This is a genomic window from Actinoplanes sp. NPDC048988, assembly GCF_043197815.1.
In the GTDB taxonomy this organism is placed as follows: Bacteria; Actinomycetota; Actinomycetes; order Mycobacteriales; family Micromonosporaceae; genus Actinoplanes.
Genome location: NZ_JBICTW010000003.1, coordinates 112,105 through 220,778 on the forward strand (window position 1 = coordinate 112,105; position 108,674 = coordinate 220,778).

Annotated in this window: 118 protein-coding genes, 2 pseudogenes and 2 riboswitches (2 of these 122 only partly in view); of the genes and pseudogenes, 43 read left to right on the forward strand and 77 right to left on the reverse strand. The window is 72.1% G+C overall.

The features are described from left to right. Both ACGFJ7_RS11280 and ACGFJ7_RS11285 read right to left on the reverse strand, forming a co-directional pair. Positions 1-510, reverse strand: partial view of a helix-turn-helix domain-containing protein gene (locus ACGFJ7_RS11280; protein WP_360249435.1) — the 5' portion only. The gene continues 78 nt to the left of window position 1, outside the view; the window shows 510 of its 588 coding nt (coding positions 1-510); its start codon is at positions 508-510; its stop codon lies beyond the left edge, outside the window. 103 nt (positions 511-613) lie between these two features. Beyond that, a complete protein-coding gene (locus tag ACGFJ7_RS11285; RefSeq protein WP_392642097.1) occupies positions 614-1,654 on the reverse strand; it encodes a DUF4037 domain-containing protein in 1,041 nt (346 codons plus the stop codon). Positions 1,655-1,752: 98 nt separating this feature from the next. Here ACGFJ7_RS11285 and ACGFJ7_RS11290 point away from each other — a divergent pair, with 98 nt between their 5' ends. Beyond that, on the forward strand, positions 1,753-2,775 hold the full coding sequence (locus ACGFJ7_RS11290) for a phosphotransferase (RefSeq protein WP_360249429.1): 1,023 nt from the start codon (positions 1,753-1,755) through the stop codon (positions 2,773-2,775). A gap of 3 nt (positions 2,776-2,778) precedes the next feature. Here ACGFJ7_RS11290 and ACGFJ7_RS11295 read toward each other — a convergent pair whose 3' ends face one another. Both ACGFJ7_RS11295 and ACGFJ7_RS11300 read right to left on the reverse strand, forming a co-directional pair. Then, positions 2,779-3,546: a CbtA family protein gene (locus ACGFJ7_RS11295; protein ID WP_392642099.1), complete on the reverse strand. Its 768-nt coding sequence runs from the start codon at positions 3,544-3,546 to the stop codon at positions 2,779-2,781. After that, positions 3,537-3,740 (reverse strand): CbtB domain-containing protein, encoded by a 204-nt coding sequence (locus tag ACGFJ7_RS11300; protein ID WP_360249423.1) that lies wholly within the window; start codon positions 3,738-3,740, stop codon positions 3,537-3,539. Before ACGFJ7_RS11300 ends, ACGFJ7_RS11295 begins: the two co-directional genes overlap by 10 nt. Before the next feature lie 58 nt (positions 3,741-3,798). Continuing rightward, a riboswitch (cobalamin riboswitch) is annotated at positions 3,799-3,873 on the reverse strand. Positions 3,874-3,983: 110 nt separating this feature from the next. Here ACGFJ7_RS11300 and mycP point away from each other — a divergent pair. The 3 genes and pseudogenes from mycP to ACGFJ7_RS11315 all read left to right on the forward strand — a co-directional run bounded on the left by mycP (position 3,984) and on the right by ACGFJ7_RS11315 (position 6,387). Further along, the gene (mycP, locus tag ACGFJ7_RS11305) at positions 3,984-5,171 is read left to right on the forward strand and encodes a type VII secretion-associated serine protease mycosin (protein ID WP_392642101.1); all 1,188 of its coding nucleotides are present in this window, start codon (positions 3,984-3,986) and stop codon (positions 5,169-5,171) included. 73 nt (positions 5,172-5,244) lie between these two features. Beyond that, positions 5,245-6,066 (forward strand): annotated as a pseudogene (locus tag ACGFJ7_RS11310) (dihydrodipicolinate synthase family protein); the annotation flags it as partial. Positions 6,067-6,087: 21 nt separating this feature from the next. Next, positions 6,088-6,387, forward strand: a complete 300-nt coding sequence (locus ACGFJ7_RS11315) for an ASCH domain-containing protein (RefSeq protein WP_392642415.1) — start codon at positions 6,088-6,090, stop codon at positions 6,385-6,387. A 9-nt stretch (positions 6,388-6,396) separates the two neighbouring features. On the opposite strand, the gene ACGFJ7_RS11320 is transcribed toward ACGFJ7_RS11315, so the two are convergent. The 4 genes from ACGFJ7_RS11320 to ACGFJ7_RS11335 all read right to left on the reverse strand — a co-directional run bounded on the left by ACGFJ7_RS11320 (position 6,397) and on the right by ACGFJ7_RS11335 (position 9,362). After that, the gene (locus tag ACGFJ7_RS11320; RefSeq protein WP_392642103.1) at positions 6,397-7,446 is read right to left on the reverse strand and encodes a MerR family transcriptional regulator; all 1,050 of its coding nucleotides are present in this window, start codon (positions 7,444-7,446) and stop codon (positions 6,397-6,399) included. A gap of 82 nt (positions 7,447-7,528) precedes the next feature. Beyond that, positions 7,529-7,999 carry an NUDIX hydrolase gene (locus ACGFJ7_RS11325; protein ID WP_360249414.1) on the reverse strand — a complete coding sequence of 157 codons (471 nt, stop codon included), beginning with the start codon at positions 7,997-7,999 and terminating at the stop codon, positions 7,529-7,531. A gap of 2 nt (positions 8,000-8,001) precedes the next feature. Then, positions 8,002-8,781 carry an inositol monophosphatase family protein gene (locus ACGFJ7_RS11330; protein ID WP_392642105.1) on the reverse strand — a complete coding sequence of 260 codons (780 nt, stop codon included), beginning with the start codon at positions 8,779-8,781 and terminating at the stop codon, positions 8,002-8,004. Continuing rightward, positions 8,778-9,362 (reverse strand): uridine kinase, encoded by a 585-nt coding sequence (locus ACGFJ7_RS11335; protein WP_360249407.1) that lies wholly within the window; start codon positions 9,360-9,362, stop codon positions 8,778-8,780. Before ACGFJ7_RS11335 ends, ACGFJ7_RS11330 begins: the two co-directional genes overlap by 4 nt. A 127-nt stretch (positions 9,363-9,489) precedes the next feature. Between ACGFJ7_RS11335 and ACGFJ7_RS11340 the strand changes: the two genes are divergently transcribed. Next, on the forward strand, positions 9,490-10,101 hold the full coding sequence (locus ACGFJ7_RS11340; protein ID WP_392642107.1) for a hypothetical protein: 612 nt from the start codon (positions 9,490-9,492) through the stop codon (positions 10,099-10,101). Positions 10,102-10,414: 313 nt separating this feature from the next. On the opposite strand, the gene ACGFJ7_RS11345 is transcribed toward ACGFJ7_RS11340, so the two are convergent. From ACGFJ7_RS11345 to ACGFJ7_RS11355, 3 genes are all read right to left on the reverse strand, one after another. After that, a complete protein-coding gene (locus ACGFJ7_RS11345; protein WP_392642109.1) occupies positions 10,415-11,290 on the reverse strand; it encodes a hypothetical protein in 876 nt (291 codons plus the stop codon). Further along, complete coding sequence (locus ACGFJ7_RS11350; protein ID WP_392642111.1) at positions 11,287-11,793, reverse strand: GNAT family N-acetyltransferase; 507 nt, start codon at positions 11,791-11,793, stop codon at positions 11,287-11,289. The genes ACGFJ7_RS11345 and ACGFJ7_RS11350 overlap by 4 nt, the downstream gene beginning before the upstream one ends. Positions 11,794-12,029: 236 nt before the next feature. Further along, on the reverse strand, positions 12,030-13,031 hold the full coding sequence (locus ACGFJ7_RS11355) for a tyrosine-type recombinase/integrase (protein ID WP_392642113.1): 1,002 nt from the start codon (positions 13,029-13,031) through the stop codon (positions 12,030-12,032). A 505-nt stretch (positions 13,032-13,536) separates the two neighbouring features. On the opposite strand from ACGFJ7_RS11355, the gene ACGFJ7_RS11360 reads away from it, so the two are divergent. Continuing rightward, the gene (locus ACGFJ7_RS11360; protein WP_392642115.1) at positions 13,537-14,079 is read left to right on the forward strand and encodes a C39 family peptidase; all 543 of its coding nucleotides are present in this window, start codon (positions 13,537-13,539) and stop codon (positions 14,077-14,079) included. Between the two features lie 345 nt (positions 14,080-14,424). Here the strand turns inward: ACGFJ7_RS11360 and ACGFJ7_RS11365 are convergent, their stop codons facing one another. Genes ACGFJ7_RS11365 through ACGFJ7_RS11385 form a run of 5 tightly spaced genes read right to left on the reverse strand, consistent with a single transcriptional unit; the run spans position 14,425 to position 17,328 of the window. Then, positions 14,425-14,778, reverse strand: a complete 354-nt coding sequence (locus ACGFJ7_RS11365) for a DUF6204 family protein (protein WP_392642117.1) — start codon at positions 14,776-14,778, stop codon at positions 14,425-14,427. 28 nt (positions 14,779-14,806) lie between these two features. Then, positions 14,807-15,340, reverse strand: a complete 534-nt coding sequence (locus ACGFJ7_RS11370; protein WP_360249386.1) for an alpha/beta hydrolase — start codon at positions 15,338-15,340, stop codon at positions 14,807-14,809. 8 nt (positions 15,341-15,348) lie between these two features. Further along, a complete protein-coding gene (locus tag ACGFJ7_RS11375) occupies positions 15,349-15,897 on the reverse strand; it encodes a hypothetical protein (RefSeq protein WP_392642119.1) in 549 nt (182 codons plus the stop codon). Positions 15,898-15,935: 38 nt separating this feature from the next. Then, complete coding sequence (locus tag ACGFJ7_RS11380) at positions 15,936-16,733, reverse strand: class I SAM-dependent methyltransferase (RefSeq protein ID WP_392642121.1); 798 nt, start codon at positions 16,731-16,733, stop codon at positions 15,936-15,938. A gap of 43 nt (positions 16,734-16,776) precedes the next feature. Beyond that, entirely contained in the window at positions 16,777-17,328 is a 552-nt protein-coding gene (locus tag ACGFJ7_RS11385; RefSeq protein WP_392642122.1) for a 2'-5' RNA ligase family protein, read from the reverse strand. A 59-nt stretch (positions 17,329-17,387) separates the two neighbouring features. Between ACGFJ7_RS11385 and ACGFJ7_RS11390 the strand changes: the two genes are divergently transcribed. The 8 genes from ACGFJ7_RS11390 (at position 17,388) to ACGFJ7_RS11425 (ending at position 24,036) form a co-directional block, all read left to right on the forward strand. Next, positions 17,388-18,311, forward strand: coding sequence for an ABC transporter ATP-binding protein (locus ACGFJ7_RS11390; RefSeq protein WP_360249374.1), 924 nt, complete (start codon positions 17,388-17,390; stop codon positions 18,309-18,311). After that, the gene (locus ACGFJ7_RS11395; protein ID WP_360249371.1) at positions 18,308-19,081 is read left to right on the forward strand and encodes an ABC transporter permease; all 774 of its coding nucleotides are present in this window, start codon (positions 18,308-18,310) and stop codon (positions 19,079-19,081) included. The genes ACGFJ7_RS11390 and ACGFJ7_RS11395 overlap by 4 nt, the downstream gene beginning before the upstream one ends. A 20-nt stretch (positions 19,082-19,101) precedes the next feature. Further along, the gene (locus ACGFJ7_RS11400; protein WP_360249368.1) at positions 19,102-20,187 is read left to right on the forward strand and encodes a sensor histidine kinase; all 1,086 of its coding nucleotides are present in this window, start codon (positions 19,102-19,104) and stop codon (positions 20,185-20,187) included. Then, the gene (locus ACGFJ7_RS11405; RefSeq protein WP_360249365.1) at positions 20,184-20,795 is read left to right on the forward strand and encodes a response regulator transcription factor; all 612 of its coding nucleotides are present in this window, start codon (positions 20,184-20,186) and stop codon (positions 20,793-20,795) included. Before ACGFJ7_RS11400 ends, ACGFJ7_RS11405 begins: the two co-directional genes overlap by 4 nt. Before the next feature lie 103 nt (positions 20,796-20,898). Further along, entirely contained in the window at positions 20,899-21,756 is an 858-nt protein-coding gene (locus ACGFJ7_RS11410; RefSeq protein WP_392642124.1) for a sigma-70 family RNA polymerase sigma factor, read from the forward strand. A 23-nt stretch (positions 21,757-21,779) separates the two neighbouring features. Continuing rightward, entirely contained in the window at positions 21,780-22,178 is a 399-nt protein-coding gene (locus ACGFJ7_RS11415) for a RidA family protein (RefSeq protein WP_360249359.1), read from the forward strand. Further along, complete coding sequence (locus ACGFJ7_RS11420) at positions 22,175-23,089, forward strand: phosphotransferase family protein (protein ID WP_392642125.1); 915 nt, start codon at positions 22,175-22,177, stop codon at positions 23,087-23,089. The genes ACGFJ7_RS11415 and ACGFJ7_RS11420 overlap by 4 nt, the downstream gene beginning before the upstream one ends. After that, on the forward strand, positions 23,083-24,036 hold the full coding sequence (locus ACGFJ7_RS11425; protein WP_360249353.1) for a pyridoxal-phosphate dependent enzyme: 954 nt from the start codon (positions 23,083-23,085) through the stop codon (positions 24,034-24,036). Before ACGFJ7_RS11420 ends, ACGFJ7_RS11425 begins: the two co-directional genes overlap by 7 nt. On the opposite strand, the gene ACGFJ7_RS11430 is transcribed toward ACGFJ7_RS11425, so the two are convergent. Both ACGFJ7_RS11430 and ACGFJ7_RS11435 read right to left on the reverse strand, forming a co-directional pair. After that, positions 24,022-24,978 carry an NAD-dependent epimerase/dehydratase family protein gene (locus tag ACGFJ7_RS11430; protein ID WP_392642126.1) on the reverse strand — a complete coding sequence of 319 codons (957 nt, stop codon included), beginning with the start codon at positions 24,976-24,978 and terminating at the stop codon, positions 24,022-24,024. The two genes, ACGFJ7_RS11425 and ACGFJ7_RS11430, sit on opposite strands and share 15 nt — an antisense overlap. 48 nt (positions 24,979-25,026) lie before the next feature. Beyond that, positions 25,027-25,491, reverse strand: coding sequence for a heme-degrading domain-containing protein (locus tag ACGFJ7_RS11435; RefSeq protein ID WP_360249347.1), 465 nt, complete (start codon positions 25,489-25,491; stop codon positions 25,027-25,029). A gap of 130 nt (positions 25,492-25,621) precedes the next feature. Between ACGFJ7_RS11435 and ACGFJ7_RS11440 the strand changes: the two genes are divergently transcribed. Then, positions 25,622-26,398, forward strand: coding sequence for an endonuclease/exonuclease/phosphatase family protein (locus ACGFJ7_RS11440; protein ID WP_360249344.1), 777 nt, complete (start codon positions 25,622-25,624; stop codon positions 26,396-26,398). On the opposite strand, the gene ACGFJ7_RS11445 is transcribed toward ACGFJ7_RS11440, so the two are convergent. After that, positions 26,366-26,878 carry a GNAT family N-acetyltransferase gene (locus tag ACGFJ7_RS11445; RefSeq protein ID WP_360249341.1) on the reverse strand — a complete coding sequence of 171 codons (513 nt, stop codon included), beginning with the start codon at positions 26,876-26,878 and terminating at the stop codon, positions 26,366-26,368. The two genes, ACGFJ7_RS11440 and ACGFJ7_RS11445, sit on opposite strands and share 33 nt — an antisense overlap. A 71-nt stretch (positions 26,879-26,949) precedes the next feature. Between ACGFJ7_RS11445 and ACGFJ7_RS11450 the strand changes: the two genes are divergently transcribed. Then, complete coding sequence (locus ACGFJ7_RS11450; protein WP_360249338.1) at positions 26,950-27,378, forward strand: MarR family transcriptional regulator; 429 nt, start codon at positions 26,950-26,952, stop codon at positions 27,376-27,378. A 12-nt stretch (positions 27,379-27,390) separates the two neighbouring features. Beyond that, a complete protein-coding gene (locus tag ACGFJ7_RS11455; protein ID WP_392642127.1) occupies positions 27,391-27,813 on the forward strand; it encodes an organic hydroperoxide resistance protein in 423 nt (140 codons plus the stop codon). 7 nt (positions 27,814-27,820) lie between these two features. On the opposite strand, the gene ACGFJ7_RS11460 is transcribed toward ACGFJ7_RS11455, so the two are convergent. Next, complete coding sequence (locus ACGFJ7_RS11460; protein WP_360249332.1) at positions 27,821-28,777, reverse strand: tyrosine-type recombinase/integrase; 957 nt, start codon at positions 28,775-28,777, stop codon at positions 27,821-27,823. A 633-nt stretch (positions 28,778-29,410) separates the two neighbouring features. On the opposite strand from ACGFJ7_RS11460, the gene ACGFJ7_RS11465 reads away from it, so the two are divergent. Further along, positions 29,411-30,196 (forward strand): hypothetical protein, encoded by a 786-nt coding sequence (locus ACGFJ7_RS11465; RefSeq protein ID WP_360249326.1) that lies wholly within the window; start codon positions 29,411-29,413, stop codon positions 30,194-30,196. Between the two features lie 25 nt (positions 30,197-30,221). Here ACGFJ7_RS11465 and ACGFJ7_RS11470 read toward each other — a convergent pair whose 3' ends face one another. The 3 genes from ACGFJ7_RS11470 to ACGFJ7_RS11480 are packed head-to-tail and all read right to left on the reverse strand — an operon-like array spanning position 30,222 to position 31,464. Next, on the reverse strand, positions 30,222-30,686 hold the full coding sequence (locus tag ACGFJ7_RS11470; RefSeq protein WP_392642128.1) for a hypothetical protein: 465 nt from the start codon (positions 30,684-30,686) through the stop codon (positions 30,222-30,224). Continuing rightward, positions 30,686-31,276, reverse strand: a complete 591-nt coding sequence (locus ACGFJ7_RS11475; protein ID WP_392642129.1) for a class I SAM-dependent methyltransferase — start codon at positions 31,274-31,276, stop codon at positions 30,686-30,688. The genes ACGFJ7_RS11470 and ACGFJ7_RS11475 overlap by 1 nt, the downstream gene beginning before the upstream one ends. After that, positions 31,273-31,464, reverse strand: a complete 192-nt coding sequence (locus tag ACGFJ7_RS11480) for a hypothetical protein (protein WP_392642130.1) — start codon at positions 31,462-31,464, stop codon at positions 31,273-31,275. Before ACGFJ7_RS11480 ends, ACGFJ7_RS11475 begins: the two co-directional genes overlap by 4 nt. A 61-nt stretch (positions 31,465-31,525) precedes the next feature. Here ACGFJ7_RS11480 and ACGFJ7_RS11485 point away from each other — a divergent pair, with 61 nt between their 5' ends. Together ACGFJ7_RS11485 and ACGFJ7_RS11490 are read left to right on the forward strand one after the other, a co-directional pair. Further along, positions 31,526-32,233, forward strand: coding sequence for a VOC family protein (locus ACGFJ7_RS11485; protein WP_392642131.1), 708 nt, complete (start codon positions 31,526-31,528; stop codon positions 32,231-32,233). Between the two features lie 40 nt (positions 32,234-32,273). Continuing rightward, complete coding sequence (locus ACGFJ7_RS11490) at positions 32,274-32,972, forward strand: hypothetical protein (RefSeq protein WP_392642132.1); 699 nt, start codon at positions 32,274-32,276, stop codon at positions 32,970-32,972. 349 nt (positions 32,973-33,321) lie between these two features. On the opposite strand, the gene ACGFJ7_RS11495 is transcribed toward ACGFJ7_RS11490, so the two are convergent. Beyond that, positions 33,322-34,314: a 1-acyl-sn-glycerol-3-phosphate acyltransferase gene (locus tag ACGFJ7_RS11495; RefSeq protein WP_392642133.1), complete on the reverse strand. Its 993-nt coding sequence runs from the start codon at positions 34,312-34,314 to the stop codon at positions 33,322-33,324. 592 nt (positions 34,315-34,906) lie between these two features. Between ACGFJ7_RS11495 and ACGFJ7_RS11500 the strand changes: the two genes are divergently transcribed. Beyond that, entirely contained in the window at positions 34,907-35,569 is a 663-nt protein-coding gene (locus ACGFJ7_RS11500; RefSeq protein ID WP_360249308.1) for a nucleotidyltransferase domain-containing protein, read from the forward strand. Here ACGFJ7_RS11500 and ACGFJ7_RS11505 read toward each other — a convergent pair. Together ACGFJ7_RS11505 and ACGFJ7_RS11510 are read right to left on the reverse strand one after the other, a co-directional pair. Continuing rightward, a complete protein-coding gene (locus ACGFJ7_RS11505) occupies positions 35,555-36,412 on the reverse strand; it encodes a phosphotransferase enzyme family protein (protein WP_392642134.1) in 858 nt (285 codons plus the stop codon). The two genes, ACGFJ7_RS11500 and ACGFJ7_RS11505, sit on opposite strands and share 15 nt — an antisense overlap. Positions 36,413-36,483: 71 nt before the next feature. Continuing rightward, on the reverse strand, positions 36,484-37,104 hold the full coding sequence (locus ACGFJ7_RS11510) for a shikimate kinase (RefSeq protein WP_392642135.1): 621 nt from the start codon (positions 37,102-37,104) through the stop codon (positions 36,484-36,486). Positions 37,105-37,166: 62 nt separating this feature from the next. On the opposite strand from ACGFJ7_RS11510, the gene ACGFJ7_RS11515 reads away from it, so the two are divergent. Continuing rightward, entirely contained in the window at positions 37,167-37,535 is a 369-nt protein-coding gene (locus tag ACGFJ7_RS11515) for a VOC family protein (RefSeq protein ID WP_392642136.1), read from the forward strand. Here ACGFJ7_RS11515 and ACGFJ7_RS11520 read toward each other — a convergent pair. The 4 genes from ACGFJ7_RS11520 to ACGFJ7_RS11535 are packed head-to-tail and all read right to left on the reverse strand — an operon-like array spanning position 37,510 to position 42,561. Further along, positions 37,510-38,034 (reverse strand): histidine phosphatase family protein, encoded by a 525-nt coding sequence (locus tag ACGFJ7_RS11520; RefSeq protein WP_360249296.1) that lies wholly within the window; start codon positions 38,032-38,034, stop codon positions 37,510-37,512. The genes ACGFJ7_RS11515 and ACGFJ7_RS11520 overlap by 26 nt on opposite strands. After that, positions 38,031-38,723, reverse strand: a complete 693-nt coding sequence (locus tag ACGFJ7_RS11525; RefSeq protein WP_360249293.1) for an HAD family hydrolase — start codon at positions 38,721-38,723, stop codon at positions 38,031-38,033. The genes ACGFJ7_RS11520 and ACGFJ7_RS11525 overlap by 4 nt, the downstream gene beginning before the upstream one ends. Beyond that, positions 38,723-39,274: a LuxR family transcriptional regulator gene (locus ACGFJ7_RS11530; protein ID WP_360249290.1), complete on the reverse strand. Its 552-nt coding sequence runs from the start codon at positions 39,272-39,274 to the stop codon at positions 38,723-38,725. Before ACGFJ7_RS11530 ends, ACGFJ7_RS11525 begins: the two co-directional genes overlap by 1 nt. After that, the gene (locus tag ACGFJ7_RS11535; protein ID WP_392642416.1) at positions 39,271-42,561 is read right to left on the reverse strand and encodes a LuxR C-terminal-related transcriptional regulator; all 3,291 of its coding nucleotides are present in this window, start codon (positions 42,559-42,561) and stop codon (positions 39,271-39,273) included. The genes ACGFJ7_RS11530 and ACGFJ7_RS11535 overlap by 4 nt, the downstream gene beginning before the upstream one ends. A gap of 211 nt (positions 42,562-42,772) precedes the next feature. Between ACGFJ7_RS11535 and ACGFJ7_RS11540 the strand changes: the two genes are divergently transcribed. From ACGFJ7_RS11540 to ACGFJ7_RS11560, 5 genes are all read left to right on the forward strand, one after another. Further along, the gene (locus tag ACGFJ7_RS11540) at positions 42,773-44,251 is read left to right on the forward strand and encodes a dynamin family protein (RefSeq protein ID WP_360249280.1); all 1,479 of its coding nucleotides are present in this window, start codon (positions 42,773-42,775) and stop codon (positions 44,249-44,251) included. Then, on the forward strand, positions 44,248-46,056 hold the full coding sequence (locus tag ACGFJ7_RS11545) for a dynamin family protein (RefSeq protein ID WP_392642137.1): 1,809 nt from the start codon (positions 44,248-44,250) through the stop codon (positions 46,054-46,056). Before ACGFJ7_RS11540 ends, ACGFJ7_RS11545 begins: the two co-directional genes overlap by 4 nt. Further along, complete coding sequence (locus tag ACGFJ7_RS11550) at positions 46,053-46,532, forward strand: hypothetical protein (RefSeq protein ID WP_360249274.1); 480 nt, start codon at positions 46,053-46,055, stop codon at positions 46,530-46,532. Before ACGFJ7_RS11545 ends, ACGFJ7_RS11550 begins: the two co-directional genes overlap by 4 nt. A 148-nt stretch (positions 46,533-46,680) precedes the next feature. After that, complete coding sequence (locus ACGFJ7_RS11555) at positions 46,681-48,069, forward strand: MFS transporter (RefSeq protein WP_360249271.1); 1,389 nt, start codon at positions 46,681-46,683, stop codon at positions 48,067-48,069. Further along, on the forward strand, positions 48,069-48,425 hold the full coding sequence (locus tag ACGFJ7_RS11560; RefSeq protein WP_360249268.1) for a GntR family transcriptional regulator: 357 nt from the start codon (positions 48,069-48,071) through the stop codon (positions 48,423-48,425). The genes ACGFJ7_RS11555 and ACGFJ7_RS11560 overlap by 1 nt, the downstream gene beginning before the upstream one ends. A gap of 4 nt (positions 48,426-48,429) precedes the next feature. Here the strand turns inward: ACGFJ7_RS11560 and ACGFJ7_RS11565 are convergent, their stop codons facing one another. The 6 genes from ACGFJ7_RS11565 to ribA are packed head-to-tail and all read right to left on the reverse strand — an operon-like array spanning position 48,430 to position 52,343. Continuing rightward, on the reverse strand, positions 48,430-48,906 hold the full coding sequence (locus ACGFJ7_RS11565) for an NUDIX domain-containing protein (protein ID WP_360249265.1): 477 nt from the start codon (positions 48,904-48,906) through the stop codon (positions 48,430-48,432). A gap of 44 nt (positions 48,907-48,950) precedes the next feature. Then, entirely contained in the window at positions 48,951-49,442 is a 492-nt protein-coding gene (locus ACGFJ7_RS11570) for a DUF4265 domain-containing protein (RefSeq protein WP_392642138.1), read from the reverse strand. Between the two features lie 2 nt (positions 49,443-49,444). Further along, the gene (locus ACGFJ7_RS11575) at positions 49,445-50,398 is read right to left on the reverse strand and encodes a hypothetical protein (protein WP_392642139.1); all 954 of its coding nucleotides are present in this window, start codon (positions 50,396-50,398) and stop codon (positions 49,445-49,447) included. A 9-nt stretch (positions 50,399-50,407) separates the two neighbouring features. Then, a complete protein-coding gene (locus ACGFJ7_RS11580) occupies positions 50,408-50,863 on the reverse strand; it encodes a MarR family transcriptional regulator (protein ID WP_360249256.1) in 456 nt (151 codons plus the stop codon). Then, entirely contained in the window at positions 50,860-51,720 is an 861-nt protein-coding gene (locus ACGFJ7_RS11585) for a dioxygenase (protein ID WP_392642140.1), read from the reverse strand. Before ACGFJ7_RS11585 ends, ACGFJ7_RS11580 begins: the two co-directional genes overlap by 4 nt. An 8-nt stretch (positions 51,721-51,728) precedes the next feature. After that, positions 51,729-52,343, reverse strand: a complete 615-nt coding sequence (gene ribA, locus ACGFJ7_RS11590) for a GTP cyclohydrolase II (RefSeq protein WP_360249249.1) — start codon at positions 52,341-52,343, stop codon at positions 51,729-51,731. An 87-nt stretch (positions 52,344-52,430) separates the two neighbouring features. Here ribA and ACGFJ7_RS11595 point away from each other — a divergent pair, with 87 nt between their 5' ends. Next, the gene (locus ACGFJ7_RS11595) at positions 52,431-53,411 is read left to right on the forward strand and encodes an aldo/keto reductase (RefSeq protein ID WP_360249246.1); all 981 of its coding nucleotides are present in this window, start codon (positions 52,431-52,433) and stop codon (positions 53,409-53,411) included. 142 nt (positions 53,412-53,553) lie between these two features. On the opposite strand, the gene ACGFJ7_RS11600 is transcribed toward ACGFJ7_RS11595, so the two are convergent. The 4 genes from ACGFJ7_RS11600 to ACGFJ7_RS11615 form a co-directional block, all read right to left on the reverse strand. Next, entirely contained in the window at positions 53,554-53,958 is a 405-nt protein-coding gene (locus ACGFJ7_RS11600; protein ID WP_360249243.1) for an NUDIX domain-containing protein, read from the reverse strand. Then, positions 53,959-54,900, reverse strand: a complete 942-nt coding sequence (locus ACGFJ7_RS11605) for a DUF3626 domain-containing protein (RefSeq protein ID WP_392642141.1) — start codon at positions 54,898-54,900, stop codon at positions 53,959-53,961. After that, positions 54,897-55,733: an undecaprenyl-diphosphate phosphatase gene (locus ACGFJ7_RS11610; RefSeq protein ID WP_360249237.1), complete on the reverse strand. Its 837-nt coding sequence runs from the start codon at positions 55,731-55,733 to the stop codon at positions 54,897-54,899. Before ACGFJ7_RS11610 ends, ACGFJ7_RS11605 begins: the two co-directional genes overlap by 4 nt. 77 nt (positions 55,734-55,810) lie before the next feature. Continuing rightward, entirely contained in the window at positions 55,811-57,397 is a 1,587-nt protein-coding gene (locus ACGFJ7_RS11615; RefSeq protein ID WP_392642142.1) for an ABC-F family ATP-binding cassette domain-containing protein, read from the reverse strand. A 310-nt stretch (positions 57,398-57,707) separates the two neighbouring features. Between ACGFJ7_RS11615 and ACGFJ7_RS11620 the strand changes: the two genes are divergently transcribed. The 4 genes from ACGFJ7_RS11620 to ACGFJ7_RS11635 are packed head-to-tail and all read left to right on the forward strand — an operon-like array spanning position 57,708 to position 62,970. Beyond that, entirely contained in the window at positions 57,708-59,648 is a 1,941-nt protein-coding gene (locus tag ACGFJ7_RS11620) for an IucA/IucC family protein (protein ID WP_392642143.1), read from the forward strand. Next, a complete protein-coding gene (locus tag ACGFJ7_RS11625; protein ID WP_392642144.1) occupies positions 59,645-61,129 on the forward strand; it encodes an IucA/IucC family protein in 1,485 nt (494 codons plus the stop codon). Before ACGFJ7_RS11620 ends, ACGFJ7_RS11625 begins: the two co-directional genes overlap by 4 nt. After that, entirely contained in the window at positions 61,116-62,213 is a 1,098-nt protein-coding gene (locus ACGFJ7_RS11630) for an alanine racemase (protein ID WP_360249225.1), read from the forward strand. Before ACGFJ7_RS11625 ends, ACGFJ7_RS11630 begins: the two co-directional genes overlap by 14 nt. Before the next feature lie 43 nt (positions 62,214-62,256). Beyond that, positions 62,257-62,970 carry a winged helix-turn-helix domain-containing protein gene (locus ACGFJ7_RS11635; RefSeq protein ID WP_360249222.1) on the forward strand — a complete coding sequence of 238 codons (714 nt, stop codon included), beginning with the start codon at positions 62,257-62,259 and terminating at the stop codon, positions 62,968-62,970. An 11-nt stretch (positions 62,971-62,981) separates the two neighbouring features. Here the strand turns inward: ACGFJ7_RS11635 and ACGFJ7_RS11640 are convergent. The 3 genes and pseudogenes from ACGFJ7_RS11640 to ACGFJ7_RS11650 all read right to left on the reverse strand — a co-directional run. Beyond that, positions 62,982-63,698 (reverse strand): annotated as a pseudogene (locus ACGFJ7_RS11640) (AAA family ATPase); the annotation flags it as partial. A gap of 9 nt (positions 63,699-63,707) precedes the next feature. Then, positions 63,708-64,217, reverse strand: a complete 510-nt coding sequence (locus tag ACGFJ7_RS11645) for a hypothetical protein (protein ID WP_392642145.1) — start codon at positions 64,215-64,217, stop codon at positions 63,708-63,710. Positions 64,218-64,304: 87 nt separating this feature from the next. Further along, positions 64,305-64,805 (reverse strand): peptide deformylase, encoded by a 501-nt coding sequence (locus ACGFJ7_RS11650; protein ID WP_360249216.1) that lies wholly within the window; start codon positions 64,803-64,805, stop codon positions 64,305-64,307. 118 nt (positions 64,806-64,923) lie between these two features. Between ACGFJ7_RS11650 and ACGFJ7_RS11655 the strand changes: the two genes are divergently transcribed. Further along, complete coding sequence (locus ACGFJ7_RS11655) at positions 64,924-65,502, forward strand: dihydrofolate reductase family protein (protein ID WP_360249213.1); 579 nt, start codon at positions 64,924-64,926, stop codon at positions 65,500-65,502. A 255-nt stretch (positions 65,503-65,757) separates the two neighbouring features. Here the strand turns inward: ACGFJ7_RS11655 and ACGFJ7_RS11660 are convergent, their stop codons facing one another. Beyond that, positions 65,758-65,922: a hypothetical protein gene (locus tag ACGFJ7_RS11660; RefSeq protein WP_360249210.1), complete on the reverse strand. Its 165-nt coding sequence runs from the start codon at positions 65,920-65,922 to the stop codon at positions 65,758-65,760. Between the two features lie 54 nt (positions 65,923-65,976). Beyond that, positions 65,977-67,176: a chorismate-binding protein gene (locus ACGFJ7_RS11665; protein WP_392642146.1), complete on the reverse strand. Its 1,200-nt coding sequence runs from the start codon at positions 67,174-67,176 to the stop codon at positions 65,977-65,979. Positions 67,177-67,300: 124 nt separating this feature from the next. Between ACGFJ7_RS11665 and ACGFJ7_RS11670 the strand changes: the two genes are divergently transcribed. Next, positions 67,301-67,501 carry a DUF5999 family protein gene (locus ACGFJ7_RS11670; protein ID WP_097321528.1) on the forward strand — a complete coding sequence of 67 codons (201 nt, stop codon included), beginning with the start codon at positions 67,301-67,303 and terminating at the stop codon, positions 67,499-67,501. Positions 67,502-67,561: 60 nt separating this feature from the next. Here the strand turns inward: ACGFJ7_RS11670 and gcvP are convergent, their stop codons facing one another. Continuing rightward, the gene (gcvP, locus tag ACGFJ7_RS11675; protein WP_392642147.1) at positions 67,562-70,366 is read right to left on the reverse strand and encodes an aminomethyl-transferring glycine dehydrogenase; all 2,805 of its coding nucleotides are present in this window, start codon (positions 70,364-70,366) and stop codon (positions 67,562-67,564) included. A 71-nt stretch (positions 70,367-70,437) separates the two neighbouring features. Next, positions 70,438-70,533: riboswitch (glycine riboswitch) on the reverse strand. 52 nt (positions 70,534-70,585) lie between these two features. On the opposite strand from gcvP, the gene mgrA reads away from it, so the two are divergent. The 4 genes from mgrA to ACGFJ7_RS11695 all read left to right on the forward strand — a co-directional run bounded on the left by mgrA (position 70,586) and on the right by ACGFJ7_RS11695 (position 73,483). After that, positions 70,586-71,581, forward strand: a complete 996-nt coding sequence (gene mgrA, locus ACGFJ7_RS11680) for an L-glyceraldehyde 3-phosphate reductase (protein WP_360249201.1) — start codon at positions 70,586-70,588, stop codon at positions 71,579-71,581. Continuing rightward, positions 71,581-72,237 (forward strand): DNA polymerase beta superfamily protein, encoded by a 657-nt coding sequence (locus ACGFJ7_RS11685; protein ID WP_360249198.1) that lies wholly within the window; start codon positions 71,581-71,583, stop codon positions 72,235-72,237. Before mgrA ends, ACGFJ7_RS11685 begins: the two co-directional genes overlap by 1 nt. Then, the gene (locus tag ACGFJ7_RS11690) at positions 72,234-72,986 is read left to right on the forward strand and encodes a DNA polymerase beta superfamily protein (RefSeq protein WP_392642148.1); all 753 of its coding nucleotides are present in this window, start codon (positions 72,234-72,236) and stop codon (positions 72,984-72,986) included. Before ACGFJ7_RS11685 ends, ACGFJ7_RS11690 begins: the two co-directional genes overlap by 4 nt. A gap of 119 nt (positions 72,987-73,105) precedes the next feature. Continuing rightward, positions 73,106-73,483, forward strand: coding sequence for a hypothetical protein (locus ACGFJ7_RS11695; protein WP_360249192.1), 378 nt, complete (start codon positions 73,106-73,108; stop codon positions 73,481-73,483). 724 nt (positions 73,484-74,207) lie between these two features. Here the strand turns inward: ACGFJ7_RS11695 and ACGFJ7_RS11700 are convergent. Next, on the reverse strand, positions 74,208-74,444 hold the full coding sequence (locus ACGFJ7_RS11700) for a hypothetical protein (RefSeq protein WP_360249189.1): 237 nt from the start codon (positions 74,442-74,444) through the stop codon (positions 74,208-74,210). Between the two features lie 102 nt (positions 74,445-74,546). Here ACGFJ7_RS11700 and ACGFJ7_RS11705 point away from each other — a divergent pair, with 102 nt between their 5' ends. Continuing rightward, positions 74,547-75,149, forward strand: coding sequence for a TetR/AcrR family transcriptional regulator (locus tag ACGFJ7_RS11705; protein WP_392642149.1), 603 nt, complete (start codon positions 74,547-74,549; stop codon positions 75,147-75,149). Between the two features lie 84 nt (positions 75,150-75,233). Further along, entirely contained in the window at positions 75,234-75,440 is a 207-nt protein-coding gene (locus ACGFJ7_RS11710; RefSeq protein ID WP_360249183.1) for a 4-oxalocrotonate tautomerase family protein, read from the forward strand. Here the strand turns inward: ACGFJ7_RS11710 and ACGFJ7_RS11715 are convergent. The 10 genes from ACGFJ7_RS11715 to ACGFJ7_RS11760 form a co-directional block, all read right to left on the reverse strand. Then, the gene (locus ACGFJ7_RS11715; RefSeq protein WP_392642150.1) at positions 75,437-76,108 is read right to left on the reverse strand and encodes a response regulator; all 672 of its coding nucleotides are present in this window, start codon (positions 76,106-76,108) and stop codon (positions 75,437-75,439) included. The two genes, ACGFJ7_RS11710 and ACGFJ7_RS11715, sit on opposite strands and share 4 nt — an antisense overlap. Continuing rightward, positions 76,105-77,439, reverse strand: coding sequence for an ATP-binding protein (locus tag ACGFJ7_RS11720; protein ID WP_360249177.1), 1,335 nt, complete (start codon positions 77,437-77,439; stop codon positions 76,105-76,107). The genes ACGFJ7_RS11715 and ACGFJ7_RS11720 overlap by 4 nt, the downstream gene beginning before the upstream one ends. Then, positions 77,439-79,925, reverse strand: a complete 2,487-nt coding sequence (locus tag ACGFJ7_RS11725) for a DEAD/DEAH box helicase (RefSeq protein WP_392642151.1) — start codon at positions 79,923-79,925, stop codon at positions 77,439-77,441. Before ACGFJ7_RS11725 ends, ACGFJ7_RS11720 begins: the two co-directional genes overlap by 1 nt. A gap of 161 nt (positions 79,926-80,086) precedes the next feature. After that, on the reverse strand, positions 80,087-80,476 hold the full coding sequence (gene gcvH, locus ACGFJ7_RS11730; protein WP_392642152.1) for a glycine cleavage system protein GcvH: 390 nt from the start codon (positions 80,474-80,476) through the stop codon (positions 80,087-80,089). Positions 80,477-80,512: 36 nt separating this feature from the next. Continuing rightward, the gene (locus tag ACGFJ7_RS11735; protein WP_360249168.1) at positions 80,513-81,127 is read right to left on the reverse strand and encodes a redoxin domain-containing protein; all 615 of its coding nucleotides are present in this window, start codon (positions 81,125-81,127) and stop codon (positions 80,513-80,515) included. A 23-nt stretch (positions 81,128-81,150) separates the two neighbouring features. Further along, complete coding sequence (locus ACGFJ7_RS11740; protein ID WP_392642153.1) at positions 81,151-81,606, reverse strand: VOC family protein; 456 nt, start codon at positions 81,604-81,606, stop codon at positions 81,151-81,153. A gap of 24 nt (positions 81,607-81,630) precedes the next feature. Further along, the gene (locus ACGFJ7_RS11745; protein ID WP_392642154.1) at positions 81,631-82,671 is read right to left on the reverse strand and encodes an alpha/beta fold hydrolase; all 1,041 of its coding nucleotides are present in this window, start codon (positions 82,669-82,671) and stop codon (positions 81,631-81,633) included. 19 nt (positions 82,672-82,690) lie between these two features. Further along, positions 82,691-83,317 carry a VOC family protein gene (locus ACGFJ7_RS11750; RefSeq protein WP_392642155.1) on the reverse strand — a complete coding sequence of 209 codons (627 nt, stop codon included), beginning with the start codon at positions 83,315-83,317 and terminating at the stop codon, positions 82,691-82,693. A 139-nt stretch (positions 83,318-83,456) separates the two neighbouring features. Further along, positions 83,457-86,159, reverse strand: a complete 2,703-nt coding sequence (locus ACGFJ7_RS11755) for an ATP-binding protein (protein ID WP_392642156.1) — start codon at positions 86,157-86,159, stop codon at positions 83,457-83,459. Continuing rightward, positions 86,159-88,945 carry a BREX system ATP-binding domain-containing protein gene (locus ACGFJ7_RS11760; RefSeq protein ID WP_392642157.1) on the reverse strand — a complete coding sequence of 929 codons (2,787 nt, stop codon included), beginning with the start codon at positions 88,943-88,945 and terminating at the stop codon, positions 86,159-86,161. The genes ACGFJ7_RS11755 and ACGFJ7_RS11760 overlap by 1 nt, the downstream gene beginning before the upstream one ends. Positions 88,946-89,196: 251 nt before the next feature. Here ACGFJ7_RS11760 and ACGFJ7_RS11765 point away from each other — a divergent pair, with 251 nt between their 5' ends. Further along, a complete protein-coding gene (locus tag ACGFJ7_RS11765; protein ID WP_392642158.1) occupies positions 89,197-89,826 on the forward strand; it encodes a TetR family transcriptional regulator in 630 nt (209 codons plus the stop codon). Between the two features lie 7 nt (positions 89,827-89,833). Here the strand turns inward: ACGFJ7_RS11765 and ACGFJ7_RS11770 are convergent, their stop codons facing one another. Beyond that, positions 89,834-90,478: a nucleotidyl transferase AbiEii/AbiGii toxin family protein gene (locus ACGFJ7_RS11770; protein WP_360249147.1), complete on the reverse strand. Its 645-nt coding sequence runs from the start codon at positions 90,476-90,478 to the stop codon at positions 89,834-89,836. A 9-nt stretch (positions 90,479-90,487) separates the two neighbouring features. Continuing rightward, a complete protein-coding gene (locus tag ACGFJ7_RS11775) occupies positions 90,488-91,210 on the reverse strand; it encodes a cutinase family protein (protein WP_392642159.1) in 723 nt (240 codons plus the stop codon). A 242-nt stretch (positions 91,211-91,452) separates the two neighbouring features. Between ACGFJ7_RS11775 and ACGFJ7_RS11780 the strand changes: the two genes are divergently transcribed. Continuing rightward, positions 91,453-91,857, forward strand: coding sequence for a YkvA family protein (locus tag ACGFJ7_RS11780; RefSeq protein ID WP_392642160.1), 405 nt, complete (start codon positions 91,453-91,455; stop codon positions 91,855-91,857). Here ACGFJ7_RS11780 and ACGFJ7_RS11785 read toward each other — a convergent pair. Continuing rightward, on the reverse strand, positions 91,832-92,416 hold the full coding sequence (locus tag ACGFJ7_RS11785) for a cadmium resistance transporter (protein ID WP_392642161.1): 585 nt from the start codon (positions 92,414-92,416) through the stop codon (positions 91,832-91,834). The genes ACGFJ7_RS11780 and ACGFJ7_RS11785 overlap by 26 nt on opposite strands. Before the next feature lie 11 nt (positions 92,417-92,427). Next, on the reverse strand, positions 92,428-93,207 hold the full coding sequence (locus tag ACGFJ7_RS11790; RefSeq protein ID WP_392642162.1) for an SDR family oxidoreductase: 780 nt from the start codon (positions 93,205-93,207) through the stop codon (positions 92,428-92,430). Positions 93,208-93,305: 98 nt separating this feature from the next. Between ACGFJ7_RS11790 and ACGFJ7_RS11795 the strand changes: the two genes are divergently transcribed. Next, complete coding sequence (locus ACGFJ7_RS11795) at positions 93,306-93,887, forward strand: TetR/AcrR family transcriptional regulator (protein WP_360249132.1); 582 nt, start codon at positions 93,306-93,308, stop codon at positions 93,885-93,887. Here ACGFJ7_RS11795 and ACGFJ7_RS11800 read toward each other — a convergent pair. The 16 genes from ACGFJ7_RS11800 to ACGFJ7_RS11875 form a co-directional block, all read right to left on the reverse strand. Next, positions 93,852-94,439 carry a DinB family protein gene (locus tag ACGFJ7_RS11800; RefSeq protein WP_392642163.1) on the reverse strand — a complete coding sequence of 196 codons (588 nt, stop codon included), beginning with the start codon at positions 94,437-94,439 and terminating at the stop codon, positions 93,852-93,854. The genes ACGFJ7_RS11795 and ACGFJ7_RS11800 overlap by 36 nt on opposite strands. Continuing rightward, the gene (locus tag ACGFJ7_RS11805; protein ID WP_392642164.1) at positions 94,436-95,629 is read right to left on the reverse strand and encodes an aKG-HExxH-type peptide beta-hydroxylase; all 1,194 of its coding nucleotides are present in this window, start codon (positions 95,627-95,629) and stop codon (positions 94,436-94,438) included. Before ACGFJ7_RS11805 ends, ACGFJ7_RS11800 begins: the two co-directional genes overlap by 4 nt. A 206-nt stretch (positions 95,630-95,835) precedes the next feature. Beyond that, positions 95,836-96,045: a hypothetical protein gene (locus tag ACGFJ7_RS11810; protein WP_360249123.1), complete on the reverse strand. Its 210-nt coding sequence runs from the start codon at positions 96,043-96,045 to the stop codon at positions 95,836-95,838. 25 nt (positions 96,046-96,070) lie between these two features. Then, positions 96,071-96,760, reverse strand: coding sequence for a hypothetical protein (locus ACGFJ7_RS11815; RefSeq protein WP_392642165.1), 690 nt, complete (start codon positions 96,758-96,760; stop codon positions 96,071-96,073). A 33-nt stretch (positions 96,761-96,793) separates the two neighbouring features. Further along, entirely contained in the window at positions 96,794-97,372 is a 579-nt protein-coding gene (locus ACGFJ7_RS11820) for a class I SAM-dependent methyltransferase (protein ID WP_360249117.1), read from the reverse strand. A 59-nt stretch (positions 97,373-97,431) separates the two neighbouring features. Continuing rightward, positions 97,432-97,986: a MerR family transcriptional regulator gene (locus tag ACGFJ7_RS11825; protein ID WP_360249114.1), complete on the reverse strand. Its 555-nt coding sequence runs from the start codon at positions 97,984-97,986 to the stop codon at positions 97,432-97,434. Positions 97,987-98,133: 147 nt separating this feature from the next. Then, a complete protein-coding gene (locus ACGFJ7_RS11830; RefSeq protein WP_097321283.1) occupies positions 98,134-98,598 on the reverse strand; it encodes a bifunctional nuclease family protein in 465 nt (154 codons plus the stop codon). Positions 98,599-98,725: 127 nt separating this feature from the next. Then, entirely contained in the window at positions 98,726-99,394 is a 669-nt protein-coding gene (locus ACGFJ7_RS11835; protein ID WP_360249110.1) for a MerR family transcriptional regulator, read from the reverse strand. 68 nt (positions 99,395-99,462) lie between these two features. Then, positions 99,463-99,915 (reverse strand): FHA domain-containing protein, encoded by a 453-nt coding sequence (locus tag ACGFJ7_RS11840; protein WP_360249107.1) that lies wholly within the window; start codon positions 99,913-99,915, stop codon positions 99,463-99,465. Between the two features lie 209 nt (positions 99,916-100,124). Further along, positions 100,125-100,505 (reverse strand): glycine cleavage system protein GcvH, encoded by a 381-nt coding sequence (gcvH, locus tag ACGFJ7_RS11845; protein WP_360249104.1) that lies wholly within the window; start codon positions 100,503-100,505, stop codon positions 100,125-100,127. Between the two features lie 42 nt (positions 100,506-100,547). Continuing rightward, entirely contained in the window at positions 100,548-101,408 is an 861-nt protein-coding gene (locus tag ACGFJ7_RS11850; RefSeq protein WP_360249101.1) for a DUF881 domain-containing protein, read from the reverse strand. A 5-nt stretch (positions 101,409-101,413) separates the two neighbouring features. Further along, on the reverse strand, positions 101,414-101,746 hold the full coding sequence (locus tag ACGFJ7_RS11855) for a small basic family protein (protein WP_360249098.1): 333 nt from the start codon (positions 101,744-101,746) through the stop codon (positions 101,414-101,416). After that, on the reverse strand, positions 101,743-103,584 hold the full coding sequence (locus tag ACGFJ7_RS11860) for a DUF881 domain-containing protein (RefSeq protein ID WP_392642166.1): 1,842 nt from the start codon (positions 103,582-103,584) through the stop codon (positions 101,743-101,745). The genes ACGFJ7_RS11855 and ACGFJ7_RS11860 overlap by 4 nt, the downstream gene beginning before the upstream one ends. A gap of 74 nt (positions 103,585-103,658) precedes the next feature. Then, positions 103,659-104,273 (reverse strand): CDP-alcohol phosphatidyltransferase family protein, encoded by a 615-nt coding sequence (locus tag ACGFJ7_RS11865; protein ID WP_360249092.1) that lies wholly within the window; start codon positions 104,271-104,273, stop codon positions 103,659-103,661. Positions 104,274-105,310: 1,037 nt separating this feature from the next. Beyond that, positions 105,311-107,263, reverse strand: coding sequence for a VWA domain-containing protein (locus ACGFJ7_RS11870; RefSeq protein WP_360249089.1), 1,953 nt, complete (start codon positions 107,261-107,263; stop codon positions 105,311-105,313). Between the two features lie 2 nt (positions 107,264-107,265). Then, a protein-coding gene (locus ACGFJ7_RS11875) for a sigma 54-interacting transcriptional regulator (RefSeq protein WP_392642167.1) crosses the window boundary here: on the reverse strand, positions 107,266-108,674 show its 3' portion. It continues 16 nt past the right edge of the window; the window shows 1,409 of its 1,425 coding nt (coding positions 17-1,425); its start codon lies beyond the right edge, outside the window — the gene reads right to left on this strand; it ends in the stop codon at positions 107,266-107,268.

Below are 108,674 nucleotides of genomic sequence, written 5' to 3' on the forward strand. Positions count from 1 at the left end.
GTAGCGGGCGAGCAGGCCGGTGACGGTGGCGGTGAGTTCTTCGGCGAAGGCGGCGCGGTCGGCGGGGGTGGCGAAGCGGATTTCGCCGTCGAGGGCGTAGGTGGCGAGGCGTTGTCTGCTGGTGGCGGCGCCGGTGATGAGGGCGCCGACGTCGCGGACGAGGCGGGCGGCGAGGGCGAGTAGCCAGCGGGCGGAGAGGCGGTCGGGGGCGCGGGTGGGGTCGGGGGCGACGGCGGGCAGGGCGTTGGGGGAGATGACGTAGGAGGCGGCGGTGGCTTGCATCAGGCGTTCGGTGACGTTGCCTTTGCGGCGTTCTTCGACGAGGTGGACGAGGCCGTGTTGTTCGAGGGTCCGCAGGTGGTAGTTGATTTTTTGCCGGGGCAGGCCGATTTTGCCGGCGAGGGTGGTGGCGGAGCCGGGTTGGGCGAGTTCGGCGAGGAGGCGGCTGCGGATGGGGTCGAGGGAGATCTCGGCGGTGGCGGGGTCCTCGATGACGGCGATGTCGTGCATGTGGTCGACCTTGGCACCGAAAAGAATTCTTGTCCAGGTGGGCGGGGGTGTATGCCGACGGAGGCGGGCTGGTCGGCGGGGAATCGGCGTGGTGGGTGTCTGGTCATGGCAGGGTGGCGGCGGTGAGGGCGCGGGTGAGGCGGGGGTCGGTCAGGACGTCGGTGCTGTCGATGATCTGGTCGGCGCAGCCGGTGGTGGGCAGGGCGCGCAGGGTGGGGTCGGTGATGGCGTCGCGGAGGGCGTCGGTGAAGCGGGCGGCGCCGATGACGGCGTAGCCGCGGTCGAAGAAGGGGCGGCGGGCCGGTGGTTGTTCGGCGCTGAGGCCGAGGTCGTTCTGGCGGAGGGCGGCGATTTCGAGGGCGGCGCAGAGCGCGTTCTCCCGGTCGTGTTCGTCGGTGGTGTAGAGGGCGGCGCGCAGGGCGGCGGCGGTGAGGTCGGCGGGCAGGGTGTGGGTGAGCCATTTGGCGTACGGGGGCCAGGTGCGTTCCTGGAGCAGGTGCAGGCGGGCCACTTCGCGGCAGAGGCGGGCGGTGAGCATGCGGGTGCCGAGGTCGTCGCCGTTTTCGGCGGCGCGGGCGGGGAACGCTTCTTCCTGGCTGATGCGGGCCCATTGGCAGGCGAGGATGTAGCGCCAGATGTCGGGTGGGTACCAGGCCAGGCCTTCGCGGGCGGCGGTGAGGACGTTGCCGGGGTCGTGGAAGATGTCGCCGCGGGTGAATTCGGCGAGGCGTTGCCAGGGGGTGGCGAGCCAGTCGAGCAGGCCGATGCCGTCGGCGGGGTCGAAGCCGAGGAGGTCGCGGCACCAGGTGGGGAAGGGCTGGATGCGGACGTAGTGGTCGACGTCGCCGTCGGTGTGGGCCATGCTGCGGACGCGGGCGCCGGGTGGTTCGAAGTGGGTGGGCCAGCCGCGGACGTGTTTGGGCAGGCGGCGGGCGAGAAGTTGGTGCAGGTCGCCGGGGTTGTCGACGAACAGTTCGAGGCGGGGTCCCCAGTCGTGGTCGGTGGAGCGTTCGGTGTCGTAGCCGAGGACGTCGGAGCCGGGGCCGAGCCGGGCGGCCGCGTGGGGCAGGTCGCCGAGCAGGGGGCGTACGGCTTCGAAGTAGAAGTGGCGGGCGAGGGTGAGGCCGGGCAGGAATTCAGGCATGCCTCGCAAGGTAGCGGCGGTCGCTGGCATGATCCGGGGTTGTCCACAGGAACGTGGTTGTCCACAGCGGTCACCTTGGGCCTACTAGTGTTGTGGTAGTGCCGATTCCCGAGGATCTGATGCGACCGGGGTGGACTGTCGAGGAGCTGGTGCACAGCACCGCGAACGAGGTCACCGGCGGGGTGTGGCGGTTGCGCCGGGAGGGTTCGTCGGTGGTGGTGAAGGTGGCCGCGCCGCGGCGGGCGGGCGCGGCGGCTCATCTGGCGGCCAGTGACGATCCTGGTCACTTCAACTATTGGCGGCGTGAGGTCGAGGCGTACGCGTCGGGGCTGGCGGGTCGGGCTTTCCCGGGTTTGCGGGGGCCGGAGTTGGTGGAGGTGGTGTCGCGGTCGGACGGGTCGGTGGCGCTGTGGCTCGAGGATGTCCGGGGCCGGCCGGGCACGAGCGGCGGCCCGGGTGATCTGGGGGAGGTGGCGTTTCGGCTCGGCGCCGCGCAGAAGCAGTGGCTGGGTGGGCGGCCGCAGGACGGTTGGCTGGCCCGGGATTGGTTGCGGGATTACACGCTGGCGCAGCCGGTGGGTGGTGAGCTCGACTGGGGGCATCCGGCGATCGTGGCGGGCTGGCCGAAGCCGGTGCGCGACGGGTTGCGGCGGTTGTGGCAGCGGCGGCACGAGATCCTGGCGGTGACCGACGGGTTGCCCCGGACGTTGTGTCACCACGATGTGTGGCCGATGAACCTGGTTTTCGCGGCGCCGGGGCCGGTGTTGCTGGACTGGGCGTTCGTGGGGCCGGGGGCGGTCGGGGAGGACGCGGCGAATCTGGCCTTGGACGCGTTTTTCGACGGGCTGGTCGACATCGCGATGCTGGACGAGGTGCTGGCCGTTGTGGCGCGGCAGTATTGCCGTGGCCTCGACGGTGCGGTCGACGAGGCCACGGTGCGGCGGGCTGTCATGGCGTGTGGGGCGGCGAAGTATTTCTGGCTGGCGCCGCGGATGGTGTCGGCCGCCGCGGCGGGCTGGGCCCGGAGGCCGGGGTACGACAGCCGCGGGATCGAGGCGATGGTGGCCGGCCGGGGTCCGGTGCTGGCGGTGGTCGCCCGGTGGGCGGACGAGGTGCTGTGAGGGCTAGCCGGAGGTGACTTTCTCGTGGTCCGGCTGGGTGGCCGGGGTGCGGCGGGCGTTGAGCAGGGCGGCGAAGGCGAGGCCGAGGGCCGTCCAGAGCAGGACCTGGGTGCCCAGTGAGGCGAGGCGGAAGTCCCACAGCAGGTCGGCTGGGAAGGTGTCCGGCACTTCGTCGACGGTGGGCAGCAGGGTGTAGCCGACGGTGACCACGATGAGGAACGCGGTGGCGGCGGCGAGGGCCTGGCGCCACTCGGCGCGCTGGGTGCGGGCCGCGACCACGGACGCCCAGACGGCGACCAGGCCCAGCACGAGGATGGCCAGGTAGCTGATGGTGCGCTGGTCGATGGTGGCGGGGTTGCCGACCGCCGGTGGGTTGGGCGGGTATTTGACGTACGGGATCAGCACGATGCCGAGCAGGGCGGCGCCGGCCAGGCTGAGCGCGGCGCGGGTGTCGCTCGGGGTGCGCAGGCGGCGGCGCAGCAGGGTGTACGCGGTGGCGAGCAGCCCGCCCATGGCCGCGCCGTACAGGCCGGTGGCCAGGAACAGGCCGCCTTTCTGCCCGTCGCGGCTGACCAGTTCCTCGTCGTGGTGGTCGCTGCCGGGGGTGGCGTGGGCGTTCGCCTCTTCGATGGCGATGGCCGCGTCGACCTTCGGTTCGCCCACCACGTACGCGAAGCAGCCGGCCAGCAGGCCGGCGACGAGGCCGGCGAGCAGGCCTCGCAGCAGGAGAGCGCCGTAGCCGGGCGCGGGTTTCGCGGCGGTCAGTGGCACGGGACGCCGAGCAGGTGGCGGCCGTCGTGCATGAGCTCGTGCAGGTACATGCCGCTGCGGGAGACCGCGCCCTGGTCGAAGGCGACCAGGTAGGCGACGAGCAGCATGAGGGCGACGACGGCGAGAGCGGTCCAGAGCAGCCGCGCGGAGACGGCGGGGGTGCTCAGCGGACGGATCGGCTGTGCCTTGGGCATGGTGGGGGAACCTCCTGCCGGGATGACGCGTCCCGTTCGAACGGACTGCGACGCGTGAGCGTCCTGACTCACGGTTCCCGTCGCCGGGTTCCGTTCACAGTGGCGCGACCGCACCGGAGTTGCACCGGTTTCCCTCACGACGCCGCAGATGGTTTCCACAACCTAGCTGTGAGCGACCTGAACGCACAACCTTGTCGCACCGTCCCGATACCATCCAGCCGAGTCGTTGAAGGAGGGTGCGCGATGCGGTGGCGGGAGGTTCTGTCCGCGGTGGCGGTGGCCGCCGCGACGCTGAGCGTGCCGGCGCCGGCGGGGGCGGCTGTGGTGTGCCAGCGGACCGCGGCTCCCGGGAAGGTCGCCGCGGGTGTGCCGGTCGAGGATCAGGTGTACGCGCCGAAGCGGCTGGCCGGTTTCGCGACCGGTAAGGGTGTGCGGGTGGCGGTGATCGATTCCGGTGTGGACGGCGATCATCCCCAGTTGCGCGGGCGCGTGACGCCGGGCGCTGATTTCCTGCACGGCGACGACAGCGGCCGGCAGGACTGCCAGGGCCACGGCACGTTGGTGGCGAGCATCATCGCGGCGGCGCCGGCCCGTAACACGGGTTTTCAGGGGCTCGCGCCGGAGGCGGCGATCCTGCCGTTCCGGATCACCGAGCAGGAGGTCATCGACGGCGAGGCGGTCGGTGACAAGGGTTCCCCGGCGCAGTTCGCCCAGGCGATCGATCTGGCCGTCGAGCAGGGCGCCGACGTGATCAACATCTCGCTGGTGATGACTTCGGACAACGCGGCCGTACGGGCGGCGGTCGCGCGCGCCGTCCGGGCCGGTGTAGTGGTGGTGGCCGCCGCCGGCAACAACGCCCGGCAGGGCAATCCCGACCCGTTCCCGGCGAAGTATCCGGGGGTCATCGGTGTGGGCGCGGTCGGGGCGGACGGTACCGTGGCCGACTATTCGCAGCACGGCGAGTATGTCGACCTGGTCGCGATCGGCAACGGGGTGACCGGCGCCGACGCCGGCGGCACCGGGCACACCTCGCAGTCCGGTACCAGTTTCGCGGCGCCGTTCGTGTCGGCCACGGCTGCCCTGATCAAGCAGCGTTTCCCGCGGTTGAGCCCGGCCGGGGTTCGGCAGCGGCTGATCGCCACCGCCGATCCCGCCCCGGGCGGCAGCGTGAGCGCCGAGTACGGGTTCGGGCTGCTCAACCCGTACCGGGCGCTGACCGAGACGCTGGGCCCGAGGCAGCAGGCGCAGCCGGCCCCGGAGTCGATGACCATGCAGGATCCGGCCGTGGCGGCGCTGGCCGCCCGCCGCGCCGCCTCCCGTGACCGGGCCCTGGTGTTCGCCGGGATCGGCGCCGGCATCGTCGTGCTGCTGGCTCTGACCGCGATCGTCGTCCGGCAGGGCCGCCGGCGCGGGTGGCATCCCGCCGGATAGTTCAGCGCCGCTACATCGTCGCGGGAGGACAATTTAATAGACCTTAGCGGTACGGGTTTGGCACGGTGGCCGGATGCTGACCGGTCTGTACGTCCCGTTGATCACCCCGTTCGACGCCGCCGGCGAGGTCGCCGTCGACGCCCTGAGCAGGCTCGCCCACGATGTGCTGGACGGCGGCGCGGCCGGGCTGGTCGCCTTGGGCACCACCGGCGAACCGTCCACGCTGACCGGGGCCGAACGCGGCACCGTTCTGCGTACGCTCGCCGCCACCGGCGCGCCGCTCATCGTCGGCGCGAACGACGCGACAGCCCTGGCCGGCCTGGGCGCCACCGCGACGGCGGCCCTGACGCTGGTGCCGCCGTTCGTGCGGGCCGGCGAGGACGGGGTGATCGCCCACCTGGGCGCCCTGGCGAAGACCAGCCCGGTGCCCCTGGTCGTCTACCACGTGCCGTACCGGACGGCTCAGCCCTTGTCCGCCGGAGCGCTGCGCCGCATCGCGGCTCTACCGAACGTGGCCGGGCTGAAACTCGCGGCCGGCGGCATCGACGCCGACACCATGGACCTGCTGGCGGACCCACCCCCGGATTTCGCCGTCCTCGGCGGTGACGACCTCTACATCTCGCCGCTGCTGGCTCTGGGCGCGCACGGGGGCATCCTCGCCTCGGCCCAGGTCGACACCGCGGCCTACGCCGGCCTGATCACGGCCTGGCGTGCCGGTGACGCCGGCCGCGCCCGGCCGCTCGGCCACCGGCTGGCGCGGCTGTCGGCGGCCCTGTTCGCCGAGCCGAACCCGGCCGTCATCAAGGCGGTGCTGCACGCGCGGGGCCGGATCCCCACCCCGGACGTGCGGTTGCCGTTGCTGCCGGCCTCGGCCGCCGCGGTCAGCGCGGCTCTGGCCGCCAGGCCGGTCCAGCGGCTGGAGTTCCGCGCCGCCCATCTCACGGCCGTCCGCGAAGGGCGCAAGAGGGTGACGATGCGTTTCAACGACCCTGTGGAGGCCGGCCCGGCACTGCTCGTCTTCGGCGGCGAAGCCACCCTGCCAGGCCGTATCACGTCCACGGTCACCAAGCCGGTCAGCGCCGTCACCGACGCCGAGGCCCGCGAGGACGGCTTCGCCGGCGCCGCCGACGTCCTGCCCGGGCTGCGCGACTACTACCCCCAGCTGCGCCCCGGCGACGAGATCGTCATAGTCCGCTTCGAACTGACCTCTTCCTGATCCGGTGGCCTACACGTCGGCGACCGCGACGGCGATGTTGTCCGGGGCGCCCGCGCTGTGGGCCAGGGCGATCAGATCGGCCACCGCCTGCTCGGGGCCGGCGGCGCCGGCCAGGGTGCGGTGCAGGGCCTCGGCCGCCACCACCGCGGACAGGCCGTCGGAGCAAAGCAGGTAGCGGTCGCCGGGTACGGCCGTACGCAATCCCAGGTCTGCCTCTCCTTCCGGGCCCCAGCCCAGGGCCCGGGCCAGCAGCGCCCGCTCGGGATGGCCGACGGCCTCGGCCGGGGTGAGTTTCCCCTGGTCGACCTGCGTGCGCACCCACGTGTGGTCCTGGGTCAGCTGGGTCAGCTCACCGTTGCGCAGCAGGTAGGCGCGGCTGTCGCCGACATGCACCAACGCCATCCGCGTGCCCTGCCGCAGCAGCGCGGTCAGCGTGGTCACCGGCTGACCCTGCGCGCCGGTGGCGAGGGCGCGGATGGCCCGGTCGGCCTCCGTGACGGCGCCGGCCAACAGGGTCAGCAGGTCGGGGCCGGACGCGGTGGCCGGGTCGAGGGCGCGGACGGCTTGCAGAGCGGCGGCCGCGGCCTGGGCGCCGCCCGGACCGCGGGTTCCGTCGGCCACCGCGAGCAGGTGCGGGCCGGCGTACGCCGCGTCCTCGTTGGTGTCGCGGCCCCGGCCGGGATCCGTCGCGGCGGCGAAACGGAAGTCGCTGTCAGGCATGGTGGTGGTCCCTCTGGTCAGGTCAGCCACGAGGAGGGAGGTCAGCCGGGCCCGCGCCGCCGTGTCGGCGGTGACCCGGCGCCAGAACGCGGTGACCGCCTCGGCGGCGGCCGCCGGCTCGAGTGCGCACACGCCGGCGATCTCGGCCAGCGGCATGCCGATGCGGCGCAGCTCGGCGATCAGGTGGGCCCGGCGCAGCTGGCTCGGCTCGTAGAACCGGTACCCGGTCTCCGCGTCCACGGCGGCCGGGCGCAGCAGGCCCATCTCGTCGTAGAGGCGCAGCGCTTTCGGGGTGAGCCGAGCCTGCCGCGCGAACGCGCCGATCGTCACCAGAGCCACCGGCTTTTCCTCCTCGCACCGGCCACGGCGGCCGGTGCCACCCAGGCTCGGCCTTACCCGAAGGTGAAGGTCAAGACCTTCGTCACTGATGCAGCCGGCCACCGACGGCGACGGGCGGCACGTGCCCGGTCGCCGGTCGCTCGCGGACCAGGGCCAGACCGGTGTCGACGATCACGGAACGGTCCAGGGAGGGCACCTCGGACAGGGGGATCCAGCGGGCCTGGTCGGTCGAGCCGCCGGTCTCGTCGCGCAGGACGCCGCCGGTCAGCGTGACCTCGTACAAGACGCAGACCGCGTGCAGCAACCGGCCCGGCGGGTCGCTGTAGTCCATGACGATCACGCGGGAGTCGACACCGAGCAGGGCGCTGACCTCGGCGGTGTAGCCCGTCTCCTCCTCGACCTCGCGGACCACGGCGTCGTACGGGTCCTCGCGCTCGTCGACCCCGCCGCCGGGCAGGGTCCAGTGCGCGCGGGCGCCGTCGGGGGAGACCCAGTGGGCCAGCAGGATGCTGTCGGGGCGCAGGCAAAGGGCGTACGCGGCAAGTCGTTGCATGGTCACCATCCGATCAGGGTGAGCAGGTCGCCGTGGGTCCGCGCGTCGGCGGCGACCAGCAGGCCGCCGGCGCCGGTGTGCACCGGGTTGCCGTCGAGGCCGGTGACGACGCAGCCGGCCGCGCGGCACAGGGCGATGCCGGCGGCGAAATGGACGCTGTCGCGCAGGTGGCCGTCGGTCACGTAGGCGGCGCGGCGGCCGGCGGCGACCCACGCCACGGCCAGGGTGGTGGAGACGACGCGGGGCCGGAAAAGGGCGGCGAATCCGCGGTGGGCGAGCAGATCGGCCGCCCGGAAACGGGGGTCGTTGGGAAACGGCGGATCGAGATTGACGTCGACCAGCCGCGAGGAAGCGGACGGGGTCAAGGGCTCGTCGGTGCCGTCACGGCGTACCCAAGCGGAATTGCCGTCGGTCCAGAAAACCTCACCGGTGTACGGGTCGGCCTGCGCGGCGGCCGTCACCTCGTCACCGCAACGCAAGGCGACATTGACGGAAACCAGCAGATTGCGTACGGCGTAATTGAGCGTTCCGCAGAGCGGGTCGACCAGCCAGGTGCGCGGCGCCGGGGTGCCGGTGTGGCCGCTTTCCTCGCCGAGCACGGCGTCCTTGGGGCGGTGCTCGCGCAGCAGTTCGACGATGACCCGTTCCGCTTCCAGATCAGCGACGGTGGCGAAATCACCGCCGCCTTTGTCCACGCGCTCGTGCCCGCCGATGTCGGTGTCGCGCACGACGTGGGCCCCCGCTTGCGCGGCGGCGATGGCCAGCTCCCCGTCAGTGATCATCGAGGCAGGATAGCCGGATTCCGCCAATCAGAGTTGTCGATGACCACGCCGGCGCGCGCCCGCGGATCGCAGGCGGCGAAATACCGTCGCTGACCGCCGACATAGCGGGCCTGACTCGGATGGTCCGGATCGGGGTGCGAGCCGTCACGCGCCGCCATTCGCGGCACGGTGACATCGAACGGCGCGTGCAGGAAAACGGAGAACTCCCACCGGCCGGCGAGTTCGTCGCGGTGCAGGAAAAGCCCGTCGACAATCAGCACCGAACCGGGCGGCGCCACTTCAAAGGCAGGGGCCAGGGCTTGGTCGGTACGCACGTCGTGGGCGGCCCGCCGGAATCGGCGTGACCCGCCCGGCGCGAACGGTTCGAGCACGTCGCGCACGAGCGCCGGATAGTCGTAGCTGTCGAGGAAGAAACCCTCCGGCGAATCACGGCCGCGGCGGTACCGCACGTCGCGGCAATGGTGGAAATCGTCGGCCGAGACGTGCACGACCGGGCGTCCCCGGCCGCTCAACTCGCCGGCCAGATGGCGGGCGAACGTCGATTTGCCCACCCCGTCGACGCCGTCGACAGCGACCCGCACGCTGTCGGGGCCGGCCGGTACAAGATCAGCGATTCGGGTGATCAGAGCTGGTCTCACGGCCGAAGCCTAACCGAAGCTGATCTTGCAGAATGACCCGGTGAAGGATGCCGCGGGTAAGGTCGCTCTGTTGTTCATACCGCTGATTCTGATCAGCGCGTGGTTGGGCGGCAGCCTCACGATCCCGCTGACGCCGACCGGCGTGACCGGAGCGGTGCTGCTCATCGTGACCCTGATGGCGGCGCAGGTGCTGCCCCGGGTGGCGTGGGCGTTCGGCACGGCCGCGGCGCTGGCCGTGGTGACCGCCGTGGCGTTCACCCAGCTGCCCGGCACCCGGTTCGGATCGGTACCGGCGCTGGTCCTGCTCGCGGTGGCGGCCGGGCTGAGCTGGCTGCTCACGCGCCCACCCCGCCGGCAGAGCCCGGAGGAGGCCTGGCTGACCCGGCTCGACGGGCTGCTGGTGGGCCGCTACGACGTGCCCCGCAGCCGGTCCGCCGAACTGGTCGCGCGGGCCCGCGCCGAGGGCGCCCCGAGCGGCCCGACACCGGTGGCCCGCTACGCCCGGGAGGCCGCCGCCGTGGAACCGGCCCGCCGCCGCAGCGGCCGCTACCTGCTCTCGGTGATGATCGGGACCGCGGTGGTGGGCGCGGCCGTGAACGCGCAGTGGGTGCTGGCCGGAGCCGGCGCGGTCGTGCTGGCCTGGTCGCTCTGGGACGTGAGGACGACCCTGCGCCGGTCGTGACGGCGCTGCCGTTAGATCTGCGGCGGCACCACCGTCGCCGGCGAGTTCGGAGCCGTTGACGGAGCCGGACGCGTCCGAGGCGAGGAAGACGGCCTGCCGTTCACTACGGATGCGCACATCCCTGTTCGCTGTGCTCGGCGTCCCTGCACTGCCGGCTCCGTCAGGCGGCGGTACGGGCACGATTCTGCTCGAGCGTGACCGCACCACATTGCCCAGCGATTCCTCACCGGGGAACGCGCGCCGTTGCCGAGTGCCGGTCGGCTGCGGCGTCCCGCGAAAGGCCGGCTACAACACCGCTTGTGCGGAACAGGCGTCAGAGCAGCCGGGTCAGCAAGGGGCGTAACGCGTCCGCGCGGGCGCGGCGCCAAGCGGCGATGGGCCGGACCGCGTCGGGGACCGTGGCGGCGCGCCAGCGCCACATGCCGGCCAGGCCGACCGCGAACCGGGACGCGTCCGGCGGCAACGAGCGGAGCAGCTGGTGTGCCCGGTCGGTGGCCACCTCCGGGCCGCGCTCGTGGCCGGTGGCTACCACGTCGGCCGCCAGCTGCGCTTGGTCGATCCAGGGGGCGCCGGACGCCGCGTACGCCCAATCGAGCAGCACCGCCTTCCCGGCTCGCGCCGTGTTGTCCAGGCGGATGTCGCGGTGCACCAGCGCGCTGCCGGCCGTCCAGCGTTCCCACCCGGCCACCATGGCGGCCGCCCGGCCCGCATGCGCCTGCTCGACCCCGAGCTCCAGCAGGCGCTCCCAGCCGTCGAAACCGGCCAGGCGCTCGGCCACCGGCACCAGCGCCGGCGGAGCCTGATGCGCGCTCGCGGCCCGGCAGGCCCGCACCACGGCCGCGATCGACGTGTCGGACCACAGCCCGCCGGTGGTGCCGGGCGCCCAGGTCGTCACCAGCGCGGCCCAGTGCCCCCATGCGACGGTGGCCAGTCGCCGCGGCGCCGGCACGGACGGCGGCAGCACGTCCAGGATGGCGGCCTCCCGCAGGACCATCGCGTGGTTGTGCGACCGCACCTGAGCCGACTCGGCCTTGACGAAGACCCGCCGGCCGTCGGCGAGCCGCAACCCGACGGCCGGGCCCGGCGACATGCCACCGCGCAGATCCCGATGATCGGACACCGCCGCCCCCAGCGCCTCGGCCACGGCCGCCCGCAAAGGCTCCGGCGTGTCGGCCCACGCGGTCCTCACGCCGGCAGGTCGATCACGGAGAACAGCAGGGCGCCCCGCTCGTCGTGTTCGGTCCGCTCGACGCGCAGAGCCAGCGCTTCCACGATCCGCCGCGACGCGGCGTTACCCGGCCGGACGCTCGACCAGACCCGGCCGAACCCGGCCGCCCGGCACTCGTGCAGCACGGCCCGCGCCGCCTCCGAGGCGAAACCCCGCCCCCGGAACGACCGTCCGATCAGATAGCCGATCTCCGGTTCGGCCGGCCCGGTCCGCCCCGTCAACATTCCGCAGTTGCCGACCAGCAGACCGGATTCGGCGTCCCGGACGGCGTACCAGCACAAGCCATGCTCCTCGAAGGCGCGGCCCCGGTTGCGGATCCACTGTTCGGTGCGCGCCAACTCGGTGAACGGGCCGCCGCCGATCGTGTGCGTCAACGGATCGGAGAACAACCCGTGCAACTCCGGGGCGTCCTCCGCAACGAAGTGGCGCAGGCGCAGCCGCGGCGTACTCAACGAGGTTCGCATCAGCCCTCCCGCCGGTAAGACAACCACGCCACCGGCCCGGACAGCTACCGGTGGCTCACCGAGTTGGTCCCGCTGTGAGGCAGCTGCAGATGAGGCGTCGGTGACTATTCGGGTGCTTCGCCCGTCCGCCGGCGTTCTGGGGCCTGGACGCGGAGACACGGGCGTGCGGTCGGTGAAAGCCGTCGCGGCGAAATCTCAGGAGGATCGTTCTGACAGAACCGGCCGGGTGTGCGGGATCAGGTGCGTTCGGTGTCGCTGAAGCGGCCGGCGAGCAGGTAGGCGCCGTGGTTGTCGAGCTGGTCGCGGCGGCGGTCGTAGCGGCGGGTGGTTCGCGGGTCGGCGTGGCCGGCGAAGTCCTGGGCGCGGCGCAGGTCGCCGTTGGTGGCGTCGAGGATTTCGGTGATCGCGGTGTGGCGCAGCGAGTGTGGGCTCAGCGCGCCGGCCGCGGCGAGGCCGGCGCGGCCGGCCAGGCGGCGGATCAGGCGGTGCACGTACAGCTCGTAGATGCGCAGTCCGGACTGGGTCAGAAACAGCGGGCCCTCGGCCGGGGTGCCGCGTTCGGCGAGCATTTCGTCGATCGCGTGCGACAGCACCGGCGGCAAGGGGATCCGGCGGCGGCGGCCGCCCTTGACGGTCAGGTCGAGTACCCGGTGGCCCCTGTCGTAGCCGAGGTCTTCGACGCGGGCGCTGATCGCGGAGCCGACTCGCAGGCCGGCGACCAGAAGCAGCAGGAGCAGGGCGTGGCTGGTCCGGGAGTCGGCGCGGGCCTCGGCGAGCAGCCGGTCGGCTTCGGGGCGTTCGAGGCCGACGGTGCTGCTGTCGTCCGGGTCGATGCGGGGGCGGGCGGCGGCCTGGGCCGGGTTGTACCGGATCAGAGGTTCCGGGTCGGCGGCGGTGTTGACCACCAGGTAGTCGTACCAGGAGGCGACCGCGGACAGCCGGCGGGCGATCGTGGACTCGGCGGCGGGTTTGCCGCGGGCGCCGGTCGCGCGCTGCTCGACGATCCACGCGTCGAGATCGGCGGCCCGGGCGGTCAGCGGGTCCCGGCCGGTGGACGCGCACCAGTCGACCCACTGCCACAGGTCCCGCCGGTAGGCGGTGCGGGTGTGCACGGATCGTTGCCGGCTCAGCCACATCGTGGTCAGTTCGGAAATCCGGGCCGGCGCGGCCGTCGCGATCGCGGGCAGCGCGGCCGGGTCGCTCACGACGAGTTCGCCGTCCAGAGGTTCGTCCGTCACACCAAGATCCTACATGAAGGATAACGGTCATTATTTTACGCCCCCGATGGGGCCACTCTGGATTATTGGATTGCCGATATTAGTAATCCAATAATCCAGAGCAGGTCGGGCGATGACGGCTTGGCCGAACCCAGGGGTGTTGGTGAGGGCGGGCATCACCCGGCGCCTCTGCGGCGGCCGATGGGCTGGTGGCAGAACGGCGAACTATCGCCAACCTCGGCCCAGCAACGCCCGCACTCGACCTGGAGCACAGCCTCATCGTGGTCCGGCTGCGCGCGGCAGCCAGGCAAACGATGGTGGTAGCGATCGCGGGTGGGCCGCCTTGCCGCCTACCGGCGCTGTCGCCCGGACGCCGGTGTCGGAGGCTCGCAACGTTTGGTGCTGGTGAGGTTTCTTCCCGGCATTCCAAGTGCCGCTCTGGCCGAGCGGCTCATCTGTCCCGCCGCTGATCTCACCGACGGATGACGCTGGGCCGGGGACAGATGGATGTCCACGATGGACACCGGTGAAGATCCCGCTGATCTGGCAGACGCAGCTGGAGGACTACTGGTGCGGGCCGGCGTCCCTGCGCATCGCGTCCTCCGCTTGGTTCGACGAGGACGAGATGCCCGGGCAGAGAGAGCTCGCGAACCATATCGGCACCGACTCGAACGGCTCCACCCGCCACCAGATGCTGTACGGCACGGAATACATCTTCGGGCGGTACGTCTACGAGCTTGAGGACGTCAAGAGCCGGGGCGGACTGCGCAGTTCCGTCGATCTGCGGGAGGAGTTCTGGCAGCGGATCAAGAAGGGCATCAGCGAATGGACGCCGCCGATCGTGAACGTGGTGGTGCCGGCGAACAGCCCGTACAAGCCGGACGAGTGGACCAACGACCACGACATCGATCACTGGTTCGTCATCTACGGCTACGAGCCCACGAAACGCATCGTCTACATCATCGACCCGGCTTCGACCTGGCCGGGGTACGACCCGGATCCCACGTACGGCATCCGCTTCGACTACCTGTGCCAGCTTGTGATGAAGGCGTACCTGTATACCCTCTGATCTCGCCAACACCGCCGGATCGTTCAGGACCATCGCGACTTCTGCCTCGGGGTGGGCCGGCGTTCTTGCGCGGCCGGGGGCGGGTCGTCCGCGGCGTTCCGGAGACCAGCACCTGGCCGTTCGCGGCGCGCATTGCCGCCGCGAAAGCCCGGTACAGCTGTCCCGTGTCCGAGGTCAGCCCGATGCGGGAACTGTAGGACTGCGCCGGATCGAACCCGGCGATCTCGAAGAACTGCAGATTCAGATCTTCACGTCGCAGCCCCACGGCCGGGTGGGTTGCGCTGCTTGTACGTGGTGTGGAAACCGGGCACCGTGGAGAAGGCGACGGAGGACCGAACGGCCGGGTCAGTCCTTGCGGGCGGCTTCGCGCTTGCCTCGTTTGCCCAGGGGGATCTCGGCGACGTCGACGGCCTGGGAGGTGAGCTTCTTGACGGGGTAGCCGCGCTCGGCCATCCAGGCGGTGGCCTTGGCTTCGGCTCGGGCGGCCGCCTGCGGGACGTCGGCCTCGTCGGTGGCCTGCTCGGCGAAGCGGAACGTGAAGAACGGCCGGGCCGGCAGGTCGTACGTCAGGTGGCCCTCGGGGGTGTACTGGGTGTGCAGGAAGTCGTGGGCGCCCTGGGCCGCCACCAGCTCGGCGAGCTGGGTGTCGGTCAGATTGTCGAAACTGCCACGCACGGTGACCCTGATGGTGCGGCTCATGACGGTGAAGTATCCCGGCGCGGGAGATCTAGGGCCACTGGATTTCGTCCAGGAACTCCTCCACGGCCACCACGATGCGGGCGAGCACGGCGATCGAGTCGGTCAGCGGCCCGGGTACGAACATGCCGTGATCGGCGGTGGGTACCTCGACCACGTACGGGCTGAGCCGGCGGGCCGTGGCGCTGTGCCAGTGTTTGTCGGCGGTGCCGCCGACCAGCAGGCAGGGGGCGGTGGCGTGGTGCAGGGCTTCGACGATCCAGGGGCAGTGCAGCAGCGGGGTGAGCCAGACGGCGGGCAGGCCGCGGTCGGCCGCGACGCGGGCGGCGTTGCTGCCCAGGGACTTGCCGATCAGCAGGGCCGGGCCGGCGAGGCTGTCGAGGACGGGGCTGACCTGGTCGCGTACCCAGGTCTCGATCTCTTGATCGTCGAAGGGGGGCGGGGTGGTGGTCCACTCGTGGGCGTGGGCGGTGGCGCCGCGTTTCTCGGGGACGGTGCCGGCGTAGGCGAGCAGGCCGGCGACGGGGCCGTAGCGTGCTCCGGGGATGACCACTGCGTCTGCCATGATTCACGCTAACCGGGGCCGAAGCGGAACGCGATGCCTCTCGGGTCGTCGATTTCGATCAAGCCGGTGGTGTCGGTGTGCCCGGCGAGGCGCCTGAGGGCGTCGGCGGGGTCGGCGACGCCGCGCAGTTGCACGGTGATGCCGGTGAACCGCAGGGCCGCGGTGCAGGTGATCTCGTCGGGTCCGAGGCCGTCCAGGTCGCCGGCGAGGGTCACCGCGGCGGTGACGGACGGGCCGTCCTGGGTGGTGATCGTCACGTCGGCGCGGTCGTAGCGGTGGTGGCCGTGGTGGTGGATGACGGCTTCGGCCGGGTCGGCGAACGCCTTGCTGGTCACGTCGAGCCCGTCGAGGTGGCGCCAGCCGGTGGTGGTGTCGGGCAGCCATTCGATCTCGAGCAGCACCGGGTCGCCGCCGACCGGCGCGAACGGGATCCGCAGCGTCCAGGTCAGGGCCGGTTCCAGGCCGACGACCGGGTTGTCGAACAGCAGCCCGGAGCATTCGCCGCCATCGACGGCGATCAGTTCGCGGGTCAGCCGCCCGCCCGTTTCGTCACCCACGGCGGGAGTCTGCCACAACGCGGGTGTGCCCCGATCGGTCAGGGGCGGGTGGCGATGGTGAGCTGGTGGTTGCTGACGCCGAGCAGGGTCGGCTCCTCCTCGACGGTGCGCAGCATCTCGAGCATCAGCGCGGTTTCGGCCGGGTCGGCGAGGATTTCCGTGAGGCGCGAGCCGAGCAGGCCCAAGGGTCCTTCGACGCCGACGCGGCGGCGCACGCTCAGGCCGGCGGCGACGGCCTCGGCCGGGGGTTCGGTCGGGTGGTGCAGGTAGGAGCTGGTGAACCAGCCGTTGCCGAGCTCGCCGACGGCTTCCTGCCGGCCGTCGTCGAGGACCCGGTCGACGCGGGGCCGGAAGCGCGGGTCGAGGGCGTAGTTCTTGACGAAGCCGTCGAACAGTGACGCGTAGCGGCTGATGGTGGCGGCGATGACGACGCCGCCGGGGCGTACGACGCGGGCGGCTTCGCGCCAGGCGGTGAGGCGTTCGTCGTAGTCGAGCAGGTGGTACAGCGGGCCGAGGAGCAGGACGGCGTCCACGCTGGAGTCGTCGGCGGGCAGGTCGCGGGCGTCGCCGACGGTGGCGGTGACGCCGGGGCGGGCGGCGGCGTCGCGCACGTGGGCGGGCACCGGGTCGATGACGTGGACGTGGTAGCCGGCGGCGGCCAGGGGTTCGGCGTAGACGCCGGTGGCGCCGCCGACGTCGAGCACGGACGCCGGCGGGGCGGGCAGTTCGCGGTTGAGCACGTCGAAGGTGCGCAGGAACTCGAGCCGGCCGGTGCCGGCGGCCAGGCGGTTGGTCTCGCCGCCGAGTTCGTAGTAGTCGAGGATTTCGGGTCGCATGCCGTCGATCCTTCTGTGGCCGGTGGCCGGCGGCAACGCAATATCAGCCGAGCGGGAACTCGGCGCGGGTCGCCCACGAGCCGCCCGGTTCGGGTCGCCCGGTGATCAGCCGCAGGGACGAGATCCTGGCGTGGATCGGCAGGTGCGCGGTGATGTCGGCGGCGGCCGCTTCGAGGTCGGCCCGGGGGTGGTCGTGGCCGATCGTCAGGTGGGGCACGATCTCGGTGAACTGTCCGCCGTACGGCTGGCAGCCGGGGAAGTGGGCCGCGACGGCGGCGGTGAGGGTGATGATCGGCGTGGCCGGCGCCGGGGCGAGCCACAGGACGCTGTCACCGAACCAGTCGACGCGCTGCAGGGCGCAGAAGAAGGCCGGCACCGACGCGGCGGTGCCGGTCAGCACGGCCAGGACGTGCTCGTCGATGTCGGCGGGCGGCAGGAACGGGTACAGCACGGTGATGTGGGCGGGCACGCCCCAGCCGGCGGCGGCGTCGAGGCGTTCGCGGTGCGCGGCGACGACGGGTTCGGCCTCGCCGACCGCGAGGATGAGGGCGCTGTGAGTCGGGTGCACCACGCCATTGTGGATGACGGATGTCATGGGCGGGTCGTGACGGGCGGCCCAGCCGCGCGCGCCGGGTGGGTCCGAGCATTGTTCGCATGACCCTTACGGCTTCACCTGATCTGACGACCGCGGCTGCGGTCGAGCTCGACGGTGTCATCAAGCGCTTCGGTGCGGTCACCGCCGTCGACGGCATCAGCCTGACCATCCGGCCGGGCGAGGTGGTCGCGCTGCTGGGCCCGAACGGGGCCGGTAAGACCACGACAGTTGACATGCTGCTCGGTTTGCAGCGGCCCACCGGCGGCACGGTCCGGGTGTACGGGCGGGCGCCGCACGAGGCGGTCGAGCTCGGCCTGGTCTCGGCCGTCATGCAGACCGGGGCGCTGCTCAAGGACTACACCGTCGAGGAGACGGTGCGCTTGACGGCGGTGTTGTTCGGCCGTTCCCGCGCCGACGCGGAGGCGGCGCTGGAGCGGGCCGGGCTGACCGAGGTCGGTAAGCGGCTGGTCGGTAAGTGTTCGGGCGGGCAGCAGCAGCGGCTGCGGTTCGCGATGGCTCTGCTGCCGGATCCGGAGTTGCTGATCCTGGACGAGCCGACGACCGGTATGGACGTGGGCGGGCGGCACGAGTTCTGGTCGGCGATCCGGGAGGACACCAGCCGCGGCCGGACGGTCATCTTCGCCACGCACTATCTGGAGGAGGCCGACGCGTACGCGGACCGGGTGGTGTTCGTGCGCCGGGGCCGGGTGGTCGCCGACGGCACGGCTTCGGAGGTCAAGGCCCTGGCTTCCGGCCGTACGGTGCGGGCGACGCTGCCGGGGGCGGTCGAGGGTGACCTGCTGGCGATCGCCGGCGTGGACAAGGCCGAGGTCCGCGGCGAGACGATCTTCCTGCACGGCCGGGACAGCGACGAGATCGCCCGGTACCTGCTCACCCGTACCGCGGCCCGGGACCTGGAGATCACCAGCCGCAACCTCGAAGACGCTTTCCTGGCCCTGACCGCTGATGAGGTGTCGAAATGACCGTGATGACGCGCACGCTGCCCCGGTTCGGCGGTTTCTCCCTCGGGATGATCAAGCTGGAGTTGCGGCGGGTGCTCCGCAACAAACGCACGGTGATCTTCACGCTGGTCTTCCCGGCGGTGTTCTTCCTGCTCTTCGGCACCAGCGCCGATTACAAGACCGAACGGGTCGGTGGGGGCAACCTCACCGGCTACGTCCTGGTCAGCATGGCCGTGTACGGGGCGATGCTGGCCACCACCAGCGGCGGCGCGATGGTTTCGATCGAGCGGGCCGCCGGGTGGAGCCGGCAGCTGCGGCTGACCCCGTTGCGCCCGTACGCCTACATCGCCACCAAGATCGTCATCGCGATGATCATCGGGGCGGTGTCGGTGGTCGTGGCCTTCGCGGTCGGCGCCGTCTCGGGGGCGAAGCTGCCGGCTTCCGCGTGGATCCTGTGCGGGCTGCTGGCCTGGGCGTGCGCGCTCGTGTTCGCCGCGTTCGGCCTGTTCATGGGCTACCTGCTGCCCAGTGAGAACGTCATGCAGATCCTCGGCCCGGTGCTGGCGGTGCTCTCGTTCGCCGGTGGGCTGTTCGTGCCGGTCGACGAGCTCGGCAGCACGTTCGCCACGATCGCGAAGTTCACCCCGGTGTACGGGGTCGGTGAGCTGGCCCGCTATCCGCTGACCCACGACGGGAACCTGTGGCTGGCCACGCTGAACGTGCTCGTCTGGACGGGGTTGTTCGCGGCCGGGGCGATGTGGCGGTTCCGCCGCGACACGGCCCGGGTCTGAGCAGCGGTAGGTTCACAGCCATGACAGCCGCACGTTTCGGTCCGCTGTTCGCCGCTGTCTGGCTGTTCTACCTCAGTGAGAACGTCAAGGCGCTGCTCACGACCGAGGATCTTTGGTGGCGGTACGCGGGCCTGGTCGCCGTGGTGGCGTTCGCGCTCTGCTACGCGGTGCTGGCGAACCGGGCCCGGCTCTCGCGCCAGCAGCCGCCACCGCCGCGGTTCGTGCCGCGGATGTGGCTCGGCATCGCGCTGATGATGGCCCTGTTCGCCCTGCAGATCCCCGGCGCCGGCAACCACGCCCTGCCCTGCCTGGTCTACATGGCGGCGCTGGCCATGATCTGTCTGCCGATCCGGCAGGCGCTGCCGTTCGCGGTGGCCCTGTTCGTGCTGGCCGAGGCGCTGCCGCTGCTGGTGCCGGGCTGGAACGACAACGGCTACGGCCTGGCCGTGCTGCTCGGCTCGGCCGCCACGTACGGGCTGCGGCTGGCCGTGGAGCGTCAGCGCAGCCTGCTGGCCGCCCAGCGGGAGCTGGCCGAGCTGGCGGTGCAGAACGAGCGGGCCCGTATCGCGGCCGACCTGCACGACATCCTCGGGCATTCGCTGACCGTGGTCGCGGTCAAGGCCGAGCTGGCCCAGCGGCTGCTCGACGTCGACGTCGAGCGGGCCCGCACCGAGCTGCGCGACCTGGAGGCCCTGTCGCGTGACGCGCTGGCCGACGTGCGGGCCACGGCCATGGGGATGCGCGGCATCTCGTTGCCCGGGGAAATCGCCGCCGCCCGGGAGGCCCTGACCGCGGCGAACGTGGAGGCGGAGCTGCCCGGGGTGGCCGACGAGGTGCCCAGCCGCAACCGGGAGCTGTTCGCCTGGACGATCCGGGAGGCGGTCACCAACATCGTGCGGCACAGCCACGCCACCCACGCCCAGGTGCGCGTCGGTCCCGGCAGCGTCGAGATCCTCGACGACGGCCCCTGTCCCGACCGTCCGCCGGGCGCCGGGCAGGGGCTGGCCGGGCTGCGCCGTCGTGCCGAGGCGGCCGGTGCGACGTTCACCGCCGGACGTCGTGAAGATCATCCCGGCTTCCGGGTACGCGTGGAGGTACCGACATGATCAAGTTGTTGCTCGCCGACGATCAGGCTCTGGTCCGCGGGGCGATGGCGGCCCTGCTCGACATGGAGAACGACCTGAAGGTGGTGGCCGAGGTCGGCCGGGGCGACGAGGTCGTGGCGGCCGCGCTCGCCCACGAGCCGGACGTGGCGCTGCTGGACGTGGAGATGCCGGGCCTGGACGGCATCGCCGCCTGCCGGGCCCTGCGCGTGGCCCGCCCCGGCTGCCGGGTGCTGATGGTGACCACGTTCGGCCGGGCCGGCTACCTGCGCCAGGCCATGGCGGCCGGCGCCGGCGGGTTCATCGTCAAGGACACCCCGGCCCGGCAGCTGGCCGACGCGGTCCGCCGCGTGCACGACGGGCTGCGGGTGGTCGACCCGGCCCTGGCCGCCCAGTCGCTCGCGCAGGGCGACTCGCCGCTGACCGACCGCGAGACCGGGGTGCTGCGCGCCGCCCGCGACGGCGGCACCGTCGCCGACATCGCCCGTGAGCTGCACCTTTCCGAGGGAACGGTGCGGAACCACCTGTCCTCGGCGATCGGTAAGACCGGCGCCCGTACGCGGGCCGAGGCGGTGCGGCTGGCCGTGGAGAACGGCTGGCTGCTCACTTGAGAAGAAATTCCGAGTGCAACCGAGCGGCAACCGTAAGTAGTCTCCGGCTGCACCCGTAGGCCGAAAAAGTTCTCCCCGTCAGCAACGACAGGGGGGAACCACCATGAACAGCTCGACCATCACGACCATCACGACCGTCACCCGCGCCCAGGAGACCCTGATCCGCGAGAACATGGCCCTGGTCGGCCACATGGTCCGCGAGATGCTGTTCAAGGTTCCGGCCCACGTGCACCGCGACGACCTCGCCTCGGCCGGCTACGCCGCCCTGGTCACCGCGGTCAAGGCGTACGACCCGCGGCGGGGGATCCCGTTCGGCCGCTTCGCCGCCGCCCGCGTCCGCGGCGCCCTGCTCGACGAGCTGCGCGGCATGGACTGGGCCAGCCGCTCGGTGCGGGCCCGGGCCCGCCGCGCCGAGCAGGCCCGCCAGGAGCTGACCGCCCAGCTGGGCCGCACCCCCAGCGACACCGAGCTGGCCGAGCTGCTCGGCGTCGCCGTGGCCGAGCTGGCCACCATCGACGACGACGTGCAGCGCGCCGCCGTCCTGTCGCTGCAGGGCTTCGCCGCCGGCACGGCCGAGGACATGGTCACCGAGACCGCCCTGAACCCCGAGGAGATGCTGCTGCACCGCGAGCGCATCGGCTACCTGCACGACGCGGTCGCCGTGCTGCCCGAGCGGCTGCGCTTCGTCGTGGAGGCCTCCTTCCTGCGCGAGCGCCCGCTCTCGGAGGTCGCCGCCGAGCTGGGCGTCACCGAGTCGCGGGTCTCGCAGCTGCGTACCGAGGCCCTGGCCCTGCTCAAGGACGGCCTGAGCACCCACATGGAGCAGAAGGACAACGGCGCCGCCCGTAACGGCGCCGTGGCCCGCCGCCGCGCCGTCTACGCGGCCCAGATCGGCGCCCGCTCCACCATGACCACCCGCCTGCGCGCCACCACCGCCCAGGGGCTGCTCGCCGCGGCCTGACCGCATGCGGCGATGATGGGCCGATGCTGGAGAGGATCAATCCGTCCACCGTCCACGAGCCGGCCGGCTACAGCCACGTGACCATCTCCGAGGCGGGCCGGCTGGCCCACCTGGCCGGGCAGTGCCCGCTCGACGTGTCCGGCGCCGTCGCCGGCGCGCCCGGCGACTACACGGCCCAGACCGCCCAGGTGATCACCAACTGCCTGCGGGTCCTCGAAGCGGCCGGCGCGGCACCGGCCGACGTGGTCCGCTCGGTCGTCTACGTCGTCAGCCCCGACAGCGCCGTGCTGGCCGCCGTGTGGCAACAGCTCACCGCGTCACCGCTGGGCGACGCGTTCACCACCGCCAGCACCCTGCTCGGGGTGGCGTCGCTGGGCTATCAGGGGCAGCTCGTCGAGGTCGACCTGACCGCCGCCCTGTGACCTGGCTCAGCGCACCGACCGAGCCGGCCCTGCGGGCCGCTCTGCGCCGGGTGGCGCCGGAACTCGCCGACGGCCCCATAGTGCTGCGCGGGGTCGAGCCGGACGCCGGCCCGCAGTGGCGTGCGGCGACCGCTGTCGTCGACGGCCGGTACGTGGTGAAGTTCGCCTGGGCCGAGCCACCCGCCCGGCGCCTCCGGCACGAGATCCGGGTGATCGCGGCGCTGCGCGCGGCCGCGCCCGAGGTGCCGCTGCCCGCCGTGGCGGCGACGTCCCAGGACCCCGTCCTGCTGATCACGCACCGGGCCGACGCGGTCCCGTTCTTCCAGTTCCGGTCACCGGCCGCGGCGGCCGAGCTCGCCGCCGCGCTGGCCGCCCTGCACCATCCGCGGGTCCTCGCCGCGTTGCGCCCACTGCCACCCTCCACCCCGCCCACCACCACGGACACCCTGCGCGCCGGTCTCGACTCCTGGATCCGGGCCGACCAGCGCGACCTCGTGCGGGCGTGGTGCGACCGGGCCGACCGGATCCTGGCCACCCCGGGCCGCCAGGTCGTCGTGCACGGCGACCTGCACGGCGACAACCACCTGTGGGATCCGGTGTCGTCGCGGCTGCGCCTGGTCGTCGACTGGGAGACCGCCGGCCTCGGCGAACCCGAGTTCGACCTGCGCTGCCTGCCCGGCGACGCCGGCGTGGACCTGTTCACCGCGACCGTCGCCGCCTACCAGCGGATCGCCGGCACCGCCCTCGACGTCGACCGGATCCTGGCCTGGCACGTGCGCACCGTGCTGGGCGACGCCCGGTGGCGAGCCGAGGCCCAGGTGACGCTGCCCGGCGGCCGTACCCCCGAGCAGTGGGTCGACGACCTGCACGCCCGGCTCACCGCGCCGTCACTAGGATCGGCGCCATGGTGACATTGCAGGACGTCAGGGAAGCCGCCAAGCGCATCGACGGGGTCGCCCACCGCACCCCGGTCATCCACTCGCGGACGCTGGACGCGCGGGTCGGGGCGACGGTGTACCTGAAGGCGGAGAACCTCCAGCGGATCGGGGCGTTCAAATTCCGCGGCGCCTACAACGCCATCGCCCGGCTCTCACCCGAGCAGCTGGCCCGGGGGATCGCCGCCTACTCGTCGGGCAACCACGCGCAGGCCGTCGCCCTGTCCGCCCGCCAGCTCGGCTCCACCGCCGTGATCATCATGCCGGCCGACACCCCGGCCTCCAAACTCGACGCCGTCCGCGAATACGGCGCCGAGATCATCACCTACGACCGGTACACCGAGGACCGGGTCGCCATCGGCAACCAGCTCGCCGCCGACCGCGGGCTCGCCCTGATCCCGCCCTACGAGCACCCCGACGTCATCGCCGGGCAGGGCACCGCCGCGCTCGAGCTGCTGGAGGAGGTCGGCGAGCTCGACGCGATCGTCGTGCCGGTCGGCGGGGGCGGGCTCATCGCCGGCAGCGCCGTCGCCGCCAAGGGCCTGCACCCCGGCATCGAGGTCATCGGCGTCGAACCGGCCGAGGGCGACGACACCAAACGCTCCCTGGAAGCGGGGGAGCGGGTCACCATCGCCGTGCCGCGCACCATCGCCGACGGGCAGGCCGCCCCCACCCCGGGCGAACTCACCTTCTCGATCAACAAAGACCTCGTCGACCGGATCGTGCTGGTCACCGACGACGAGCTGCGCGACGCCCTGCGCTTCGCGGTCGACCGCCTCAAGCAGGTCATGGAACCCAGCGGGGCCAGCGGCCTGGCCGCCCTGCTCGCCGGGCGCCTCGACCCGCCGCCGGCCCGCATCGGCGTCATCGTCTCCGGCGGCAACGTCGGCGCCGCCCGCCTGGCCGCCCTACTCGCCGAGTAACTCCCGTTCCACCGCCGGATCGAGACCCACGCGGGGGCGGTCGTCGCGCTGCGGCGCCGGCTGCCCCAGCGAGCGCAGCCACGACCAGGTGTCAACAACGGTTTCCCGTACGGGCCGGCAGCGCATCCCGGCCCGTACCGCCGGGCCGACCTCGGCGGTGTTCATGAACTCTTGCTCCGGGCCCGGCGGGAACCAGATCGGCAGCTGCGTCCACGGCTCGACCCCCTTGGCCACGATCACCTCGGGGCCGGTCCACCGCAGCTCCGCGTGCCCGCCGGTGACCTCGTTCGCCGTCTCCAGCAGCTCACCCATGGTGGTGTGCCCGGGCTCGCTGACCAGGTTGTACGGCCCGTCCAGCCGCGCGGCGGCGGCGTCGAGCACGAACGCGGCCAGATCCCGCACGTCGATGTACTGCAACGGCAGCTCCCGCGGCCCCGGCGCCAGCGTCGGCCCGCCCCGCGCGATCCGGTTCAGCCACCACGGCAGCCGCCCGACATCCTCGTACGGACCCAGAATCAGCCCGGCCCGGGCCAGCAGCACCGGCCCGCCGAACGCGGCCGCACCCCGCTCACCGCGCAGCTTGTCACCGGCGTACCCCGGCTCGGTCTCCTCGACCAGCGCCGCCGCCTCGCTCAGCGGCCCCGGCGTCAGCCACCGGTAGACCGACCGGCTCGAGATGTACGTGTAATGCCCGGCCCGCCCGCGCAGCAGCTCGGCCGTGCGCCGCACCGCCTGCCCGTCGGCCGACCACGTGTCGACCACCGCGTCCCACTCGCCGGTCTCCAGGGCCTTCAGACCATCCGAGGCCAGCCGGTCACCGACCAGTGAGGCACCACCGCGGCGGCCCCGGTTGAACAACGTCACCTCGTCGCCACGGCGGGCGGCCTGCTCAGCGACCGCTCGCCCCGCGAACCCCGTACCACCGAGAACCAAGACCCTCATGCCCCGCGACTCTGCTCACCCGGGCCCCGCGAGGGAAGGTTTCATCGCTCAGAGCGAAAGGAACTCCCGCACGACCTCCACCACCAGGGCGTGATCGTCGGCCTGCGGCAGACCGGAAACGGTCACCACACCCACCACACCCACATCGGTGATCCGAATCGGGAACGCCCCGCCGTGCGCCGCGTACAGGGCCGGCTCGACACCCATACCCGCGTCCAGCTGCTGACCCTTCGCGGCCAGCCGCCGGCCCACCAGGTACGACGACGCGCCGTAGCGCTCCACCACCCGCACCTTCCGGTCGATCCACGTGTCGTTGTCGGCCACACTGCCCGGCAACGCCGCGTGGAACAGCTGCTGCGTACCCCGGCGGATGTCCACCACCACCGGCAGCCCCCGCCGCTTCGCCGTAGCCACCAGCAGACTGCCCAGGCGCCACGCATCGTCGTTGTCGAACCGCGCGAACACCAGCTCGCGCTCCTGCTGCTCCAGCCCGGCGATCAGATCGTCACTCATGGCCAGCATTATCGGTCGCGCCGCCGCCGCAGCCAGATCCCCAGCGACCCCACTGCGATAAAGATCATCATCGAGCAGCAGAGCATCTTGATGAACACGGCGGCCTCCTCGTTGGCTAGGGTTCGTAATCGTGCGCCTGGCCACCTTCAACCTTCTGCACGGCCGATCACTGTCCGACGGGACGGTACACGCCGACCGCGTCGCCACCGCGGTCGCGCAACTCGACGCCGACGTCCTCGGCCTGCAAGAGGTCGACAAGGCCCAGCCCCGCAGCGGCCTGCTCGACCTCACCGCCGTCGCCGCCGAGGCCATGGGCGCCACCGTGCACCGCTTCGCGGCCGCCGTCGTCGGCACACCGGGGGAGCAGTGGCAACCCTGGCGCAGCGACGACGACAACACCCACCCGCTGTACGGCATCGCCCTGGTCAGCCGCTACCCGGTGACCCGCTGGCAGATCACCGCGCTGCCGGCCGCACCCATCCGGTCCCCGCTCTACGACCCCGAGAACGGCCTGCGGCTGCTCAAGGACGAACCCCGGGTGCTGCTCGCCGCCGTGCTGTCCACCCCGCGAGGACCGTTGACCGTCGCGACGACCCACCTCTCATTCGTCCCAGGGTGGAATCTGCGCCAATTACGACATGCCGTCCGTGCGCTCCGCGGGCTGCCCGGACCCCGCGTCCTGCTGGGCGACCTGAACATGCCGGCGCGGCCCGTCCGGGCCGTCACCGGCTGGCGCCCGCTGGCCCGGGCCGCGACGTTCCCCTCGTTCTCCCCGCGCGCCCAGCTCGACCACATCCTCGCCGACCCGCGCGACCTTCCCACCCTGGGCCGCGTCGTCCAGGTCGCCACGCCGCGCGCCGCGATCTCCGACCATCTACCCCTGCTCGTGCACCTCGACCGGCCGTAGGTAGACGTCCTCCAGACCGTCCTCCGGATCCCACTGCTCACCGATCTTCTTGAACCCGAACCCGGCGATCGTCGCCTTCGACCCCACATTGTCGGGCCGGATGCTCGCCCGCACCGCCGTCACCCCCGGCTCGGCCGCCGCCCGCTCCAGCAGCGCCCGCAGCATCGCCTTGGCATAACCCCGGCGGCGGTACGCGGGATCGACCGAGTACGCCACCTCGATGACCCCGTTCTCGTCCGGCGGCCCGTGGAAACCACCGTGCCCGACCACCACGCCGTCGGCCACCGCGGCCCGCGCGATCCAGCGCGCGGCCTCGGGATTCTTCGCGATGTCCGCCAAGCGCACCCGCCACAGCCAGGACTCCTGCACGAGGTACTGACTCAGCGGCTGCCCGGCGACGGCACTGGCGGTTTCCAGGTCCCCGTCGACCAGAGCGGTCAGCACGGCGGGGGAGAGCTCTACAAAACGGATATCCGGCACGCGCCGATGATCACACAGCGTGGCCATCCTTTCTAGTTGCGCACAACTCAATTGCGCACTACCGTTTCCGCATGGTCGAACCCACCGGACTCGAGCAAATGGTGTGCTTCCAGCTCTACGCCGCCAGCCGCGCCATGACCGCCATCTACCGGCCCACGCTCGACACCCTCGGCCTGACCTACCCCCAATACCTCGCCCTGCGCGTCCTCTGGCACCGCGGACCCACCACCGTCCGCGAACTCGGCACCATCCTCGACCTCGACAGCGGAACCCTCTCCCCACTGCTCAAAAGACTCGAGAATCAAGGACACGTCCGCCGTACGCGCGGCATCCACGACGAACGCACCGTCGTCATCCACCTCACCGACCAAGGAAACGCCCTGCGCACCGCCACCGCCGACCTACCCGCCCAAGTGGCCTGCGCCGTCGACCTCACCGAAGACGAATTCGCCCAACTGCACCACCTGCTCGGCAAAGTCCGAGCATCCGCACCCCTCTGAAAGGAACACCACATGCCGGCGATCTACACCGCCTCCGCCACCGCCACCGGCGACGGCCGCAACGGACACGTCCGCTCCAGCGACGGCGTCCTCGACTTCGACCTCGCCGTCCCCAAGGAGATGGGCGGCCCCGGCGGCGCCCTCACCAACCCCGAACAACTCTTCGCCGCCGGCTACGCCGCCTGCTTCCACAGCGCCATCAAACTCGTCGCCCGCTCCCAGAAAATCACCCTCACCGACACCGCCATCACCATCGACGTCGGCGTCGCCCCCCAGACCGACGGCCCCGGCTTCGTCCTGACGGTCGGCATCGAAGCCGAAATCCCCGGCCTCGACGAAGACCAGGCCCGCGCCCTGCTCGAAGCCGCCCACCAGGTCTGCCCGTACTCCAACGCCACCCGCGGCAACGTCGAGGTCACCCTCACCGTCGCCTGATCACCCTTCAAGCAAGACCCCGCAGCGCGCGGTTGGTGCGATTCGCCCGCACCGCCGCGCGCTGCTGCGCCGCCGTCACCTCGATGTAGTTCTGCGACGTCGCCAAAGACGCATGCCCCAACAACCGCATGATCTCCGACGCGTTCGCCCCATCCTCAGCCAGCCGCGTCGCGAACGTATGCCGCAAAGCATGCAACTGAGCACCCCGCGGCACCCGATCATTGATCCCCGCCCGCCGATAGCAGGACTGCACCAGATACTGCAGCCCACCCCGCTGCAACGGCGCCCCACGCCGATCCACCAGCATCGGCTCATCCGCGTCGGCCCGCCCGAACCGCACACGCCGGCTCGCCACATACCGATCCACCACCGCGTCCAACTCCGGCTCGATCGGCACACTGCGCGGCCGCCCACCCTTACCGGCCACCTCCACCCAGCGCTCACCGGGCCGCCCCATCACCGACCCGATCCGCAACGCCAGCAACTCGGAAAGCCGCAAACCAGCACACAAGGCCAGAGCCAGCACGGCCAGATCCCGCTCCGGCCACGGATCACGCTGCCGCTCATCGGCCCGGCTCACCGCATCAAGCAGCTGCTCCGGAGTGTCGGAACCCCGCAACGGCTTAGGGGAGTGGGCCGCCGGCCGCGGCTTGTCCACCGCCGACATCGGATTCCCGGCCACCACCTGCTCCGTCACCAGAAACGTGAAGAACGCGTTCCACGACGACCAGGCGCGGGCCACCGAGGCCGGGGCCCGCTCACCGGCGAACTTCGCAAAAGCCCCCCGCAGCGCCCTGGGGGAGAGGTCACGCAGAGTTACCCCTTCCTCGCCGATCAGCCCGACGATCAGACCCAGGTCCCGCTCGTACGCCTTCAACGTGTGCACCGACGGCTTCCGCGTAGCCCGGGCCGCCAAAAAGTCGTCGATGAGCTCTCTGACTGGCAAATCACCACTTTGCTGCATATGAGATATTATCCACCAATTGTACGGACGTCGCGAGGCGCGAGCGTTGCCAAGTTCGTCGACATGGCTGGCAACACCACCGCAGGACACCCAAACCGGCCTGCCCGGCGAATACTCAGCGCATGTCAGTGCACTCCGACGACGACTCGTCGCTAGACACCGAGCCCAGAATCTGTTCGGGGAAGGGCGGATGCGGCGCCGCCAAGCAGCGCGGGGAGTTCGGCCGACGCGCGAGCGGACTGGATTCCGTGTGTAAGGAATGTCGGCGGCGAGAGAACTCCGCGTGGCGCCGCGCGAACCCGGATGCGGTGCGGCGCATGAACTTGTGGAGGTTGTATCGCGCATCCGCGCGGACGAGTACGACAGGATGCGCGCCGAGCAGGACTTCAGATGTGCGGCCTGCGGAACCCACGAGACCGAAATTGACACACCAATGCTTGGACGGCCCCGTGCAGATGGCCACAGAACGCCTGCGGTGCCACTGCAGGTGCAACAGGATCATCGGTATCGCCAGGGAAGACTCCGGGACGTTGCTGGGCTGCATCCACCTACCTTCAAAAAGCCGTTACTTAACATAATGTGAACTATCGACCTGGCATGTCTTCGATGGATCAGCGCCGTCATGATGGTTCTATGGGCGAGCAGGCTGTCACCGCGGCGATCTATGAGACCTTCGGCTTCCCCGAGCTGATCGCGCCGGTGACTGCGGCGCTGACGCAGCAGTCACCGGGCCCCCGCCGGACGCTGGCGCGGTCGGACGAGCTGTGGATGTGGATGTGCCCGCCTCGCCGGCGCGGTGGCGATCTGGCCATCGCCGGGTCCGGTTCGCGTCTGGGTGCCGTCGTCGAGGTCAAACTCGCCCATGGTCCGGCTCAGTGGTCACTCGCGTCGTTCGCGCGGCCTGAGGCGGTGCGTGACGATCCGGCCGCTCGGCGGTACGCGGACCGTCTTGCCCGGGCCGTCGCCGACCCGTTGCAGATGCCGTACGGGACGCGGCCGCATGACCTGTCCGACTGTGGCTGCACGTGGGCGGACGGCTATCACGGCAAGGCGTACGGCGGCGGTTGGGCCTGTGGGATCCCGCAGCTGGACTATTACTGCTATTTCAACAACTGGCTGCCCTCGTGGATCCGCGACAGCCCGGCGGACGACGTGGCCTGGGTGTTCCTGTCGGCGGTGCCGGTCGTGCTTTCGGAGAAGTACCCCGGTTTGGACTCGGTCGACCGGTGGCGGGTGGTCACGTTCGCTGCCTTTCTCAACGAGCTCGTCGACGGGCTGCCCGTTGGGCGTTTGTCGCCGGACGGCGCGGCCGCGGTCGACCGCCTCTGCCAGGTGATGTGGGAGCAGATGCCTTGGCCGGAGGTGGACCGGCTGCTCCCGCAGGCCCGGCGAAGAGCCACGGCCGGGGGCGGGAAGTAGCGGTGCTACTCCCCTGCCGTGCTGGTCATGGGAGTTGGGACTGCAGCGTGTGGGTGGCTTGGAGGAGGGCTGTCCGGTGTTTGGCCGCTTTGAGCCATGCGGGGAGCTGTTCGAGCATGCTCATGTCGCAGCAGCTTCGGAGGTGGGCCCGTTCGCGCAGGTGGGCGGTCAGGTATTGCTGGAGCAGGGTGAGGTGTGCGGCGTTGTAGGCCCACAGGGTGTGGCCGCGGAAGTCGGTGCGCAGCCAGAGTGGGCGGTTGAAGTACGGGTCGTTCGGGCCGCTCAGGTGTGGCAGGAGGTGGCCGGCGCCGTGGCGTGGTGCCGTCCAGGTGGCGGTGTGTGCGCAGTTGGTGCAGGTCAGTCGTCGGTGTAGTCGGGTGTTGTGGGGGCGCACGGTGGCGGGGCCGTCGCAGGCCGGGCAGTGGACGAGGATGTCGTCGCCGACGTGGCTGAGGCGGGCGCCGGTGTCACGGAATCGGGTTGGGGGCATCAAGCGGCTTTCGTCGTACGCAGCAGGAGTGCGGGCAGGAGCAGCTGCCGGCCGGCGTCGTCGGCGGTGATCTGGGTGTGTTCGATGGTGGTGGCTGTCCAGGTGGGTTCGGGGAAGGCGGTGTTCAGGTCGTGTTCGGTGAGTCCCCAGTCCTGGCTGCCTTCGCGGGAGATGGCCAGGACGATGAGGGCGGCGCCGGGTGCGGCGAGTTCGGGTAGCCGTGCGATGTAGGCGTCGGCGTGGCCGCGGCGGTGCAGGTTGTGCAGCAGGCCGCAGTCGATGAGCGTGTTGTAGGTGGTGGGCAGGGTCAGGGCGGTGGCGTCCTGGACTTCGAAGTGGAGGGGTAGTCCCCCGGCTTTGGCGCGGGCGGTGTCGATGGCGACGGTGGAGACGTCGACGGCGGTGACGTCGTAGCCGCGGCGGGCGAGGGTGATGGCGAGGTCGCCGGTGCCGCAGCCGAGGTCGAGGATCTTGGGGCCGGGCAGATCTGATTGGAGTACGGCGGTGAGCGCGGGCTGGATGCGGCCGATCTCCCAGGGTGGGTGGCCGGGGGCGTTGTAGAGGGCGTCGAATTCGTCGGCGTCGGTCATGGTTGCTCCCTGGTGGTGAGCCGGACGGTGTCGGGCCATCCGGGGTGCTCCCCCGGTCGGCGGTGCGGTTCGGTGAGGCCGTGTGCGATGTAGTCGGTGCCGGCGAAGGCGTACGTCGCAGGCCAGGTCTTCGCGCCGATCTCGGCGATGGCGGGGATGTCGTCGGGGGTGGCCGGGCGGATGCGCATGGGCCGTATTGTTCCGGGTTCGGTGCCGGGTGTGGGGGTGGCTGTGGTGCGGGTGCGGTGGGTGACGGGGTTTCTGGATTCGCCGTCGCGGGTGGCGGAGCCGTTCTGGGAGGCGGTGACGGGGTCGCGGTTGTCGGCGCGGCGGGGTGCGGCGGGTGAGTTCGCGACGTTGGTGCCGCCGGCGGGTGACGCGTATCTGCGGGTGCAGGTGCTGGCGGGTTCTCCCCCGCGTACACACCTGGATTTGCATGTCGACGACGTGGCGGAGGCTGTGGTCGAGGCGGTCGGGCGGGGCGCGGTCGTGGTGTTCGACGAGGGGGATCTGGTGGTGGTGCGCTCCCCCGCCGGGGTGGTGTTCTGCCTGGTGTCGTGGCGGGGTGAGGCGCGGCGGCCGGGTGGGCGTGGCGGTGGGGTGGATCAGTTGTGTGTGGATGTGCCGTCGGGGTTGTTCGAGCCGGAGATCGAGTTTTGGCGGGGGCTGACGGGCTGGGAGCGGCGGCCGTCGGATCGGCCGGAGTTCGAGCATTTGGAGCGCGGGCCCGGGATGCCGTTGAAGTTGCTGGTGCAGCGGGTCGGTTCGGCGGTGGCCGGGATGCATGTGGATTTGGCCTGTACGGACGTGGACGCCGAGGTGGCGCGGCATGTCGGGTGGGGTGCGTCGGTGGTGCGGCGGGTGCCGGGTGAGTGGACGACGTTGCGTGATCCGGTGGGCCGTGAGTATTGCGTGACGGGCCGCGCCCCGCTGCCGGAAAGTGTCGGAGGGGCCTGATAGAACTGTTCAAACAAACGTTCGAAGAGGTGGGGTCGAGATGGTGGCGACGGCGCAGGCGGGGTTGAGCGGCGAGGAGCTGCAGGCGTTTCGGGATCAGCTGGCGGCCGGGCGTAAGCCGCGGGTGCAGTTCACCGAGGCGGCCGGGCAGATCGCCGGTCAGATCGGCCAGGTGGTGGGCCTGGGCGATCCGGCGGAGTCCGACGAGTTCGTGGTGGTGCGTTTCGGTAAGGACGAGTTGCCCTTCTCCCCCGCCGACCTTCGGGTGGCGCCGCGCGGCGCCGCGGCGAAGAAGGCGGCGCCGGCCCCCGAGCCGGAGCCGGCGAAGCCGGCCGGTCCGCCGTTCGTGCTGGACCAGCCGGTGAAGGCGCCGCCCGCTCCGCGCAGGGCCGAGGAGCCGCCTTCGGCGGCCGCGGTTCCGGCTCCCGCGCCGAAGAAGGCGGCGGCGCGCCCGGCGAAGGCGAAACCGGCTCCGGGCCTGACGGTGACGTTGGCGTACGCCGAGGGTGAGTGGACGGTGGCGGCCAACCAGGGCGCGAAGGCTCTGGCCAAGCCGTACGTGATCCGCCCGGCCGAGGCGCTGCGCATGGTGTCGCTGGTGGACGTGCCCGGGGTGCAGGAGGCCGTGGAGCAGATCCTGGCCGCGGAGCGGGCCGAGGCGGAGGCCCAGGCGCAGCGCCTGCGAGCCGAGCTGGCCGAGGTCGAGGCCCGTCTGGCCGAGTTAGGCGAGGCCGGCTGACCTCCCGGCTGACCTCCCGGCGCCAGGGCGAGCGGCGCCAGGGCGAGCGGCGCCAGGGCGAGCGGCGCCGAGCTGGCGCTGACCTCTCGGCGCCCCTTTTCGGCGTCGAGCTGGCTCGCATAGGGCTGGCCTCTCAGGGCCACCTTTCCCAGCGCCGAGCTTGCTCTCTGCGAGCGGTCGTGTCGGCTGCCCGTTACCTCGGGGCAGCCAGGGCCGGCCGGTCCCGAGTTTCGGTTGTCGACGCGAGCCTTCCCGGGACGGCTTGTCTGGCGCCCGTTTGTGCGGAGCCAGCGGTTCGGGACGGCTGTTCGACGCTGGCTTTCCGCGCCGGCTTGTTTGGGCGTTGCCTTCACGGCTGGGCCTTCTCCGTGTCGGCGTTGTCGGTGTTGGCCCGCTCGGGATGGGCTTGCCCGGTGTCGGCTTGCCCGGTGTCGGCTGGGCCGATGTCGGCTGGGCCGGGATGGACTGGGCCGAGATGGGCTGCTGGGCCGGGATGGGTCTCCTCCGAGTGGGCTTGGCCGGGATGGGCTGGGCCGGCGTTGGCCTGCTCGGGTGGGGCCTTGTCGGGGTGGGCGGGGCGGCGGGGGCGGATGCGGGACGGGTCCGGGGGGCGGGTGGTGTCGACGTGGTGTGGGGTCTGCATTTCGGTGGGGCGTAGGGCGGCGAGGGTGTCGTGGATGCCGTCCATGATGAGCCGGGTGGCCTGCATGGCTTGGGCGCCGGGGGTGCCGGTGACGCCGGACAGGTCGATCGGGGTGTCGCCGAAGCGGACGTGGACGACGGGGCGGCGGCGGATGGCGTGCAGCAGGGAGCGCAGGAGGTGTTCGGGGGTGGTGTAGGGCAGGACGGCGTGTGCGCCCCACTGGGCGACGGGCAGGACGGGGGCGCCGGCTGCGGCGGCCATGCGGGCGACGCCGGTTTTGCCGCGTTCGGGCCACATCCAGGGGTCGAGGCCGATGCGGCCCTCCGGGTAGAGCAGCACCATGGCGCCGTCGCGCAGGGCCTGGGTGGCGGCGGGCAGGGCGTCGGCGACGCGGGTGGTGTTGCGGTCGACGCGGATGTGCCCGGCGGCGCGCATGGCGGGGCCGGCGATCGGCGCGTCGAACAGGCCGCCGGTGGCCATGATGCGTGGGGCGATGCCGGCTTTGTGGCAGGCGGCGGTCATGACGATCGGGTCGAACGGGCTGACGTGGTTGGCGGCCAGGATCAGCGGCCGGCCGCGCAGGTCGGCGGGCACGGTGCCGCTGACCCGCAGCCGGCACAGGGGCAGGACGACCAGGCGGGCGAGCAGAAGCATGAACCGCCACATGAGCGGCGTCCGCGGAGGGGGTGTGCTGTCCATCAGGCCGGTAATACTCGCATGGCTCCCTGCGCGGCGGGGGTGGGCTGTTGATCACATCGAATGGGCCGGGAGCACCGCGTCGCCGCCTCGGGACCTTCCGCGCGGCGAGTAGCGGAATCCCGACCCCTGCCGGGGGCGGCCGGTGGACGGGTTACGGGTCGCCACGGTGGGATTCCTCGGCCGCGGTCAGGCCCTGGAACAGGATAAGGTCAGGCGGGTGAGGCGGGCGCGGTTCAGGTGACGGCGGTCCGCGAGGCGGTCACCTCGAAGGGCACGAGGTGTGGCCGCCGGGCAACTCGCCGTCAGGGGCGCTTCGCCGGGCGGGCCGTGAGCTGTTCGGAGCCGGCCTGATCGTCGGTGCGCGGCGCGTCGGTGTGGGCCACGTCCACCGGGGGCCGGGATCACCGGATCGTCTCCCGCCCCGCCCGGGCGAATCTCCCACTGGGCTTGGGGGCGTTCAATTCCGATTCACTCCGCTCCCGCGATCGGGGGACGTGGCGGGTGGGCTGGCCTGGGAGGACAGCCTTTTCGGTGATCAGGTGGCGGGATTGCCGGGGAGCCGTGAGGCTGCTGGGGCGGTGATACTGCGGCCATGAGTCAGGTGCTTGCCGGGTTGATGGATGAGGTGCGTGACGATCCTGGGGTGGCGGGGCTGGTGTTGGCCGGCTCCCACGCGCGGGGTGTGGCGACGGCGGGTTCGGATGTGGACGCGTATGTGATCACGGGGTCGCCGGGGCGGTGGCGGCCGGTGTCGAGGGTGCCGCGGCTGGATCTGGCGGTGTTGTCGGTTGAGGAGTTGGCCGACGTGTCGGATCGGTGGCGGCGGTACTCGTACCGTGGGGCGCGGGTTTTGCTGGACCGGCTCGACGGGCGGATCGCTGAGCTCGTACGGCGGCAAGGGTCTTTGTCGTCGGAGGAGGCCGAGGTGATGGCCCGGGAGCAGCTCGACGGGTATGTGAGCGCGGTGTCGCGGGCGGTGCGCAGCCGGCGGGACGGGCGGGCCGAGGTGGCGCGGCTGGAGGAGATGGAGGCGGCCGGCTGGTGTCTGGGTGCGTTGTTCGCGTTGTTCGGGCGGGTGCGGCCGTACCACCGGTATCTGCGGTGGGAGCTGGACCATCATCCGTTGCCGGATCCGTGGACGGCGGATTTTGTGATCTCGCGGGTGGTGGAGCGGCCGTCGATGCTTGCCGGGGCGTTGGAGGTGGAGGCGCGCTCGCGGGGGTTCGGTGACGTGTTCGATTCAGCTCAGGCCTGATTCGGCGACGTCGAGCCAGTGGTCGACGGTGGCGTCGTCGTGGTGGCGGATGGACCAGTCGACCAGGCGCAGGCTCATGTGGGCCCAGTAGGCGCGCCGGCGGCGTTCGGAGATGGCTTCCAGGCGCTCGTCGAGCAGGCGTACGGCGCAAGGGTCTTGACCGGTCAGCATGAAACGCAGGGTGACCAGGTCGAAGTGGCGGTCGCCGCGGGTGGCGCCGTCCCAGTCGATGACGCCGGTGAGGTGGCCGCCGACGACCAGGACGTTGCCGGGGTGGAAGTCGAGGTGCACGAGGTCGTCGCCGAGCATGGCCGGGTGGGTCTCGCCGATGGCGTGGACGCGGTCGAGCAGGCGGGCGGTGCGGTCGCTGTGCTGGCGCAAAGGTTCGTGCAGGCAGAAGCCGGGGCCGTCGGCGGTGAGGTGCAGGTCGGCGGGTCTCGGGTTCGGTTCGGTGGCGAGCAGCCCGGCGAGCCGGTCGTTGACGGCGATCATCTGCCCGACCAGGGCGGCGTCGACGACCTGGGGTGGGTGGCCGGGCAGGCGTTGCTGGACGATGACGCGGGCGCCGTCGACGTGCGCGGCGAGCTCTTGGCGGGCGGTGGGTACGCCGGCGGCGCGGGCCTTGTCGACCAGGGGGCCGGTGCGGGATCGGCCCTCGGTCAGGACGGAGCGGCGCCCGTCGGGCCAGCGCACGTAGGCGGCGCCGACTTCCCCGCCGGGGGCGGCGCCTTCGAGTTCGAGGCGTACGCCGGTGATGTCGGCGATGCGCTCGAGGACGTGGGTGGCGTCGATGCGTGAGGTGCGCGGCCACTCCTGCGTGGCCACACGGTCGGCACGTCGCACACCAGCCCCCATGACGGTAAACGCTCTCCCGACCCATGACCGTAGCGCCGCGGTCAAGCCGTTTTTGTCGCCTACCGGACTCTGTGGATCTTCAAACAGTGGCTGACCTGGTCGGTCAGTTCCTCTTCGGTCAGGCCGGGTTCCACGGTGATCGCGGGCAGGTCCTCGCGGGTGAGTTCGTCGCGCAGCCGTTCGGTGAACAGGCGGTCGCGTTCGAGCAGGTTGGCCAGGGCCCGTTCGGGGTCGCTGGTGCGCCCGGCGATCTGCCAGGTCGAGCCGCGGCTGTCGAAGGCGGCGCGGCGGAACGCCGGGGTCGGCAGGAGCCACACCGCTGGCGTCGAGGAGGGCAGGTGCGGCCGTACGAGGTGGGGCAGCAACCGGAAGCCCTCGGCGATGATCCCGGGTTCGGTGGGCAGGCGGCGCAGATCCTCGATGATCAGGTCGAAGGCTTCGCCGCGGTACCAGTGGAAGGTGTCCAGCATGACCTGGGGGCTGCGGTCGACCCAGCGTTCGTCCATGCTCATCGCCAGGAACGCGCTCAGCTGCGGTTCGGTGCTGCGGGTGGCGTGCTCGCGCATCACCGCGTCGGTGTCGTAGAGGCGCAGGCCGTGCCGGGCGGCGAGGGTACGGGCGATGGTGCTCTTGCCGGCGCCGCTGGCGCCGCCGATCCAGTACACGTGCGGCAGGGACATCCGGAAATTGTCGTACCCCCGGGGCAGGATGCGGGCATCACCTCAACGACGAGGAGGCAACCGTGTTCGACGAGCTGTTCCCCATTCTGACGACGCCCGATCTGGCCCGCAGCCTGCGCTTCTACCGTGATCTGCTGGGCGGCGAGGTGACCTACCGGTTCCCGGCCGACGGCGACCCGGCCTACGTCAGCGTCAAAATCGGGGGTTCACACCTGGGCATCGGCCGGCAGGACGAGCCGGGCACCCTGGCCAACGAGCGGGTCACCTTGTGGGTGTACGCGCGTGAGTGCGACGCCGGTCTGGCCCGGCTCCGCGACGGCGGGGTCGAGGTGGTGCAGGAGCCGGCCGATCAGCCGTGGGGTGAGCGCATGGCCATGGTCGCCGACCCGGACGGCAACCGGGTGATCATCGCTTCCCGAGCGCCCGGGTGACCTGTGCCCGCGGTGCCGCGACGAGGTCGGGGAAGCGCAGGGCGGCCCAGAACTCGGCGGGCTCGCCGGTGATCAGCGCGTGGGTGCTGAGCCAGCAGGTCAGGGCCATGCCGTGGGTGGCCACGACCAGGGTGCGGTTCCCGGCTCGGGTCAGGTGGCGTTCGACGGCGGCGCTGAAGCGGGCGGTCACCGCGGCCGGCGGCTCCCAGCCGTCGGGGACGTGGGTGCCGGCGACGTAGGCGCGGGCGAGGGCCCGGTGGTCCGGCTGCCATGCGGGTGGCCGGCGGACCTCACCGAAGCCGGGGTCCTGGTGCACGGGGGCGCCGGGGACGGCGTACCGCAGGGTCTCGGCGGCTTTGGGTTCGTCGCTGGCGACGAGGTAGGCCCGCTCCGGCAGGCGCAGGGCGCGGGCGGCGGTGCGGCCCTGGGCGCTCAGCGGCCACGCGGTCGGCGGCGTGGCGGGGTCCAGGGTGGGCATGGCGTGCCGGACGAAGATCATGAGGGGGTGAGCACGGCCGGCAGGGCGGTGAGGTCGTCGACCGACCACGGCGGCCGCCAGGTGTCGGGGTCGTCGCGCAGGGCGGCGGCGTGCGGGTGGGCGGCGTTGGTGACCAGGACCGGGCGCATGCCGGCGAGGTGGGCGCCTCGGTGTTCGCGGCTGCCGCCGTCGCCGACGAACCAGCACGATGCGGCGGGTACGCCCAGGCGGGCGGCCGCGGTGGCGTACAGGCGCGGGTCGGGTTTGCGGTGACCCTCCTGCCAGGAGAACACGGTGGCGTCCACGCGGGCGGCGAACGGGGTGGTGGGCCAGGCTTCGACGAGTTCGCTGGCGCAGTCGCTGAGCACGGCCAGGCGCCAACCGGCGCGGCGCAGGCCGTCGAGCAGGTCCAGGGCGCCCGGGCGGGGGCGGCGGGCCGACGCGGCGCCGGCGTGCTGAACCCGTACGGCCGACCGCAGTTGATCGTCGGTGGGGTCGGCGCCGCAGCGGCGGGCCATCGCGAGCAGGGTCGCGCGGGTGTCGCCGTGCACGCCGGTGGCGCGTTCGGCGAACGAGGTGGACATCGCCGCCCAGAACGCGGCGGCGGGCACACCCAGCGCGGCGGCGGTGGCGGCGAACGACGCCCGGCGGCCGGACTCGGCGGCGGGATCGGTCAGGGTGCCGAAGAAGTCGAAGACGATCGCCCGCATCAGCGTGGCGGTGGGGCGCTGCCGCGCTGGCGCAGGTAGGCCAGGACGGCCTCGCGGGTGGTGCGCACCCCGAACAGGGCGCGGGCCTCGGCGATCCGGCGGTTCGCGGTGCGCAGCGACAGGAACTCGGCCGCGGCCGCCGCGGCGATGGTGTCACCGGCGGCCAGCCGGTCGAGCAGGGCCCGCTGCTCGGGAACCAGCTCGGTCACGGAACCACCACCGCCGGCGGGCACCGGGTCGGCGACGCCGTGCTGCACGGGACCCAGCCGGGACAGGTCGTCGACCAGGGCGCGGCCCAGCGGCGACTCGGCGTCGCAGACGGCCACAATGCCGGCGCCGCGGGCGGCGGCCAGCAACGCCAGCTGCAGGGTGTCGGCGTCACCGATACGGCCGTGCAGGACCAGGCGGGTGCTGGTCACATCCCAGCCCGGGTCGGTAAGGGCGAAGCCGTCGCGCGCCACCCAGCCGTCACGGGTGAGCCGGCGCAGCACGGTGTCGGCGTCGCCGGGGGTGGCGACGACGTGGCGAGGGGCGTCGGTCTGTCTGGTCACCGGCCATCCTTGTCAGACGTGTCGGGACGGGCAAAAGCGAGGGCGGCGGCTTCCGTACGGGTTCGGGCGCCGAGCTTGCGCATACCGGCGCGGATATGGGTGTCGACAGTCTCGGCGGAAATACCCAGCTGCCCGGCGATCCGGCGGGTCGGCTCCCCCGCCGCGACCAGCCGCAGAACATCGGTCTCCCGGCGGGTCAGCTGATCACCGGAACGCTTGCCCCGCGTGTCGCGGTGCACCCGGTGCCGGCGCAGCCCCCGGCGGGCCCGCCCGGCCAGCACGGTCAACCCGGCCGCGTCGGCCAGCCGCTCCGCGTTCAGCAGAGCCTCGACCGCCCGCGCCGGGTCGGTGTCGGTCAGTCCCGCCGCCAGCAGACACCGGATCCGCTCCCGCAACGCGATGGGCCGCCACCCATCGGCCGCGGCCGTGAACCCGGTCCCGGTCGCCCAGGCGGTCAGCGTACGCCGAGCGGCCGACGGCAGCCCGCCCGCGATCACCGGCGTCGCCTCCGACCCCAGATCGTGCGCGGCCCACTGAGCCGTGATCGCCCGCAGCCCGGCCAGCAGCCCACCGTCGTCGTCCCCGCCGGAGGCGACGGCCCGGTCCGGTTGCCCGTCGAGCCACGCGGTCTCCTGGGCCACCCACGACACAGCCGGATGCGCGGGCCCGCCGTCGAGGTGGGCCCGGGCGGCGGCGAGCAGCCCGGTGTCGGCCTCGATCAGCGCGGTGGCCGCGGTCGCGTAGCCCCGAGCCTCATCGGGCAGCGCCCGGTCGGTGAGGTTGGCGGCCCGGCGCAACACCCCGTCCGTGCCGTCCCACAGCTCAGCGACGACGTCCCCGGGATGAGTCGACGCAGGCGCGGTGGCCGCGCCGTAGATGCCACCCGGCCGCATGTGACCCAAACCCCGCGGATGGTCGGTCGGCGCCGGGGAACCGCTGGTGGTGGCCGACTCGCCGCGGTGGCGACCGGCAGCCTGGGCACCGCCCGGGTCAGCGGTAGCGGTAACTCGTTCATGAGGCGGCACGACGTCTGCGGCGCGGCTGCCGTCTTGACCGCCGACACCGCGGGCCGGGGGCGTCGGCGCGAAGGCCGGCCCGGCCGTGGCCGAGAAGGCGGGAGTTGTGGTGGCAGGGCCCGGCGCGGCCGCGGGCGAGTAGGGGCGAATTGTCGTGGCGGGGGCCGAAGCCGGGTCGGCGGGAATTGGCTCCGGGGGGACCGCGTGCGCAGGGGCGGAGCCCGCCTTGGCCGGGTCGGCGGGAGGGTTGGTCGGCCCAGGAGATTCGGCGAGCCCGGAACCGGGGGCCGTCGTGGGATCGGCGGGAGTGTTGGTGGGGGCCACGTCTGTGGTGGAGCCGTGCAGGGCCAGGGCCCAGTCGGCGGCCGCGGCGAAGCGGGTCTGCCAGCCGTACGCGAGGTCGGCGGCGCTGTCACGGGCCGCGCGCAGGGCCACCGACGCCGATTCGGTCAGGCGGCCGTCGGCGGCCAGTTCCTCGACGAGCAGCCACGCCGACCAGCGGGTGATCAGCGGGTCTCCCCCGGCGGTGGCGGCCGCGGCCAGCGCCGTGTCCCAGCCGGGGGTACGGAAGTGGGCCTGTACCGCGGCGAGGGCGGCCGCCACCCCGGCGGACGGCCGCGGATGCCGGGCGGCGATCTTGTCGGCGAGGTCGCGGGCCGCGGCCGGGTCGGTGGCCAGTTCGGCCAGCAGCAGCACCCGGTCGCGCCCGGCCATCACGAGAGGCGACGCGGCGTCGGGCACGGCCCGCACAGCGGCCCGGGCGGCTTCCGGGTTCCCGGCTTGCAGGAGGGCTTCGCCTCGCAGCACGTCGGCTTCCAGCCGCAGTGAGCGCAGCGCGTCGACGTCCACGGATCGGGCGGCCCCCGACGCCGCGCGGGACCGGGAATCCAGCCCCGGGGATGAATCCGGCTCGCCGGCCGGCTGCGGCGGGTTCGGTCCCGGCCGGCCGGCGGGTGAGTCGGTGAAGTCCAGGTCGGTGCCGGAACGCTCGGCCGGTGGGTGGGGGAAGCCGAGTTCGGCGCTGAACGGGTCCGTGCCGACGCTGTCGAACTGGCCGGCGGCGTCGGAGGCTCGGTGGCCAGTGGCGTAGGCGAGCTGGTCGTCGAAGGTCAGGACGCGGGCGGCGGCGGCGGGGCGGCCCACGGACAGCAGGGCGTCGGCGGCGGCCAGGCGGACGCGGGGGTCGATGGGGGTGTCGAGTTCGCAGGCGAACAGCAGCAGGGCGGCCCGGTCGCCGCCGGTGGTGTGGTCGGCGGCCAGCAGGGCCTGGCGGTGGGCGCCTCGCGGGTCGCCGGCGGCGGCCAGGTGGCGGGCGGCCTCGGCCGGTGGGGTCAGTTCGGCCAGGCGGGTGTGCAGGTCGGTGCGGGCGGCGGCGTCGAGCAGGCCGGCGGCGGTTTCGGCCACGTAGGTCGAGACCGGTAGCAGGGTGCCGTCCGGGGCGGCGGTGATCAGGCCGGCGGCCTGCAGGTCGGTGGCGCCGGGGCCGAGCAGGGCGGCGGGGGCGGGGCGGCCGAGCAGGCCCAGCGCGGCCAGGGCCGTGCGGGCGGGTCGGGGCAGGTCGGCCAGGGCGGTCGCGATCGCATACGCCACCTGGTCGATGTCGCCGCCACCGGACGCCGGCCGGGAGCCGGCGCCGCCGGCCGGGCGGAAGCTGTCGGGGTCGGAAGTGCCGGCCGGCCAGGACCCGGCCGCGCCGGAAGGAGAGGTAGCGCCGCCGGCGGCGGAGCGGGCGCCGGCGGCCGCGTTGCGGGCCAGGGCGGTCACGGCCAGGGGGTTGCCGCCGGCCCGGTCGACGACGGCGGTCAGGGTGGCCTGGTCGAGGTGGGGGGCGGTGCGCCGGGCCAGGTCGGCGGCCTCGGCCGGGGTCAGGGGCGGCACCGGGATCCAGGCGGTGGCCGCGGCGCGCAGCGCGGCCTCGGTGGCCGGGGGCAGCCGGTGCGGGGTGCGCACGGCGGTCAGGACCCGGCAGTGGGCCGCCAGCAGCGGCAGCGCGGCCAGGGTGGCCGGGTCGGTGTAGTGCAGGTCGTCGATGACCAGCAGGCCGCCGCGGACGCGGGAGCGGACCGCCTCGGCGAGCAGGTGGACGTCGTACGCGGGAAGCTTGGCCTTGACCGCCCTGGACAGGGCCAGCGCGGGCACCGTCTGCAGCATGGCCAGCCCGCCGCCGGCGTGGACCGGGCCGCTGACCGTCGCGCTGAGCCGGCGCAGCAGGGTGGTGCGGCCGCAGCCGGGCGGGCCGGTCAGCACGACGAGACCGGGGCGTTGCAGCATGGCGGCGGCCGGGTGCAGCGCTTCCGCCACCTGATCCCCTCCCCTTGGTCGGCGTGTGCCTGGCACGAACACGGGATCCCGTGTCCTCCCGCCTTCCGTAGGCTGGTGCCCGCGGCGGGAGCCCGCCCCCGCACGAGATGGAGAGGACGGCCGTGGTCTGCACATTCTCACCGACAGTGTGCCCGGCTGACGAGTCGCGGTGAGCGGCCCGTTGAGCGTCAGCCTAGCGACGCTGTGTGATCAACTGGGTGGTCGTGTCGGCCCGGAGGCCGGTTACCAGCTCAGACAGATCCACGATCGTCTCGGTGAGCCGTTGCGGGTGGCCATCGCCGGCCGTCTGAAAGCCGGAAAGTCGACACTCGTCAACGCGCTGATCGGGCGCCGGGTCGCTCCGACGGCGGTCGGCGAGTGCACCCGGGTGGTGACCCGGTTCCGGTACGGGACGGCCGACCGGGTCGACGTGGTGTGCCGCGACGGGCAGCGGCGCAGCCTGCCGCTGGACGACGACGGCATGATCCCGCAGCGGCTCGGGGTGCCGCTGGCCCGGGTCGCGTACGTCGATGTGACCTTGACCAGTGAGAAGCTGCGTGACCTGACCGTGGTGGACACGCCGGGGCTGGCCTCGACCGACACCGTGGTCAGTGACCGGGCCGCCGAGGCGGTCGGCACGGCCCCGTTCGACGCGGACATCGACGCCGACTCCGCGTCCGAGGTGGCCGCCGCCGAGGCCGTGGTCTACGTGTTCACCCAGGCCGTGCGGGCCGACGACGTGCGGGCGCTGGAGGCGTTCCGGGACGCGTCGGCGCGGCTCGCGTCGAGCCCGATCAACGCGCTGGGCGTGTTCGGCAAGGCCGACACGCTGGTCGGCGGGGCCGGTGACCCGTGGCCGGTGGCCGAGCCGCTCGCCGAGAGCCAGGCGCGGCTGCTGGCCCGTACCGTCTCCGATGTGGTTCCGGTGGTCGGGTTGCTGGCCGAGACCGGTGAGGCGGGCCGGCTCACCGGCGCCGACCGTGACGCCTTGCGGCGTCTGAGCACGCTGCCGGCGGGCGAGTCGCGCTTGCTGCTGGCTTCGGCCGATCTTTTCCGTACGCGGCCGGCGCCGGTTCCGGCCGATCAGCGGGAGCGGCTGCTGAGCCTGCTGGATCTGTACGGGATCGGGTTCGCCCTGGCCCAGCTGGCCGCCGAACCCGGCTTGCCGACCGGTGAGCTGGTGCGGCGGCTGGTCACCGTGTCGGGGTTCCCGCGGCTGCGGCACACCGTGGAGCAGACGTTCCGGTGGCGGTCCGACGCGATCAAGGCCGGGTGGGCGCTGGGCCGGCTCGAGCGGCTGGCCGGGCACAGCCGTGACCCCCGCGACCGGGAGACGCTGCGCGACGCCGTCGAGGGGCTGCTGCGCGATCCGGCGTACCACCGGCTGCGGCTGCTCGACGCCGCCCAGCGTGTCGCCACCGGCGCGGTGGCGCTGCCCGTCGAATGGGAGCAGGAGTTGACCCGGCTGGCCACCTCGGAGGACCCCCGCTGGATTCTGCGGCTGCCCGAGGCGGGCCCGGACGAGCTGGCCGCGGCGGCGGTCGCCGCCGCCAACCGGTGGCGGGTGTACGCGGTCGCCGGCGCCGGCCCGGCCCAGTCCCGCGTCGCCCAGGTCGCGCACCGCGGTTTCCACCTGCTGGCCCAGCGGGTGCGCTCGTGAGCCGGCCCGGCGGTGATCTCGCGAGCGTTCTCGACGCGTGTGTGCGCGACACCCTCGCGTACGTCAAAAGCCAGGATCCCGACGCCGGCGCCGAACTGGCGCAGCTGCTGCGGGTGCGGGTGACCCGGCCGCAGGTGGTGATCGTCGGTGAGACCAAACGCGGCAAGAGTTCCCTGATCAACGCGCTGCTCGGCGTGCACGGCCTGTCGCCGGTGGACGCGGCGGTGGCGACCGCCACGTATCTGCAGTTCGTGCCCGGCGAGTACGCGGTGCGGGCCTGGCCGCCCGGCGCGGCCGAGCCGGTCGCCGTCGACGACCTGGCCGAGTGGGCCACCGGGCAGCGGCGGGCCCGGCGGATCGAGGTGGCGCATCCGGCGCCGCTGCTGCGCTACGTCAGCCTGCTCGACACGCCCGGGGTCGGTGGTCTCGACCCGGCGCACGCCACTGTCGCGCTGGCCGCTGTGGAGCGGGCCACCGCGCTGATGTTCGTGGCCGACGCGTCGGCGCCGCTGTCGCAGCCGGAGCTGGATTTCCTGGTGGCGGCCAGCGAGCGGGTCGACGCGGTCGTCTTCGCCCTCACCAAGATCGACGCTTTTCCGGGGTGGCGGCGCATCGCCGAGGACAACCAGGAGCTGCTGCGCGCGCACGCGCCGCGTTTCGCCGGGGCGCCCTGGTTCCCGGTGTCGTCGCTGCTGGCCGAGCTGGCCGTGCAGTCCGGCCCGGCCGAGCAGGCCGCGCTGGTGGAGGCGTCGCGGATCGCCGAGCTGCAGCACGCCCTGGTCGAGCTGGCCGGGCGCGGGCATCAGCTGCAACTGGCCAACGTGCTGCGCGCCTCCCGGGCCGACCTGCTGCGGCTGCGGGAGGCCGCCGACGACCGGGTGCGGGCCGCCGACGCCGACCCGGTGCGCCTGGCGCAGGTCCGCGCGGAACGGGCGGCGCTGGCCGCCCGGAAACGTACCGAGTCGCGGCAGTGGACGCTGCTGCTGTCCACCGAGACGCAGCGGGCGCGGGTGGAGACCGTCGGGCATCTGCGCACCCGGATCGCGGCGGTGCAGCAGGAGTTCTCCACCCGCATCGACTCCGGCCGCGGGGAGGTGCTGGCCCAGCTGCCGCAGGCGCTCGACGCGGAACTTCAGGCCGTCGCGGTGCAACTGTCGCAGCGGCTGGAGGAGACGTTCGCGCAGGTCGGTGACCGGGTGCTGGCGTCGGTGTTCGACGAGGCCGAACGCGGCGCCATGCTGGGGCAGCTCAACGCGTCGCTGCGGCACGCGATGGACGCGGCCCCGCCGCGCGACGGCTCGGCCGACAATCTGCTCATCGCGTTGTCGGCCGGCGGGATCGCGTTCATGGCCGGCCGCGGCGCCATCCTCGGCGTGTCGGTGTTCGCCGCCGGGGGGCTGCTCGTGCCGGTCGCCGGGATCGGGCTGGGCCTGGCCGCCGGTGGTTACGTGCTGTACCGGCGGCGGGTGCAGCAGGACCGGCAGCAGGCGCGGATCTGGCTGCGTGACGTGCTCGGCGAGGCCCGGGCCGCGCTCGCCGACGAGATCGCCAACCGGTTCACCGACCTGCAGTACGCGCTGTCGGTGGCCGTCGACGACGCCGTGGAGAAGAGGCTGCGCGACCTGGACGCGCACATCGCCGAGATCGACGCGGCGGCCGCCGAGGACGCGGCCGGGCGCGCCAAGCGGCGCGCCGCCGCCCAGCAGGAGCTCGACACCGTCCGGGCGCGACTGCGCGCCGCCGACGCCGTACTCGCACGGGCCCGGGCCTTGACGCCCGTCCCACACGACGAGGAGAACCGATGACGGATCACCACGACTTCGGCGACCACGAAGACGACCTCCCGGTCTTCGACGACCATCAGCTGCCGGAGCACGCCGAGCCGCTGCCGTACGACGATCACCTCTTCTCGTACGACGAGCACGACCCGTACGAGCCGCCGGTCTTCGACGGCCACCTCGAGCACGTGGACACCGTCGACGAGCCGGTGCACGAGGTGGCCGAGCTGCCCGCCGAGGACCCGGTCGACGTGTTCCCGCCCCAGGTGGACGTGGGTGAACTGCCGGAGCCGGTGGACGGCTTCCCGTGGATCGACACCGGCAGCCTCGGCGTGGTGCCGGCCGGCGCGCCGGACACACCCGTCGACCCCGTACAGCCGCAAGAACTCGCCGACTACGCCGGTGAGCAGCTGCCGCCCGGGGTGGACCCGTGGGCGGCCCTGGCCGACTCGGAGGACCCGGCCACCTCCACCCTGGCCCGCTGGTGGGCGCCGGACAACTGAGGGGCCGCCATCGACGACGGCCCTTGGCCCGGTGCCCAGGGCGGCGGCGCGCCCGGGCCGTTGGCCGCGCGGAGACGGTCCGCTAGTCTCCTGCGCGTGCGGGCTGGAAACGCCCGGTACTTACCGGTACGCAAGGGAGCCAACCCGCATGGATGTCGCTGAGTCTTCGCAGGTGGATCGCGGTGGCAACGGAGCCGGCCGGCGGGAGCGCCGCGGCTGGTACATGTACGACTGGGCCAACTCGGCGTTTCAGACCACCGTCATCACCGTGTTCCTGGGACCGTTTTTGACGACGGTGACCAAGACCGCCGCCGGCTGCGAGGTCGGCGCGACCAACTGCCTGGGCTGGGTGCACCCGTTCGGCGTCAAGGTCGCGGCCGGGTCCTTCTACCCGTACGTGGTGTCCCTGTCGGTCCTGCTGACCGTGTTCGTGCTGCCGGTGACGGGCGCCGTCGCCGACCGGGCGCCCCGCAAGAAACCGCTGCTGGCCGCGGCCGCGTTCACCGGGTCCGGGGCGACCATCGCCATGGCGTTCGTGACCGGCGACCGCTACCTGCTCGGCGGGTTCCTGTTCCTGATCGCCAACATCTCGTTCGGCGCGGCGATCGTCGTCTACAACTCGTTCCTGCCGCAACTGGCCGGCCCCGACGACCGTGACAAGCTGTCCAGCCGCGGCTGGGCCATCGGCTACCTGGGCGGCGGGCTGCTGCTCGCGTTCAACCTGGTCGCCGTCACCGTCCTGTCGGTCGACGGCGACGACCAGCGGACCCTGGACATCGCCCGCTGGTGCATCGTGTCGGCCGGCCTGTGGTGGGCGCTGTTCACCGTCGTACCGCTGCTGTGGCTCAAAGAGCACCCCGGCCGGGCCGCCCTCGCCGGCAACGGCAACGTGCTCACCGACGGGTTCCGGCAACTGGGCCGTACGATCCGCGGGATCCGCGCGTACCCACTGACCCTGTTCTTCCTGCTCTCCTACCTGATCTACAACGACGGCATCCAGACCGTGATCACCCTGGCCAGCCAGTACGGCACCGAGGAACTCGACCTCGAACAGTCCACCCTGATCATCACGATCCTGATCGTGCAGTTCCTGGCCTTCGGCGGCGCGCTGCTGCTCGGCGCCCTCGCCGCCCGCATCGGCGCGAAACGCACCGTGCTGTTCAGCCTGGCCCTGTGGCTCGCCGTGATCATCGCCGCGTACTGGCTGCCGGCCGGCCAGCCACTGCCGTTCATGCTGCTGGGCGCCGGTATCGGCCTGGTCCTCGGCGGCAGCCAGGCCCTGTCCCGCAGCCTGTTCTCCCAGCTGATCCCGGCCGGTAAGGAAGGCGAGTACTACGGCTTCTACGAGATCAGCGACAAGGGCACCAGCTGGCTCGGCCCGCTCGCGTTCGGCCTGATCTTCCAGCTGACCAACAGCTACCGCGTCGGCATCGTCTCCCTGGTCGTGTTCTTCCTCGTCGGGGGAATCCTGCTCGCCCTGGTCCCGATGCGCCGGGCCATCGCCGAAGCCGGCAACACACCCCCGAAACTGATCTGATGGACATCACCGTCGACCCCGGCTCCCCCGTCCCGCCGTACGAGCAGGTCCGGCTGCGCATCGCCGAACTCGCCGCCGCCGGCACCCTGACCGCCGGTGAGAAACTGCCGCCGGTACGCGCCCTGGCCACCGAGCTCGGCCTGGCCGCGAACACGGTGGCCCGCGCCTACCGCGAGCTGGAGACGGCCGGTCTCGTCGAAACCCGCGGCCGGGCCGGCACCGTGATCACGTCCCGCGCCGCCGGCACGTCGGTTCAGGCGCAAAAAGCCGCTTCGCTGTACGCCGAGAAGACCCGCGCCCTGGGCGTCGACCCGCAGACCGCGCTGAGCCTGGTACGGGCGGCCCTGGGCCTGTGACCCGTCAGGCGCCGGGCGGGGCGAACCAGGGCGGCCCGTCCGGCGCCGTGGTGGTCTCGATCCGCAGCGTCGTCAGATCACTGACCGGCGGCAACTGACCCACCTCGAACCAGCCGACCTCAAGCGACTCGTCCCCGTCGGGCCGGGCCCGCCCGCCGGCGGCCCGGCACCGGAACCACACGCTCAGATACGAGCAGTGGTCCCCGTTCGGATACACGGTCTCGTGCACGGCCACACCGGCCAGCCGCTCGACCACGGCCCGCACACCCGTCTCCTCGTAGATCTCCCGCAGCACCGCCTCAGCCGGCTGCTCCCCCGGCTCGACCATCCCGGCCGGCAGCGCCCACTGCCCGTTGTCGGAGCGCCGCAACAGCAGAACCCGCCCCTGCTCGTCCCGCACGACACCGCTGGCACCGGGAAGCAACAGCAGCTCATGCCCCACGTGCGCCCGCAGCTTGCTCACATACTCCGAAACCGCCATAGCGCGCACGGTATCCGGTGAGCCACTCCCGCCCACGTTCTGGTTCAGACGGCGTCGGCCCAGGCGTCGCCGATGTTGCTCTCTTCGTAGTCCCACCAGCCAAGTTCGGCGCCGTCGCGGAGCAGCCGCTTGACGGCGGACAGGTCGGCGGTCGGTGGGACATCGAGCGCGACGATGTTGTACTGCTCGATGCCTTCGCCGGTTACGCCGACGGCGGCGAACTCGTCGAGCACTCTTTGGCGATCGCCCTGTAGTGGGCCGGCGCGGAATGGGACCACCCGCACGGTGCACCGTTGGGACCACTCGACAACCTCGACGGCGGTCAGCGTGCCGTTGTCGTCGCGGACGACCCTGACGTGGTCACCGCACGAAACTCCGCGGGCGAAGAACGGAACGTTGTCGAGCTCGACAACGTCGTCGGATACCGGCCGCGCCCACATGGATTCGGTGCCGACGGGTGGCCAGCCATCTTCCACCCGTATGTGAAAGAACACTTTGACCAGGCCGGCGCGGTCGTCAGCATCGCTCCGCTTCATGATCAACATTGTGGCATCTGTGGGAGGTCGTGTTCCTGGAGCAGGCGGGTGATCGCCGGATGGCCGGCGAGTTCGCTGCTCAGGATCGCCTGGGTGGCGGCCTGCCGCTGTGGTGACGGCCCGTCCGGGAACGTGAGGCCGAGCAGCAGGCGTACGGCGTGATAGAAGCGGTTGCCGTCGTCGCAGCCGGCGGCCAGCCGGTCGGTCAGCATGGCGGCCAGGCCGGGCACGGAGGCGGCCGGTAGGTCGCCGAGGGCGAGCGCGGCGCCCAGGACCGGGCTTTCGTGGTGCAAGGTCCATCCGTAGACGTTGCCGGGGCCGTGGAACAGGCAGTCGCACAGTTGCTCGAGCATGTCCGGGTCCGGGGTCTCGACGAGGCGGACCAGGCCCATCAGGACCGTCCAGCGGTTGATCCGGTGCGGCTGGTCGCGCCAGCGGGCCACCGCGGCGGCCAGGCCGGTGTCGTGCGGGCCGCCGATGGTTCCCGCGGTCAGGCAGAGGAACGAGGCGACCACCCGGTCCGTTTCGGCGGCGAGCCGGGCAGTGAGGGCCGGGGTGACCTGCGGCGCCGCTTCGGGGAAGAAGCTGAGCAGGTGGGCGCTCAATCCGCGGGCGTTGCGGTCGGGGTCGTCGAGCAGGCGCAGGTAGGTGGGCACTCCGGCCCGTACGGCCTGGTGTGCCTGCCGGTGTATCGGTTCGGATTTTTCTTCGGGCAGGATCTCGGTCAGCAGTTCGTGTCCGAGGGTGCGGTCAGGCGCGGTGTCGTCGGCGAGCAGGTCGATCAGGTGCGGCACGGCGGCGACGGCGGCCGGGTAGAGGGAGTCCTGGTGCAGGGCCCGGGCTCGGAACTGCTCCATGGCGGCGGTGCGGCGCTGCTCGTCCGGGGCGCGCAGGGACGCCGGGAGGTCGGGCAGGAAGGTGGCCGGCCCGTAGGCGTCGTGCGGGTGGGAAGGCACGCGGGCACCTTACTGGTGCAGGGCGGGCAGCAGTTTGGCGGTGACGGCGCGCAGCTGGGCGATGTCGTCGGCGGTGAGATGGTCGAAGATGAGGCGGCGGACCTCGGCGACGTGGCCGGGGGCGGCGGCTTCGAGGGTGGCCAGGCCGGCGTCGGTGAGGTGGGCCATCTGGCCGCGTTTGTCGGTGGGGCAGGCGCGGCGTTGCAGCCAGCCGCGCTGTTCGAGGCTGGTGACCGCGTGCGACAGCCGGCTCAGGGTGGTGCCGACGGCTTTGGCCAGGTCGGTCATGCGCATGCACCGGTCCGGTGCGGCGCTGAGGGTGGCCAGGATCTGGTAGTAGGCGTGCGGGATGCCGGTGTCCTCGCGTAGCTGCCGGTCGAGCGCGGCCGGCATGAGCATGAGGATCTGGGCGATGTCGAGCCAGGCGCCCATCTCGTCGTCGTCGAGCCAGCGCGGGGTGCTCATGTGGTTTGGAAGGAGCGCTTGGCGAAGCCCATCGAGTAGCCGTCGATCGCCGTGCGGATGGGCCCGGTGGGGTCGGTGGCGGCGCCGAGGGTGACGAACAGCGGGGTGAAGTGTTCGACGGTGGGGTGCGCGTACGGCATGCCGGGGGCGCGGTCGCGGAAGGCGGCCAGTTCGTCGACGTCGCCGCGGGCGAGGGCGTCGGCCGCCCAGTGGTCGAAGTCGGACGACCAGCCGGGTACGTGCCCGGCCAGCATGGCCCGGGTCATGAACTGCAGGCCGTGTGTCATGAAGCCGGACCCGACGACCAGCACGCCCTGCTCGCGCAGCGGGCGCAGGCGCTCGCCGAGGGACATCAGGGTGCCGGCGTCGTGGGTGGGGATGCTCAGTTGCAGGACCGGGACGTCCGCTTCCGGGTACATGATTTTCAGGGGCACCCAGGCGCCGTGGTCGAGGCCGCGCCCGCCGTGCTCGTGCACGGTCCGCGGCATCAGGGCGGTCACCTGCCGCGCCAGGTCGCCGGCGTCCGGGGTGTCGTAGCGCATGCGGTAGTAGACGGGGCTGAAACCGCCGAAGTCGTACACCAGATCGGTGTTGGCCCGGGAACTGGAGATGGCCAGCGGCGCGGACTCCCAGTGGGCGCTGACGATCAGGACCGCGGTGGGGCGGGGCAGGTCGCGGGCCCAGTCGTGCAGCTGCCGCATCCAGGCTTCGTCCTCGAAGGTGGGCGGGGCTCCGTGGCTCAGGTACAGCGACGGCAGCGGGCCGTCGGCCGGGGTCCACGGCCGGTGCGCGCCGAGGGTGGCGACCCGGTCGAGGTGACGGCGGAACGGGTGGGCGGCGGGTATCAGGGTGTCCACGGCGGTCCTCACGCGGTGCGCTGGCTCGGCAGGTTCAGGGTGTGCGCGGTGTGGTCGCGTTTGGTGGCCAGGTAGCGGGCGTTGGCGTCGGACAGGTGCACGCCGGTGGGGATCTGCTCGGCGATGGTGATGCCGAGCCGGCCGAGCTGGGTGGCCTTGTCGGGGTTGTTGCTCAGCAGCCGGATCGTGTCGGCGCCGAGGGTGTGCAGCATCTGCGCGGCGGCCGTGTAGTCGCGTTCGTCCTCGCCGTGGCCCAGGGCCAGGTTCGCCTCGTACGTGTCCAGGCCGGTGTCCTGCAGCGCGTAGGCGTCCAGTTTCGCGTACAGGCCGATCCCGCGGCCTTCCTGGCGCAGGTAGAGCAGGAACCCGCCGGCGGTGGTGATCCGCTCGGCGGCCTCCCGCAGTTGGGGGCCGCAGTCGCAGCGGCGGCTGCCGAACACGTCACCGGTCAGGCATTCGCTGTGCGGGCGGACGAGGGGGACCTCGGTGTCGCGCCACGGGCCGAGGCCGAGGGCGAGGTGTTCACGGCCGTCGGCCAGCCCGGTGAAGGTGAACACGTCGGCCGTGGTGGTGTAGCCGTCGGGGAAGCGCAGCGGAACCACGACGCTGGTACGGACCGTCATGCGCTCAAGCATCGCCGCCGAATGTTGAAACATCAACAACGCGTGCGGTGTCGTACGCCACCCGCGCCCCGGCGTAGATTCGCGCGCATGAATTACCGGACCTTGGGCGCGAGCGGGCTGCGCGTCTCGGAGCTGATCCTGGGCACGATGACCTTCCAGGAACCGTACGACGAATGCGCCCGCGTCCTCGACGCGTACGCCGAAGCGGGCGGCAACACGATCGACACGGCAGTCAACTACCGCGACGGAGCCAGCGAGGAGATCCTCGGCAAACTCCTGACCGGGCGCCGCGAACAGTTCGTGCTAGGAAGCAAATACACGGTGTCGCGCGACCGGCGCGACCCGAACGCCGCCGGCAACGCCCGCAAAAACCTGCGAGCCTCGCTCGAGACCAGCCTGCGCCGCCTCGGTACCGACTACCTCGACCTGTACTGGGTGCACATGTGGGACCAGGCCACCCCGATCGAGGAGACGATGCGCGCCCTGGACGACGCGGTACGGGCCGGGAAGATCCTGTACGTGGGCATCTCCGACGCCCCCGCCTGGGTGGTGGCCCGCGCGAACACCCTGGCCGAGTGGCGCGGCTGGAGCCCGTTCGTGGGCTTGCAGGTCCCCTACAGCCTGCTGCAACGTGACGTGGAACGCGAACTGCTGCCGATGGCCGCCGCCCTGAACCTGGGCGTGACCGCATGGAGCCCCCTGGCGGGCGGCGTACTGACCGGCAAATACAGCACGGGCGTACGCCCGGAGCAGTCCCGCTTCGACCCCGACGGCCTCGGCGACCGCGCCCACACGGTGGCCCGCACAGTCAGCGAGGTAGCGGCCGCCCGCGGCGTCCCAGCGGCCCAGATCGCCATCGCCTGGACCCGAGCCCGCCACCGCGACATCTTCCCCATCATCGGCGCCCGCCGAGCAGACCAACTACAGGACAACCTGGGTGCCGTACGCCTGCAGCTGACCCCCGAGGAGCTGACACGCCTGGAGGCGCCCACCGCTTTCGAGGCCGGCTTCCCCCAGGACTTCATAGCCCAGACCTCCGACTGGGTCCTAGGAGCAGCCCGCGTCTGACGGCTCCCCCCGTCCCACGTCGGCGAAGAAGGCCGCGACAGGATAGTTCGCGATACGGCGAGCCAAGCCGACCGGTGTGTTCCCGTGCCGCTCAAGGAGGAGCCCCAAGCGGGACCGGCGGGACGGGTCGATCGGGTTCCTTTCACGCAGGAGCGTCCCGCATTGCCTGGAGCAACGCCTGGCGGACGAGGTCGTGCGCGAGGGGCGGCAGCTCCTCCGGCCGGAACCAGCCGATCTCGTCATGCTCCTCGGGGGCGGCGTTCGCCGGCGTCCCCGACCACTCACCGACCATCCACGCGCTGAGCCGGATGGCGCCCCACCCGCCGTCCGCCTCCAACCGGCACAGACGCACGGCCGAGGCCGCCGCTATCCGGACACCCAACTCCTCACGCATCTCCCGGGCCAGGGCGGCCAGCTCCGCCTCACCGGGCTCGACGTGCCCGCCGGCCAGATCCCACACATCCGGGTAGGCGTGACGGCTCGGACTGCGGTGCACGAGCAGGACCCGCCCCGCCCGCACCAGCGCCCCGGCCACGATCTCGCGCACCTAAACCGCCGGCTCGCCGCGCAGGACCAGGATGTGCCACACATACTTCAGCAACTGCAACACCTCGGCGCGTTCACCTAACGACGACCACACCGACGGCTCGCGGGCAGCACGGCCCACCACCTCCGCGTCGAGCACGTCCCGGCCGAAATACGCGGCCACGGCCGCCGCCAGCGCCGGCACCTCAGAACCCCGCAAACCGGCCGGGAAATCGGCCGCCGCCAGACGGAAACCCGGCGACCAGCGCAGCGGCGGACCCAACGCGCCCAGCTGCGCCTGAACCGGCGTACCCCGGAACGAAGGGTCGACCACAACGGCCGTGACGTCCGCGGCGACCGTCACACCCCCATGGATCTGCGCCTCGACGTAGTCGTTCATCGCCCGGCCCGCCGCCGTACGCGGCACCCCCAACGCCCGCACCCACTCCGCCGGAGACGACGCCGGCACATTCAACGCCTGGCCCGTCCGCGCCACCTCCGACAACAACGACTCCCACACCCCACGGAACGTCGTCGCCGTACCCACCACCGCCGGCTCCGAGGCACTGTCACCGTGACTGAACGTCGCGCGCGACGACACCTCCTCCGCCAACACCAGATGACAGCTGCCGAACCTCGGCGACGCCCCATCCGGATAACCCGCCAGATTCAGCCCGCCATAAATCGGCCGCCCGGCCGTACCCGTGTACGCGCCGCCGAACATGCGATGCTCCCACCGCTCCCGGTCACCACCCGGATACGCCGTCAACCCACCGTTGGAGACACCCGTCTCGAACTGACTGCGATACACACCCTCGGCCGCCAAACACTCCGCCACCGTCGCGCCGCCGGCCAGCAGCCGATCCGGGTGGAAACTGACCGTGATCGGGGCCGCCGGCACCGGCGACGCCTCCGGGAACAACCCCCGCACATGCGCCAGCGCCCGCAACCCCGCCGACGTCACTGCGCCTCGATCGTGCCCGTGACCAGCAGCACCATCAGCAGCAGACCCAGCACCACCCGATAGAAAATGAAAATGCTGTACGAATGCCGCGAAATGAACTTCAACAACCAGTTCACCGAGAAATACGCCACCACGAAACTCACCGCGGTCGCCACCAGCGTATTCACCCAGCCCACACCATTAGCGATGTTGCCGGCCTCCTCATAGCCCTGCAACAACGACGCACCCAGCAGAGCCGGAATCGACAGGAAGAACGACAACTTCGTCACCGTCACCCGATCGAAATCCCGCAACAGACCCGCCGACATCGTCGCCCCCGACCGCGACACACCCGGAATCAGCGCCAGACACTGCACCACACCGATGATCAGCGAATCCTTCCACGTCACATCGTCCTCATGACGCACCTGCGTGGCCGCGTGATCAGCGAACGCCATCACCCCGCTCCACAGGATCAACGCACCCGCCACGAACCACAGGCTCCGCAGCGTCGTCTCCACCTGATCCTTGAACAACAACGCCGCGATCACGATCGGAATCGCACCCAGAATCACCGCCCACCCGAACCGGTAATCCTGATTGTCACGCTTCGCCTTGCTGAACAGACCACCCAGGAACGCCGGAACGATCCGCGCGATGTCCTTACGCAGATACAGGATCGTCGCCAGCACCGCACCCGACTGAATGATCACCGTGAACGCGGTGATGTCCGGATCATCCAGCTGATAACCGAGCAACTTCTCCAGGATCGTCAGATGGCCGGTACTCGACACGGGCAGGAACTCGGTGAAACCCTCAACCGCCCCTAGTAACACCGCTTCGATGATGTTCAAGACCTATGCCCACCCTTGATCCGCTTTGACGCCGCGGCACAGCATAGGGGCAACTGTCACGCCCCGCTGCGATCGGGTCAGCTCTCGACCACCCGGCCCGCCGCGACATGCCAGCGCCGCCCGAACCCCACCGCATCCGCGAAATACCGGTCATGCGTCACCACCACCAAAGTCCCCCGGTACCGCCGCAACGCCTCCTCCACCACATCCAGCGCGTCGAAGTCCAAAAAGTTCGTCGGCTCGTCCAGCAACAACACCCGCGCCGGACTGTTCACCAACACCGCCAACAGCAACCGCCGCAACTCACCGGCCGACAAACTCCGCAACCGCGCATCCCACTGATCAGCCCCGAACTGATGCCCCAACAACAACGCCTCGGCATCATCCAGATACACCGGAACCCGCTCCCGGAAGAACCCCATCACCGTCTGATCCGTGCGCAGCCCATCCGAGGTCTGCGGCAACACCGCCGCCTCGATCCCCTCACCCAGCGCGTTCAGCAACGTCGTCTTCCCCGCACCGTTCCGCCCCGTGATCAAAACCCGGTCCCCCCGGCGAACCGACAGATCGACACCGTCCAACAACACCCGATCCCCCGCCGTCACGACCAGACCCTCAGCCCGCAGAACCACCTCACCCGGATCACCGGCATCCTGCGGAAAAGCCAACGTCAACGGCGGCCGCGTACGCGGTTTCGCGATCCACCGCACCGACTCCATCTGCCGCCGCAACCGCCGCTCACGAACCTTCGCCTTCCGCGCCACCAGACGAGCCACCCGCCGCAGATGAGGCGCCTCCGCCCCCGACCGAACCGAGTTCTCCACACCCCGCGAGAACTCCTTCGTCCGCTCGATATCCGACTCCCACCGCCGGCGATCCTTCTCCTGCGCCTCGAAATCCAGCAGAAGCCGCTCCCACCGCCGCTGCTTCTCCACCCGAAACGCCGAATAACCACCACCCGGATAGTCCTGCGGCTGCTCGTCGATCCCGTCCAACTCGACGATCCGCGACACCACGGCATCCAGAAAAGCCCGGTCATGACTCACGGTCAAAACCCCGCCCGGGTACGCCGTGAGCCACCCCTGCAACCACGCCACCCCCTCCGCGTCCAGATGGTTGGTCGGCTCATCCAGCAACAACACATCCGGCTCGGCCAGCAACGCCCGCGCCAGCAACAACCGCGCCTGCTCACCACCACTGACCGAACGCAACGGCAACTCATCGGGCAGATCAGCGATGTCCAGGCGCTGCCGAACCTCACCGACCCGCGCCTGCGCCGTCCACCCCTCCAACGCGGTCCACCGCTCCTGCACGGCCCCGTACTCACCGAGCACGTCCTCACCGGCGGCCAGCCGCGCCTCCAGCACCCGCATCCGCGCGGTCACCTCGGCCAGCTCCCCAAGACCGCCGGTCAGGAAAGCACCGACGGTCCCCCGCGGATCCGGCATCTGCTGAGCGACATAACCCACCCGGGTACCCGGCCCGTACGTGACGCTGCCGCTCACCGGCTTGAGCTCACCGGCCAGCACCCGCAGCAGGGTCGTCTTGCCGGCCCCGTTCGGCCCGACCACCCCGATCCGGTCACCCTCACCGAGCACCAGATCGAAACCGGAGAACAGAGCATCGCCGTCGTGGGCGCAACTGAGCGAGACAGCTTTCAACAAGGGGCCCTCCAAGGAGCAGACACCGACAGGGGTACGCGCAAGCCGGGTCGCATCACATGAAGAAGAGCACTCCTCGAGCCGTCGACAGGAACGCCACCACCCTGCCCCGCGCCTCCGGCTCTCGCAACCGTTTTACCCGAGCTCGAACCAAAGGCGGGGATGCCGTTGATTCCTTTTTGTTTTGGGTTCTGTGTGGGCGGGCGCACGCCCGGTAAGGCATCCTAGGATGATGGTGGGTTTCCTGCGTTGTCGATCACGGCGGGGCTTGCCCGGGGCGGGTGGGGTGTGCGGTTGACGGAGAATGGGCCTCGTGCCGCGACCTATCCCCAGCGACCCGTCCGGCCGGCACACCGCCGGTCCCCTTCGGACTCGTGAGGAGCTTCGAGACCTTCGCCCTGACCTGCTGGAACGCTACGACGCCGAACTGCCGGGCGCCCGCGCGGCCATCCTCGGCCGGCTGCTGGGCGCCGTCGACCGGGAAGCGCTGCCGGGCCTGACCGGCCGCCGTCGCGGCGAGGCGAGCTTCGCCCGCACCCCCGACGGGCGAGTCGGCACGCTGTGGCTCGGCGGCCCTGAACAGCGGCCCGGCGCGGCCGGCATTCGTGCCGGCGCCGGCACGCCGCCCAGCGCGGCAGGAGAGCCAGGCGACGCGGCCGGCCTGTGGGCCGGCGCGGCAGGGCGTCCAGCCGATACGGCGGACCGGGCAGCCGACGCGGCGGGACGGGCTGCGGGACGGGCAGCCGACGCGGCGGGCTGGGAAGCAGGCAGCGCCGGCTGGCGAGCAGACATGGCAGGACGGTGGGCCGGCGCGGGAGACGGGCGCGCCGGTACAACGGAGGGGAGCACGGGCGCCGGCTATCCGGAGCGATCGGCTGGGACGATACCCGACATGTCGGTAATGGGGGAGGTTGTGCTGCGGTACTCGCCGGAGGCCGCGGCGCCGTTCTTCCGGGGGGTGGCCGGGCTCGCCGTCGACGTTGAACTGGCTGGTTCCGGGCAGGTCACGCGCAACACCGACCCGGGTGCGCTCGTCCGGCTGCTCTGGGGGGACGTCCCGTTCGCCGCCGAAGTGGACAACAGCGTCGCCAACCTCGCCCTCGCCCGGGCCGCCCAGACACGCGAGCCGCACCTGCCGCCCGCCGGGCCCGACGCGCTCGGGCTGGTCGAGCAGCAGATCGTCGACGGGCATCCGCTGCACCCCGGGTGCCGCACACGGGGCGGGATGAGCGTCGCCGACGTGCTCGCCTACGCGCCCGAGCACTCCCCCGTCATCCGCCTGCGCCGGCTCGCCGTGCCGGCCGACCGGTGGTTCGGGGACGGGCCGCCCGTGCTCTACGCCCACCCCTGGCAGGCCGATCACCTGCGCGACCGCTATCCGTGGCTGCGCGACGACGGCGAGACCGGTCCCGTACGGCCGCTGATGTCGCTGCGGACCGTCGCGCCCCTCGACGGCGGGCCGCACGTCAAGACCGCCGTCGACATTCAGATGACCTCGGCCGTACGCACGGTGTCCCCGGCCGCCGTGCACAACGGCCCCCTGCTGTCGCGGCTGCTGCGGGAGCTCACCGCCGACCTGCCGATCGAGATCCTGGCCGAGACCGGCGCCGGGGCGGTCATCGCCGACGGGCAACCCCAACGGCATCTGGCCCACCTGTTCCGCGCCGCGCCCCGCCTGGCCCGCGGCGAGGTCGCCGTCCCGCTCGCGTGGCCCGGGGCGGCGCCCCTGCCCCTGGGACGCGGCGACGACCCGTACCAAATTATGGGGTTGATTTCGAAGGTCCTTTTCGGGCCCGTCGTGCGGCTGCTCGCGCGCGGGGTCGCGCTGGAGGCGCACGGGCAGAACACGCTGCTGGTGCTCAAGGACGGACGGCCCGCGCGGATCCTGTACCGCGACCTCGGCGGGGTGCGGGTCAGCCCGGCCCGGCTGCGCGCGGCCGGGGTCGAGGCGCCGCCGCTGAAGGGCGACCTGCCCAGCGACGACCCGCGGGTCCTGCGCACGAAGCTGTCCGCGGCCGCCTTCGGGACTGTCGCGCAGGAGCTGGTCACCGCGTTCCACCGGTGGCACGGCGCGGACCGCGGGCGGCTGTGGGGCATCGTCGCCGCCGCGGTGCGGGACACCGGCACCGTCGACGCGCCGCACCTGCTGCGCGACCCGCTGCCGGTCAAGGCCACCACCGCGATGCGGCTGGCCGCCGACCCGCTCGACGACCTTTGGGCCCACCTCGACAACCCGATGGCGGAACACGCATGAATCGCAGCGTTATGCGCACCGAACGGATCGCGCACACCGAGGCCGCTCTCGCGGTGCACGCGCCCGAGCTGGTGCCCGGTTTCCTGGCCAGCCTGCCCGAGGCGGCCGACACCGTGGGCCGGCGGCTGCGCGGCGCCCTGGTCCGCGAGGGCCTGCGCGACATGGGCCCGGGCCTGCGGCACGGGTTCGGCCGGGTCGAGTACGCCACGAGCGGGGTGGCCGATCCGGTCGACCTGCTCGGCGACATCGAGGCGCCCGGGTTCGCGGCGGAGCTGCGCAACGCCGTACTCAATCTGGCGGTGGCCATGGCCCGCCCGGCCGCACCCGTCGATGACGACCCGGACGCTCAGGCGATCGGCCTCGAGCGCCTGGCCGTGGCCGGGCACAACCTGCATCCCTGCGGGCGGACCCGGCTCGGCTGGGACACCGGTGACGTCCTCGCCCACGATCTGGAGGCGGCCAGGACCAGGATCGGATTCGTCGCCGTACGCGAGGACCTGCACCTGGGAGACGATCTCTTCCCCGACATGCCGGGCAACGTGGTGCCCGTCCATGTGTGGCAGCGCGACAACGTCATCGTCTCGCGCTACGCCGACCTGATCCGCGACGGCGCCCTCAAGATCCTCGACCACGAGATCGACGCGATCCCCACGGCGGCCCTGCGCACGCTGCTGCTGCCCGGCACCGGCCACTACCTGAAGGTCTCCCTGGACATCCAGGTCACCTCGACCCGGCGCAGCATCAGCGTCGCCAGCACCCGCAACGGCCCGGCCGTGTCCACCCTGCTGCACCGCCTGGTCGCCGACGACCCGGCCGGCGACCGCCTGCTGCTGATGGCCGAGACCGCCGGCGCCGCCGTTCCCGTCGGCTCCGGCCGCGACCTGTCGGCGATCCGCCGCGACGGCCTCACCGGCCGCCTGGCGCCGGGCGAGCGGGCCATCCCCGGCGGCGCCCTGCCGTTCCTGCTCGACGAGCTCGTCACCGGCGACCCCGCCACCTGGCTGCGCGAGTACGCCGAACTGCTGCTGCCCCCGCTGCTGCGCTTCACCGCCCGGGGCGTCGCCCTCGAAGCCCACCTGCAGAACTGCCTGCCCACCTTCGTCGACGGCCGCCCGCACCGCCTGGCCCTGCGCGACTTCGCCGGCCTGCGCCTGCACCCGGGCCGGCTGCGCGCCGCCGGGCACGACATCACCCTGTGGCCCGGCTCGGTGGTCGGCACCGGCGACCTCGACGTGCTCCGCGCGAAGATCGGCTACACCATGTTCCAGGCCCACCTGGGCGAGTTGATCATGCGCCTGGACCTGGACGAGGACCACGCCTGGCGGATCGTCCGCGGCGTCGTCGACGAGCACGCCACCGGCGACGACCACGCCGCGTTCACCGCGCCCACCGTGCCGCACAAGGCCCTCGTGCGGATGCGCCTGGCCGGCGAGGGCGACATCTACGTCCCGGTGAGGAACCCGCTGCATGCTGCCGCCTGACCTGCCCCGGCCCGTCTGCGCCTACCTCTACGACACCGCCACGCTGCGCGCCCGGGCAGCCCTGGTCCGGCGGTCGCTTCCGGCTGGGGCTTCCCTGATGTACGCCGTGAAAGCCAACGGCCATCCGGCGGTCCTGGAGACGCTCGCCCGGGAGTGCGACGGCCTGGAGGTCGCCTCCGGCGGCGAACTGGCCCTGGCCCGTGCGGCCGGCGCCCGCCGGATCGTGTTCGGCGGCCCGGCCAAGACCGACGCCGAGCTGCGCGCCGCCCTGGACGCCGGCGTCCTGATCAACGCCGAGAGCGTCCACGAACTGCACCGCATCGCCGCCCTCGCGCCGAGCCCGCCCGAGGTGGTGCTGCGCGTCAACCGCCCCGGCAGTCCCCTGCGGGGCAGCCACACCATGACCGGCACCCCGACCCCGTTCGGCGTGCCGGCCTCCGACGTGGCGACCGCCCTGTCCGTTCCCGGCGTGACCGTCATCGGCTTCCACCTGCACGCCGTCTCCAACAACCTGGACGGCCACGCCCACGCCGCGTTCGTCCGCGACTGCCTGCGCTGGTCCCAGGCCCAGAACCTGCCCGGCCTGCGCGTCGTCAACGTCGGCGGCGGCTTCGGCGTCGACTACCTGTCCGGCGCGTCCATGGACCTGTCCCCGCTGCGCGCCATCGAGATCCCGCCCGGCCTCGACCTGATCTTCGAACCGGGCCGTTTCCTGGCCGCCGACGCCGGCCGCTACGCCGCCGAGGTGATCGACGTCAAGACCACCCACGGGCGCACGTTCGCGGTGCTGCGCGGCGGCACCCACCACTTCCGCCTGCCGGCCGCCTGGGGCTACTCCCACCCGTTCACCGTCGTCCCCGTCGACGACTGGCCGCACCCGTACCCACGCCCGTCGGTGACCGACACCGAGGTCGACGCCGTGGGCGAGCTCTGCACCCCCCGCGACGTGCTCACCCGCGGCCAGCACGTCACCCGGCTGCGGGCCGGCGACATCCTGGTCTTCGGCCGCGCCGGCGCCTACGGCTGGGACATCTCGCACCACGACTTCCTGCGCCACGACCCACCCACGTTCGTCATCACCTGACACTTCGGCCGTGACCGAAGCACCGCCCGGGCATCATCGTCGAATGGACGACGCCTCTTCCCTGGCCGCCTGGGCGGCCCTGCTGGCCGACCGCACCCGGGCCGCCTTCTGCCTGGCCCTGATGGACGGCCGGGCCTGGACCGTCGGCGAGCTGGCCCGCCACGCCGGCGTGGCGATGTCCACCGCCAGCGAACACGCCGGCCGCCTGGTCACCGGCGGCCTGCTGACCGAACATCGCCAGGGCCGCCACCGCTACCTGGCCCTGGCCACCCCCGAGGTGGCCACGCTGATCGAGACGGTCACGGCCGCGACAGATCAAAGGCCTTCCCCCGTACGCTCGTTGAGCGCCGCCCACCGCGGGCGCAACCTCGCGTACGCCCGCACCTGCTACGACCACCTGGCCGGCACCGTGGGCGTGGCCCTGGCCGACGGCATGACCGCCACCGGCATGCTGACCAGGCAGAACGGCCTGTCCCTGACCCCTGCCGGCCGCACCCGCCTGACCGCCCTCGGCGTCACCCTGGACACCCCGGGCCGCCGCCCCCTGCTCCGCGACTGCCTCGACTGGACCGAACGCCGCCCCCACCTGGCCGGCACCACCGGCGCCGCCCTCCTGCGACACGCCCTGGCCGCCGCCTGGCTGATCCGCATAGGCACCGGCCGCGCCCTGCGCCTGACCGAGCGGGGCCACACCGCCTTCACCACCCACTTCGGCGCCGTCCTGGACTCTCCCGCCGCCCCGAAGCCCCGTCTCTAGCGGTCGCCGTCCAGGGTCACCGGGGTGAGGCTCTGGCCGGTGCCGACCGCCTCGCTGAGCCGCCGCCCGCCCTGGACAGCGAGGAAATGCGGGGCCTCATGGCGTACGACGATGTCGCCGTCCTCGGCCGTCGACTCGTCCCGGCGTACCCGGGCGGGGTCGAGGTAGCACCGGGGGCCGGCGGCGCCCTCGGCCCGGGACTGGATGAGCGCGACGACCCGCTCCGGCTCCGCGCGGGTGGTGTCGCAGACCAGGTCGTAGTTGGTCAGGCGGGTCTTGTCGACGCCGTACCGGGAAAGGAACCTCTGCCGTTCGCTTTCGCTGCGCTCGGCCAGATGGCGGCAGGCCTCGTCCAGGCTGCGGTAGCTCTCGACCGCGTCACCCGGTCGCCCGAACGCCCGCCGCGCCGCCACCAGCGGATCGGCGATCAGATGAACCTTCACCGCCCCGGCGAAGAAGTGCCACGCCAGCCGGCTGTCCACGACGAGCCGCTCACCGGACGCCGCGATGTCGTGCTGCAGCTGATCGATGTAGTGGTCGACCTTGTCGTCGAGCTCGGCGTGCACGTTGAGCTGCAGCGCCGTCATGCCCCGCTCGGCCGCCAGCCGCCGGTAGAGATCACCGATGCTGACCCGCCGCACCCCCAGCCGCCGGGCCAGCATCACCGACACGGTCGTCTTCCCACTGCCGAGATCACCGTTGAACACCACCGACGGAAGCGTCTCCATCGACCAACCCTAATCCGGCGTCGCTACCGTCTCCCGGCGCCGCCCCCGCCGGTACAGGCGTTCGGTGGCGGCCGCGACATCAAGCTGCCGCACCCTTCCGGCGAATCTCTCGTAGGAGTTCAGAAACGAGGTCTCCGACCCGCGGATCTCCCGCTCCGCGCGGACGTACGGCTCGATGCAGCTCCAGGTGCGCAGCATGCGATATTCGACCTGAACGGCGATGAAGTCCCAGTCGGCCACGCCGTACTCGGCCAGGCAGCCCAGGTGCTGGTAGTAACACGCGATGTCGAAGGCGTGACCGCGCAGCGGCTCCGGCAGACGCATGAAGCCGAGCGCGGGGTCCTGCCGAGGCAGTTCCTCCCAGAGTTGCGCTTCCTTCCGGGTGAAGTCCGCGGTCCTCTGGGCCTTCAGGGCGTCGAGCACGATGGGAAGGTGGTTGGCGTTGTGATTCAGCCGCAGCGCACGCCACGTCAGGATCGACGACGTGATGACGGCGGCCAGCGCGACCAGCAGGGCCATTACATTGATCATTTGCGACATGGGCACCGCCGACTCTGGGAAACTCACCCTTGTCGGCAGGGTAGGTACGTGACGCAAGACCTCGGGTCAGCGGCCGGGTGGGGTGGGCCGGACGCGGCGCAGTTCGCGCAGGGCCTGGCGGCGGACGTCGCCGGTGAGGGTGTCGATGTAGAGCTTGCCGGCCAGGTGATCGGTCTCGTGTTGCAGGGCGCGGGCCAGGAAGCCCGTGCCGGGAATGACGATGGGCTCGCCGTGGCGGTCGAAGCCGCGGGCCGTCACCGACAGGGCGCGTTTGGTCGGGAAGCCCAGGCCGGGCAGGGAGAGGCAGGCCTCCTCGTCGTCCTGCTCGCCGGCGAAGTCGCTGAGCACCGGATTGATCATGTGGCCCACGACGCCGCCCACGTTGTACGAGAAGGCGCGCAGGCTGACGCCGATCTGCGGTGCGGCGACGCCGGCGCGGCCGGGAACCCGCACCGTGTCCTCGAGATCGTCGATCAGGGCGCCCAGCTCGGCGTCGAACGAGGTCACCGGGTCGGCCTCGGTACGCAGCACCGCGTCGCCGAAGATCCGAATAGGCCGTACTGTCATGCCTTGAAGCCTATCCGGTCGTTACCCGCCTCTGGGTCACGATCCTCACCCCGTCGTCCACGCCCGCCTACTGGCACGCCGGACGATTTTGTCGCACCCCCGTGGCAGGGTCATCGGCGTGCCGAAGACGCAGTACTTCACCGCGACCACGCTCGACGGGTACATCGCCGACGAGCACAACCGTCTCGACTGGCTCTTCGAGGTCGGCGAGAGCCGCGCCGACGAGACCGGCGCCGCCCCGTTCGAGACCTTCTTCACCGGCGTCGGCGCCTTCGCCATGGGCGCGACGACCTACGAGTGGATCCTTGGCCACGACGCCCTGCTCGACAACCCGGCCAAGTGGGCCGACTACTACGGCGACACCCCGGCCTGGGTCTTCACCCATCGCGACCTGCCCCCGATCCCCGGCGCCGCCCTGAGTTTCGTGCGCGGCGACGTCCGCCCGGTCCACGAGGCCATGACCACCGCCGCCGCCGGCAAGAACATCTGGCTGGTCGGCGGCGGCGACCTGGCCGGCGCCTTCGCCGACGCCGGCCTCCTCGACGAACTCATCCTCGGCGTGGCCCCGGTGACCCTGGGCGCCGGCGCCCCGCTGCTGCCCCGCCGCCTGACCTCGAAACGCCTGACTTTGACCGGTTTGAGCCAGCGGGGCCAGTTCGCCTATTTGACGTACGCCGTCGGCCCGCCCACCAGCTGACCCTCCCCCGCCCACCTGTCCACCACTCCTCCTGCGGCACAGCTTTGCCCAGGGAGCGGGACGTCGCAGATGGCCTGCCTTCGACTGGTTTCGCTCTTGACGCTGTCCCGCACGGCGCCGAGGGACGACGACCCGAAGCAGCCGCCTCTCGCCGCCTCGCCGACGGTGCGGTCAGCCTCGGCCAAAGCGGCGCGGAGGGCCGAGGGCCCGACCGTAGCCGGGAGCCGGCGGTTCGACCGAAACCCCCGGCGGTGGTCAGGCGATCAGGCGCCGCCGCGCGACCGGTTTCGGCGGGCCGAGGCGGAGGGTGACCTGCCGGACGACGCCGATCCGGAGAGGATCGGCCGCGACGTCATGACGATCGCCGACGGCCTCGCCTTTCAGGCCGCCGACGGTGCGACGTCCGATGAACTGAGACACGTGGCCGACGCGGCGCTACGGAACTGGCCGATCAGCGCGGCTTGGCGGTCGGGGTCAGGTGGGGGCCAGGGCGGCGCGGAGGGGTGCGGCCTTGGCGGCGGCCTCGGCCACCTCGGCGGTGGGGTCGCTGTCCCAGGTGATGCCGCCGCCGGCCCAGGCGTGCAGGCGGTGGCCGTCGGCCGCGACCGTGCGGATGGTCAGGCCCAGGTCCAGGTGATCGTGGCCCAGCCAGCCGACGGCGCCCATGGAGACGCCGCGGCCCACCGGCTCCAGGGTGGCGATCTCGGCCAGGGCGGCCAGTTTCGGCGCGCCCGTCACCGAGCCGCCGGGGCAGACGGCGCGGAGCAGGTCGGCCAGGTCGAGGCGGCCCACGATCGGCGCCGAGACGACTGATTCGGCCTGCCAGAGGTCGACCCATCGGCGTACGGCGAAAAGCTCGTCGACCGTCACCGGGCCCAGGCCGGGCAGGCGGGCCAGGTCGTTGCGCTCCAAGTCGACGATCATGACGTGTTCGGCGCGTTCCTTGGCCGAGGCCAGCAGTTCGCGGCGGCCCTCGGGGGTGGCCGGGCGGGTGCCTTTGATCGGGCGGGTGATGACCCGGCCGTGGCGGACCTCGACCAGGGTCTCCGGCGACGCCGTGGCCAGGGACCAGCCGTCGCCGGACAGGACGCCGCCGTAGCGGGCGCCGGGCAGCGTGGCCACCCGGCGCAGGGCCGCGGTGGGATCACCCTCGTACGGGGCGCTCGCGTGGCCCACCACGTTGGCCTGGTAGACGTCGCCCCGGCCGATGGCCTCGCGGACGGCCTGAACCGCTTCAGCGTGGGCCCGCGGGGACCAGCTCGGCGTCCACGCTCCCAGGGCGTAGTGAACCGGTGACGGCGGCTGTTCGTGAGTGGAGATGTGGACGTACACAACCGCGTAGACGTCGGGAATCCCCGGTACCGGGGTGGGCGCGCCCGGCACGCCGCCGGCCATCACGCAACCGGCATCCGCCGACACGTACAGTGCGGCCCCGCAGACCGAGCCAGCGCCAGTCGGGCGAATCTGGGTGGCCGTTCGGCCAATGTTTCGCACCGGCAGTCCGTTGGCTTCCAAGTACCTGGCGACAAGCTCGGCAGGGTCACCACCGTCACACCGGTACCACTGGAACACTGTTGACGCACGGTGACGGCCCTGGCAGGACCCCGGAGCACCCGGCGGCAGCACCGAAAGAGGGTGGGGGAAGTGGTCGATCGGAGGAGTTCCGTGGACCATCGGAACCGAGGATTCTTTCAATGGGACGCCGTCACCCGCCCGATCCAAGGTCGTTCGGATTCAGGTAACGTCCGTCACCGTCGTTGTGAGTCTTCACACAACCCCCGACCGGAGAATCGCAATGTTGTGCCAGCACACGAACCAATGTCCCAACGCTGAGGCCGTCGACCGCGAGGCCGCCCGGACTGTCGCCACCTTCCGCGAGCAAGGCTGGAGCCTGCTCTGCAACGGCGTCATCGTCTTCGAGGACACCGGTGAGATCCTCCCCGACGGCACCATGATCGAACCGCACCGGGGCCCCGCCCGGCACGCCCTCGCGGCGTAGCGGAAACAAGCCGCCCTTCGGCTACTGAGCGTAACCGAAGGGCGACAGGTCAACCCCGGATCAGTCCTCGAACGCTGACGGGTCCGGGCAGGAGCACACCAGGTTGCGGTCGCCGTAGGCGCCGTCGATCCGGCGCACCGGCGGCCAGTACTTCGCCGTCTTGTCGACGCCGGGCGGGAAACCCGCCACCGAGCGCGGGTACGGGTGCTCCCAGACGTCCGCCGTCACCGCGGCCGCCGTGTGCGGCGCGTTGGCGAGGGGGTTGTCGCCGGCCGGCCACTCGCCCGCCGCCACCCGGTCGATCTCCCCCTTGATCGCGATCATCGCGTCGCAGAACCGGTCCAGCTCGGCCAGGTCCTCGCTCTCGGTCGGCTCCACCATCAGGGTGCCGGCCACCGGGAACGACATCGTCGGCGCGTGGAAGCCGTAGTCGATGAGCCGCTTGGCCACGTCGTCGACCGACACACCGGTCGCCTTCGTGATCGGCCGCAGGTCGAGGATGCACTCGTGCGCGACCAGGCCGTTGTTGCCGGCGTAGAGCACCGGGTAGTGCTCGCTGAGCCGCGCGGCCACGTAGTTGGCGGCCAGCACGGCGGCGCCGGTCGCCGCGACCAGGCCGTCGGGACCCATCATCCGCAGGTACGCCCACGAGATCGGCAGAATGCCGGCCGAGCCGTGGGCGGCCGCGGAGACGGCGTGGTGATCGCCGGTGGCGAGCGGGTCGCCCGGCAGGAACTCCGACAGGTGGGCGCGCACGGCCACCGGGCCCACGCCCGGGCCGCCGCCACCGTGCGGGATGCAGAACGTCTTGTGCAGGTTCAAATGCGACACGTCGGCGCCGAAGCGGCCCGGCCGGGCGTAGCCGACCAGCGCGTTCAGGTTCGCCCCGTCCACGTACACCTGACCGCCGGCGTCGTGCACCGCCGCGCACAGGTCGGCGATCGACGTCTCGTACACACCATGGGTCGAGGGGTAGGTGACCATGATCGCGGCCAGGTTCGCGGCGTGCGCCGCGATCTTGGCGTGCAGGTCGGACATGTCCACGTTGCCGTTCTCGTCGCAGGCGACGACCACGACCTTCATGCCGGCCATGACCGCGCTGGCCGCGTTCGTGCCGTGCGCGCTCGACGGGATCAGGCACACGGTGCGGTGCTCCTCGCCCCGCGAACGGTGGTAGCCGCGGATCGCCAGCAGACCGGCCAGCTCACCCTGCGAACCCGCGTTCGGCTGCACGCTCACCGCGTCGTACCCGGTGATCTCGGCCAGCCAGCCCTCCAGCGACGACACCAGGTGCTCGTAGCCGGCGGTCCGCGACGCCGGGGCGTACGGGTGGATGTTGGCGAACTCGGGCCAGGTCACCGGCTCCATCTCGGTGGTGGCGTTGAGCTTCATCGTGCACGACCCCAGCGGGATCATGCCCCGGTCCAGCGCGTAGTCCCGGTCCGACAGCTTGCGCAGGTACCGCAGCATGCTCGTCTCGGAGTGGTGCGATCCGAAGACCGGGTGGGTCAGGAATTCGGTGGTACGCCCGAGCGGCTTCGCGCCGCACGACGCCGGCGCGGAGGCCGGCACGCCGAAGGCGGTCAACACCGTGGCGACGTGCGCCGCCGTGGTCGTCTCGTCGCAGGCCACCGACACGTGGTCGGCGTCGGCCAGCCGCAGGTCGACACCCTCGGCCGCGGCGGCCTCGACGATCGCGGCGGCCCGGCCCGGCACCACGGCGGTCACCGTGTCGAAGAACGCGTCGCTGGTCACCGAGATGCCGGCCGCGGTCAGGCTGCCGGCCACGGTCAGCGCGTGATCATGCACCCGCTTGGCGATGGCCTTCAGACCGGCCGGGCCGTGGTACACCGCGTACATGCTCGCCATGACCGCCAGCAGCACCTGCGCGGTGCAAATGTTGCTGGTCGCCTTCTCCCGGCGGATGTGCTGCTCACGGGTCTGCAACGCCAGCCGGTAAGCCGGGGCGCCGTCCGCGTCCTTCGACACACCGACCAGCCGGCCCGGCAGCGACCGCTCGAGCCCGGCCCGCACCGCGAGGTAGCCGGCGTGCGGGCCACCGAAGCCCAGCGGAACACCGAACCGCTGCGTGGTGCCGGCCGCGATGTCGGCGCCGATCTCCCCCGGCGCCCGCAGCAGCGTCAGCGCGAGAAGGTCGGCCGCCACCGTGACCAGCGCGCCCGCGGCGTGCGCCTGCTCGATCAGGGCGGCGTGATCCCGCACCGCACCCGAAGCACCCGGGTATTGCAGGTGAAGCCCGAAATACCCGTCCGGCAACGACGCGCCACCGTCAAGATCAACGATCTCGATGACGATGCCGAGCGGCTCCGCCCGGGTCCGCAGAACGGACAGCGTCTGCGGCAGGGTGTCGGCGTCGACGACGTACACCGGAGACTTGGACTTCGAAGCCCGCCGGGCCAACGTCATCGCCTCGGCCACGGCGGTGCCCTCGTCCAGCATCGACGCGTTCGCGGTGGTCAGCCCGGTCAGATCGGTGACCATCGTCTGAAAGTTCAGCAGAGCCTCGAGCCGCCCCTGACTGATCTCCGGCTGATACGGCGTGTACGCCGTGTACCAGGCCGGGTTCTCCAGCACGTTCCGCTTGATCACCGCCGGGGTGTGCGTGCCGTAGTACCCCAACCCGATCATCGAGGTCGTCACCGTGTTCCGCGACGCGATCGCCCGCAACTCGGCGATCGTCTCCTCCTCGGAGGCGGCGGCCGGCAGATCGAGCGTGCCGTGCCAGCGGATCACCTCGGGGATCGCGGCGTCCATCAGGGCGTCCAACGACGCGTACCCGATGTTCTTGAGCATATGGGTCTGCTCGTCCTGGTCCGGGCCGATGTGCCGGGATGCGAACGTCATGACGGCTCCTACAGAGAGGTCGACAAGGCGGCCTCCCCCTCTGTCACGCCCACCAGCACGCTTCAGAGTCGCCTGCCCATGCGGTCCTTTTGCCTGAGAGGTTCCGGGGAGGATTTGCCCCTTCGGCGCCACCGACTAACCCTGGTGATCTCTCCCGCATGGCTAAGTACCAAACTACCAGTGGATAAAGCACAGCCAGGAAACCGGAAGGGTAGGACTGTGACCTACACCCCCGCGGAAGACCGCTACGACACCATGACCTACCGGCGTACGGGCCGCAGCGGACTCAAGCTCCCCGTGATCTCGCTCGGCCTCTGGCACAACTTCGGCGACGAGCGCCCCTGGCAGCGTCAGCGCGACATCGTCCGCCGCGCCTTCGACCTCGGCGTCACCCACTTCGACCTGGCCAACAACTACGGCCCGCCGGCCGGCAGCGCCGAATCGAACTTCGGCCGCATCCTCGGCACCGACCTCAAGGCGCACCGGGACGAGATCGTCGTCTCCACCAAAGCCGGCTACTACATGTGGCCCGGCCCCTACGGCGAGTGGGGAAGCCGCAAATACCTGGTCAGCAGCCTCGACCAGTCCCTGCAGCGCCTCGGCCTCGACTACGTCGACATCTTCTACCACCACCGGCCCGACCCGGACACCCCGCTCGAGGAGACGATGGGCGCCCTCGACGCCATCGTCCGCGCCGGCAAGGCCCAGTACGTCGGCCTCTCCAACTACAAGTCCGCCGAGACCGCCGAAGCCGCCCGCATCCTGCGCGAACTCGGCACCCCGCTGCTGATCCACCAGCCGTCGTACTCGATCCTCAACCGCTGGATCGAGAAGGACAACCTGCTCGACACCCTCGAGACGGCCGGCGCCGGCGCCATCGCCTACAGCCCCCTGCAGCAGGGCCTGCTCACCGACCGCTACCTCGGCGGCATCCCCGACGACAGCCGCGTGCGCACCAGCAACTTCCTCAACGAGAGCGACCTGGACAAGGACACCCTCGCCCGCATCCACGCCCTCAACGACATCGCCCGCCGGCGCGGCCAGTCCCTGGCCCAGATGGCCCTGGCCTGGGCCCTGCGCGATGAGCGCATGACCAGCCTCATCATCGGCGCCAGCAGCGTCCAGCAGCTCGAGAACAACGTCGCCGCCATCACCAACCTCCCGCTCAGCGACGAGGAGATCGGCGAGATCGACGGCACGGTCCTCGACCTGTAATGACCACCATCCTCGGAGTCGTGGTCGGCTCCCGCGCGTACGGCCTGGCCGGCCCGCGGTCCGACCACGACCGCCGCGGCGTCTACGCCGCACCCACCCGCCTGTTCTGGCACCTCGACAAGCCACCCACCCACCGCGACGGCCCCCGCGAGGAAGAGTTCTCCTGGGAGATCGAGCGCTTCTGCACGCTCGCCCTGCAGGCCAACCCGACGGTGCTCGAAGTGCTCTGGTCACCCCTGATCGAAACCGTCACCCCCGACGGCGAGGACCTGCTGTCGGTACGGCAGGCGTTCCTGTCACGCCGGGTCGCCGACACGTACGGGTCGTACGCCCGCGACCAGCTCACCCGCGTCGCCGCCCGCCGCGACCGCACCGGCCAGACCAACCACAAACAGGCCATGCACATGATCCGCCTGCTCATGGCGGGCGCCCACGTCCTGCGCACCGGCGACATCCTGCTCGACGTCAGCCCCTTCCGCGATCAACTGCTCGCGATCAAACGGGGCGACGTCGCGTGGCCGTCGGTGACCGGCTGGGCCGCCGAACTCCAGCAGGATCTCGCCGCCGCGGCCTCGGAAACCACGTTGCCCTCCGAGCCGGATCGCACCACCATCGACCAGTTGCTCGTCCGCGTACGGGAAAGAGGCCTCCGATGACCATCGAGGTACCGGACTGGTCGGCCGAGATCGTCGCCACCCTCCCCCACCAGGTGATCTTCGCGACGGTCAGCGGCGCCCACCTTTACGGCTTCGCCTCCGTCGACTCCGACCTCGACCTGCGCGCCGCCCACCTGCTCCCCGCGGCCGAGGTGGTGGGCCTGCGCACCGGCCCCGAAACCCTGCAGAGCGGCGGCTACCGCGACGGCGTCGAACTCGACGTGGTCAGCCACGACCTGCTCAAGTTCGCCCGCCTGCTCAACAGCCGCAACGGCTACGTCCTCGAACAGCTGCTCTCCCCGCTGATCGTCACGACGACGCCGTTGCACGCGGCCCTGACGGAACTGGCCCCGAGCTTCGTCACAAGCAACCACGCCCACCACTATCTGGGTTTCGCCGCCACCCAGGAACGGCTTTTCGCCAAGACCGGCGACCTGAAACCGGCGCTGTATCTGCTGCGGGTCCTGCTCACCGGACAGCATCTGATGCGCACGGGCAAACTCGAAACCGACCTGAATGTGCTCGGGAACGGCCTGGATTACGTACGGGATCTGATCGCCCTCAAGCGCGACGCGGAGCACGGACCATTCCCCACGGCTTTGACGTCGCGATTGCTGAAGGACGCCGCCGCCCTGCGGGACGCCCTGGAAGCGGCCCGGGACAGTTCCGCATTGCCGGCCACCCCGCCGGCTTCGGCGGTTTCCGCATTGCACGAGCTCGTGGTGAACGCACGCCTCGCGACCGTTTGAGTTCGGTGGCCGGCGAAGCCGTCGTATTTGTTCGAGGTGCGGCTTGCCGCACTGCCGCTAAAGCATCCTAGGAATCTAGGAATTACGTTTCGGAGGCGGGGTCGGTTTACGCTGATCGCATGAGCGCCACCCTTGCCCCCGTCCATCTGGCCCGGCCCCACCGGCCGGTCCTCGTGGCCGGCACCCTCGGCGAGTTGCGCGGGCCCACCGCCGGCCTGGTCGAGTTGCCGCTGCGGCTGTGGTGGGGCCCCCAGCGGGCGTTCGACCTGGCCGAGCCGACCATGCTTGCCTGGATGTACGAGAACGTCCTGCGCGAGGCCATCCGCGTCACCGAGCTCCGCGCCTACCTCGACGGCCCGACCCTGGTCCGCGTCTGGCCCGACCTGAACCTCCCCCGCGCCGTCCGCGCGGCCTGGGAGACCCGGCACCCCCGCCTGCGGCTGGCCGCCGCCCGCCGCGCCGCCGACCAGCTCGCCGCAGGCGCCGTCACCGCCTGAGCCAACGTCGCGGCACCTCGACCGCCGCCCGCCGCGCCGCCGCCCGCCGCGCCGCCGCCCGCCGCGCCGCCGACCAGCTCGCTGCGAGCGCCCTCACCGCCTGAACCGACGTCGCGGCACCTCGACCGCCGCCCGCCGCGCGGACGACCAGCTCGCCGCGGGCGCCCTCGCCGCTTGAGCCGACGGGACACCTCGGCCGCCGCACCGCCGAACGGTCGCGGCCAGCGCCGGAACCGACGCCGCTGCACTCCGGCCACCGCACCTCGGAACAGGCCGCGCGTAGGAGGGTGGGCTCCGCCTGGCAGACCGAAACCGCCGGCGAGCGCTCCCGGGCGGCAACTCCGCGAGCGCGAGCGGGTTGCCGCGCGTGAACCGACATCACTGCCCTCGGCCGCCGCAACCCCGAACGGTCGCAGCGGCTCACTCACCGCCTGAGCTGACGCTGGCCGGGTCAGGCTCGGGCCGCGGTCTCGACCGGCGCCGCCTCACGTTCGTCTCCTTCCGCTCGACGGCGAGTGGTGATCGCGCGCGGCGCGAGGGCAACCGGCCGCAGGGGGCCGACAGGGGGCCGACAGGGCATCGGACAGCCGGCTGGTTCGTGTGGGATCCGGTGCCGTCGCGGCTGCGCCTGGTCGTCGATTGGGAGACCGGTCTCCGGGCCTTCAGACCATCCGGGGCCAGCCGGCGGTGAGCACATCGCTGCTCCCCGCGCGACCCCATCGCGTCACGATCGCTGCCCGCCGTCGGCCGAGCCGGATCGGCGGGCCTTCGCCGCGCCCGCCGAGGCCAGGACGGCGCCGACCAGGGTCATCGCGGCGAAGCCGGCCAGCTGAGCGGCGAATCCGCCCGGCAGCCAGCGCAGGACGCCGGCGTTGTCGTGGTCGGCCAGCAGGCGGATACCGCCCTGAGCTCCCACCACCAACAGGACCATGCCCACGACCAGCACGAAGACACGCCTCATCGCGATCTCCCCTCCTTCGTCGCTCGCGTTGTGGTTCGATCGGACCATAACAGATTTTGGTACGATCGGACCACCACCCGCGAGCCGCCGAGGACCAGCCGCATGCCCCGACACGTCGATCACGAGGAACGCCGGCATCGGCTCGCCGAGGCCGTGTGGCGGCTCGCCGCCCGCGGCGGCCTCGAGGACGTCACGTTGCGCCATGTCGCCGCCGAAGCGGGCGTGCCGGCGCGGCAGTTGCAGTACTACTTCGGCACCCGCGAGCACCTGCTGCTGGGCGCCTTGGAGATCCTGAACGCCGACGCCGAACGGCGTGCGGCCGAGCGGATGAGCGACCTCGGTCCCGACCCGTCACCGCGAGCCGTGGTCCGGGCGATCCTGCTGGAACTGCTCCCCCTGGACGAGGAGAGGCGCCGCACGCAGGTGGTGCACGCCGCGTACTTCACGCGGTTTTTAACCGATGCCACCCTGGCCCGTTCCGTGCGGGACAGCCCGCACGGACTCGAAGACCTCATCGCGTCGCTGCTGCGCCAGGGCCAGGAGTTGGGCCACGCGCGCCCGGACCTGGACCCGCGGGCCGAAGCGGCCTTCCTCGTGGCCGGCGCACAGGGACTGCAGCCGCCCGTTCTGCTGGGGCAACACACACCGCAGTACGCCGTGGACCTGATCGACCACCAGGTCGACCGGCTCTTCCACGCGGGGTGACCGAACGCGCCGTGCTACATTCGTCGTATCGGCGATACGGATCAAAGATATCGCCACTAACGCAGTGGACAAGGAAGACCTGTCATGCCGTTCGCCAACCTGAAGGTTCCCGCCGACACCCTGACCCCGGAGTCGAAGAAGAAGCTGATCGACGCCGTCACCGACGCCTACGCCGACGTGTACGGCGAACGGGCCCGCGCCACCACTCTCGTCCTGGTCGAGGAGGTCACCGAAGGCGGCTGGGGTCTGGGCGGCACCGTCCTGACCGCCGACATGCTCGGCCGCAGCTAGGGCTGGTAGCGGTAGCCCATGCCGGGCTCGGTGATGAGGTGGCGGGGGCGGGTCGGATCGTCCTCGAGTTTGCGGCGCAGGCGGGCCATGTACTGGCGCAGGTAGTTCGTCTCCGTGCCGTACTGCGGGCCCCACACGTCGTGCAGCAGGCTGCGCTGGGTGATCAGCTTGCCCGGGTTGCGCAGCAGGCGTTCCAGCAGCTGCCACTCGGTCGGGGTGAGCCGCTGCTCGGGGGTGATCGTGTGGTCGGACAGGTCGATCGTGTACTGGCCCAGGGTGACCGTGGCCGGTCCACTGCCCTCGGCCGTGTGGGCGCGGCGGGTCACCGCACGAATGCGGGCCAGCAGCTCGTCCACCCCGAACGGCTTGGTCACGTAGTCGTCGGCGCCGGCGTCGAGGGCGGCCACCTTGTCGGTGCCCTCGGCCCGGCCGGACAGCACGATGATCGGCACGCTGGTCCAGCCGCGCAGCCCGCGGATCACCTCGGCCCCGTCCATGTCGGGCAGGCCCAGGTCGAGCACGACCAGGTCGGGCGGGTGGGCGGCGGCCGCCTTGAGCGCGCCGGCGCCGTCGGGGGCGACGTCGACGTCGTACTGCCGGGCCCGGAGGTTGATCCGCAGGGCCCGGACGATCTGCGGGTCGTCGTCGACGACCAGGATGCGCGTCACGTCGCACTCATCGGCAAGCTGAGGACCATGGTGAGGCCGCCTCCGGGTGTGTCCTCGAGGGTCAGGGTCCCGCCCATCGCCTCGGTCAGGCCGCGGGACAGGGCCAGGCCGAGCCCGACCCCGGTGTGGTTGTCACGGTCGCCGAGCCGCTGGAACGGCAGGAACACCCGGTCGCGGTCGGCGGCCGGGATGCCCGGGCCGTGGTCGACCACGCGCAGCTCGACCCGCCCGTCCGCGACCCGCCCGGTGATCGTGGGCGGCCGCTCGGCCGGCGAGTACCGCAACGCGTTGCCGACGATGTTCACCAGCACGCGGTCCAGCAGGCCGGGGTCGGCCCGGACCGCGGCCAGGTCGTCGGGCAGCTGGACGGCGACCCGGCGCCCGGGCGGGCCGAGCTCGTCCAGCGCGCGCGGCACCACGTCCTCGAGACCGACGTCGGCCGGGACCATGCCGAGCGTGCCCGCCTGCAGGCGGCTCATGTCGAGCAGGTTCGAGACCAGGGCGGCCAGCCGGTCGAGGGATTCGTCGGCGGTCTCCAGCAGCTCGTGCCGGTCGGCCGCGTCGAACTCGACCTCCTCGCTGAGCAGGCCGGCCACGGCCGCCTTGGCCGACGCGAGCGGGGTCCGCAGGTCGTGGCCGACGGCGGCCAGCAGGGCGGTGCGGACCCGGTCGCCCTCGGCCGCGATGGCCAGCCGCTGCTGGCGCAGGGCGACCGCGGCCTGGGCGGCGAAGGCCTGCACCACCTGCCACTGGTCCGGCGACGGTGCGTGCCCGCGCAGGACCAGGGAGAGCGAGCCGTCCACGGCGACGGTCGCGTCCCCGTGGATCGCGGCCTCACCGGCGGCGGCCACCGGCACGCCGTCCTCGAGCAGGGTCACCGACGACAGCCCGAAACTGTCGCGGAGCTGGCCGAGGAGCCCGTTCAGCGGGTCGGGGCCGGTCAGCACGCCGCCGGCCACCGCGGCCAGGGTGCGGGCGTCGGCGGCGGCCCGGTCGGCCTGCCGGGTGCGGCGCGCGGCCAGGTCGACCACCCACGAGACGCTGAAGGCGACACCGAAGAAGACGACCAGCGCCAGCAGGCCCTCACCGGTGTTGACCTCGAGCGAGTACAGCGGGGCGGTGAAGTAGAAGTTCAGCAGCAGGAAACCGCCGACCGCGGCCAGCAGCGCCGGCCACAGGCCGCCGAGCAGGGCCACGGCCACGACCGCGGCGACCAGGATCAGCACCACGTCCGGCAGGGCGAGATCGATCCCGTACGAGACGAGGGTGAGCAGTGGCACCCCGGCCGCGGCGGCGGCGAACCCCCCGATCCGCCGGGGCCGCGACAGCATCAATGCGGGCCGACGGCCGTGACCACGATCGCCGCCGCGCCCGCCTCGTCCGAGGCGGCCAGGTCGATGGTGGCGTCGATGCCCCAGTCGTGGTCGCCCTCCGGGTCCTCGAAGACCTGGCGGACGTTCCACGCCGTCGGGGTGATGTCGATGTGCAGGAACGCCGGGCCGCGCGCGGCCGGCCCGGTGCCGATCTCGTCGTACTCGTCGAAGTAGTCCTCGATGGCGTCCTGCCAGCGCTGCGCGGTCCAGCCGTGCTCGCCGTCCATCTCGCCCAGCAGGTCCCAGCGGCGCAGGGCGGCCAGCTCGACCCGGCGGAACATCGCGTTGCGGACCAGCACCCGGAACGCGCGGGTGTTGCGCGTGACCGCGGGCGGCTTGTCGTCGAGGCGTACCTCCTCGATGTCGAAGTTGGGGTTGCGCAAGCGTTCCCATTCGTCGAGCAGGCTCGAGTCGACCTGCCGGACGAGCTCGCCGAGCCACTCGATGAGGTCGGTGAGTTCTTCGGTACGCCGGTCCTCGGGCACGGTCTGCCGCAGCGCCCGGAACGCGTCGGCCAGGTAGCGCAGCACGATCCCCTCGGAGCGCGACAGGCCGTAGAACGACACGTACTCGGTGAAGGTCATCGCCCGCTCGTACATGTCCCGCACCACGCTCTTGGGCTTGAGCTCGTAGTCGGCCACCCACGGGTGGCCACGGCGGTACGTCTCGTACGCGGCCTCCAGCAGCTCCAGCAGCGGCCGCGGGTGGGTGACGTCCTCCAGGAGCGCCATCCGTTCCTCGTACTCGATGCCCTCGGCCTTCATCGCGTTGACGGCCTCGCCGCGGGCCTTCTGCCGCTGCGCCGACAACACCTGCCGCGGGTCCTCGAGGGTCGACTCGATCACCGAGACGACGTCGAGCGCGTACGACGGGTCCTCCGGGTCGAGCAGTTCCAGGCTGGCCAGCGCGAAAGGTGACAGGGCCTGGTTGAGCGCGAAGTCCAGTTGAAGATCCTCGGTCAGCCGGTACGTGCCCTCGGGCGTCCGCTCGATGACCCCGCCGGCCAGCAGCGCCCGGGCGATCGCGATGGCCCGCCGGACGTGCTTGCGCTGGGCGGCCGGCTCCTCGTGGTTCTCGGTCAGCAGGTGCCGCATGGCCGCGAACGGGTCGCCACCACGCGAGATGACGTTGAGCAGCATCGCGTGCGACACCTGGAAGGAGCTGTTCAGCGGCTCCGGCTCGGCCGCGACCAGGCGGTCGAACGTGGGCTGGCCCCAGCCGATGGTGCCCTCGGGCGGTTTCTTGCGGACGACCTTGCGCCGTTTCTTCGGGTCGTCGCCGGCCTTGGCGAGGGCGCGCTCGTTGTCGATGACGTGCTCGGGGGCCTGCACGATGACCGTACCCAGAGTGTCGAACCCGGCCCGGCCGGCCCGCCCGGCGATCTGGTGGAACTCGCGTGCCTTGAGCAGCCGGGTCTTGACCCCGTCGTATTTCGACAGCCCGGTGAACAGTACGGTGCGGATCGGCACGTTGATGCCGACGCCGAGCGTGTCCGTCCCGCAGATCACCTTGAGCAGACCGGCCTGGGCCAGGGTCTCCACCAGACGGCGATATTTGGGCAGCATGCCGGCGTGGTGCACGCCGATGCCGTGCCGGACCAGCCGGGAGAGCGTACGGCCGAAGCCCGCGGCGAACCGGAAGTTCCCGATCGCGGCGGCGATCTTGTCCTTCTCCTCGCGGGTGGCCATGTTGATGCTCATCAGCGACTGCGCCCGCTCCAGGGCGGCCGCCTGGGTGAAATGCACGATGTAGACCGGCGCCTGCTTGGTCTGCAGGAGCTCCTCGATCGTCTCGTGCAGCGGCGTCATGGCGTACGAGAAAAGCAGGGGAACCGGCCGTTCGACGCTGCTCACCACGGCGGTGGGCCGCCCGGTGCGCTGAGACAGGTCGTCGACGAAGCGGGTGGTGTCGCCCAGCGTGGCCGACATGAGAATGAACTGCGCCTGCGGCAGCTCGATCAGCGGCACCTGCCAGGCCCAGCCCCGGTCGGGCTCGCTGTAGAAGTGGAACTCGTCCATCACGACCTGGCCGACGTCGGCGTCCGCGCCCTCGCGCAGCGCGAGGTTGGCCAGCACCTCGGCCGTGCAGCAGATGATCGGGGCGTCCGCGTTGACGCTGGCGTCGCCGGTGAGCATGCCGACGTTGTGCGCCCCGAAGATCGCGCACAGGGCGAAGAACTTCTCGCTGACCAGGGCCTTGATCGGCGCGGTGTAGAAGGTGGTGCGCCCGTCGGCGAGCGCCACGAAGTGCGCGCCGGTGGCGACGAGGCTCTTACCGGAGCCGGTGGGGGTGTTCAGAATGACGTTCGCCCCCGTGGCGACCTCGATGAGCGCCTCTTCCTGGTGGGTGTAGAGCGCCAGCCCCTGCTCGGTCGCCCACTTCTGGAAGGCGTCGAACACGGCGTCGGGCTCGCTGGTGCCGGGAAGACGATCGGTCAATGTCATGATCTGACAATCATATGATGGCCCTGACCGCGCCTGTTCTGCCCGCTCGTGGTTACCCAGCCGGGGAGGGTTCGCCGTCGTGGCCCTCGCGCCACCGCCACCAGCCGGCCCGGCCCGGCCGAGATCGGGGTGCGGCTGGACCACGTGCCGTTCCGGCGGCCTCAGCGGCTGATCGTGGTCTGGTACTCGTCGGCGGTGAGCAGCAGGCCGGCCTCGTCCGGGTCGGACAGCCTCACCTTGACCGTCCAGCCCCGGCCGTAGGGGTCCTGGTTGAGGGCGGCGGCACCGTCGGCGAGGGCGGTGTTGACCTCCAGGATCACCCCGGACAGCGGCGCGTCGACGTCGGAGACCGCCTTGACCGATTCGATCTCGCCGTACGGCTCGTCCCGGGCCACCGCGTCGCCGACGGCCCGGGCGTCGAAGTAGACGATCTCCTGCAGGTTGTCCTGAGCGAACCAGGTGATGCCGAAGGTGGCGGTGTCACCCTCGATCCGGGCCCAGTTGTGCTGCCGGTGGTAGCGCAGATCGGCCGGGTAGCTCTCGCCGGTCATCGGCCCGCTCCTCTGGTGAACGGCGGAACGCACAGGTCAGTCGGCATGGGCCTGGTCCTCCTCGGCGGTCCGCAGGCCCGGCTCGAGGTCCACGTCGTGGAAGAACCGTGAGTGGTCGCCCGCCTCCCAGTCCTCGCGCAACCCGGGCGCGGCCAGGTCCCAGTCCGGGCGGATCTGTTCGGTGACCTCGCGCAGGTCGTGACGGAGGTCCTCCACCGAGGGCCGTCCCCAGTACCAGTAGCCGTTGTAGATCCGATGGATGATCAGGCCGGGCTTGAGCACCAGGGTGTGCGGGATCATCGGATCGTGGTACGGATCCGTGTACTCCCGGAGGTCGAGATCTTTCTGGATCTTGCGTCCGGCGTCGGACAGGAAGGTCCAGTGCGCGCCCACGGAGGCCCGGAACTCGCGGGTCACGGCGATGTTGTCGGTGGAGATCGTCACGAGGCGCGTGTAGCCGACACCGATCTCCGGCTGGAACGCGGCCAGCTGCCGGTGCTGTTGCTGGTCCTTCGGGCAGTAGTGGCCCCGGGCCAGCACCAGGATCATCGGGTCGTCGCCCTGCAGATCGCTGAGCCGGCGGCGCTTCTTCGTGTGGTCGGTGAGCTGGTAGTCGGGGAACTTCGCGCCCCGGATGATGTCGGCACGCACAGCGGGCTCCTCTCCGGCGCCGTTCAGACCCGGCCGGGAAGCCGTTCGGTTATCTCCTGCAGTTGCCACTGGTTGCCGTCGGGGTCCTCGAAGGCGGCCCGGCTGGCGTACGAGCGCCGCTTCGGGTCGAGACCCGGCGCCGGGCCCCGGCCCGGCTCCATGTGGAAGATCTCCCCCACGTCGACTCCGCGGCCGATCAGGTCCGCGCGGGCGGCTTCGATGTCGTCCACGATCAGCAGCAGGCCGCGCAGTGGACCGGGCGCGGGCTTCGCCGCTCCCGAGCCGAACTGGATCGAGGCGGCCGAGCCGGGCGGGGTGAACTGGACACCGCGGACGCCGGGGCTGGGCTCGAAGTCGATGTCGAGCCGCCACCCCAGCTGTTGGTAGAACGCCTTGGCGCGGTCGACGTCGGTCACCGGCAGGGCGGTCACCTCGAAGCGCGTCGGTACGGTCGGTTCGCCGTTGTCGTTGCTGTTCATCAGGGCTCCTTCGGTCGGCTGCGGTCAGGATCGGGCGGCCCGGTAGGGGGCCAGGAACTGCGACATCGCCGCCAGCATCGGCTGGGGCGCCTGCTCGGCCACCCAGTGGCCGGCGCCGGGGAGGACGACGGTCCGGACGTCGGTCGCGGCGTCGCGCATCGCGTCGCCGGGCCGCTGCGCCCAGCTGTTCGCTCCGCCGATTCCCAGGACCGGAATGGTCAAGAGGTTCTTCTTGCGCTCCACGTTCTGCGTCAGCGTGGTGAACCACGCCCGGTAGAGGCCGAAACTGGCCCGCAGCGAGTCCCGGCTGCGTCCGTAGAGCCGGGTGTAGTAGTCGACGGCGTAGCCGGGCAGGGGTACGCCACCGCTTTGGATTTTGAACTCGTACCCGTAGAACGCGGCCTCGTTGCCGCGCACCATGTCGACGATGAGCTCGTCGTCGACCCGGTTGAAGGGGATGTGCCAGACCCGGTTGTTGACGACGTCAGCCGGGAACAGCGACGGCGCCTCGACCACGCCGGGAGGCCCGGGGATCTCGGCCACGATCAGGCGCTCGACGCGGTCGCGGTGATCGGCGGCGAGGGCGTACGCGATGATGTAGCCGGTGTCGTGGCCGGCGACCGCGAACCGGTCGTGGCCGAGCTCGGTCATCAGCGCGGCCAGGTCGTCGGCGAGGGTCGCGCTGTCGTAACCGCCCGCCGGCTTGTCCGTGAGCCCGATGCCCCTTTGATCGACCGCGATGACGGTGTGGTCGCGGGCCAGCGCCGGCATCAGCCGCCGCCACGCGTACCAGTTCTGCGGCCAGCCGTGCACCAGCAGCAGCGCCGGCCCCTCGCCGCCGATGACGACGTGCTGGCGGATTCCGCCGGCCCGGACGAGGCGGCTGCGGAAGGTCCGGCCGAATTCGGCCGGCAAATGGGGGCCCAGGGCGGTGTGGGCGCCGGCCGGTGACGGCCAGGCGCCGGTCAGCGACAGGGCGGTGGCGGCGGCCGCGCCGCCGGTGAACGCACGCCGTGACAGGCGCGGCCGGGCGTCGGACGGGTCCGGTTCGGGGTGGGCTGACATCGTGTGGCTCCTCGGCTTGTCAGGCGGGTGTGGCCGCCGAGGCCTCCCGGGCGGCCTCGTCCGGGCTGCGCCCCAGGCGGCGGGCGGCGATGTAGGGCGCGTACCAGTTCCATTTGCCGGCCGCGTCGGGGCGGCCGTGGCGTTGCTCGGCCTCGCCCAGGAGGTCGGCGAGAACGGCGACGTCGGTGCCGAAGTCCGACCAGAGCCGGCCGGGCAGCCGGGTGGTCACCTCCTGCAGGACCCAGCCGTTGCCGTCGGGGTCGGCGAAGGCGGCGTACGACGCGTACGTCCGCCGCTCGGGGTCCGGCCCGGGGACCCGCGCGGCCGTGCCCGCGTGGTAGAAGATCCCGCCGGCGTCGTGATAGACGTCGCTGATGTCGACACCGAGCCCGAGCAGGCCGGACTGCGCCGCTTCGATGTCGTCGACCGCCAGCACCAGGTCCTGCGCGGAGCCGGGCCGGGCCGACGTGACGCCAGTGCCGAAGATGACCGAGCAGGGCGAGCCGGGCGGCGTCACCTGGATGACCCGGAAGTCGGGCCCGGTGACGAAATCGGCGTCCTCGCGCCATCCCAGCCTCTTGTAGAAGTCCTTCGCACGGTCGACGTCGGACACGGGAATGACGATGACCTCGAGCTTCTGGTCCATGGTGAACTCCTCGTCCGCGGATCACTGCCGGTGCCCTCACTGTGGCCCGGCCGCGGGGATCACCACCCCGGGAAACTCCCGGGCCGGATACCGGGTCGGCGGGGGCGCCCACCGGTGACCCCGGGCCCGCCGCCGGGGCCTAGCGCTCGCCGGCGTCCATCTCGGCCAGGGCCAGCCGCAGCCGGCCGCGGGCGGGAACGCGGAGCTTGATGTAGATCGTCCCGAGATGCCACTCCACGGTCCGCGCGCTGATCGACAGGGCGGCGCCGATCTCGCCGTTGGTGAGTCCCTGGGCGGCGAGCCGCGCGATGTGGGTCTCCTGGGCGGTGAGCACGGCCGAGGCCGGGCCGGCGTCCCGGCGCGGGCCTCCGCCGGCCGCCAGAAGCTCGTGCCGGGCGCGTTCGGCGAACGGGCCGGCGCCCATCGCGGCGAACGCCGCGTGCGCCGTACGGAGCTGATCGAGGGCGTGCCGCCGCCGAGCCTGCCGCCGGAGCCACTCGCCGTAGCGCAACTGCTCGCGGGCGAGGTCGAGCCGCAGCCGGGTCCGGCCCAGCCGCTCCACCGCCTCCCGGTAGTCGTCCTCGGCGTCCGCGTCTCCGGCGATCAGTGCCCGCCGGCCGGCCAGGATCCCGAGCGCCCAGTCGGTGCCGGCGGCGTGCGCCATGTCGGACAGCTGATCCAGCGCCTCGCGCGCGGCCCGCGTGGCGCCGATCCGGGCGCCGGCCTCGACGACCTCGGCCAGGGCCCACTGCGGCGGGCCCACCGGTGAGCGATCCTCGGCCGCCCGCCGGGCCGCTCGCAGCGCCTCGGGGTACCGGCCGTGCGCGTTGGACAGCAGGGCTTGGGCGAGGTCCCGCATCGGAGCGTCGGTGCCGGTGTCCGGCGACGAGCGCCCGTGGGCGGAACCCCGCACACTTTCCAGGATCATCGTGCCGCAGGGCACGAGCCCGCCGGATTCCGGGCCGAGCCGGTCCGCCTCGTGGATCAGCGTGGCCGCCTGCGCCGTCTCACCGGCGAAGACCCGCATCACCGCGCGGGCGTGCAGGGCGCGCGGGAGCACGCCGAGCGCCCCCGCGCGGCGCGCCGTCTCGAGGTGGCGCCGGCTCAGCAGGTCCCAGCCGGCGTCGTCCCACAGGCCGGCCGCCGCCGCGGCGGCCAGGCCCGTGCAGCGCAGCGCGCTCTCGAGGTCTTGCTCGGGGCGGGCCAGCGTTCCCACCGCTTCGCGCCACCGGAGCGCGGCGTGTCGAGGTCCCTCGGTGAGCAGCGCGCCCAGGGTCTCGAGCAGCGCGTGACCCGCGGGGGTCCCGGCCGGCGGTGCGGCGCGGGCCGCCCGGACGACGTCGCGCGCCGGCGCGCCCGACCCCGCGCGCCCGGTGAGCAGCACCGCGGCCAGGGCCTCCAGGTACATGTCGCGGGCCGTCCGCGCGTCAACCGTCTCCCACCGCCGGGCGACGGCCAGCAGGCGGGCCACCGCGTCGCCGTCGCGGCCGGTGGCCACCGCGACCTCCGCCTCCAGCCGTTCGATCAGCAGCCGCCCGGTTTCGTCGAGCGGACCGGCGCGCGCCGACGCCGCCAGCTGAGCGGCCTGGACGAGCGCCCCGGCCCGCAGCTTGGTCCGGGCGGCGGCGAGGCAGCGCCGGGCTCGCCGGGCCGGCTCGGGCGTCAACGCGGCGGCCCGTTCCAGGAAGGTCGCGGCGGCGCCGAGGCCGCCGTGGGCGAGTGCCCGTCCCGCTGACCGCTCGAGATCGGCCGCGACCGCCTCGTCCGGCCGCACGGCGGCACGGGCGTGGTGCCAGGCCCGCCGGTCCGGCTCGCGGTGCGGGTCCGTCACTTCGGCGAGGGCCCGGTGCGCGGCGCGGCGCTCGGCCGGCGCGGCCGAGCGGTAGACGGCCGAGCGCACCAGCGGATGCTGGAACAGCACCCGCGGGCCGGCCACGCTGAGCAGCCCGCCGCACTCGGCCGCCACCGCCGGCGGCCAGGCCGAGCCGATCCGCTGGGCCGCCCGGCGCAGCACCGCCACGTCGCCGGCCGGTTCCGCCGCCGCCAGCAGCAGCAACCGCCGGGCCGGGCCGGGCAGCGCGCCGACCCGCCGCTCGAATTCCCGCTCCAGCCGCCCGGTCGGTGGCCCGGCGCCCATGGACGCCAGCTCCGGCATGGGGACCGCGCGGGCCGCCGCCAGCAGCGCCAGCGGGTTGCCGTCGCTCTCGGCCAGCAGACGGGCCAGGACGCGGGGATCGGGCACACCGGCCAGCGTCCGGTCCAGCAGGACCGCCGCGTCGTGACTGTCCAGCCGGGGAACGGTCAGCTCGGGCAGACCGCGCGGCCACGCCCCGGCGGGGTCTCGGACCGCCACCACCAGGCCCACCGGCCCGGCGGCCAGCCGGTGGGCCATGCTCCTGAGCGCCGCGGCCGAGGCGTCGTCGAGCCACTGGGCGTCGTCCACCACCAGCAGCAGCGGGCCTTCCCGGGCCACCTCGGTCATCAGCGTCTGCACGGCTCGCCCGGCGAGCCACGGATCCGGCTGCCGGCCGGCCGACAACCCGAACGCCACCTCGAGGGTCTCCCGCTGCCGGGCCGGCAACCCGGCCAGCCGTTCGAGGTGGGGAAGACAGAGCTGGTGCAGGGCGGCGTAGCCGAGGTTGCGCTCCGACCGGGCACCGCCGGCCCGCACGATCCGGCACGCCCCGGCCCGGTCGGTCAGGAACCGCAGCAGCGCGGTCTTGCCCGTGCCGGGCCCGCCGCGCACCACCAGCACCCGGCTGTGGCCCGCCCGCGCGGCGGCCAGCAGCTCATCGAGCCGGGCGCATTCGCGCCGGCGCCCTACCAGCGGCGGGGCGGCCATCACGGCGTCGCGAACAGCGGGGAGGAGTCGGGCAGGTCACGCAGCTCCCGCCGGGAGGTCACGCCCAGCTTCGTGAAGACCTTCCGCAGGTGCCATTCCACGGTCCGGGCGCTGAGGAACAGCTGCGCGCCGATCTCCGGGTTGGACAGGCCCTTGCGGACCAGGCCGGCGATGTGGGCTTCCTGGACGGTCAGGGCATGGTGCGACTCGGCGGCCCGGCGGTCGGCGCCGCCGGCGGCGACCAGCTCGTGTTCGGCCCGCGCCGCGAAACCGGCCATCCCGGCGGTGGTGAAGATGTCGTACGCCGCTCGCAGCTCCCGCTGGGCGGCGCGTTCGTGTTTGGTCCGCCGCAACCACTCGCCGTACAGCAGATGGGCCCGGGCCAGATCGGCCCGCACCCCGGCGGCACTGAGCCGGTTGACGGCTTGGCGGTACCAGTGTTCGGCCGTCTCACCGGAGCTCGACAACGCCCGGCACCGGGCTTCGATCCCGAGCGCCCACGGCGTGCCGCTCGCTGTCGCCCGGGCCGTCAGCCGGGGCAGGGCCTCCTCAGCCAGATCGGAACGCCCGCACCGTACCGCCGCCTCGATCAGCTCCGGCAGGGCCTGGTGGCACACCACCATCTCCCGGTCGTCGAGGCAGGCGCGGCGGGCGGCCGGCAGAGCCTGGTCGTACCGGCCCAGGCTGTTGCCCAGCACCGACTCGCAGTAGTCGCTGACGGCGACGCCGAGGCCCTCACCCCGGGCGAGGGCCGCGCGCCGGGCCTCCTCGGCCAGGGCGCGGGCCGGCCGGGCGTCGCCGCGCCAGGCGGCCAGGACCAGGGCGCCGGCGGGAGCGGCGTCGATCCCGGCGGCGGCGTGCACCGACGCGGCCTCCTCGGCCCGGGCCGAGGCGCCGGCGCAGTCCCCGCGCAGGACCAGGATCCAGGTACGGCAGTCCAGGCCGAGCGCCAGCTCGGTCAGCGAGCCGGTCTCGCGGGCCACCCGCAGGTGCTCCCCGGACAGCAGATACGCGCTCTCGTCGTCCCACAGGTCCAGGGCGAGCACCGCACCCTGCCAGAGCCAGCGCAGCCGGTCGCCGGACGGCTCCGGTTCCCGGCGCAGCTCCGCCAGCGCCCGGCGGCCCAGCCGGACGGCCGCGGAGTAGTCGTCGGTGCGGGCCGTGAACGCGCCGAGGAGGTGGTCTCCGGCCGTCGCCCGGTCCGCCTCCGGCGCCGGCGCGGCCCGGGCGGCTCGCATCACCTCCACGACGCCGGTCTCGGCGGGCAGCCGCGCCGCGAAGTGGGCGGCCGACAACGCGTCGAGGTACGCCCGGCGGGCCAGGGCCTCATCGAACGGCTGCAGGCGCCGCGCGGCCGCCAGCAGCATCGTGGGCGCCTGGTTGCTCCGGCTCGACGCGAAGGCGAGCTGGGCCGCGATCAGGTCGATCCGGGCGCGCTCCGGTTCGCCGGGCGCTCCGTCGGCGGCGACGGCGAGCATGGCGCGGGCGGCCCCGAAGGCGGCCGCCTCGACGCCGGCGGCCGCGGCAGCCAGGGCGCGCCGGACCCGTGCCGACGGATCGGCCGTGAGCTCGGCGGCGCGGGTGAGGAACGCGGCGCCGGCGCCGAGCCCGCCGCGGGCCCGCGCCCGGCCGGCCGATCGTTCGAGCTCCGCCGCCACGTCCTCGTCCGGGCCGATCGCCGCCTGAGCGCGGTGCCAGGCGCGGCGGTCGCCGTCCGGGCCGGCCTCGATGGACTCGGCCAGCGCGCGATGGACGCGACCGCGGTCGGCGGACCTGGCCGCGCGGTAGACGGCCGACCGGACGGCGGGATGCGCGAACTCCACTCGTCCGTTCAGTCTCAGGACCCCCGCGTCCACCGCCGCGACGATGGCCGGCATGCCGATGCCGAGCCGCTCGACCGCCCTCTCCAGCAGGGCGGAGTCACCGGTCGGCTCGGCCGCGGCGGCCAGCACGAGCAGGCGGGTGCCGGCCGGCAGGCAACGCAGCCGGCGGAGGAGGGTGGGCTCCGCCTGGTCGGTCGAGGGCCAGGCGGCGGGCAGACCGAAACCGCCGGCGAGCGCTCCCGGGCGCCATCCGCGCGGCAACTCCGCGAGCGTGAGCGGGTTGCCGCGGCTCTCGGCCACGATGCGCCCGGCCACCGCCTCGTCGAACGGCTCGTGGATCTGGGCCAGCAGCAGCGTGCGGGCGTGCTGGTCGGTGAGCCCGGGAACCGTCTGCTCGGGCAGGCCTTCGAGGGGGTGCTCGCCGGAGGTCTCGCGCACCGCGCCGACCAGGGCCACCCGTTCGGTGGACCACCGGCGGGCGACAAAAGCGAGGATCTGCGCCGACGCCGGGTCCAGCCATTGGAGGTCGTCGACGAGGCAGAGCACCGGGCCTTCGTCGGCCGCCCGTGCGATCAGGCTCAGGCTGGCCAGGCCGACCAGGAACCGGTCGGGCGCGGGCCCGCGCCGCAGGCCGAAGACGGTGCCGAGCGCGTCGGCCTGCGGCGCCGGGAGCCGGCTCAGATGCGCCAGCAGCGGCTTGTACAGCTGGTGGAGTCCGCTGTAGGCCATGTCCCGCTCGCTCTCCGTCCCGGCGGCGGACAGCACCTGCCAGTCGGCGGCCCGGTCCGCCAGGTGGGCGAGCAGCGCGCTCTTGCCCACGCCGGGCTCTCCCCGCAGAACCAGCACGTGGGACCGTCCCGCGGTCACCTCCGCGAGCAGGCCGTCGAGCGCCGCGCATTCGGCCTCCCGGCCGATCAGGCGGCCGCCCGGCCGATCGGCCGGGCGGGTGGTGACTGCACCCACGTCTACGCGCCCCCTGCGTGTGCGGGTCTTTCCGTCGGCGCCGTTACCCGGTGCCGTGTCCGGCCTATCGATCTGACCTTTGCCGCCGCGTTTGTCCTGGCAGGACGCTCGCGAACGACTGATAGTGTCTATCAATACCGCCCGGCAGGCTACCCCCTCCGGCGATGAATCCGTTTTGTGAATCGCTTCCGCCCCGTGTCATGATGCGGCGCGCCGAACGGACCCTCGGCTGGAGAGAGGACGAGCCACCGATGGGCAGGACCGCTGACGGCCGACCGGCCACGAGCGACAGTGCCAGCCGGCGCGAGCGGTCACGGGTCAGCGTCGAGCGGACCGCCCTCGCGCTGTTTCGCAGGCGCGGCTACGACGCCGTCACCGTCGAGGACATCAGCGCCGCGGCCGGCATCGGACCGGCCACTTTCTACCGGTACTTCGGGAGTAAGAGAGAGGTCCTGTTCGCCTATCAGCCGTACCTGTTGGACGGGATCCGCGAGGCCGCCGAGCGCATGGACGTCACTCAGGCCCGGCCCGCTCAACTGCTCGAAGTGCTCACCGCCTTCGCCGCCCATCTGGCCGCGCAGGCCAAGGCCATGGCCGCGCGGGACGAGATCGTCGCCGCGAACCCGGCGCTGCTGCCGTACACCTTGGCCGTGCAGCGCGACTGGGAGACACACCTGGCGCAGCATCTGGCCCGGCGCCGCGGTCTCGACGAGCCCGACCTCGCCGCCCGGGCGGACGCGGCGCTGATCCTGGTGGTCATCCGGCTGGCGTTCCGGCAGTGGCGGGCCGGCCGGAGCCCGGGGCTCGGCGAGGCGGTCGGCGTCGTCTTCGCCGAGGTCGGCCGGGCCCTCGGCGACAGCCCGCCGGCCGGCCCTCAGTGAGCGGGGCTCAGCGCCGGGGCCAGGACGCCAGCCGCCGCCGCAGCGCCGCGATCTCCGCCGCGCCCAGCCCGTAGAGGGCGAACCGCGCGTCGTCCAGCCGGTCCAGATAGCGTCCCGCGTCCGCGATGTCATCGGGATCGAGGGCCGGGTCGGCGTTGCGGGCCAGCTCCATGACCTCGGCCAGCGAATAGCGCTCGAGCGCCGCCGCCACGTCGATGTAGTCCCTGACCTCGCGCCGGTTGACCAGGGCGGCGACCTTCGTGGCGACGAGATCGTCCAGATGCATGACCGGGCCGAGGTCCATCACGACGGGGGCCTTCTGCCGATCCAGTCGGCACAGCGTCAGCCGAAGCGCCTTGTGCGCATCCGCGACCAGGAATTCCTGGATGTCGGCGGACATGCCCTCGAAGAGCTCGTCGCCCTCCTCGGCCACCACCCGGAAGCCGGACTTCCGCAGCGCGGCGGTGACCTCGCCGGCGGCCGCGGCCACGCCGCCGGGGGCGTCGGTGAACAGGTCGACGTCCTCGGTGGGGCGGGCCACCAGGCCATTGACCAGCCAGGCGACACCGCCCCCGAGAACGAAGCCGTGCTTGGTGGCGACCGCGAGCGCTATCCGCGCGACATCACGGTAGAAGTCGTCGACGCTCGCCACCGGGGTAGGTTATCCGCCTATCCGCTGCAGCACGAACCGCTGGGCCACGGTGTTGTACTTGCGCGTGTAACCCAGGTGCGTGGCCAGGCTCGCCCCGCGCGCGCAGAAGTTGTCGCCCGTGTCGCAGTAGGACTGGATCTTCGCCGCGAACCCGTCCAGCGCCGCGTCGTCGCCCCGCGCGAACAGCCCGTTGGTGCGGCTCGTGCCCGCGTTGAACGACTTGCCGGCCACGTAGCGCGGATCACCCATCAGGATCACCGCCGTGACCTTGGCCGCCAGCCGCGCGTCGAGGGCCTGATTCGGCGTCGACACCGCCTGGCGCCCACTGCCGGCCAGCACGTCACCGATCACATGCGCGCCCTGCGAGTAGCCCATCAGCACGAGCTTGGTGTCCGGGCAGGCCGCCGCCTTGGCCGTGATCTGCCCGGTCAGCGCCCGCACCCCGGCCGACACGCTCGGCCCGTACGGGTTGAGCACCGCCGGATAGTCGGTCGCCTCGGTGCTCACCGTCTGCCGGCTCGCCCGCTGCACGCTGCTGACCAGCGATCCGATGATTCCCGCGCCGGGCCGCTCGGTCGACGCCCGCGTCGCGATGATGTGCACGGCCGCGCAATTCGCCGCGGCCGTCGTCGTCCCGCCGAACGCCTGTGGCGCGACGACGAGCCCGGCCGCGACCAGCGCCGCGCCCGCCCCGATCGTGGCGATCTTCGCCTTGTTTCCGCTTCCGCGCATCCTGCTGCCCCTTCCGCCAAAAAAGCACTGCCAGTGCAGATAGCTGCCCGGTGATACGCAGCGTGGCGGCCCGACGGTTCAAAAGCGAGAAGAACCTCGGCTTACTCACTCTGGGTGACATCGAAGGTTCAAGAGGAAGACGTACGCTTTCTCCCCACCGACCGGGAAGCTCGACGCGGCCCGCGCGGTGGTCCGGGCCGTCAGGCGCGTCTCGCGCGAATCGGTGACCCTAGGCTGTGGCCATGGCCTGGTGGTGGCAAGCGCTGATCGGACTCGCCGTGGGGCTGCTGGTGATCTGGGCCGCGCTGCTCGTCGCGCTGATGGTGGCGAAACCCGGCACGGCGCAGCTCAAGGAGGCGCTGCGGCTGCTGCCCGATCTGTTGCGGCTGCTCAAGCGGCTCGCCGGGGACCGGACGCTGCCGCGCGGGGTGCGGATTCGGCTGGGGCTGCTGCTGGCCTATCTGGCGGTGCCGTTCGATGTCGTTCCCGACTTCATCCCGGTGCTGGGGTACGCCGACGACGCGATCATCGTGACCCTGGTGCTGCGGTCGACCGTCCGCCGGGCCGGGCTGGACGCGGTGCGGCGGCACTGGCCGGGCAGCGACGACGGATTCGCCGCACTCAGCCGCCTGACCGGCCTGAGATGAGAATCCACAGGCCCAGGCCGATCAACACCAGGGGCAGGACGACGTGGCCCCACCGGCTGAGCGCGCGGGCGATCACCGGGCGGGTGGCGAAGAAGCGGCCGGCCGCCACCCAGACGGCGACCAGCACGAGAAACACCAGCACGTAGACGGTCATGCCGGCCGCGCCGGCGGTGGCGAACACCGGGACGTACACCCCGATGTTGTCGCCGCCGTTGGCGAACGTCACCGCGGCCACCTCGAGACTCCGCGGGCCGCCACCAGGCGAGCCCTCGGACTCCTCGCCGTCGCCGCGGTGGCGCCACGCCTGCACGCCGGCTTTGACGCCGAGCGCGATCGGGAGCAGCCCGAGGTAGGGCAGGACCGACTCGGGTAGGAACGTGGCGCCGAACCCGGCGGCCACCGCGACCGCGAGAATCCCGGCGAAGCCGAGGTACTGCCCGATCGCGATGGTCCGCGTGAGGTGCCGGCGGCCGGCGCCCTGGGCGAAGAACAGCGCCAGGATCAGGATGTCGTCGATGTTGGTGACGGCGAACAGGACGACCGCCTGGCCGAGGAGCATGGTCAGAGATCTTAGGGTGCCTCGGAGAACGCCGCGTTGGCCTGCCCGATGCCGACCGGCGAGCCGGCCGACCAGCCGCCGTCGACGACGAACTCGGATCCGGTCGAGTATCCGGCCTCGTCGGACGCCACGAACAACACCATCCGGGTGACCTCCTCGGGCGCGGCCATGCGGGCCAGGGCGACCTTGCCGTGCACGACCTCGTCGCCGAGAGGGCCGAGGATCGGCGTACGGATGTAGCCGGGGTGCACCGAGTTGACCCGGATGCCGTGAGCCGCGACCTCCATGGCCACCGCCTTGGTGAAGCCGCGTACCGCGAATTTGCTCGTCGTGTAGTCGGCCGCGTTGGGCGTGCCGATGAGCCCGGCGAACGACGAGATGTTGACGATGGCCCCACCGCCGGCCGCCTTCATGCCGGGGATGACAGCGCGGGTGCCGAGGAACACGCCGTCGAGGTTGACCGCGAGCAGGCGCCGCCAGTCCTCGAGCGTCTCGTCCTCGACGAGGGCGCCCTTGCCGCCGATCCCGGCGTTGTTGATGAGCACGGTCGGCGCGCCGAAGACCGCGTTGGTCTCCTCGATCAGCCGCGCCCACTCCCGCTCGTCCGTGACGTCGAGGTGCCGGTAGATCGCCGCGTCGCCGAGCTCCTTCGCGAGCGTCTCACCTTCGGCGTCGAGCACGTCGGCGATGACGACGCGCGCACCCTCGGCCACGAATCCGCGCGAGTGCGTGGCGCCCATCCCGCGGGCTCCGCCGGTGACGATGACGGTCCTTCCGTCGAACCTGGCCATGGTGTACCTCCCCTTGCCGGCCCGGCGGCCCGCACCCTTCGAGCATACGTCGCTATCTGACAGGTGTCAGATAGCGATCGGCCGCTATAGTTCGGCGAATGGACCCGCGCTTTCGACGCTCGCGGGAGGCCCTGCGCGCCGCCGTCTACCGGCTGGCCGGCCGGCGGCCCATCACCGAGGTCACCGTCACCGAGCTGTGCCACGAGGCCGGCGTCACCCGCGACACCTTCTACCGGCACGCGGCGTCCCCGGTGGAGCTGCTGGCCGCCGTACTGCGGGAAGAGCTGGAGACGATCGCCGCGAGCCACCCCGACCTGGCCGGCGGCCCGCACACCGACTCGGGCATGCGGGCCGGCGTCCACGCTCTCTGCGCCCACGTGGCCGAGCACGCCGAGGTCTACCGCCACGCGGCCCGCCCTCACCTGCTGCCGCCCCTGCGCGAAAACCTGGAGATCGTCGTACGCCAGTCGCTGGAGGCGCACGCCCACGCGTACCCGGAGATCCTGCCGCCCGGCACCGGCGCCCCCGGCGACATCCGGGTCCTGGCCGCCTACGCGGCGTCCGGCACCGCCGGAGCGGTCGAGGCCTGGCTGCCCACCGACCCGCTGGACGTGGCCCGGGGCGTCCGTCTGATCATGGCGGCGTCACCGGCGTTCTGGCACGGCCCCGATCGCGGCTAGCGCCGTTTGCTCGACCACGGCCCGGTGCGCCGCACGCGCCGCGGTGTCGGCCGGCCGCTCCTGCTCGGCCAGCACACCGGTCCGGCCGTCGAGCCCCTCGCGCAGAATGTCGGCGTGCCCGGCGTGCCGCGTGGTGTCCTGCAGCACGTGCACCAGGACGCCGAAGAGCTTGACGTGCGGGCGCGGCCACCACGGCACGTGGCCGGGAGCGTCGAGCGGCAGCTCCCTGATGGTCGCGTCGGCGTGCGCGCAGGCCCGCCGGTAGAAGTCGACGATCTGCTCGCGGGTCTCGGCGGCGGTCACCCAGTGGTCACTGCCGTCCGCGTCCTGCCACCGCGGCAGCGGCTCCGGGAACGGCCGGCCGAAGACCTCCCCGAGGTAGCGCGCCTCCCCCGTGGCCCGGTGTTTGACCAGCCCGAGAAGGTTGGTGCCGGTCACGGTCAGGGGCCGCCTGATGTCGTACTCGCAAAGCCCGTCGAGCTTCCAGACGAGCGCCGCCCGGGAGTCGTTGAGCTCCTCGTGCAGACAGTCCTTCGCGAAGTCGTCGATCACGAGGCCCGAGCCTGATGGGACCACTCGTCGAGGGTGGCGGCCATGCGGCGGGTGAAACGGGTGCCCGCCTCGGTGAGCCGGTCGCCGGTGAGCAGGGTGTCGATGGCCTCCGCGGTCCAGTCGCGGTAGCGGCGGTAGACGCCGCGGCTCGCCGGGTCGCCGGTGGACAGTGCCCGGTGCCGCCACACGTCGGCCACGGCCAGGTGGGCGTAGGCGCCGCGCAGGGCCGCCTCGACCGGGCGCGGGTCGTCGTGCCAGCCCACCGCCAGGCGTTCGGACACGGCGTCCTCGGGCACCAGGTCGATCAGGTCGAGGACGGCACCGATCTTGGTCAGCTGGAACTCGCGGACGAGCAGCAGCGCGGCCTCGCCGGGGTCGGCCGTGGGCGAGAGCCCGACCGCGCCGAACGCGTGGCGGGAGGTGGCGCCGCGCGGGGTGCCGTCGGGGGCCGCGGCCAGCGGGACGATCGCGCGGAGCCCGCCGCGCAGGCCGTCGAGCTGGGCCGGGGCGTCGGCGGCGAGCCGTTCCCAGGTCGCCGCCAGCCGGGCCGCCCAGGCGCGTTCGCCGTCGGCGTCCAGCCAGGCCGGGTCGGCGAACTCGAGGCGGTCGCGGTACGGGTCGGCGTCGTCGAGCAGAACCCGTACCCCGTCAAGCGAGACCCACCGGCAAGCGTGCCAGCCCGGAATCTGCCGGTCGCCAGCCGGCAGCTCGGCCCGGCCGCCCGGCCAGCGCAGGACCACCGACGACCGGCCCGCCGTGACCCGGACCTGCTCGGCCGGCGCCGCGAAGACCCCGACCGTGGGCAGGTGGATCAGGCCGTCGTGGGCGTGCACCTGCACGTCGGCGTCGGCGCCGGCCCGGACGGCGACGGCCACCGCGATGGCCGCCGCCCGGTCGGGTTCGGCGTCCTTGCCCTCCAGGCAGGCCACCGCCCACGAGCGGACGAACGGATGGCTCAGGACGGCGTCGAAGGCGGCCGGCGCGGCCCGTTCGAGCTCGGCCAGCAGCTCGCCGCCGGCCGCCGTCTCGCCCAGGATCTCGCTGACCAGAGCCCGGTTGACGGCCAGCTCGGCGTCGGCCAGCAGGCCCACGGCCGCGGCGTCGCCGTAACCGGCGGCCACCCGGTCGAAGACGTCGGCCGGCAGCGCGCCGAGATCACCCGCGACCGGGGCCGGGCGTTCGTTGAGCACGCCGGAGGTCAGAAGCCCGAGCGGCGCAGGATGCGGCGCACCACGGAGGCGGCCTGCTTATGGTCGATGCGGTCGATCGGCGTCCGGCGGATCTCGTCCAAGGGTGTCTTTTCCACCACGCCTCCCCCTACCGGCAGTGAATGCCAAGCCAAGACGAAGCATAGAAGACACTCGAGGTCATGTCACGGGCACATCACGTGCACCTCTCAGTGCCGGTTCGTCCCGATCACCCGGAAGGTTCCCGTCAGCTCCAGCACCCGTGGCTCCTCCACGTCGTTGTCGCAGAGCAGGGCCACCGGCTGCCGGGGAAGGTTCGACACCTTGTCCGGCAGCCAGCCCACCACCAGCCAGATCTTGTCGTCGGCCGGGGTCGCGCCGGTCTCCCGAAGGTAGAGCGGATAGTGCTGCGGGATCATGACCTGACGGTACGCGGCCGACCCGCTACAGATCTTCGAAACGGCCACGCCGCTGGTTGAAGACCTTCGTCGGTACGGCGGCCACGCGCGTCCCGGCCGCAAGGGCGTCGAACAGGGCAACGTCGATCTCCTCGTCGCGCCCCGGCATCGGATCCCACTCGTCCCAGGGCAACGTCGCCACCCCCTGACGGGTCACAAGATCCTTGGGGACGTCCCCGGCGATGAACCAGTCGCCTTTCCACTCGGCGTCGTGACCGAAGGTGTCCGGGTCGGCGTCGCCCCGGCGGACGAGTTGCCAGGCCTCGGACGCGGTGAGGAACGCGCCCGGCGGCAGGTCGAGGGTGTCGAAGTCGATGCCGAGCGCGCCCCTCTGGAGGTCGTCGATCTGCGCGTCGGCCCACCGGCCGTCCCCGTACTCGACGACCCAGTGGCTCTCGTACCAGCCCTTCTGGAAGTACGTGGCGTAACCGCACCGGGCCTGGGCCGGGATGCCGCGCTCACGCAGCCTCAGGGCCAGCATCTCGGAGTATCCCTGGCACATGGTCGCCACCTTCTCCCCCGGCCTCGCCAGGGCCAGGAGGTCACCGGGACGGCGTACGTGAATCGAGTCCGGATCCGGGCCGACGTCCACTCCGTACGCGTCGGCCCAGGCCTCGTGGATGTAGTGGTCCTGAAGGAAGCGGGTGATCTCGGCGACGGCCTCTTTCTCGGTCATGCGCCCATCGAAGCGCCTGACACTGTGTCAGGGTCAAGCGCCGCGGCGGAGCTTGACCGTGCTGTCCGTACGGATCAGGCCGTTGTGCTCACGGGGATGCTCCTCGGCCCGCAGCGTCTCCCAGCCCTCGCCCAACCGGAGCAGCGCGACGATCTCGGCGGGCGTCTCCAGGACCAGGCCGGTGTGCCGGTTCGACGGGTCGTCCATGTGGCCCTCGATCAGGAGGATGCCGCCCGGTGCGACGGCGGCGGTCGCGCGGCGCAGCACGGCGGCCCGGTCGAACTCGCCCCAGTGGTACAGGAACTGGCAGCTGACCAGGTCGTACTCGCCGGGTGGGAAGTCCTGGACCAGGTCGCGGCGCTGCCAGTCGATGCTCAGATCGCCCGCGTGCGACCTCGCCCGTTCCAGGGCGACACCGGAGACGTCGACCGCGGTCACCTGCCAGCCCCGGCGGGCCAGCCAGATCGCGTCGGCGCCCTCGCCGCACCCCAGATCGAGGGCGCGGCCGGGCGGCAGATCACTGACCTCGCGGACGAGGACCACGTTGGGGTTGCCGCTCCAGACGCGGTCACTCTCGGCGTATCGGGCGTCCCATTCAGCTTCGATGCTCATGGGACGAGCGTGCGGCGCCGCGTCGCTGACGGCAATGTTCCTTGCCGGAACGGCAAACCTCAGCCGGCGCGGCGGCGGGCCCGGCGGGCGGCCAGCTCGTCACCGGCGGCCGGCTCCGGAGCGGGACCGACGGGCGACGGCACGGCCGGCTCGGCCGGCAGGTTGAGCAGCGAGCCCTGGATCTCCTTGAAGGCACCGCCGATCGCGATGCCGAACACGCCCTGCCCGCCCTGGAGCAGGTCGACGACCTCCTCCGGCGACCGGCACTCGTACACCGTCGTGCCGTCGGAGATCAGCGTGATGCCGGCCAGATCCGCCACGCCGCGCGAGCGCAGCGTCTCGATCGCCCGGCGGATGTTCTGCAGCGAGACGCCCGCGTCGAGCAGGCGCTTCACCACCTTGAGAACGACCAGGTCGCGGAACGAGTAGAGGCGCTGGGTGCCGGAGCCCTCAGCGTCGCGGATGCTCGGAACCACGAGCGTCGTCCGCGCCCAGTAATCCAACTGGCGGTAACTGATGCCGACCGCCTGGCACGCCGTCACCCCGCGATACCCGACTGAGCCGTCCTCGCCGACGAGGGGGCCCTCCTGATGTTCAAGAGGCTGCTCGTGCACGCGACCACCTCCCCGCTGCGCGGTGCCGCCGCTTCACCTGGACTTCACGAGCGTATATCTCAGGCGTCGCGGAAACAGGTAGGTAACGCCACGACACGCCGCGTCCGAGCGAGGTAAGTATCGATCTTCAACCGCTTCGAGTGCGTTTTATCCGGCAAAATCTTCGGGGCGCACCTGGTCGAGGAACTCGCGGAACTTCTCGACCTCGTCCTCCTGCTCGTCCGGGATGACGATGCCGGCCTCGGTCAGCACCTCGTCGGCGCAGCGGATCGGCGCGCCCACCCGCAGCGCCAGCGCGATCGAGTCACTCGGCCGGGCCGACACCCGCAGGCCGTCACCGATCAGCAGATCGGCGTAGAAGACGTTGTCTTTCAGCTCGGTGATCTCGACCGCGGTCAACGGCGCCTCGACGGCGGCCAGGATGTCCCGCAGGAGATCGTGGGTCAGCGGGCGAGCGGGCTTGACACCCTGTTGCTCGTACGCGATCGCGGTGGCCTCGACGGCACCGATCCAGATCGGCAGGTACCGATCGCCGTCGACCTCCCGCAGCAGGACGATCGGCTGGTTGCTGGGGAGCTCCACTCGAACTCCGACCACGCTCAGCTCGCGCACCGCCCGCCTCCGTGTCGTCTTGTTACTGCGCCGCCCCCGCAACGGCCGCCCCTATCCTGCACGGTACACGCACCCCGTCCGGATCCCACGAGTGCGGCATACCCACCTCGCCGCCGCCGAACCGGCGTCAGCGACCCAGTTCCCCCCGCAGCCCCGCGCGCACCAGAGCCGCGTGCAAACGCTGCGAGAGCGCCTGCAGGTCCCGCGCCGTCTCCTGCGCACGGGCACGCGCCGCCGGGTCGCTCTGGCGCACCAGGGGCGCCAGGAGCTGGGTGAACAGCCCGACCTCACGGTCGGAGGCGGCCCGGAACCCGCGCAGATGGCGAACCTCCAGGCCGTATTTCGTCAACCCGACCACGGCCTCCACGATGACCACGGCGTCGCCGTCGTACCACCCCGGCGGCCGCGCCGTGACCAGGCCCATGCGCTCGAGCTCGTCGAGCAGCTCGGCCGGCGCGCCCGTGCGTTCGATCACATCCTCCCGGGGGACCCGGGTGTCGGACGGATCGGCCGCCTTCTCGGCGCCCACCGCGACCAGGTTCGGCCGCGCCGGCGGCGCCGGCTCGGCCTCCATCCGGTCCAGCTGCTCCCGGATCACCCGCAACGGCAGGTACTGATCGCGCTGCGCCGTGAGCACGAACCGCAGCCGCGCCACGTCGTTCCACGAGTACTTGCGGTACCCGGAGGCGGTGCGCTGGGGATCGACCAGCCCCTCCGCCTCCAGGAACCGCAACTTGGAGATCGTGGTGTCGGGGAATTCGGTGCGCAGATGGGCCAGCACCTCCCCGATGCTCATCAGCGCAGGCTCGCGCCCACCCTGGGGACGCGAGGCCCCCGGGTCGCGCGCGGCCGCCCCCGACGAGTTCACGCCCCGCTACCCTCGCCCTCCGGCCGCGGGCCGGCGATGAACACCAGGCGGAACTTGCCGATCTGGACCTCGTCGCCGTTGCTCAGCGTCGCCGCCTCGACCCGCTCCCGGTTCACGTAGGTGCCGTTGAGCGAGCCGACGTCGCGCACCGTGAAAGTGCCGCCGTCGCGGTGGAACTCGGCGTGCCGGCGGGACACCGTCACATCGTCGAGGAAGATGTCACTGTCGGGGTGCCGGCCACTGGTCGTCACGTCGTGATCGAGCAGGAACCGCGCGCCCGCGTTGGGGCCCCGGCGCACCACGAGCAGCGCCATTCCGGGCGGGAGCGAGCCGGACATACGGCTCGGCACCACGTCGTTCTCCGGCGCCTCGAGCAGCTCGTCGAGCGCACCGAGGTTGAGTGTGGACGTGACGTCGAGTGGGGGGAACTCGTCGTCTGGGCGCGTCATCGGACCACCTCACGGATCAGTTGGTCGCCGCCATGCGGCAAGGATTCACTCCCGCCGCGGCCATATGGCCCGGACACACGACTATCGGTTTCAAAGGCATAACATTTGTTGTGCCCCGCGAGCCTAGTGAAGGCGAATATCGCGGGGCAACCGGACGCGCGGACGTAACGTTCACGCACCGGAAAAGCCGGACTACATAGACGAGAGACTCAGCTCTCGGTGATCGCCTGATAAGCGCTCGCGTCGAGCAGACCCTCGAGTTCCTTCGGGTCGGACGGCGCGATCTCGACGAGCCAGCCCGCCGCGTACGGCTCGGCGTTGATGAGCTCGGGCTCATCGGTCAGAGACGCGTTCTTGGCGACCACGGTGCCCGCGATGGGCGCGTAGATCTCCGACACGCTCTTGGTCGACTCGATCTCACCGAGCGAGTCACCGGCCGCCAGCTCCGTGCCCTCCTCGGGCAGGTCGACGAAGACGATGTCGCCCAGCGCATCCTGCGCGAAGTGGGTGATGCCCACCCGCACGGGCCCGCTGCCGTCTCCGGCCACCCACTCATGTTCAGCCGTGTACCGCAGGTCCTCAGGAATCACGCCATCTCTCCCGTGCACATATATCCGTCAGTAGCGCGGAGGCTAAGAAGCCGGCCGCGCGTATCGCAATGTGGTGGCGTCGCGCACCGCGGTCACGTCGACCAAGGTGCGTTGTTCCAACGTCACGCTACCGCCGCCGCTGTTCACCGACGCGACCACCCCGCCGGGGATTTGCAACGCGGTTTGCATCGTCTGCGGCACACCGATCACGGTGAGCACGTAGGGGCCGGTGAGACGCTGCCCGTCGGCGATGATCCCGCCGCCCTCGGCGTCCACGAAATAGCTGGACGCGACGATTCTCACGGCCCCGCCACCGGACCCGGCGATCTGCATCACCTCACCGCCGGCGCCGCGCAACTCCTGCACGGCGTTGAGGATCGCCGACGCCTTCACCTTGTCGACGGTGATGACCAGGCCCGTGCCCCGGCCCGGCAGGGTTCCGGCGAGCAGACCCAGTTCGTCGGTACGCCGGTCCGCCTCGTCCAGGGCGGCCTGCCGGCCCGCCACACCGGAGGTGAGCTGCCGCTGGCTGGTCTCCAGAGCGTTGATCTCGGACTGCAGGCGGCTGTCGCGGGCCTCCAGGTCCGACAGGATCCGCACCAGGTCCTCCTGCCGCGCGGTGGCCAGCCCCTCGTCGTCGTTGTTGCTGCGCAACTGCACGACCAGCGTGAAACCGAAGAGCGCGAGGAGTACGGCGATCAGTGCTCCGGCTCCGGACATCTTCCGGCGGAGCACCGATCCGGAGGTGGCCGTCACCGGATCGGGTGACGCGGGGGTGACCTCGGAACGGCTCAGCGGCCGGGTCGGCCCGTCGGGATCGGGTGGCGGTTCCGGCCGTGCCGTCTCCACGGTCGGGCCCTCATCGCCGGTGTGCGCCGGCTTCTCGTCCCCCACACCACTCACCCCCGTCACGCCCGGAACAGGTGGCGGCGGATGGCGGCGACGTTCCCGAACAGCCGTACGCCGAGGACGACCACCACACCGGTGGAGAGCTGACCGCCCACGCCCAGCTGGTCGCCCAGATAGACGATGAGCGCGGCCACGAGCACGTTCGCGATGAACGAGATCACGAACTGTTTGTCGTCGAAGATCCCGTCGAGTTTCGCCCGCACCCCGCCGAACACGGCGTCGAGCGCGGCGACCACCGCGATCGGCAGGTACGGCTGCAACGCGATCGGAACCGCGGGTTGGAACACGATGCCCAGGACGGCACCGGCGACCAGAGCGAGTACGGCGATCATCGCCCGCCTTCCGACGAGGAGCTCACGTCCGGCGTGGCGGACGAGGGCAGGGGTGGGAGAGAACCGGAGGGCGTGGGCGGCGGCGTCGAAGGCTGGGCCACCCGCAGCTTGAGCTCGGTAGCGGCCGGCAACGTCACGTCGTCCACCTCCTTGGACTGGAAGGACATCCCGTACTTGGCACCCAGCTGCTCGAAGAACTTGCCGGCATACCCTTCCCGAAAATCCTTGGCAAGATCGTCAGGCCCGATCGCCACAACCTCGTACGGGCTGGTCACCGGCCGAAAGTCGACCAGAATCGCCTCACCTGCCTGCCGAATCGTCGACGTCGCGGTGAGCCGCTGCCCGTTGATGGCGATGGCCTCGGCCCCGAGCGACCAGAGCGCGTTGGTGGCCAGCTGCAGATCACTGTCCTTGACCCGCGCGACAGTGTTCCGCTCCCCCGTCACCGGGTTGATCGGCGTCGGCCCGTCGGCCACGGTGATCCGCGCCCCCGACCCGGTGACCTGGGCCAGCCCGGTCGCCGCCTCAAGATTCCGCAGCCGCTGCACGGTGGTGCTGCTCAGCTCCCGCTCCCGAAGCCCGGCGACTTCGTCGCTGAGCGCCTCGGCCCGGTCCTGCAGATGAGAGGTCTCTTCCCGCCGCTTCTGCACCTGCTCGACCAGCTCGGCCCGCGCGGTGGTCCGGGCGGGCTCATCGGCCACGGTCTGCTGATAGGCCACCACAAGCAGAAAACCGAGCGCGATCAGGGTGACCACGAGAAGCCCACTGGAGAAGGCCTTCCGCACGCCGGTGGGCTCACCGTCCCGAGCCTTACGTGCGGCCGCGTCCGCATAGCCGGGATCAAGCGGGTTCCGGAAGAGCTCGGTGAGGAAGTCAGGCGCGTACACCCGCTTAGGCGCCGCACCCGATCCCGCTTCACCCGCCTGCTCGCCGCCCGCCGCGTCGCCGCCGGCCCCCGCACCCGCACGCTGAGCTTCAGCCACGTCGTTACTGGCCGCCGCACCCGCATGCTGAGCTTCAGCCACGTCGTCACTGGCCGCCGCAACCACATACTCGGCGTCCGCGACATCGTTACTGGCCGTCGCACCCGCGTGCTCGGCGTCCGCTGCGCCGCTGTTGGCTGCCGCGCCCGCGTGCCGCCCACTGATTTTGCCGGTGCTCGCGTGAGCCCCGGCGACGGCGTCCACGTGCACCCCAGCCGCTGGCGCGCCAGCCCCCTGTTCGGCGCCCGCTTCCGCTTCACCGACCTGGTCAGCGCTCGCTTGCTCAGCGTCCCATTGCCCGCGGCCCGCTTCGACTCGGTCGAGGTGTTCACCGCTCTTTCGCTCGCCGGCAGGCTGCTCGCCGAACCACTCTCCACCGGCCCACTGCTCGCCCGCAGGTAGGGCACTCGCTTGTTCGCCGCCCATTTGCCAGGCGCCCGTGTGCGCCGCGCCGGCATGCTCACCGCCCGCGTGACCTGCGTCCGTGTGCTCAGCCTGCCATTGCACGGCGTCCGGCCGCACGTCGCTGACCTGGTCACCGCTTGCGTGGGCGTCCGTCAGCTCGGCGCTCCATCGCGGGTCACCCGCCTGCCCGGCGCTGGCCTGGCCACCGCTAACGTGGGCGTCTACCCGCTCGGCGCTCCATTGTGAGTCACCCGCGTGCCCGGCGCTGGCCTGGCCACCGCTTACGTGGGCGTCCGTCAGCCCGGCGCTAGCCAGGTCGCCACTTGTGTGAGCGTCTACCCACTCGGCGCCCGCTTGCGGTTCGTCGACGTGGTCATGGCTCGGGTGCGACGCACCCGGTTCCTCGGTTTGCCGCTGTTGGGCGCTCTCCGCCGCGACCATGTCGGACATTTCAGATTTGTCGGGTCCGGGCACGGCGTCGCGCGGGTCGTCGGGTTGGCGGCGATCCGGGGAGTGCGGCGCGGTCATGCCGTCCGCGCTCCGGGCGCCAGCCGGTCGGCCCTCAGCAGGCGGACGGTCTGGATCAGGTAGAGGGCGCCGGCCGCCCAGTACAGGGCGAGCGCCCACCAGGCGAGGCCCCAGCCCACGGCGCCGGCCCAGCCGTCCCAGGACGGCACGGCCTTGCCCAGCAGGATGATCGGGAACGCGGCGAGCAGCACGAACGTGCCGGTCTTGCCGACGTAGTGCACGGGCGGCGGACCGTAGCCGTGCCGGCGCAGCACGAGCAGGGCGATGCCCAGCACGACTTCGCGCAGCAGAAGGGCGCCGGTCAGCCAGTACGGGACGACGCCGCGGATCGTGAAGCCGATCAATGTCGCCAGGATGTAGAGCCGGTCGGCGAACGGGTCGAGCAGCGTGCCCAGCCGGCTCACCGAGTTCATCCGCCGGGCCACGTAACCGTCGACCCAGTCGGTCGTCCCGCCGACCGCGATCACGATCACCGCGGCGACGTCGTGGTGCGGCCCCAGCAGCAGATACAGGAAGAGCGGCACCCCGAGCAGCCGGATGAAGCTGATCACGTTGGGGATCGTCCAGATCCGATCGGAGGCAGCGATGGACGGCGCAGGCTGCTGCGACATCGCGGTTTCCTCTCCCCCTACGGCGCGGGCACGGCCGGTCCCCCGGCCACACTCCACGCCCAGCCCACCAGTGAGCCGACCATGCACCCAGCCGGGTGGCTGTGTCCCGCGAACGCCCGGACCCCCTGCCCGGCCACTCGCCGAGCAACTATAACCAGCCGCACGTCCCCGCTCACGGACCCGTCGCGCGTCGCACAGCGTGTCCGCCATCCTAGGAACCTAGTTTTCCTTCCCTCTCAGCGGGGTCAAAGACGCCGACATCCGGCTCGGCTGAGGTCCCGGGAAGGGACTGCGGACGGGCGGAGGGAACGGGCAGGCGGGCAGGCGGGCAGGCGGGCAGGCGGACGGGCGGACGGGCGGGCAGGCGGGCAGGCGGACGGGCGGACGGGCGGACGGGCGGACGGGCGGACGGGCGGACGGGCGGACGGGCGGACGGGCGGACGGGCGGACGGGCGGACGGGCGGACGGGCAGGCGGGCGGACGGGCAGGCGGGCGGACGCGCCGAAAGCAGCCTCAGCGGGTGTCGAGAAGCGGCGGCTCTGGAATGGGCGCGGCGAGGCAGGTCCCGCAAATGCGCTGGAACTCTAGGAGCCGGTGCGGCAAGGAGGCGGCGAGGCGGCGAGGTTCCGACAGTGGGCCCGGCAAGGCCATCGAGGCGCCGAGCGCGAGCGCGACCGCCGGGCACGAAAGGGCGGCCAGCGGGGCGCTAGCGCGGCATAGATGCTCAACGCGAACACGAGAAGCCGGACAACGAGCGCGCCGGGCATTGAGCGCGCGCACCGCGAGCCGGCGGGGCGCGGGCAGCGGCCTTGAGCGCGAGCACCGGGAGCTGGCAGCGGCCTTGAGCGCGAGCACCGGGAGCTGGCAGCGGCCTGAGCGCAATCGACAGCATGCCCGGTGAGTGGGGGCTCTGAGCGCGAGTACGCAGAGGCGCGAAACGCGCCGCACGCGCGGAACCCACCGCTCGGGTCGCGCCCGAGTGGTGGGTTCCGGGATGTTCCGCGTGGTCGGCCGACCCCGCGTACCTCGGCAAAGGTTTAGCGCCCCCGCCTGGCCCTCACGTAATCGTCGACTACGTAGCGGCCCAGCTCCTCGGCGTCAGGGCTGAAGACGCGGCCGCCGTTGCGTTCCGCTACCGCCGCCACGAAGCGCTGGAGGCCGGGGTCCTCGCCGAGCATGAAGAAGTTCAGCGTGGCGCCGAAGCGGGTCAGGTGGTCGACCTCGTGGATCGTCGCCCGCACCGTTTCCGGCAGCGGCGGCCACCAGAACATGGCCTCGCCGTCGGGCTCCAGGTGGGCCGTGGGCTCGCCGTCGGTGACCACCAGCACGACCGGCTCCGAGCCCGGATGGCGGCGCAGGTGGCGGGCCGCGAGCTTGAGGGCGTGCTGGAGGTTCGTGCCCTTCTCCATGCTCGGATCGATCGCTGCCAGCTCGCCCTGCGACAGCGCGGCCGCGTGCAGGCCGAAGCCGATGATCTGCAGGGAGTCCTGCGGGAACTGGGTCGCGACCAGGTGGGACAGCGCCAGCGCCGTCTGTTTCATCGGGCCCCAGCGGCCGTCCGCGTACATCGAGTAGGACAGGTCGACCAGCAGGGCCACCGCGGCCGAGGCCCGGCGCTCGGTCTCGGCCACCTCGAAGTCGTCCGGTTCCAGGCGCACCGGCAGGACGCCGACGCCACCCGAGGCGGCCTGCCGGCGCACCGCGTTGCCGATCGTGCGGACGACGTCGAGCGGCTGCTCGTCGCCGAACTCCCAGCGCCGCGACGAGCCGATGAGGTCGCCCGCCGCGCCCGCGTCGCGCAGGTCGTGCTGACCCTGCTTGCGGCCGGACAGATCGTCGAAGACCGTGGCCAGCGCCGTACGGCCGAGCCGGCGCAGCGCCTTCGGTGAGAGCGTCAGGCCCTCGGCGTCGCGGGTCACCCAGCCCTGACGGCTCAGCTCCCGTTCCAGCTCGCGCAGCCGCCGCACGTCGTCGGCGGCCGAGCGGCCGAGCTGGCGCTCCACCATCTCCACGTCGACGTCGTCGAGGGTGGCACCCGGATGTTCCTGGCCGAGCTGGTCGAGCAGTTCGTCCAGCTCACCGATCTCGCCCAGGGCGGCCGCCGCGTCGCCGTAGCCCAGGTCGTTCGGCCCGCGCATCCGCTCGCCGCGACCCCAGTTGAGCTGGGGGCGCAGCGCCCGCAGGTTGTCGGTCAGCTCGGCCATCCGGCCCCGCAGCGGGCCGTCGCCGAGCGCCTGGTCCATCAGGCGCGACAGCTCCTCCTGCTGCTGCGGCGAGAGCGACCGCATGAGCCGCTCGGCCGCCGCGGCCCGCCGGGCCAGCGAGTCGATCAGCTCGTCGATGTCCTTCGGGTTCTCCGGGAAGAACTGGCCGTGCTTGTCCATGAACTGCTGGAACGCGTCGGACGTGTCCTCGCCCCGTGCGTGTTTCTCGAGCAGCTGGTTGAGGTCGGCGACCATCTCCTCGACGCCGGCGAAGTCGCCGTTCTCCAGCGCTTGCTTCATGCCCGCGAAGCGCTGCTCGACGACCTCCCGCCGGAGCCCGTCGAGGATCTGCTGGTACAAGTCCCGGGCTTCCGATGATGTCCAGTTGTATTCGGACAATTCCTCGACGGCCCGCGATGTCGACCTGGGCAGATTGTCCAGAACAGCCTCGTCGAAGCGGGCCTCGACGTCATCCCGCGCCCGCAACGCGTCGCGCTCCGTCGCCACGGCTTGGTCAAGCAGCTGCTGCGCCCGGGTGACCGCCCCGTCGAGATTGCCCCGCCTGAGCGCGTCACGGCGCATGCGGCGAGCCCGGTCACGCAACTCGTCCAGCCCACGCCCCGACCGCGGCCCCCGCCGCACGAGATCGCGGAGCACGTCGCGCAGGCTGTCGCCGGCGAGCACCCGCTCCCCCACCTCGTCGACCGCGGCCCGCACGTCGTAGGGCGGCGCGAGCGGATCGGGCCCGTCGCGCCACGCCCCGTACCGGAACCTGTTTCCCGCCATCGTCAGCTCCCGTAGAGGGTGCGGCCGTCGTCGGTGAGCTCTTTCGCCAGCCGCCGGGTCAGATGAAGGCCCTCGAGCACGAACTCGATGCCCGAGGCGGCCTGCCCCGGCGAGGGGGCGTCGCCCAGCCCGAGCCGGTCGAGCACCTTGGCCAGCCCCGGCACCGGCCCGATCTGCCCGAGCAGTTCCTCGGCGCTGACCAGGTCACCGGTCTCGATGATGGCGCCCTCGGCGACCAGCGACGTGAAACCGGACAGGTCGAGCCCGCCCAGCCGGTCGCGGAACGTCTCGGCCGTGGCCACCCGCAGCAGGTGGGCCAGGACCTCGGTCTCGCGCCCCTCCTCGCCGCTCTCGAACTCGACCTTGCCGCGCAGCGTGGACGTCACCGACGGCGTGTCACCGATGCGGGCGACGGCCTCCTTCTCGTTGCGCAGCCCGGACCGGCGCAGCGCGGACGCCGCCACCGTCTCGGCCGCCGCGATCGCGAACCGGGCCGAGATGCCCGAGCGGGCGTCCACGGCCGGCGACTCACGCACGGCCCGCGTGTAGCGCGCGAGCACGTCGATCAGGTGATCGGGCACGGCGGCGACCAGGTCGGCCTCCTGCCGGATCAGCGCGGTCTCGAGCGACAGCTCGACCGGGTAGTGGGTGCGGATCTCGGCGCCGAACCGGTCCTTGAGCGGCGTGATGATCCGGCCCCGGTTGGTGTAGTCCTCCGGGTTGGCCGAGGCCACGAGCAGCAGGTCGAGCGGCAGCCGCAGCTGGTAGCCACGAACCTGGATGTCACGCTCCTCGAGCACGTTGAGCAGCGACACCTGGATCCGCTCGGCCAGGTCGGGCAGCTCGTTGACCGCGAAGATGCCCCGGTTGGTGCGCGGCACGAGGCCGAAGTGAATGGTCTCGGGGTCGCCCAGGGCACGCCCCTCGGCCACCTTGATCGGGTCGACGTCGCCGATCAGGTCACCGACGCTGGTGTCCGGGGTGGCGAGCTTCTCGCCGTACCGCTCGGAGCGATGCAGCCAGGAGATCGGCAGCAGGTCGCCGGTCTCGGCCGCCAGCCGCCGCGAGGCCGGGGTCAGTGGATGGTAGGGATGTTCGTGCAGCTCGGAGCCGGCGATGAACGGCGTCCACTCGTCGAGCAGGCCGATCAGCCCACGGATGAGCCGGGTCTTGCCCTGGCCACGCTCGCCGAGCAGCACCATGTCGTGCCCGGCGAGCAGGGCACGCTCGACCTCGGGCAGCACCGTGTCGTCATAACCCACGATGCCCGGGAATCGCGGCGCGCCGGTGCGCAGCCGCTCGAGCAGGTTGTCGCGCAGCTCCTGCTTCACACCGCGGTAGGCATGGCCGGTGGCCCGAAGCTCACCCAAGGTGCGCGGAAGGTCGGAGGGAATCTCGGGCGTGATCGCAA

Coding starts and splice junctions, on each gene's coding strand:
- ACGFJ7_RS11285 (WP_392642097.1), bottom strand. CDS start 1,654: ATGCCTGAATTCCTGCCCGGCCTCACCCTCGCCCGCCACTTCTACTTC.
- ACGFJ7_RS11300 (WP_360249423.1), bottom strand. CDS start 3,740: ATGCCCAAGGCACAGCCGATCCGTCCGCTGAGCACCCCCGCCGTCTCC.
- mycP (WP_392642101.1), top strand. CDS start 3,984: ATGCGGTGGCGGGAGGTTCTGTCCGCGGTGGCGGTGGCCGCCGCGACG.
- ACGFJ7_RS11325 (WP_360249414.1), bottom strand. CDS start 7,999: ATGCAACGACTTGCCGCGTACGCCCTTTGCCTGCGCCCCGACAGCATC.
- ACGFJ7_RS11330 (WP_392642105.1), bottom strand. CDS start 8,781: ATGATCACTGACGGGGAGCTGGCCATCGCCGCCGCGCAAGCGGGGGCC.
- ACGFJ7_RS11350 (WP_392642111.1), bottom strand. CDS start 11,793: ATGCGAACCTCGTTGAGTACGCCGCGGCTGCGCCTGCGCCACTTCGTT.
- ACGFJ7_RS11365 (WP_392642117.1), bottom strand. CDS start 14,778: ATGAGCCGCACCATCAGGGTCACCGTGCGTGGCAGTTTCGACAATCTG.
- ACGFJ7_RS11370 (WP_360249386.1), bottom strand. CDS start 15,340: ATGGCAGACGCAGTGGTCATCCCCGGAGCACGCTACGGCCCCGTCGCC.
- ACGFJ7_RS11380 (WP_392642121.1), bottom strand. CDS start 16,733: ATGCGACCCGAAATCCTCGACTACTACGAACTCGGCGGCGAGACCAAC.
- ACGFJ7_RS11385 (WP_392642122.1), bottom strand. CDS start 17,328: ATGACATCCGTCATCCACAATGGCGTGGTGCACCCGACTCACAGCGCC.
- ACGFJ7_RS11390 (WP_360249374.1), top strand. CDS start 17,388: ATGACCCTTACGGCTTCACCTGATCTGACGACCGCGGCTGCGGTCGAG.
- ACGFJ7_RS11395 (WP_360249371.1), top strand. CDS start 18,308: ATGACCGTGATGACGCGCACGCTGCCCCGGTTCGGCGGTTTCTCCCTC.
- ACGFJ7_RS11400 (WP_360249368.1), top strand. CDS start 19,102: ATGACAGCCGCACGTTTCGGTCCGCTGTTCGCCGCTGTCTGGCTGTTC.
- ACGFJ7_RS11405 (WP_360249365.1), top strand. CDS start 20,184: ATGATCAAGTTGTTGCTCGCCGACGATCAGGCTCTGGTCCGCGGGGCG.
- ACGFJ7_RS11410 (WP_392642124.1), top strand. CDS start 20,899: ATGAACAGCTCGACCATCACGACCATCACGACCGTCACCCGCGCCCAG.
- ACGFJ7_RS11415 (WP_360249359.1), top strand. CDS start 21,780: ATGCTGGAGAGGATCAATCCGTCCACCGTCCACGAGCCGGCCGGCTAC.
- ACGFJ7_RS11425 (WP_360249353.1), top strand. CDS start 23,083: ATGGTGACATTGCAGGACGTCAGGGAAGCCGCCAAGCGCATCGACGGG.
- ACGFJ7_RS11430 (WP_392642126.1), bottom strand. CDS start 24,978: ATGAGGGTCTTGGTTCTCGGTGGTACGGGGTTCGCGGGGCGAGCGGTC.
- ACGFJ7_RS11435 (WP_360249347.1), bottom strand. CDS start 25,491: ATGAGTGACGATCTGATCGCCGGGCTGGAGCAGCAGGAGCGCGAGCTG.
- ACGFJ7_RS11450 (WP_360249338.1), top strand. CDS start 26,950: ATGGTCGAACCCACCGGACTCGAGCAAATGGTGTGCTTCCAGCTCTAC.
- ACGFJ7_RS11455 (WP_392642127.1), top strand. CDS start 27,391: ATGCCGGCGATCTACACCGCCTCCGCCACCGCCACCGGCGACGGCCGC.
- ACGFJ7_RS11460 (WP_360249332.1), bottom strand. CDS start 28,777: ATGCAGCAAAGTGGTGATTTGCCAGTCAGAGAGCTCATCGACGACTTT.
- ACGFJ7_RS11465 (WP_360249326.1), top strand. CDS start 29,411: ATGGGCGAGCAGGCTGTCACCGCGGCGATCTATGAGACCTTCGGCTTC.
- ACGFJ7_RS11470 (WP_392642128.1), bottom strand. CDS start 30,686: ATGCCCCCAACCCGATTCCGTGACACCGGCGCCCGCCTCAGCCACGTC.
- ACGFJ7_RS11475 (WP_392642129.1), bottom strand. CDS start 31,276: ATGACCGACGCCGACGAATTCGACGCCCTCTACAACGCCCCCGGCCAC.
- ACGFJ7_RS11480 (WP_392642130.1), bottom strand. CDS start 31,464: ATGCGCATCCGCCCGGCCACCCCCGACGACATCCCCGCCATCGCCGAG.
- ACGFJ7_RS11490 (WP_392642132.1), top strand. CDS start 32,274: ATGGTGGCGACGGCGCAGGCGGGGTTGAGCGGCGAGGAGCTGCAGGCG.
- ACGFJ7_RS11495 (WP_392642133.1), bottom strand. CDS start 34,314: ATGGACAGCACACCCCCTCCGCGGACGCCGCTCATGTGGCGGTTCATG.
- ACGFJ7_RS11500 (WP_360249308.1), top strand. CDS start 34,907: ATGAGTCAGGTGCTTGCCGGGTTGATGGATGAGGTGCGTGACGATCCT.
- ACGFJ7_RS11510 (WP_392642135.1), bottom strand. CDS start 37,104: ATGTCCCTGCCGCACGTGTACTGGATCGGCGGCGCCAGCGGCGCCGGC.
- ACGFJ7_RS11520 (WP_360249296.1), bottom strand. CDS start 38,034: ATGATCTTCGTCCGGCACGCCATGCCCACCCTGGACCCCGCCACGCCG.
- ACGFJ7_RS11525 (WP_360249293.1), bottom strand. CDS start 38,723: ATGCGGGCGATCGTCTTCGACTTCTTCGGCACCCTGACCGATCCCGCC.
- ACGFJ7_RS11535 (WP_392642416.1), bottom strand. CDS start 42,561: ATGCTGCAACGCCCCGGTCTCGTCGTGCTGACCGGCCCGCCCGGCTGC.
- ACGFJ7_RS11550 (WP_360249274.1), top strand. CDS start 46,053: ATGACGGATCACCACGACTTCGGCGACCACGAAGACGACCTCCCGGTC.
- ACGFJ7_RS11555 (WP_360249271.1), top strand. CDS start 46,681: ATGGATGTCGCTGAGTCTTCGCAGGTGGATCGCGGTGGCAACGGAGCC.
- ACGFJ7_RS11560 (WP_360249268.1), top strand. CDS start 48,069: ATGGACATCACCGTCGACCCCGGCTCCCCCGTCCCGCCGTACGAGCAG.
- ACGFJ7_RS11565 (WP_360249265.1), bottom strand. CDS start 48,906: ATGGCGGTTTCGGAGTATGTGAGCAAGCTGCGGGCGCACGTGGGGCAT.
- ACGFJ7_RS11570 (WP_392642138.1), bottom strand. CDS start 49,442: ATGAAGCGGAGCGATGCTGACGACCGCGCCGGCCTGGTCAAAGTGTTC.
- ACGFJ7_RS11580 (WP_360249256.1), bottom strand. CDS start 50,863: ATGAGCACCCCGCGCTGGCTCGACGACGACGAGATGGGCGCCTGGCTC.
- ribA (WP_360249249.1), bottom strand. CDS start 52,343: ATGACGGTCCGTACCAGCGTCGTGGTTCCGCTGCGCTTCCCCGACGGC.
- ACGFJ7_RS11595 (WP_360249246.1), top strand. CDS start 52,431: ATGAATTACCGGACCTTGGGCGCGAGCGGGCTGCGCGTCTCGGAGCTG.
- ACGFJ7_RS11625 (WP_392642144.1), top strand. CDS start 59,645: ATGAATCGCAGCGTTATGCGCACCGAACGGATCGCGCACACCGAGGCC.
- ACGFJ7_RS11630 (WP_360249225.1), top strand. CDS start 61,116: ATGCTGCCGCCTGACCTGCCCCGGCCCGTCTGCGCCTACCTCTACGAC.
- ACGFJ7_RS11635 (WP_360249222.1), top strand. CDS start 62,257: ATGGACGACGCCTCTTCCCTGGCCGCCTGGGCGGCCCTGCTGGCCGAC.
- ACGFJ7_RS11645 (WP_392642145.1), bottom strand. CDS start 64,217: ATGGCCCTGCTGGTCGCGCTGGCCGCCGTCATCACGTCGTCGATCCTG.
- ACGFJ7_RS11650 (WP_360249216.1), bottom strand. CDS start 64,805: ATGACAGTACGGCCTATTCGGATCTTCGGCGACGCGGTGCTGCGTACC.
- ACGFJ7_RS11665 (WP_392642146.1), bottom strand. CDS start 67,176: ATGGTCCACGGAACTCCTCCGATCGACCACTTCCCCCACCCTCTTTCG.
- gcvP (WP_392642147.1), bottom strand. CDS start 70,366: ATGACGTTCGCATCCCGGCACATCGGCCCGGACCAGGACGAGCAGACC.
- ACGFJ7_RS11685 (WP_360249198.1), top strand. CDS start 71,581: ATGACCACCATCCTCGGAGTCGTGGTCGGCTCCCGCGCGTACGGCCTG.
- ACGFJ7_RS11690 (WP_392642148.1), top strand. CDS start 72,234: ATGACCATCGAGGTACCGGACTGGTCGGCCGAGATCGTCGCCACCCTC.
- ACGFJ7_RS11695 (WP_360249192.1), top strand. CDS start 73,106: ATGAGCGCCACCCTTGCCCCCGTCCATCTGGCCCGGCCCCACCGGCCG.
- ACGFJ7_RS11700 (WP_360249189.1), bottom strand. CDS start 74,444: ATGAGGCGTGTCTTCGTGCTGGTCGTGGGCATGGTCCTGTTGGTGGTG.
- ACGFJ7_RS11705 (WP_392642149.1), top strand. CDS start 74,547: ATGCCCCGACACGTCGATCACGAGGAACGCCGGCATCGGCTCGCCGAG.
- ACGFJ7_RS11710 (WP_360249183.1), top strand. CDS start 75,234: ATGCCGTTCGCCAACCTGAAGGTTCCCGCCGACACCCTGACCCCGGAG.
- ACGFJ7_RS11720 (WP_360249177.1), bottom strand. CDS start 77,439: ATGCTGTCGCGGCCCCGGCGGATCGGGGGGTTCGCCGCCGCCGCGGCC.
- ACGFJ7_RS11725 (WP_392642151.1), bottom strand. CDS start 79,925: ATGACATTGACCGATCGTCTTCCCGGCACCAGCGAGCCCGACGCCGTG.
- gcvH (WP_392642152.1), bottom strand. CDS start 80,476: ATGACCGGCGAGAGCTACCCGGCCGATCTGCGCTACCACCGGCAGCAC.
- ACGFJ7_RS11740 (WP_392642153.1), bottom strand. CDS start 81,606: ATGAACAGCAACGACAACGGCGAACCGACCGTACCGACGCGCTTCGAG.
- ACGFJ7_RS11745 (WP_392642154.1), bottom strand. CDS start 82,671: ATGTCAGCCCACCCCGAACCGGACCCGTCCGACGCCCGGCCGCGCCTG.
- ACGFJ7_RS11750 (WP_392642155.1), bottom strand. CDS start 83,317: ATGGACCAGAAGCTCGAGGTCATCGTCATTCCCGTGTCCGACGTCGAC.
- ACGFJ7_RS11755 (WP_392642156.1), bottom strand. CDS start 86,159: ATGGCCGCCCCGCCGCTGGTAGGGCGCCGGCGCGAATGCGCCCGGCTC.
- ACGFJ7_RS11765 (WP_392642158.1), top strand. CDS start 89,197: ATGGGCAGGACCGCTGACGGCCGACCGGCCACGAGCGACAGTGCCAGC.
- ACGFJ7_RS11775 (WP_392642159.1), bottom strand. CDS start 91,210: ATGCGCGGAAGCGGAAACAAGGCGAAGATCGCCACGATCGGGGCGGGC.
- ACGFJ7_RS11780 (WP_392642160.1), top strand. CDS start 91,453: ATGGCCTGGTGGTGGCAAGCGCTGATCGGACTCGCCGTGGGGCTGCTG.
- ACGFJ7_RS11785 (WP_392642161.1), bottom strand. CDS start 92,416: ATGCTCCTCGGCCAGGCGGTCGTCCTGTTCGCCGTCACCAACATCGAC.
- ACGFJ7_RS11790 (WP_392642162.1), bottom strand. CDS start 93,207: ATGGCCAGGTTCGACGGAAGGACCGTCATCGTCACCGGCGGAGCCCGC.
- ACGFJ7_RS11795 (WP_360249132.1), top strand. CDS start 93,306: ATGGACCCGCGCTTTCGACGCTCGCGGGAGGCCCTGCGCGCCGCCGTC.
- ACGFJ7_RS11810 (WP_360249123.1), bottom strand. CDS start 96,045: ATGATCCCGCAGCACTATCCGCTCTACCTTCGGGAGACCGGCGCGACC.
- ACGFJ7_RS11815 (WP_392642165.1), bottom strand. CDS start 96,760: ATGACCGAGAAAGAGGCCGTCGCCGAGATCACCCGCTTCCTTCAGGAC.
- ACGFJ7_RS11820 (WP_360249117.1), bottom strand. CDS start 97,372: ATGAGCATCGAAGCTGAATGGGACGCCCGATACGCCGAGAGTGACCGC.
- ACGFJ7_RS11835 (WP_360249110.1), bottom strand. CDS start 99,394: ATGAGCATCGGGGAGGTGCTGGCCCATCTGCGCACCGAATTCCCCGAC.
- ACGFJ7_RS11840 (WP_360249107.1), bottom strand. CDS start 99,915: ATGACGCGCCCAGACGACGAGTTCCCCCCACTCGACGTCACGTCCACA.
- ACGFJ7_RS11855 (WP_360249098.1), bottom strand. CDS start 101,746: ATGATCGCCGTACTCGCTCTGGTCGCCGGTGCCGTCCTGGGCATCGTG.
- ACGFJ7_RS11860 (WP_392642166.1), bottom strand. CDS start 103,584: ATGTCCGACATGGTCGCGGCGGAGAGCGCCCAACAGCGGCAAACCGAG.
- ACGFJ7_RS11865 (WP_360249092.1), bottom strand. CDS start 104,273: ATGTCGCAGCAGCCTGCGCCGTCCATCGCTGCCTCCGATCGGATCTGG.
- ACGFJ7_RS11870 (WP_360249089.1), bottom strand. CDS start 107,263: ATGGCGGGAAACAGGTTCCGGTACGGGGCGTGGCGCGACGGGCCCGAT.